The organism is Mesorhizobium sp. Ca11, from assembly GCF_020165275.1.
Lineage (GTDB): Bacteria > Pseudomonadota > Alphaproteobacteria > Rhizobiales > Rhizobiaceae > Mesorhizobium.
The window spans coordinates 1-111054 of sequence record NZ_JAIUHU010000016.1; the positions used below are offsets into that span (position 1 = coordinate 1).

A 111054-nucleotide genomic window follows, 5' to 3' on the forward strand; every position below is an offset into this window, starting at 1 on the left:
CCTTCAAAAAACGCCTCATTAGCCCAACAAACAGAATTCACTCTCCCGTGCAAAGCCCTCACAAGGGGAGAAGGAGAGGCGCGGCGCTAAGCCGCCTTTGCTTCTTCCTGCGGTCCGGCGAGATCATCGCGCGCCTTGCGGGCCAATCTCTTGGCCGAGCGCTTGGGGCTGTCGCCGAACAGCTCGGCGGCATCGGCAAGGCAGGCCTTGGTCAGGCTCTTTTCGGCACGTTTCAGAAGCTTGCGCAGAAGCTTCGTCTCGTCGGCGGGGCCGAGCGGCTCGCCTTCGGCGTCGAGCAGGGCGCAGATGACGAAGACGTCGTGCAATTCGCCGAGCTGCTCGCCGAGCCTGTCGACCGCCTTGCGGCGGCCCTTGATCGGCGTCGGCCAAAGGCGGCCGAGCAGCGACAGATGCATGGCGTGGGTCTTTGCCGCCTTGCGCAGGTCGTGAAAATCGTCGGCCGCGCCGCGTGATTCCGCCTTGTCCAGGGCCTTCTTCGCCCGCCGCAAGGTGGCGCGGGCGCCGTCGGCCAATATATCGGCCGCCTGCTCCGGCTGGTCGGGCAAAGTCAGCCTGTCGATGCGCTCCAGGCCTTCCCGGCATGCGGCGATCGCCGCATTGATGGCCGCGTCGAGGCTCGGACCGGCGTGGAGCTCGTGCTGGCGCAGCACCAGCCGCTCGCGCACGGGGTCGAGACCGCCGCCTGCCGATTGTTCCGGAAAGGCATCGGCCAAGCGGTCGACGGTCTCGATCAAGGCGGTCGCCTCGCGCGGGCCGGCCAGCAGCGCCGACACCTGCTTATAACATTCGTTCTCGGTCTGGCAGAACGGTTCGTCCCCGGAACGAACCAGGCGTAGCAAGGCGCGCACGCTTTTCAGCCGCTTGCGGCATTTGTGCAGTCCCTGCTCCGGTTTCTCGCGCGCCATCTCGAGATGAGCGACTGCCTTGCCGATCTCGTCGGCCAATATGCGCCTGACCTCGCCGGTCAGCGGCAAGCGCGGATCGATGCGGAAGCTCATGCGGCGATCTCCGGAATCCCCCCGAGGGCCAGCGACGCGTTGTAAAACCTCGACTCGCCGGTGACCTCGCGACCGAGCCAGTCGGGCAGCATTTCGTCAGATACGTCCTCCGGCGTCTCCAGCTCCGCGATCACCAGCCCCGCGAGCTTGCCGCCGAAAACATCGACTTCATAGAGATAGCCGCGGTGTCTAACATGGTGGCGTGTCTTCTCGATGACACGTCCGACGGCGAACGCCATCAATTCCTCGGCCTCGGCAAGCGGGATCGAATATTCGAATTCGTCGCGCTCGCGCGCCCTGTCGCCAAACTTCAGCGTCAGCTTGGCTGAGCGCCCGTCGCTGATGCGCACCCGCACCGTGCGGCCGGGCTGCGCGGCGACATAGAATTGACGAATGCGGATTTTCGCCTCGACCTCATCGCGCCAGGCGGGACTGGAGACCAGGAATTTGCGCTCGACTTCCTTGCTCATGGCCGGGCACTAAAGCCTGTGAGGGCCAGGAAGGCAAGCCGAGTCGAGCCCAAATTTGACTTTAATCAATCGATTGATTAAAGTGTAGGTATGAACAAACGATCAATCGCAAGAAGGCCGCAGCGCGAGGTCGGCACCGCCGATCAAACGCGCGCGGCGCTTGTCCACGCGGCGCTCAGGCTGTTCGGGCGAAAGGGTTTCGACGGCACCTCGACGCGGGAGATCGCGGCCGAGGCCAAGGCCAATATCGGTTCCATCGCCTATCATTTCGGCGGCAAGGAGGGCCTGCGCGCCGCCGCTGCCGACTTCATCGTCGACACCATCCAGGGAATTGCCGGCCAGGCGCTGGGCGGCGTGCAAGCAACGGCTCCCCTGGACCCGGAAGCAGCCCGAGCGCAGCTTTTCGCGGCGCTCGAGCGGATGGTGGGTTTCATCGTGGCCAGTCCGCAGGCCGGCGAGATCGTACAATTCGTACTTCGCGAGCTCTCGCATCCGACGGCCGCGCTCGACCGCATCTATGCCGGCGTGTTCGAGCCGACGCACCGGCGGCTGTGCCAGATCTGGGAACAGGCGACCGGCGAGCCGGCCGAGAGCGAAGCGACCAAGCTTACCGTCTTCACCATGATCGGCCAGGTCATCTATTTCCGCATCGGCCGCGAGGCGGTGATGCGCCGGATGGGCTGGCGCGACATCGGCAATGAAGAGGCCGCCAAGGTGGTGGCGGTCGCAACCGACAATCTCCGGGCAATGCTGGCCGCGCGGGGGGCCGCCGCCGGCAAGAAGGGCAAATCATGAGCTTTCTCTGTTCGCTGCCGCTCGCGGCCCAATTGTTCGGCGCCTGCGCGCCGGCCGCACCTTTGGCCGTCGGCTATGTCGAAGGCGAATATGTGCTGATGGCGCCGATCGAAGTGGCCCAGGTGGCGACGGTGTCGGTTCGGCGCGGCGACCGCGTTGAGAACGGCATGGCGGTGGCGACGCTGGAAGACGCCGACGCCAAGATCGAGGTTGCGCAGGCTAAAGCAGCACTTGCGCAGGCGCAGGCGCAGCTTGCCGATCTGCAGGTCGGCAAGCGCCCCGAGGAAATCGCCGTGCTCAAGGCCGAGGTCGACATGGCCAAGGCCCAGGCGGCCGACGCCAAGCGCAAATACGACCGCGCCAGCGACCTCTACAAGCGCGGCACCGGCACCCAGGCTGACTACGACACCGCCTCGGCTTCGCTGGAGACCGCCAATGCCCAGGTCGGCCAGGCGGAAGCCAATCTCGCCGTCGGCAATCTGCCGGCGCGGGCCGAGACCATCAAGGCCGCCGACAACCAGGTCAAGCAGGCGCGGTCGACCCTTGAGCAGGCCGAGTGGCGGCTGTCGAAGCGGGTGCTGGCGGCGCCCTCGCCTGGCCGCGTCAACGACGTCATCCGCAATCCAGGCGACACAGCCGGGCCGACCGCGCCGGTGATCTCGATGCTGCCGGACGGCGCCGTGAAGCTCAGCGTCTATGTGCCCGAAAGCGCGTTCTCGGCGGTCAAGGTCGGCACCGAGCTCAACGTCCGTTGCGACGGCTGCGGGACGGGACTGAAGGCGCGCGTCAGCTATGTCTCGCCCGACCCCGAATTCACGCCGCCGGTGATCTACTCGCTGGAGAACCGGCAGAAGCTGGTCTATCTCGTCGAGGCGCGGCCGGAGGGCGATGCGGGACCACTGCAGCCCGGTCAGATCGTCGATGTCGATCTTGCGGATCTCGGGCAATGAACGCCATCGACGTTCGCGGCCTGGTCAAGCGCTTCGGCGACAAGACCGTCGTCGACCATGTGACGATGACGGTCGCCGAAGGCGAGATCGTCGGCTTCCTCGGGCCGAACGGCTCGGGCAAGACGACGACCATCCGTATCATGTGCGGACTTTTGACGCCGGACGAAGGCGACGGCACGGTGCTGGGCTTCGACATCCGCACCGACGCGCTCAAGATCAAGCGCGAAGTCGGCTACATGACGCAGAAATTCTCATTCTACGAGGATTTGACGATCGGCGAGAACCTCGAATTCGTGGCGCGGCTCTACCGGCTGAGGCCGGTCGAGGAGTATGTCTCGCGCACGCTTCAGGATCTCGGCCTGGCCAGCCGCCGCAACCAGCTGGCCGGCACGCTTTCCGGCGGCTGGAAGCAGCGGCTGGCTTTGGCCGCCTGCATCATGCACGAGCCGAAGCTGCTGCTGCTCGACGAGCCGACGGCCGGCGTCGATCCGAAGGCCCGGCGCGAGTTCTGGGACGAGATCCATCGCCTTGCCGGCGGCGGGCTGACCGTGCTCGTCTCCACCCACTATATGGATGAGGCCGAGCGCTGCCACCGCATCAGCTACATCTCCTACGGCAAGATGCTCGCCACCGGCACCGTGGACGAGGTGGTGAAGAATGCCGGGCTGACCACTTTCGTCTTGCAGGGGCCTCGGCTCGACCAAGTGGCAGAGGCGCTGCAGGGCAGGCCCGGCGTCGACCAGGTGGCGCCGTTCGGCGCGACGCTGCATGTCGTCGGCTCCGACAAGGCGGCGCTCGAAAAGGCGCTGGCCGACATCGAGAAGGAACACAAGGGCGTCACCGTGAAGCCAGGCGAGACCAGCCTCGAGGATGTGTTCATCCAGTTCATGGCCGGCTCGAAGGACAATATGGCATGAAAGCGGTCTTCTCCTTCGCCAGGCTGGGCGCGCTGCTCATCAAGGAATTCATCCAGATGCGGCGCGACCGCATCACCTTCGCCATGATGCTGGGGGTGCCGCTGATCCAGCTGGTGCTGTTCGGCTATGCGATCAACAACGACCCGAAGAGCCTGCCGGCCGCGCTGGTGGCGACCAGCAGCGATCCCTACACGCGGGCCATGGTCTCGGCGCTGCAGACCACCGGCTACTACCGCTTCGACCATGTCGCGCAAAGTGCGGCCGAAGCCGAGTTCCTGATGGCGCGCGGCGACGTCTCCTTCGTCGTCACCATCCCCGCCGATTTCGCCCGCCGCGTCGAGCGCGGCGACAACCCGCAGATCCTGATCGAGGCCGACGCCACCGACCCGGCGGTGGCCAGCGGCGCGATCTCGACGCTGAGCACCGTGGCAGGCCAGGCGCTGCTCAGGGCACAGGGCACGAAGGAAACGGCCAAGGAGGCGGCGCGCGGCCAGCTCGATGTCATCGTGCACCGGCGCTACAATCCCGAGGGCATCTCGCAATACAACATCGTTCCCGGCCTGCTCGGCGTCATCCTGCAGATGACGATGGTGATGATGACTTCGATCGCGCTGACGCGCGAGACCGAGCGCGGCACGATGGAAAACCTGCTGGCCATGCCGTCGAGCCCGCTCGAGATCATGATGGGCAAGGTGCTGCCCTACCTGGTGGTGGGCGCAGTGCAGGTGGTGGTGGTGCTGGCGGCAGCGAAGCTTCTGTTTGCCATTCCCTTCATGGGGTCGCTGTCGCTGCTGCTGTCGACCGTGCTGGTGTTCGTGCTGTCGCTGGTGCTGCTCGGCTACACGATCTCGACGATCGCGCGCACGCAGATGCAGGCGCTGCAGCTCACCTTCTTCTTCTTCCTGCCCTCGATCATGCTGTCGGGCTTCATGTTCCCCTATCGCGGCATGCCGGGCTGGGCGCAGACCTTTGGCGAGATCTTCCCGCTGACCCATTTTCTGCGCATCACCCGCGCCGTCATGCTGAAAGGGGCGGAGCTGCCGGCGGTGGCGACGGAAGTCGGCTGGCTGGTCGTGTTCGTGGCATTGTTTGCCGGGGTAGCGCTGGTGCGCTTCAGGCGAACGCTGGATTGAGATCACGGAAAATCTTGCGCACAAAAGCCTAAGGCTGGCGGGACAGCGCCCCCCTCTGGCCTGCCGGCCATCTCCCCCACAAGGGGGGAGATCGGACGCCTCGCCGACCGTCGCCAACCTCAAACGTTGCAGAGATGGCGAGGCGCCGAAACTGCCAATCTCCCCCCTTTGTGGGGGAGATGTCCGGCAGGACAGAGGGGGGCGCGAAGGATCACAACGATTCTCGCGTGCAGGCCGCGCCTCTATGCCGCCGCCATGATCTCCGCATAGGTGCCGAAATCGACATTGCCGCCGGAGAGCACCACGGCGACGCATTTGCCGGCAAGGTCGATCTCGCCGGATGACAGCGCGGCAAAAGCGACGCAGCCACCGGGCTCGACCACCAGCTTGAGATAGGCCATCGCGTCACGCATCGCCTGGGCGGCGGCCTTGTCGGAGACGGCGATGGCGCCGGCGAGATTCCGGCGGTTGATCTCGAAGGTGATGGCGCCCGGCTCGGCGGTGAGCAGCGCATCGCAGATCGAGCTGTGGCCGGGCTCGTTCGCGACCCGCTCGCCCTTGGCCAGCGAGCGGCGCGTGTCGTCGAAATGCTCGGGCTCGACCGCCCAAACTTGCGTGCTCGGCGAAGCGTCCTTGACCGCGACGGAAATGCCGCTCGACAGGCCGCCGCCGCCGCAAGGAACGACGACGGCGTCGAGCGCTGCGCCAAGCGCTTTCGCCTGCTTGATCAGTTCCAGGCCGATCGTGCCCTGGCCGGCGATGATCGCCGGATCGTCGAAGGGCGGCACCAGCGCCATGCCCCTTTCGATATAGGGGCGAACGACCGTCATGCGGTCGTCCTTGTAACGGTCGAACGGCACCACTTCGGCGCCCATCTTGCGGACATTGCCGACCTTGAGCGCCGGCGCATCGGCCGGCATGGCGATCACCGCCTTGGCGCCGAACATGGCGGCCGAGGCCGCCACGCCTTGCGCGTGGTTGCCGGAGGAGAAGGCGACGACGCCCCGGCCGCGCTCTTCCTCGCTCAGGGTAGACAGCTTGTTATAGGCGCCGCGAATCTTGAAGGAGCCGGTTCGCTGCAGCGTCTCGGGCTTGAACAGAATGCGGCCGCCATAGCGCTCGTTGAGCTCGGGCGATTCGATGAGCGGCGTTTCGACGATCAGGCCGGAAAGCCGCTCGGCGGCGGCGCGGATGTCGGAGATGCCGGGCAGGGTGAGCATGATGAGCCTCGCGGGATGAGCCCCGTCATGGTGCACGCAAACCGAGGCGTCGCGCCAACGAAAAAATGTCATGGAGACAAGCTTTTGGAAGATGCGCCAGCGGCTGTCACCTTCGTCATTCCAGGGCGGAGCAAGGAGCGGAGCGACGCGCGCAGACCCTGGAATCCATGCCGTGACGTCCGTGACGCGCGAAAGCGGACCAGAATCGGGTCGCCGTTCACAGCGAATTTGGAACGATTGTTCTGCACCGCCGCATTCTACGGCAGAAGTCACGGCATGGATCCTCGGGTCAAGCCCGAGGATGACGAAAGCGCAGGTTCACCCCAGCAGCGTCTTCGTCCTTTTGCTGCCGCCCAGCTTGCGCCAGGAGTTGAAGCGGTGGGTGGCGGCGGCGAAGGATATCTTCATCTGCTGCGAAACCGTGTAGCGCGACTTGCCTTCGTCGAACATGCGGTAGCAGCACTCGGCGCCTTCCTCGGTCAGCTTGCCGTCCGGCGTCTTGTTGTGCGGATTGGCGGGGTCGAATTTATCGAGCTGTTCCTCGACAAGACCTTTCAGGCGCTGCAGGTCGGCCTCGATGCTGACGATGAGATCGAGAACCGGCTTGGCGTCAAATGCGTGCGGGGGCTTCTTGTCCGTCATGCCGGGCGTCCTTCAATTTCGGTGGCGGTCAGTTATATAGGCAAACATTCGGCAATAATGAAGGGTTTGGCCTCGCGCGATCAGCGTTCGCGCGCCCGCAGCCCGCGCCGTTGGCAATTGACCTTCAACTGCCAAGATCATAGTTTAGAACAATTCTAAACTAGAGTGATCCCATCATGCTTTCCCGTGTTTTCGGCTTCGGCCGCCGTTCCTTCGATTCGCTTTCGGAGCAGGAGATCCTGGCGCTGGCGATCTCTTCCGAGGAGGATGACGGACGCATCTACCGCGCTTATGCCGATGGCCTGGCACAGGACTTTCCGCACTCGGCAAAAGTGTTCGAGGCGATGGCCGAGGAAGAGGACGGCCATCGCGATTCGCTCATCGAGCTTCACCGCAAGCGCTTCGGCGAGCGCATCCCGCTGATCCGGCGCGAGCATGTGAAAGGCTATTTCGAGCGCAAGCCGGACTGGCTGGTGAGGCCGCTCGGCATCGAGCATGTGCGGCGGCAGGCCGAGGAAATGGAGCGGCAGGCCTATCGCTTCTATGTCGAGGCGGCCAAGCGCACCACCGACGCCTCGACGCGCAAGCTGCTCAATGACCTCGCCGCGGCCGAGCAGGGTCATGAAAGCTCGGCGCATGAATTGGAGCAGCAGCATGTGCCGGGAACCGTCAAGGTGGAGGAGGCGACGGCCGAGCAGCGCCAGTTCATCCTCACCTATGTGCAGCCCGGGCTGGCCGGGCTGATGGACGGCTCTGTGTCGACGCTGGCGCCGATCTTCGCCGCGGCGTTCGCCACGCACGACACCTGGCAGACGCTTCTGGTCGGCCTCGCCGCCTCGATCGGCGCCGGCATCTCGATGGGTTTCACCGAGGTCGCCTCTGACGACGGCAAACTGTCGGGGCGCGGTTCGCCAATCAAGCGCGGGCTGACGGTCGGCCTGATGACTTCGCTGGGCGGTCTCGGCCACGCGCTGCCCTACCTGATCCCGCATTTCTGGACGGCCACTGCCGTGGCGGCGGTGGTGGTGTTCTTCGAGCTCTGGGCGATCGCTTTCGTCCAGAACCGCTACATGCAGACCCCCTTCTGGCGCGCCGCCTTCCAGGTGGTGCTGGGCGGCGCGCTGGTGTTCGGGGCGGGCGTGCTGATCGGCAATGCGTAGCGCCGGCGCTCTCCTTCTCCCCTTGTGGGAGAAGGTGTCGCCGAAGGCGACGGATGAGGGGTGCTCCAGGGAAAGCAAGCGTCTCACTCCGCTGGAACACCCCTCATCCGTCTCGGCGCTTGCGCGCCGATCCACCTTCTCCCACAAGGGGAGAAGGGAAGCGCGCTTCACCCATTCACCTCGCGGCTATCCTGCGGCGCCTCGGCCCTTTCCTCCATCCCATAGTCGCGCATGACATGGGCGATGCGCAGACGGTAGCCGGCAAAGATGCCGCCGCGCCCGGCTTTCTGCGCCTGCCGGTGCTCCTCGGTGTTGCGCCAGGCTTTCACCGCTTCCTCGTCGCGCCAGAAGGACAGCGACAGAACCCGCCTGGGGTCGGTCAGGCTCTGGAAGCGCTCGACCGAGATGAAGCCGTCTATGCTCTCGAGCAGCGGCTTAAGCTCGGCGGCGGTGCCGAGATAGGCATCGCGCTCGCCTTCCGCCGGCTCCACCTCGAAGATGACAGCGATCATGTCTCGACCCCCTCCTTGACAACCACGTCGGTGCGAAAGACCTGTCTCGGCCCATGCGGCCCCGACACCAGCTTCAGGAAGACGCGATCTTCCTTCAAGATGAATTTCTCGCGCCTGGCAAATTCGTAATTTGCCTTGCCCGCCGGGTCGGCGGCAAGCCGGGCGCGATAGCCTTCATAGGCCGCGAGGCTCTCGATGTTGTAGGCGGCATAGGCCGTGGTGGCCGAGCCTTCATGCGGGGCGTAATAGCCGATCAGGTCGGCGCCGCAGCGCGGAATGGCCTGGCCCCAGGCCCGCGCATATTGCTCGAAGGCCGCCTTGCCGAACGGGTCGATCTCGTAGCGGATAAAGCAGGTGATGGTCATGTCGGTCTCCTCGTCGGCTGATTTTGGACGACGACGGTTCGACCGCGGTCGAAACATCGCTTGTGCCTTTGTGCTAGGCATTCTCCTGTCAGGAGAGTTTGCCGCGCTGCTTGAGCCGACCGCAGAATAGTGCTTCCCTGACAGGAATGCTTCGATGAGGATCGAACCATGCGTGAAGGACCCGACATCGCCCGCATCGCCAGCCTGGTCGGCGACCCGGCCCGCGCCAACATGCTCAACGCTCTCATGGGCGGTACGGCGCTGACCGCGTCGGAACTGGCGCTGGAAGCGGGTGTGTCGCTGCCCACCGCTTCCTCGCATCTGTCGAAGCTGATGGATGGCGGCTTGCTGACTTTGGCCAGCCAGGGCCGACACCGCTATTACGGTCTCGCCGGCGCGCAGGTGGCCGGCATGATCGAGGCGATCATCGGCGTCGCCGAAGCGGTCGGCCCGAAGCGTGTGCGGCCGGGACCGCGCGACGCGGCCATGCGCGTGGCGAGGGTCTGCTACGATCACCTGGCCGGCGAGCAGGCGGTGGCGATGCTCGACCGGCTGCTCGACAGGAAGCTTTTGCTGCGCGGCGACAACCAGATCAGGCTCTCGCCGTCCGGGGCCGCGCATTTTTCCGCGCTCGGCATTGAGACCGGTGTCAAGGCGCGGCGGCCGGTTTGCCGCGCCTGCCTCGACTGGAGCGTGCGGCGATCGCACCTCGCCGGCACGCTTGGTGCGGCCATCCTCGACAAGATCATCGCCGAGAAATGGGCGCGGCGCGAAAAGGACAGCCGCGCCGTGGTGTTCTCGCCGACGGGCAAGCAGGAGTTTGAGCGGGTGTTTCTGGCGTAGGGTCACGCGCAAGCGATACCTTCGCAATGTTGGCGCGAGGCGCCCCCCTCTGGCCTGCCGGCCATCTCCCCCTCAAGGGGGGAGATTGGCAGTTCTGGCGCTCCGCCATTCTTGCAAGTTGGAGATTGGCGAAACCGGCTGAGCGATTAATCTCCCCCCTAGAGGGGGAGATGGCCGGCAGGCCAGAGGGGGGCGCGAAGGATCGCGGCTTTGCCGGCTCTGCCGTCCACGCAAACCTACCCCCGCTTCAGTGGCTTCCCCAGCTTGAAGAACTCCTTCCACGGGTCGGCCTTCTTCAGCTCGTTCAGCGTCGTCTTATCCCCAAGCGGGAACGCATTCGGCGCCAGGCCCTTCTTTATCTCCGGCCAGGTCGCCGGCATCGATATCGTCGCGCCCTTCTTGGCGCGCGAGGAATAGGGCGCGACGGTGGTCGAGCCCCTGCCGTTGCGCAGATAGTCGACGAAGATCTTGCCGGTGCGCGCCTTCTTCGACAGCGTCGCCGTGTAGCGGTCGGGCGCGGCCTGCTCGAGCGCGCGGGCGAAGTCATGGGCGAAATCCTTGACCTCGTCCCACTCCGCCGAGGGTTTCAGCGGCACCAGCACGTGATAACCCTTGCCGCCTGAGGTCTTGACCAGGTTCGGCAGCGACAGCTCGTTGAGCTGCTCGTGGATGTCGAGCGCCGCCTCGCGCACGCGGCCGACATCGACGCCTTCATCGGGATCGAGATCGAAGATGATCTGGTCCGGCTTTTCCAGCTTATCGATCGTCGAGCCCCAGATGTGCACCTCGACCACGCCGTACTGGACAAGCGCGGCCAGCCCGTCGAAATCCTTGATGAACAGTATCTCCTCGCCATCGGTCGGGTCCTTCATCCTGGCGATCTTGTCGCTCATGCCGGGCGAGGCGTGTTTCTGGAAGAAGCGCTGGCCGTGGATGCCGTCCGGTGCCCGCACCAGGCTCAGCGGCCGGTTGACGACGAATTCTGCCATGCGCGGCCAGACCAGCGCGTAATGATCGAGCAGGTCCCGCTTGGAAACCTTTTCGTCGGGCCATAGCAGCTTGTCGGGATGCGAGAGCTTGATCGAGGTCTTCGCCGTTCCGGCCGAGGGTTTCGGTGCGGTCTTTGCACCCGGCTTCGCCCCGGTTTCGGCCTTCTTCGGCTGTTCCTGCACGACTTCCTCCGCCGGCTTGTCCTCGCGCAACCCCTGGAACGAGGCGTGCCGGATTATACGGTCGGAAGTCCAGCTGCGGAACTCCACCTCGCCGACAAGTTCCGGCTTGACGAAGGTGAGGCCCTTGCCCTTGGGCACGGCGGCCGAGAACGGCGAGGCCGTCGCCTTGAGGCCGTCGAGCTTCTTCTTCAAATCCGTCATCACCTTGCCGGAAAAGCCGGTGCCGACACGGCCGGCATAGTGCAGCTTGCCGCCTTCGTTGAAGCCGACCAGCAGCGAGCGCAGGCCGCGCCCGGTCTTGTCCGAGGGCAGATAGCCGCCGATGACGAATTCCTGGCGCAGCGTGCATTTGGATTTGATCCAGGAGAGCCCCCGCCCACTGCGGTAGGGCGCGTCGGCGCGTTTCGACACCACGCCTTCCAGGCCCATGCGGCAGACATGCTGCAGCATGACCTTTCCCGGCTCGTGGAAATGATCGCTGAAGCGCAGCGCCGAATGGTCGGGCTGCTGGCCCAGCAGCTCTGCCAGCGCCTGCTTGCGTTCGACCAAGGGTTCGCGGCGCAGATCCCTGCCGTCGAGCCGCATCAGGTCGAAGACATAGTAGACGAAGCGGTCGGCGCGTCGGGCCGACAGATCCGCCTGCAGCAACGGGAAGGACGACACGCCGCTGTCGGCCAAAACCACGATCTCGCCGTCGATGATGGCGTCGCGGCATTTCAGCCTTGCAAGCGCAGCGGTGACAGGACCATCGAATTTGTCCGTCCAGTCGAGACCGGCGCGGGTGAGCAGCCTGACCTCGCTGCCGGCGATCTGCGCCTGCATGCGGTAGCCGTCGAATTTGACTTCATGCAGCCAGTCCTCGCCGGCGGGCGCATCCTTTTCCAGCGTCGCCAGCTGCGGCTCGATGAATTCGAGACGCTTGCCAGGCCCGGCTTTGGTCTTGGCGGCAGCCGGCCTGTTGGATTGCCAGACTTTCGGTGTCTGCCCCCTGGCGGTCTTGCCTTCGCCCACCTCCTCGATGGTCAGGCCCGACTTCACCGATTTCGGTTCCTCCTCGAGAACATCCTCGCCGGGCCGGGCGGCGGCATCGTCGGATTTGATCAGCAGCCAGTTGTCGCGCTTCTCGCCCGGGCGGGGCCGCAGCCTGACCAGATGCCAGCGGCCGTTGAGCTTGTGGCCCTCGAGCTCGAAGTCGATATGGCCCTTCTTCATGCCCTTGGCCGGATCGCCATCCGGCGTCCACTTGCCTTCGTCCCAGACGATCACCGAGCCGCCGCCATATTGGCCCTTCGGAATGGTGCCTTCAAAAGACGCGTAGTCGATCGGGTGATCCTCAACATGCACGGCCAGCCGCTTCTCATGCGGATCGAGGCTCGGGCCGCGCGTCACCGCCCAGCTCCACAAGACGCCGTCATGCTCAAGCCGGAAATCATAATGGAGCCGCGTGGCGGCATGCTTCTGGACGACGAAGATGCCGCCGCCTTGCTTTTGCCTGCCGACCTTGCCGGCCGGCTCGGCGGTCTTCTTGAAGTCGCGCTTGGCGTGATACTGCTCGAGGCCGGCCATGCCGCCATCCTCCTATGCGGATTTGCGTTTTGGCGCGGCCTTGCTCTTGCTTTTCCCGGCCGCCGCTTTCGATGTGGCCTTGCCGGCTTTGCCGCCGCCTTCCGCGTTCAGGCTCTTCTTCAACGCATCGAACAGGTTGACCACATTGGACGGCTTTGGCTGCGCCTTGGCCTTGGGCGCCTTCTTGCCCGCCTTCTTGGCGCGGATCAGCTCGAGCAGCGCCTCCTCGTAGCGGTCGTCGAATTTCGACGGGTCGAACTTCGTCTTCTTGCCGTCGATGATGTGCTGGGCCAGGTCGATCATCTCCTTGTCGGTCTTCGCCGCTGCGATGTCCTCGAACACCGTCGCCGGCCGGCGCACCGTGTCGTCGTAGCGCAAGGTGGTCAGCACCATGCCCTTGCCGAGCGGCTCGATCGCCACCGGCCGCTCGCGCCGATAAAGCACGATGCGCGCAAGCCCCGCCATCTTCCTGGCCGCCATCGCGTCGCGGATGACGGCGAAGGCTTCTTGCGACACTTCGTCCGCCGGGGAAACATAGTAGGGCGTGTCGAGGTAGATCTGCTCGATCGAGGATTTCTCGACGAAGCCGTCGAGGCTCATCGTGTGCGAGGATTCGATCTGCACCGCCTCGATCTCGTCCTCCTCGATATGGACGAAGTCGCCGTCGCTCACCTCATAGCCCTTGACCTCGTCGCCCTCTTCAAGCGGCTTGCCGGTGCCCGCATCGACATAGATGCGCTTGACGGTGTTGCCGGTCTTGCGGTTGAGGATGCGGAAAGAGACCTTCTCGGCCTGGGTCACGACGTTGGTGAGCTCGATGGCGCATGTGACCAGCGACAGTTTGAGATAGCCCTTCCAAGCCGGGCGTGGTGCCATTGCGAACTCCTGCGCGATGCGGTTTCAATCGCAACGGACAGGGGTTCGCTTGGGTTCCGGGCGGGCTGGCCACGCAGCCTGCTATTCGGCGGCCTGCAGGTTGACCTTGCTTTCCGCGATTTCGGTGAGCTTGCGGTCCGTCGCCTCTTCTTCCTTGAGGTTCTTGGCCAGCACGTTGGCGCAGTCGCTGCGGCCGAGCTGCTTGGCCCAGGCGATCAGCGTGCCGTAGCGCGTTATCTCATAGTGCTCGACGGCCTGGGCGGAGGCGATCAGCGCGGCATCCAGAACCTCCTTGTCGTCGACATCGCCGCTGACTTCGTCAGCCTCCGCGAGGATGCCGTCGATGGCCGGGCAATTGACGGTCTTGGCCTTGACGCCGTGCAGCTCGAACACCTGCTCGACCCGCTCGATGTGACCCTTGGTCTGCGCGAGATGCTTCTCGAAGCCGCCCTTCAATTGCGGATCGGTCGCCTTGTCGATCATTTTCGGCAGCGATTTCTCGATCTGCTTCTCGGCATAATAGATGTCGCGCAGCGTGTGGATGAAGAGGTCGTCCAGCGTCTTGATGTCTTTCGAAAAGAAGCCCATGGCGGTTGCCTTTCCATGTTTCGCATTGTCGGGAAGTTGCGCGGCAGAGGGCCGCCAACACGGCCGGTTCGCCCCCGGCCTTGCGGTGTCAACGTCGTGTTCCGGGACAGGTTCCTGCCCGCCCGGACGCGCGAAAGGAAATTTCCTGTCGCCGGGCAAACGTGAAACAGATGCGCGCGCAAGCGACATCGGAACGAAACATATGTGATGCAAAAGTCACACGGAGCGGAATCGCGACGAAAGGCGCCGAAAGACCCCGAATCAGCCGCAATCCCGCCACGAAGCAACGTGTTTCGGACCAGAAATTAACATCACGTTCACCGACTATTCACGCCTCGACGCTATGCTCTCGAACAATTCGGACGGGACATCCGAAAGCGGGACAGGGACCAGGTAAAATGAACTTCTGGAATCACATCGCCGGCTATGCCGCAGCCATTCGCGAATTCGTCGCGCCGACCTATCGGCCGGAGCGCTATTACATGCGCGGCCCAGGGCCGGCCTGCGCGCGCCGCGGCAACTCGCTGGGCGTCGGCGTGAACTGATCATGACCCGCGAACGAGCCCACCATGGCCGCATCTGCCGGCCGGCCGCCGACCAGCGCGCCACCACCTATCGCGCCGAGCGGTTGACGCTCGCCGGCAACTGGCGTGCGACAACGCCGCGACTTTGACGCCGCCGCCGGCTGCCTTAGTGTCTCCCCTAGCTTAGTGTCCCCTTGGTACAGCGTAAGGGGGTCACAAGCAGCCGGGGCCGCCATGACCGACCTGCCCGAACGTCCCATCTTGCCGCGCCGGGCCTATGACGCCCGCCAGCCGCTGATCGTGTTCGACGGCGTCTGCGTGTTCTGCTCGGGCTTCGTTCAGCTCATCCTCAAGCTCGACCGGAAAAGACGTTTCCGCTTCGCCACCGCGCAGTCGCCGCTCGGCGAGGCGCTGTTTCGCGAGCACGGCCTGCCGACCGACGACTACGACAGCAACCTCGCCATCATCGACGGCGCGGCCTTCACCAAGCTCGACAGTTTCGTCGCCGTCATGGACGCGCTCGGCTGGCCATGGCGCTCCGCGAAGGCGCTGCTCATCCTGCCGCGGCCCCTGCGCGACTGGCTTTATGACCGCGTCGCCAAGAACCGCTACGCGTTGTTCGGCCGGAAAGACACTTGCGAGATACCCTCGGCCGAGTTGCGGGAGCGATTGATCGGCTGACGGCGGTTACGGCAGGCTTGGGGCAAGGCATGAAGCTTCTCATTGTCGGCGGCTACGGCACCTTCGGCGGACGCATCGTCCGATTGCTGGAGAACGAGCCACGCCTCGAGCTCATCATCGCCGGCCGGTCGCTCGCCAAGGCCGAGGCTTACTGCAAAGGACGGGGCGCGACCGAGGCCAGGCTTGTGCCGACGGCATTCGACCGCGACGGCGACCTTGCCGCGCAACTCGCCGGCATGCTGCCCGACATCGTGGTCGACGCCAGCGGTCCGTTCCAGGCCTATGGCGAGGGGCGCTACCGGCTGGTCCAAGCCTGTATCGGTGCGCGCATCCACTATCTCGACCTTGCCGACGGTTCGGACTTCGTCGCCGGGGTATCAGCCTTCGACGCGGCGGCTAAGGCGGCCGGCGTGATGGTGCTCTCCGGCGTGTCGAGCTTTCCTGTGCTGACGGCGGCGGTCGTGCGGCGCCTTTCGGCCGGCATGGTGCGTGTCGACGGCATCCGCGGCGGCATTGCGCCATCGCCCTTCGCCGGCGTCGGCGAGAACGTCATCCGCGCCATTGCAAGCTATGCCGGCCGGCCGGTGCAGATGCTGCGGGGCGGCAGACCGGCCGAAGGTTATCCGCTCACCGAGCAGATGCGCTATACGATCGCGCCGCCCGGGCGCGTGCCGTTGAGAAACACGCTGTTCTCGCTGGTCGACGTGCCGGATTTGCGCGCGCTGCAGGCATTGTGGCCGGAAACGAAGATGATCTGGATGGGCGCCGGCCCGGTGCCCGAGCTGCTGCACCGGGCGCTGATCGGCCTGGCTTGGCTGGTCCGCGCTGGCCTGGTGCGGTCGCTATCGCCGCTGGCGCCGCTGATGCATTGGGCGACCAACAGGCTGTCATGGGGCGAGCATCGCGGCGGCATGTTCGTCGAGGTCGACGGCGTGGACGAGGCCGGCAGGCCGATCAAACGGTCCTGGCACCTGTTGGCCGAGGGCGATGACGGGCCGCTGATCCCGTCCATGGCGGTCGCGTCGATCATCCGCAAGGCGCTCGACGGCCGCATGCCCGCGCCGGGCGCCCGGGCGGCAGTGCGCGACGTCGAGCTCACGGAGTATGAAACGCTGTTTGCCGGCAAGACGATTTGCACCGGCTTCAGGGACGAGACCGGCAAAGGGAAGGCGCTCTATGCCGATCTGCTCGGCGATGGGTGGAAAAGCCTTCCGGCTGAAATCCGCGCCATGCATGAGGGAGCGGCGATGGCGGACGGACGCGCCAGCGTGGAGCGCGGCGGCGGCATTCTTAGCCGGCTTGCCGCCCGCATGGCCGGCTTCCCACCTGGCGCGGCCGATGTCCCCGTCAAGGTGCGTTTCGCTGCCGACGGGCACGGTGAGACCTGGACGCGGACTTTCGCAACGTACGGTTTTTCGAGCCGGCAGTTTGCCGGGCGTGGCCGATCGGAGCGGCTGCTTTGCGAGCGCTTCGGCCCGCTCACCTTCGCCATGGCGTTGGTGGCGGGCAAGAACCGCCTGTCGCTCGTGCTGCGCCGCTGGAGCTTTCTCGGCCTGCCGCTGCCGATGTGGCTTTGTCCGCGCTCGACCGCGTACGAAACCGTCGAGGACGGCCGCTTCCGCTTCCATGTCGAGATATCGCACCCGGTCGCCGGGCTGATCGTGCGCTACCGCGGCTGGCTCGAGCCGTCGCACGGTTCAAGCACGGTGGGTTCGCCGGCCGTCTCGCCCAATTCGCGGCAGCCGGCGGCCGTGCACAGCGTCCAACCCTTCCCGGTGGCGCCGGACGCCGCGAGCACCAGGCGCGGCTGGGGTCCGATCCGCGGCGCATAGACCCACCAGCCGCTGCGCAGCATCGAGCCCTCCGGCGGCTCCATGCCGGCGCCGGAGCCCTTGACCCGCGCCTCGACGACCTGCAGCCCGGCCGGCAACACTTTCCAATCCTCCTGCCAGCGCGTCCGTTCCACCGAATGCGTCCAGGACAGCGTGAAGGCGGCGACGGCAAGCGTCACCGTCTTGCCGGCGGCGAGGATGCACAGGCTCATGCGGTCCCGGCCGTGGACAGCCGGCGGGCGCGCCACCAGTGCCAGCCGATCCAGACAAACGCCAGCGCCCAGCCGGTCTCGTCGGTGAGCGGCAATGCGGCCACCAGCAGCAGGCCGGCGCAGAACGCGACGAGACGCTCCCACCAGGCCATGCGGCGGGCGAGGAAGCCGACGGCGGCGGCGCCCCAGAGCACGATGCCCATGCAGGCCTTGATGACGATATAGCCGACCTCGACGGGATAGCCGAACGACGCCGCGATGGGACCGGCGTCCTGCAGCATCAGCGCCGGCGTGTAGACGGCCATGAACGGCACGACGAAGCCGGCAATGGCGAGCTTGGTCGCCTGGATGCCGATCTTGAGGCCGCTTTCCTTGGCCATGGGTGCTGCGGCAAAGGCGGCGAGCGCCACCGGCGGGGTCAGGTCCGCCATGATGCCGAAATAGAAGACGAACATGTGGCTGACCACCAGCGGCACGCCCAGCGACAGCAGCGCCGGGCCGGCAAGCGAGGAGGTGATGATGTAATTCGGGATGGTCGGAATACCCATGCCGAGAACCAGGCAGGTGAGCATGGTCAACACCAGCGACAGGAACAGATTGTTCTCGCCGATGGAGATGATCCAACCGATGAAGGTGGAGGCGATGCCGGTGAGCGTCAGCGTGCCGATGACGATGCCGACGATGGCGCAGGCGACGCCGACGGGCAGGGCGTTCTTGGCTCCTTCGGCAAGCGAGTCGACGCAAATGCGCAGCGTCTCGCGTCCGCCCTTGAAGGCGAGGCAGGCGATGACGAGCGCCGCGATGACGAGGCTCAGCACATTGACGCCGAAGCGCATGAAGGACGCCGCGGCAAGCCCGAGCGCCAGCCAGAAGACGAAGCGAAAGGCAAGCGGTCCGATCAACGCTGCCAGCGGCGTGCCGAGGATGAGCACGATGGTGAGCGCAAGGCCCATCGTGCCGGCGAAGATCGGCGTGTAGCCGGCAAACAACAGATAGACCAGCACCGCGAGCGGCAGCACGAGCGGCCAGTGCTTCCTGACCGCTTCCCAGGGATTGGGCAACTCCGCCTTGGCCATGCCGTGCAGGCCGGCCTTGCCGGCCTCCAGATGCACCTGCCAGAAGCAGGCCCCGAAATAGAGCAGCGCCGGGATGACCGCCGCCTTGACCACCTCGGCGTAAGGGACGTTCAGGGTCTCGGCCATGATGAAGGCGACGGCTCCCATCACCGGCGGCATAATCTGGCCGCCCATCGAGGAGGTCGCCTCGACCGCGCCGGCGAAGGCGGAGCGGAAGCCGAAGCGCTTCATCAGCGGGATGGTGAACTGGCCGCTGGCGACGACATTGGCGACGCCCGAACCGGAGATGGTGCCCATCAGCGCCGAGGACAGCACGCAGACCTGGGCCGGGCCGCCGCGCCACGAACCGACGAGACCGAGCGCGAAATCGTTGAACAGCGCGATCATGCCGGCCCGTTCGAGGAAGGCGGCGAAGACGACGAAGATGAAGATATAGGCCGCCGAAACATAGACCGGCGTGCCGTATATGCCTTCTGTGCCATAGGCGAAGGTGTCGACAAGCTGCGCGAAATCATAACCGCGATGGATGAAGGGCGGCGGCAAATGATTGCCAACGAAGCAATAGGCGAGGAAGATGAAGGCGATGACCGCCAGCGGCAGGCCCATCAGCCGTCTGGCGGCTTCGAAGACCAGCACCACCAGCAGCGCGCCGACGATCAGGTCCGGCGTGGTGAGGAAGCCGGAGCGGCGGATGAGGTCGGCATAGAAGAACCAATTGTAGAGGCCGGTGGCGAATCCCAGCACGCCAAGCACCCAGAAGCCCACCTTCGCCGCGGCGCTCCTGGCGCGCAGATTGGCGATCAGGCCGAAACCGAGCAGCAGCAGGAAGCCGACATGCATGGCCCGCACCACCTGGCTGGGCAGGCTGCCATAAGCGGCGATGTAGATCTGGAAGACCGAAAAGGCGACCGCAATCAGGAAGGCCGCCTTGCCGGCGAGGCCTTCGCCAAAACCGGGCGGCAGACCTTCGACTTGTTCCTCGGCGACGGGAAGATGGAACGTGGGCGGGTTGCCGTCGCTTGTTGTTGCGGGCTTGGCTTCGCTCATCCGACGGGCTCCAAGACGAACGAATGACAGTGCGAGGCACCCCCCTCTGCCCTGCCGGGCATCTTTCCCGCAAGGGGGGAGATTGGAAGCGTCAATGACGGCGCTCTTCCTGCTACACCGGCGATTGGCGAAGCGCGCGGCGACAGCCAATCTCCCCCCTTGCGGGGGAGATGGCCGGCAGGCCAAAGGGGGGTGCTTGGCGAAGACATCTCAGACTGCCGCGCTCCCTACTTCAGCAGCCCTTTTTCCCTGTAATATTTCTCCGCGCCGGGATGCAGCGCCACCGGCATGCCGTCCAGCGCCTTGGCCGGATCGATCGCCTTGGCGGCGGCATGGGCGGCTACCAACTGGTCGAGATGTTCGAACAGCAGCTTGGTCATCTGGTAGGCGGTCTCGTCGGAGACGTCGGCGCGGGTAATCAGGAAATTGCCGACCGCGGCGGTCGCGACATCTTCCGCCTGGCCTTCATAGGTGCCTTTCGGGATGACCACCGACAGATAGGGCGCGCCGATCTTGGCGACGTCCTCGGCCGGCACGGCGACGACATTGATGGGAACCGAGGTCGCGAGATCGCGGATGGAGGCAACGCCGAGGCCGGCAGACTGCAAGGTGGCATCGAGCTGGCGATTCTTGATCAACTCGACCGACTCGGCGAAGGGCAGATACTCGACCCGCCCGAGATCCTCGTATTTTAGGCCGGCGGCGGCGAAGATGGCGCGCGCGTTGAGCTCGGTGCCGGAGGCGGGCGCGCCGACCGACAGGCTCTTGCCCTTGAGGTCGGCGAGCGTCTTGATGCCGGAGTCCTGGCTGGCGACGATCTGGATGTAATTGGGATAGATGGCGGCAATGCCGCGCAGCTTGTCGAGCTTGCCCGGGAAGCCGGCCTCCGTATTGCCCTCGGCGGCCATCTTGACGGAATCGCCGAGCGCAAAGGCGATCTCGCCCTTGCCCTGCTGCAGCAGGTTGAGGTTCTCGACCGAAGCCTTGGTCGCCTGAACCTGGGTGCGCGAGCCCTCGATGCCCTTGCCGTAAATCTCCGACAGGGCGACGCCGAGCGGATAGTAGACGCCGGACGTGCCGCCGGTGAGCACATTGATGAATTCCTGCGCCCCGGCCGACACGGCGCCAAGGCCGAGCGACAAGGCCAGCGCGCCGGCGGCAATAGATTTGGTCCTGAAATTGAACATCGCGATTTCCTCCCTGAAAATGTCGGCCCGCAATCCGCCCCCTCCCGGCGAGCCCGCGACGAGTTTAGATGGCGGAAAGCAAATGCCAACCCGCAATTGCGTGCGTTAGACCAATGGTTGAGTAGCGGCGAACGACGGCTTGCGCTCGATGGCTTTGGGGGCGAAAGATTTTTCCGGCGCCTGTCGAAATCGGTCGATGCCGCACGACATAAGTCGGCACGCGACGATGCGGCCTTCAAGAAAACGGGAGAACTTCCATGCGTTACATGCTTTTGATCTACAATGACGAGGCCGCGATGGCGAACGTGTCGAAGGAGCAGACCCAGCAGGTGCTCGCGGCCTATGGCGCCTATACCGAGGCGCTGAAGAAATCCGGCGCGTACATCGCCGGCGAGCGGCTGCGCCCGACGCAGGCGGCCACCGCGGTCCGGATGGCGAACGGCAAGACCAACGTGCTCGACGGCCCCTATGCCGACACCAAGGAGCAACTGGCCGGCTTCTATATGATCGAGGCGGCCGACATCGACACGGCGATCGAATGGGCCGCGCGCTGCCCCGCGTCCAGCACCGGCACGGTCGAGCTGCGGCCGATCTGGGAAATGGCTGAATACGTAGCAGCCGCATAGCGATCCTACGATGCATGATCGCTCGCAGATCGCGCGGGCGGCCGCCGAAGCGGCCGCCCGGCGCAGCTACGGCAAGCTGGTCGCCTGGCTGGCGGCGCGCACGCGCGATGTCGCCGGCGCCGAGGACGCGCTGGCCGATGCCTTCGCCGCCGCGCTCGAACGCTGGCCGCGAACCGGCGTGCCGGCGCAGCCCGAAGCCTGGCTGCTCGCCGTGGCGCGGCGGCGCGACGTAGACGCCGTGCGGCGTCGTCTGACCCGCGAGGCGGCGCGCGATCATCTGCAGCTGATCGCCGAGGAAATGGAGGAGCGCGTGCGCGGCGAAGACCTGCCCGACGATCGACTGCGGCTGATGTTCGCCTGCGCCCATCCGGCGATCGAGGCCAGCGTGCGCGCGCCGCTGATCCTGCAGACGATCCTCGGTTTCGACGCCGCGACGATCGCCTCGGCCTTCCTGGTTTCGCCGGCGACTATGGGCCAGCGGCTGGTGCGGGCCAAAGCCCGCATCCGCGAGACAGGGATTCCGCTTCGCGTGCCGGAGCAGGCGGAACTGGGCGAGCGGCTGGGCGCGGTGCTCGAAGCGATCTACGCCACCTTCGCCGAAGGCTGGTCGGATCCGACCGGCACCGACAGCCGGCGGCGCAATCTCGCCGCCGAAGGGATCTGGCTCGGCCGGCTGGTCGCCTCGCTGATGCCGGACGAGCCGGAGGCGCTCGGCTTGCTGGCGCTGATGCTTTTCGCCGAGGCGCGCCGCTCGGCGAGACGCGACCCGCAGGGCGACTTCGTGCCTTTGGTCGAGCAGGACATCGCGCTCTGGGACGACAGCCTGATCGACGAGGCGGAAGCCTTGCTGGTGCGCGCCGCGCAAAGGGGGATCATCGGCCGCTACCAGCTGGAGGCCGCCGTGCAGTCCGCCCATACGGCACGCCGGCGCGGCAGCGGCACCGACTGGGCGGCGATCCGCCAGCTGTATGATGCGCTGCAGGCCGTGGCCGGCTCGCCCGTGGTGGCGATCAACCGCGCGGTGGCGATCGCCGAAACCGAGGGCGCTACGGCCGGCCTAGCGGCGCTTTACGTGCTGGGCGACGACAAGCGGCTGGAGGACTACCAGCCCTATTGGGCGGCCCGCGCCGGGCTGTTGGCGAGACTCGGCAATATCAAGCAGGCGGCAGAATCCTACGACCGGGCGATCGGCCTCGAGCGCGACGCCGCGCTGCGGCGTTTCCTGCAGGGCGAGAAGGCGAAGCTTATCGGGAATTAACGCAACCGCTGGAATCGACGGGGATTTTGAAAGGTCGCCGTTTGCTGGCGGGCGGACTTCACCACCCTTTCTGCGGATCGGCACGAACGCTGCGGATTGGCGGAAGCCTCCCAATCTCGTCATTCCAGGGCGGAGCAGCCGCGAAGCGGCGTCGCGGAGACCCTGGAATCCATTCCGTGACCTTGATCGAAGAGCGCAGCGGAGCAGAATTCTGCACCGGAGCTACGCCTTGAGGTCACGGAATGGATCCTCGGGTCTGCGCGCGTCGCTTCGCTCCTTGCTCCGCCCGTGGATGACGACCGTGGGGGCGTTAAAGCACCTAAGCCCCCAGCCCGTCGAACAGGATGGTCGAGAGATAGCGCTCGGCGAAGGAGGGGATGACGACGACGAGGGTCTTGCCCTTGTTCTCCGGCCGAGAGCCGACGACGATTGCCGCCTGGAGTGCCGCGCCCGACGAGATGCCGACCGGAACGCCTTCGAGCCGGGCGACGAGACGCGCATTGGCGACCGAATCCTCGTTCGAGACCCTGACGACCTCGTCATAGATCGAGGTGTCGAGGATTTTGGGCGCAAAGCCTGCGCCGATGCCCTGGATCTTGTGTGGGCCGGGCTGGCCTCCCGACAGAACCGGCGAGGCTTCCGGCTCGACCGCCACGACGTGCAGCGAAGGCTTGCGCTTCTTCAGCACCTGGCCGACGCCGGTGATAGTGCCGCCTGTGCCGATGCCGGCGACGAAGATGTCGACTTCGCCATTGGTGTCGTTCCAGATTTCCTCGGCCGTGGTGCGGCGGTGGATTTCGGGGTTGGCCGGATTTTCGAACTGCTGCGGGATGATGGCGTTGGGCAGCGTCGCGGCGAGCTCGTCGGCCTTGGCGATGGCGCCCTTCATGCCTTTCGGGCCCTCGGTCAGCACCAGCTCGGCTCCGAGCAGCGCCAGCATCTTGCGGCGCTCGACCGACATCGTCTCCGGCATGGTGAGGATCAGCTTGTAGCCCTTGGCGGCGGCGGCGAAGGCGAGCGCGATGCCGGTGTTGCCGGAAGTCGGCTCGATCAGCGTGGTCTTGCCGGGCGAAATCTTGCCGGCCTCCTCCAGCGCCTCGATCATGGCGACGCCGATGCGGTCCTTGACGGAGGCGATCGGGTTGAAGAATTCGAGCTTGGCCAGAAGGTTGGCGACGATGCCCTTTTCCTTCGCGAACTTGTCCAGCCTGACCAGCGGCGTGTCGCCAATCGTCTCCGTGATCGAGTTGAAGACGCGGCCGCGGCCGGGCACGCGCGCGGAGGTGACGGGCTTGTTCATTGGTTTCGCTCCCAAGGCAATGGCACAGGCAGACAGAATAAGGCTTTCAGCCGCGCAAGATAGGCTGAGGCTGGAAAATATCCGAGTGGGGCGGTTGCTCAAAAGCGCCCGCGGCCGGAAATGCATTTTCCGCCAAGCCGGGTTTCAGGAATAGTTTGGCCGAATCCGGGATCGGTTGAGATTGGAACCTATTGACGCGCCGCTATGGCGGCAGCCGCGCCCATCATGAAGCCGGCGGCGGTGCGGTTCAGCACCTTCAGCGCGCGCGGCGATTTCAGGAACCAGCGCGCCTTGGCTGCGAGCGCCAGATAAGGCACCAGCACCACGAACAGAACCGCCACGGTGAGCATCGCAAGAATCGCGTAGTCGGCGAGCGTGATCGTCTTCAGGTCGACGATGGTCGGCGTGATGGCGAGATAGAAGATCATCGTCTTGGGATTGCCGAGCGTCACCGTCAGCCCGGCGATGAAGCTCGACACCAGCCCGCCTTTGGCCTTCCGCGCCTCGACGGTCTCGGGCGTGATGCCGCTGGTCCAGAAGCGCCAGGCGAGGAAGGCGAGATAGGCGACGCCGGCCCATTTGATGGCGAGGAAGACCATGCCGAAGGTCTGCGCGACGAAGGCAAGCCCGAGCACCACGGCGGTGAGATAGGTGAGGTCGCCGAGCATCAGGCCGAACGACATGGCAAGCGAGGACCGGAAGCCGGAGCCGAGCGCGCGGGCGACAAGCGCCGTGACGCCGGGGCCCGGAATGGCGGCGGCGACGCCGAGCGCGGCGCTGTAGGCAAGGAATCCGGTGAGTGTCATTGGTTCTAGCCTGGCGTATGTGGGGCTGGGTTTTTATCACGATGCCGGATCGACGGTAATTCCCTCGCACTGGAATTCGTTACGCCAGCGCGACTGGCACGGGCATTTGGCCGGTCGCCCGGCGGGCGCCTTGGAGATTGGCTGGAGCGTCCCAACCTCGTCATCCACGGGCGGAGCAAGGAGCGAAGCGACGCGCGCAGACCCGAGGATCCATTCCGTGACCTCCGAGCGCCACAACGGTGCAGAATTCTGCGCCGCTGCACTCTTTGATCAGGGTCACGGAATGGATTCCAGGGTCTCCGCGACGCCGCTTCGCGGCTGCTCCGCCCTGGAATGACGAGGTTGGGGGAGCTACCCACCATACGTAATACGCCAGATCGTCCCGTTGCCGTCCTCGGTCAGGATCAGCGCGCCGTCCCTGGCCACGGCGACGCCGACCGGCCGGCCCCAGACCGCGTCGTCGGATATGACGAAGCCGGTGGCGAAGTCCTCGTATTCGCCGGTCGGCTTGCCGTCCTTGAACCTCAGCCGCACCACCTTGTAGCCGGTGCGGACATTGCGGTTCCACGAGCCGTGCAGCGTGACGAAGGCGTCGCCCTTAAAATCGGCCGGGAAGTTGGCGCCATCATAAAAGGCGATGTTGAGTGGCGCCGAATGCGCCTGCATCAGCACGTCCGGAACCGTGACCTTGCCGGCGAGATCGGGGCGGGCGCCCTTGTGGCGCGGGTCCTCATTGTCGCCGATATAATACCAGGGCCAGCCATAGAAAGCGCCGTCCTTCACGGCGGTGGCATATTCGAAGGGGGTGTTGTCGCCAAGTTCGTCGCGCTCGTTGACGACGCACCAGAGCGCGCCCGTCGCCGGCTGCATGGTCATGCCGGAACAGTTGCGCAGGCCGGTGGCGACGGTTCTGCGGTTGTTGCCGTCGGGGTCGAAGGCCAGCACGTCGGCGCGGCCCTGTTCCGGACCCCAGGCCTCGCCCAGCGGCTGCGATTTCGTCCACGCCTCGACACCGCCCTTCGGCTTCGCGCCCATGTCCTCGGCGATGTTGGAGCCGGAGCCGACCGACAGATAGAGCGTCTTGCCGTCGGGCGAGAAGGCGATGTCGCGCGTCCAGTGGTGGCTGGCGGGGACTTTGGCGACGATGGTTTCCGGCTTGCCCGACGCTTCCAGGTCACCCTCGCGATAGGGGAAGCGGACGACGCTGTTGCTGTTGGCGACATAGACCCATTGCGGCTTGTCGCCCGGCGGGTAGAAGGCGATGCCGTAGGGCCGGGTCAGGCCCTTGGCGAAGATCGACTCCTGTGCAGGCTTGGCGCTGCCTTCCGCCAGGCGATAGACGCGCACCTGGTTCGCCCGGCTGTCGGCAACGAAGAGGTCGCCGTTCGGCGCCACCCGCACGACGCGGGGACTGTCGACGCCGGATGCGATCAGCTCGGCGGAAAAGCCGGGCGGAAGCTTTGGCTTGGCATCCTCAGGACGATCGGTGACGCCGCCGCCGTTGGAGGCGGATTCCGTCATGTCGGGTTTCGGCAAATCCTCAGGTTTCAGCAGCCGGCGCACGCCCGGACGGTCGGCTTTCCAGTCGCCGAAAGCTTTTTCGCCGCTGAGCAAGGGCTGATCGGCCTGCTGCGCAAAGGCAGCCGTGGCAAAAACCAGTGCGAGGCCCGCAAGGCCGGCGATCCGCATCATGCTGTCCTCCGTCTCTGCCACTATGTCCTGCCTTCGGATGCCTCAGTCGATAAGGCCCCGGAGATAGAACATATTGGGCTAACGATCGAAAAGAGAAGCTCGCGCACGTGACTTGCCGGCCTCAGGCCTCTTCGGCATCCAGATCGTCGTCGAGGCGCTTTTCCAACTCGACGAGATCAGCCGGCAGGGGCAGGCCCATGGCGCGCATCTCCCTCAATTTCTCGCGCAGCTGCTCCTGGATCTCGTGCTCGTCCTCGGGCTGGTTCACCATTTCCTCGAGCAGCAGGCTGATCTGGGCCTTGAGCGATTCCAGCGCCATGTTCTTCTCCTTTGCACCCTCAGCTGTGTCGAGGTTCAGGTCAGGCCGGCCTCACCTGAATATCGATACACCTAACGAAGCATGCGGGAAATCAGTTGTGCAGTGTAATCGACCATCGGCACGATGCGGGCGTAGTTCAGGCGGGTCGGCCCGATGACGCCAAGCGCGCCGACGACGCGGGCGTCCTTGTCGCGATAGGGGGCGACGACCAGCGACGAGCCGGACAGCGAAAACAGCTTGTTCTCCGAGCCGATGAAGATGCGCACGCCCGGCCCCTCTTCGGCGAGATCGAGCAGCTGCAGCAGTCCGTCCTGGGTTTCCAAATCCTCGAACAGATGGCGAAGCAATTCTATGTCCGCCTGGGCGGTGACGTTTTCCAGGAGGTTGGCGCGGCCGCGCACGATAAGGCGCGCCGGCAGGCCGCTTTCGGCGCCGGCCCAGACCGCGAGGCCTTTCTCGACCAGATCCTGCGACAGCGTGTCGAGGGCAGCCCTGGTCTCGTCCTTGATGCGGGCGATTTCCGCCCGCGCCTCGGCCAGTGTTCGCCCACGGATATGCGCATTGAGGAAATTGGACGCCTCGTGCAGCTGCGACACGGTGGTGCCGGCCGGCAGGTCGACAACGCGGTTCTCGACATCGCCGTTCTGCGACACCAGCACTGCCAGCGCCTTTGCGGGCTCGAGCTGGATGAATTCGATGTGCTTCAGCGCCACCTCGTGCTTGGAGGCGAGCACGAGGCCGGCGCCGCGCGACATGCCCGACAGCATCTGGCTGGCCTCGGTCAGCATATGCTCCAGCGTCGCGCCCGAGCCGGAGGCGCGCACCTGCGCCTCGATGGTGCGGCGCTCGTCGTCGGAAAGGTCGCCCAGCTCCATGAAGGCGTCGACGAAAAAGCGTAGGCCGGTCTGGGTCGGCAGCCGCCCGGCGGAAACATGCGGCGCGTAGATCAGCCCCAGATGCTCGAGGTCGCTCATCACATTGCGGATGGTGGCGGGCGACAGCGAGGAGGGCAGGATGCGCGACAGGCTGCGCGAGCCGACCGGCTCGCCGTCGCGCAGATAGGAATCGACAATCCGCCGGAAGATATCGCGCGAGCGCATGTCGAGTGACTGAAGTACCGGCGACTGCGACGTCGGATCGACTGGTTTGTTCATTCCGGCGAGAAACCTCCTTCCGAAAAGATATAGACTTAAGCTACGGCGGCGCAACCCGGTGCCGCGCTCGCGGTCACACGGTGCCGCGTTTGCGGTCACCGGTGGCGCGTTTGCGGTCGCGCAGCCCGTTTTCCGTTGCGACCTCGTTTTCCTTTGCGCCATGCTGCGCATACGTCTACAAGCCGGCCACGATTCCGGAAACGACAAGAAAGAAGGCCGAATGCGCCCCTCCAAACGCCAAGCCGACGAAATGCGCGCCATCTCCTTCGAACGCGGCGTCTCCAAGCATGCCGAAGGCTCGTGCCTGGTGAAGTTCGGCGACACGCATGTCCTGTGCACGGCGAGCCTGGAGGAAAAGGTGCCGGCCTGGATGCGCAATTCCGGCAAGGGCTGGGTGACGGCCGAATACGGCATGCTGCCGCGCTCGACCGGCGAGCGCATGCGGCGCGAAGCTTCCGCCGGCAAGCAGGGCGGCCGCACGCTGGAGATCCAGCGGCTGATCGGCCGCTCGCTACGCGCCGTGGTCGACCTGCAGGCGCTGGGCGAGCAGCAGATCACCGTCGACTGCGACGTCATCCAGGCCGATGGCGGCACCCGCACGGCCTCGATCACCGGCGGCTGGGTGGCGCTCTACGATTGCCTGCGCTGGATGGAAGCGCGCCAGATGGTGAGCGTCGCCAAGGTGCTGAAGGACCATGTCGCGGCGATTTCCTGCGGCATCCATGACGGCCAGCCGGTCATCGATCTTGATTACCTGGAGGATTCCTCGGCCGGCACCGACGCCAATTTCGTCATGACCGGCAAGGGCGGCATCGTCGAGATCCAGGGCACGGCCGAGGGCGAGCCTTTCTCCGAGGAGCAGTTCGCGGCGCTGATGGGCTTGGCGAAGAAGGGTATTTCGCGGCTGGTGAGCCTGCAGCAGATGGCGGTGGCTTAGGTTTTCGAATGCCGAGCCTAGGCCCCCCTCTCTGGCCTGCCGGCCATCTCCCCCTCAAGGGGGGAGATTGTATGTCACGCCGGCTTTCGCCAATCACCAATGCTGCAGAAGAGGTGCCGGCGCGGCCACAGCTAATCTCCCCCCTTGAGGGGGAGATGCCCGGCAGGGCAGAGAGGGGGGCCTCGTGATACCCTCCGCAATTCTCGAATCCGCCCTCTACGTCACAGACCTACACGCCGCCGAAGCCTTCTACCGCGACATCATCGGCCTCGAAGCCTTGGGCAAGGTCGAAGGGCGCCACGTCTTCTTCCGCTGCGGCGACGGCGTATTGCTTCTCTTTAATGCCGACGCTACGAAAATCCCGCCGGCGCCGGACGCTCGGCTGAAGGTGCCGCCGCATGGCACGGCCGGCGAAGGGCACCTCTGCTTTGCGGCAACCGCCGATGAAATCGCTGCATGGCGCAGGCATCTCGCCGCCAACAACATCGCCATCGAAAGCGATTTTGAATGGCCGCAGGGCGGGCACTCGATCTATATCCGCGACCCGTCCGGCAATTCGATCGAATTCGCCGAGCCAAGGATCTGGGGTTTCTGATGCACTCGCAACCTTTTCATTCCCTTGGGGAAAAAAAGATCGTCGTCGCCAGCCACAATGAAGGCAAGCTGCGCGAATTCGCCGACCTGATGGCGCCGTTCGGATTCGAGGCGAAATCGGCCAAGGAATACGGCCTGCCCGAACCCGACGAGACCGGCACCACCTTCGAGGAGAACGCCTATATCAAGGCATATGCCGCCGCCAAGGCGACCGGCCTGCCGGCGCTGTCGGACGATTCCGGGCTCTGCGTCGACGCGCTCGACGGCGCGCCCGGTGTCTATACCGCCAACTGGGCCGAGACGCCGGACGGCAGCAGGGATTTCGGCATGGCCATGCAGCGCACCGAGGTGGCGCTGCAGGAGGTCGGCGCTACGGACCCTTCGCAGCGCACCGGCCGCTTCGTCGCCGTCATCTGCCTGGCCTTTCCCGACGGCGAGGCCGAATATTATCGCGGCGAGGCCGAAGGCACGCTGGTGTGGCCGCCGCGCGGCACGCTCGGCTTCGGCTACGATCCGGTGTTCCTGCCCAACGGTTTCGACAAGACTTTTGGCGAGATGAGCGCGCAAGAAAAGCATGGCTGGAGGCCCGGCCAGGCGACGGCGCTTTCGCACCGCGCCCGCGCCTTTCAGAAATTCGCCGAAGCGCGATTGAATTTGGCCAGATTGGATTTGGCGCGATCAGGACCCGCATGAGCGCAGTGCCCCTACCGCTCGACCGCAGCCCCGGCTTCGGCGTCTATATTCACTGGCCGTTCTGCGCAGCCAAGTGCCCTTATTGCGACTTCAACAGCCATGTCCGCCACCAGCCGGTCGACCAGGAGCGTTTTGCCCGCGCCTTCGAGACGGAGCTCGCAACCATGCGGGCCCGCACCGGGCCACGCGAGGTGACCAGCATCTTTCTCGGCGGCGGCACGCCGTCGCTGATGAAGCCGGAAACGGTGGCCGCCGTCCTGGAGGCCGTGGCGAGGAACTGGACGGTGCCGGCCGGCATCGAGGTGACGCTGGAAGCCAACCCGTCCTCGGTCGAAGCCGAGCGTTTCCGCGGCTACCGCGCCGCCGGCGTCAACCGCGTCTCGCTCGGCGTGCAGGCGCTCAACGACAAGGATCTGCGCTTCCTCGGCCGGCTGCATAATGTCGAGGAGGCACTGCACGCCATCGGCCTCGCGCGCGAAATTTTCCCGCGGCTGTCCTTCGACCTGATCTATGCGCGGCCCGGCCAGACGCCGGACGCATGGGGGGCGGAGCTGGAGCAGGCGATCGGCTATGCCGTCGACCATCTTTCGCTGTATCAGCTCACCATCGAGGAGGGCACGCCCTTCCACGCGCTTTACGCTGCGCGCAAATTCACGCTGCCCGACAATGATCATGCTGCCGATCTCTACGCGCTGACGCAGGAGGTTACGGCGGCGCAAGGCCTGCCGGCCTATGAGATTTCCAACCACGCGCGGCCGGGCGCCGAGAGCCGGCACAACCTCACCTATTGGCGCTATGGCGAATATGTCGGCGTCGGCCCCGGCGCGCATGGCCGCTTCGTCGAGAACGGCCGCCGCACGGTGACCATCGCGGAAAGAATGCCGGAGACCTGGGCCAATCTGGTCGAGGCCAAAGGCCACGGCGTCACCGGCGGCGAGATCCTGACGCGTTCCGAGGAGGCGGACGAGTTCCTGCTGATGGGACTGCGGCTGGCCGAAGGCATCGACCTGCAGCGCTACGAGGCGCTCTCGGGTCGCGGCCTTTCAAGCGCGCGGCTCTCGGTGCTGCAGGAAGAAGGCCTGGTGGCGCCTGTCGGCAACGCAAGGCTCCGCGCCACGACGGCGGGGATGATCGTGCTGGATGCGGTGGTGGCGGATTTGGCAAGGTAAGCCAAAGGCTGCCCCCGCAAGTTTTCTTCGAAAACGAACTCCGATATCATCCTGACCGGGGGGTGCAGATGATAAGGGACGACTGGCGGGAAAAATCCAAGGTATTTGCGCGAAGCGCGCAGTTGCTTCTGCGCAGCGGGGAGCACGACACAGCCTACTATCTGTCGGGCCTGGCTGTGGAATGCGCCCTGAAAGCAAAGATCGCTTGTTCATTCCGGGCTAACGACCTACCCGAAAAGAACTTTGTCAATCAGATATATGGCAACGGCCATAAACTGAGCGAGTTGGTAAAATTGGGCCAATTGGCTGCCGCCTTAACGGCGGAGGAGCAGGCCAGTGCCGCCTTTAGGGCCTATTGGAATACGGTGAAAGCTTGGGAGGTCGAATCGAGATATAAGTTTTGGACTGCAGCTGAAGCGACTAATATGGTCACGGCGGTGACGCATCGCAGAACAGGTGTGTTGGCATGGATAAGACGACACTGGTAGAATCCGACATTGAAGCTGGATTGACGGCGGTCAAGGCGCTGGAGGCCGCAGGGTTACCCATCGCTGCGGCGATGTGGCTGAGGCTGCATGACTCGTCAAGATGGCAGCTTTATATAACTTCGCCAGATGTGGAGACGTACGGGCCGACAACTGTGAACCGGTTCATTGACCGTATTTTGCTCACAATAAAGTCGCCCATTTCTTTAGACGAGGTGACCGTCGCCAACACTACAAACCACTTTGTGAACAAAATATCTCCGCTCTCGGTTCTTACAAGCGGAAACTCAAATACTTTAACTGTTGCGGAAAATCGTTTGCGATTTGGAAACAGCGCATTTGACGGCGTGGACGTAGATGAAGGCGTAATCTATAAGATTACTCCTGGCGTGAAAGCCTCAAAGGAGGCTCCGAAGCCGGATTTAGCAGCAAAAAGAAAAGCGCGAGCCCTCGCTGCTTGAACATCCTCTTCGTCTGCAGCCAGAATCGGCTGCGCAGCCCGACTGCCGAGCAGGTGTTTTCCAAACGCCGCGACATCGAGGTCGAATCGGCCGGCACCAATCACGACGCCGACAATCCGTTGACGCATGAGCTGGTCGCCTGGGCGGACATCATCTTCGTCATGGAAAAGGTACACCGCGCCAAGCTGCAGAAGAGATTCCGGTCGAGCCTGAAGGGCGCCAGGGTGATCTGCCTCGATATTCCGGACGACTATGAGTTCATGGACCCGGAACTGGTGCGGCTGCTGGAAGCGAGGGTGGGTAGATACCTTTGAAAGAGGCGAATGCCTCTCGCGTTCGTCATTCTCGGGCTTGACCCGAGAATCCATGCCGTGACTTTGGCCATAGGGTGCAGCGGAGCAGAATTCTGCACCGTCAGCGACGCTTCAATGTAACGGCCTGGACTCCAGGGTCTGCGCGCGTCGCTTCGCTCCTTGCTTCGCCCTGGAATGACGAAGTGGGGCCGCTCGCGGCCAATGACGATGGACGCGACGCCTTAAGCGTCGTGCTTCTGGCGGTGCTTGCCGCGGTGCTTCTCGCCATGCGCCTCGCCGTGACGGACAGGCTTCTGATCGGCCTTGTCGCGGCGCGCGCCGGACTCGGCGGCGATGGGGTGTGGAGGGATGCCCTCGCGGGCGGTCTTGCTTTCAAGTCGGCTGATAAAAATATCGAAGCGATTGGGCATCGTTCGGTCCTGCCTCCTCCCGGGGAATCAGGGGTTAAATTCGCCGATGTGGGTTTCGTTCCGCACTGTGGCAAAGGCAAGGCGATTTCGTTGCCTCGACCTCACGTTTTGCAACGGGGCGTCAGCCATGCGAAACAGCCTTGGTTCTTACGCAATTCCGGACGGAAAACCGCGACGCACTTTTCCTGGGAATTGCTCGGAATGAGGGGCATTCGGTGACCGGCGACAAACGCAGCTATCTGATCGGACAAAGCGAGATCGCGGCGCGGCCGCTTCAGCCGGCGCTTTATCTGGTGGCGACGCCGATCGGCAATCTGGCCGACATTACGCTGCGCGCGCTGGAGACGCTGGCCGCTGCCGATATCGTCGCCTGCGAGGACACGCGCGTTTCGCGCGTGCTGCTCGAACGCTACGGCATCCGCCGCCGCACCACCGCCTATCACGAGCACAATGCGGGCGAGGCCGGGCCGAAGCTGATCGAGGCGCTGGGTGCCGGGCAGAGTGTGGCGCTGATCTCCGACGCCGGGACGCCTTTGGTCTCCGATCCCGGCTACCGGCTGGTCGGCGAGGCGCTGGAGCATGGCATTCGCGTCGTGCCGATCCCGGGGCCATCGGCCGCGCTTGCAGCGCTGACCGCGTCGGGCCTGCCTTCCGATGCCTTCCTGTTCGCTGGGTTCCTGCCCGTGAAGACCGGGCAGCGGCTGACCAAGCTGGAGACATTCAAGGCGGTGCCGGCGACACTGATCTTCTTCGAATCGCCGCGCCGTCTGGCAGAGACGCTCGGCTCGATGGTCGAGGCGCTGGGCGGTGCGCGGAAAGCCGCCATCGCGCGCGAGCTGACCAAGGCTTTCGAGGAGATGCGCACCGGAACGCTTGCCGAGCTGGCCGACCATTACGGGGCGGCCGACACGCCGAAGGGCGAGGTCGTCATCTGTGTCGGCCCGCCCGAAGCGGCGGAGGATCAGCCGGCAGACATCGACCGCCTCCTGCTCTCGCTTGCGGCCGAAATGCCAGCATCGAAGGCGGCGGCGGAAGCCGCGAAGATGACCGGCGGCCAGAAGCAGGCGCTTTACCGCCGGCTGATCGAGCTTAAGGCGGACGGGGATGGCTGAACGCACGGTCGGCCATCGCCGCAAGGCCTATCGTCGCGGTCATCGCGGCGAGTGGCTGGCGGCGCTGGCGCTGATGCTGAAAGGCTATCGCATCCTTGCCCGCCGCCACCGCACCAGGCTCGGCGAGATCGACCTCATCGCCCGGCGCGGCGACCTCGTGCTGTTCGTCGAGGTCAAGGCGCGGCGGACATTGATCGAGGCGATGGAAGCGATCGGCCGCGAATCGGAGCGCCGCATCGAGGGTGCCGCGGATTTGTGGCTGTCGCGCCAGCCGGATTACGGCCGGCTGGCGATGCGCTTCGACATGGTGGCGGTGCTGCCCTGGCGCTGGCCGGTGCATGTCGAGAACGCGTTTTACGGGAAGAGTTGAGGGTCTGCCCAACGGCGATGGGCTGGCGGGACAGCGCCCCCCTCTGGCCTGCCGGCCATCTCCCCCACGAGGGGGGAGATCAGATGTCGCTCTCGCTTCGCCAATCGCCAACGTTGCAAGAGGTGGTGCCGCTGGCGGAACTGCTAATCTTCCCCCTCGTGGGGGAGATGCCCGGCAGGGCAGAGGGGGGCGCGAAGGAACTCGACGAAGCAGTATAAGAGAGCGACCTCAGTTCACCCCCAGACCATCAGCGCCGCCAGCCCGAGTCCTCCAACCACCAGCCGCCACCAGCCGAACAGCGAATAGCCGTTGCGCGAGACGTAGTCGAGCAGGAAGCGCACCACGATGAGCGCGGTGACGAAGGCGGCGATGAAGCCGACGGCGATGATCGGCAAATCGGCCGAGGTCAGCACGTTGCGGTTCTTGAAAAGATCGAAGGCGAAGGCGCCGACCATGGTCGGCATGGCGAGGAAGAAGGAGAATTCGGCCGCCGCGCGCTTGTCGACGCCCATCAGCAGCGCGCCGACGATGGTCGAGCCGGAGCGCGAGGTGCCGGGGATCAGCGACAGGCACTGGAACAGGCCGATCTTGAGATAAACGCTCAACGGGAAGTCCTCGACATCATGGTGGACCGGCTTGAGGTTGATGCGGTCGACGATGAGCAGAACCACGCCGCCGATGATCAGCATGATGCAGATCAGCCTGGGCGATTCGAACAATATGGTCTTGATGAAATCATGCGCCAGCGCGCCGATGACGGCGGCCGGCAGGAAGGCGATCAGGACGCCGATGACGAAATGCCGGGTCTGCGGATCGCTGGGCAGCTTGATCAGCATCTGCCACAGCTTGCCGAAATAGACGCTGAGGATCGCCAGGATCGCGCCGAGCTGGATCAGGATCTCGAAGGCCTTGCCGGTGGAATGGAAGCCGAGGAAATGGCCGGCAAGCAGGATGTGGCCGGTCGAGGACACCGGGATGAACTCGGTCAGGCCCTCCAGCAGCCCAAGCAGCAGCGCTTCGACGATGGTCTGGCTTTCCATGGCAACCTCTGCTTTTGAATGACGGCTAAGGGAAGGGCTTGCTTGTCATGGGGCGGAAGTCCCCCTATAGGTCGCAACACCATGACAGTCCCTGGAATCGGGCGGCCAAGACTTATCGGCGCTGACACCGATTCGCCAGTGCGCCTTTTCATCGCGGAACCATGCTGACGCTTTTCCATCATCCCATGTTTGCCACCTGCCGCTTCGTGCGCCTCGCTTTCGGCGAGTATGGCGAGGAGTTGGCGCTGATCGAGGAAAAGCCGTGGACGCGGCGCAAGGAGTTCCTGGCGCTGAACCCGGCCGGCACGCTGCCGATCCTGCTTGCCGAAGGCGACGTGCCGATCGTCGGCGCCATGGTGATCGCCGAATATCTCGACGAGACGCGCGGTGTGCTCAAGCGCGACAAGCGGCTGTTCGCTGAGGACCCGATGCAGCGCGCCGAAATCCGCCGGCTGACCGACTGGTATCTGGCGAAGGCTGAAAGCGAAGTGACGCGGCATCTGGTGCGGGAGCGCGTGCTGAAGCCGGTCATGCCGGAAACCGCCGGCGGCGGCTCGCCGGACTCGGCCGCCATCCGCGCCGCGCGCGCCAACATCCGCCAGCACATGAAATACACCAACTGGCTCGCCGGCACGCGCCATTGGCTGGCCGGCAACAAGGTAACCTACGCCGATCTCGCGGCGGCGGCGACGCTTTCGGTGCTCGATTATCTCGGCGAGATCGACTGGCGCGAACATGGCGCCGCGCGCGAATGGTACACGCGGGTGAAATCGCGGCCGTCGTTCCGGCCGCTGCTTTCAGACCGGGTGCGCGGCCTTTCGCCGGTATCGCATTATGCGGACCTCGACTTCTGAAACCTTGCGCGCGCTGATCGAGGCGGAGGCGCGCCGCGCCGGCTTCGAGGCTGTCGCGGTGACCCGGCCGGACGCGATCCAGCTGGCGCCGGCAAGGCTCGCCGAATTCGTATCCGACGGTTTCCACGGCTCGATGGAGTGGATCGCCGACACTGTTCAGCGCCGCGCCGAACCCTCGACGCTGTGGCCGGAGGTGCGCTCCATCATCGTTCTCGCCATGAATTACGGCCCGGACCGCGACCCGCGCGATGTCCTCGAAAAGCGCGACCGCGGCGCGATCTCGGTCTATGCGCAGAACCGCGACTATCACGACGTGATGAAGGGCCGGCTGAAGGAGATCGCCGGCAAGATCGTGGCGAAGGCAGGCGGCGACGTGAAGGTGTTTGTCGATACGGCACCCGTGATGGAAAAGCCTCTTGCCGAAGCGGCGGGGCTCGGCTGGCAAGGCAAACACACCAACCTGGTCAGCCGCGCGCATGGCTCGTGGCTGTTCCTCGGCACGATCTTCACCACGGCCGAGCTGGAGCCGGACCAGCCCGAAATCGACCATTGCGGCTCCTGCCGAGCCTGCCTCGACGTCTGCCCGACCGATGCTTTCCCGGCGCCCTACCGGCTCGACGCGCGGCGCTGCATTTCCTACCTGACCATCGAGAACAAGGGGCCGATCCCGCGCGAGTTCCGCGACAAGATCGGCAACCGCATCTATGGCTGCGACGATTGCCTTGCCGCCTGTCCGTGGAACAAGTTCGCCAGCGCGGCATCCGAGGCAAAGCTGGCCGCGCGCGCCGATCTTCGCGAGCCGCCGCTTTCGGAGCTGCTCGCGCTCGACGACGCGGCGTTCCGCGCTTTCTTCTCTGGCTCGCCGATCAAGCGCATCGGCCGCGACCGCTTTGTCCGCAACGTACTGATCGCCGCCGGCAATTCGGGCGACGCTTCGCTGACGCCGATCGCGCGCGGTCTGCTCGGCGACGCCTCGCCGCTGGTGCGGGGTGCGGCAATCTGGGCCCTGTCGCGACTGCTCTCCGACCGCGAATTTGGCGATCTTATCGCCACAGCTGCGAAAGCCGAGACGGATGCGACGGTCCGCGAGGAATGGCTGGCGGTGCCGGCATATCCGGCGAAGGCCGATTGAAGGGGTTCATCGATGGGCGAAAGACGCTTCTTCATCTTCGGCGCCGGCTATTCCGGCAAGGCTTTCGCGCGGGCCAATGACCGGCGCGCTCCGGTCTGCGGCACGACGCGGGCGCAGGAAAAGTTCGAGGTGCTGCGATCGGCCGGGATCGAGCCGCTACAATTCGATGGCGCGCTCTCGCCCGAGGTCAGCGATGCGCTCGCAAGGACCACGCATCTCATCGTCTCGATCGCTCCCGACGACGCCGGCGACCCGGTGCTCAACGCCGCCAGCGAGACGATCCGGGCAAAGATGCCGGTGCTGGAATGGATCGGCTATCTCTCGACCGTCGGCGTCTATGGCGACCATGGCGGTGCCTGGGTGGACGAGACCAGCGACTGCCGGCCGGTGTCGAAGCGCTCGGTGATGCGGGTGGCTGCCGAACAGGGATGGCTGAAGCTTGGCCGGGAGATCGGCAAACCGGTGGCGATCCTGCGGCTTTCCGGGATCTACGGGCCGGGCCGCAACACGCTGGCCAATCTCGAGGACGGCACCGCAAGGCGGCTGGTCAAGCCGGGACAGGTGTTCAACCGCATCCATTGCGACGACATCGCCGGGGCGATCTGGCTTCTGTCGGAAAACAATCTCGGCGGCATTTTCAACGTCACCGATGACGAGCCGGCGCCGCCGCAGGACGTCGTGGCTTACGCCGCCGGGCTGATGGGGATCGAGCCGCCGCCCGAAATTCCTTTCGAGACCGCCCAACTTTCGCCCATGGCGCGGTCTTTCTATGGCGAGAACAAGCGCGTTGAGAATCAGGCGATCAAGGCGGCCGGCTATCGCTTCCGGTTTCCCAACTACCGGGTGGCGCTGGAGCGGATGTGGACTGAGGGCAACTGGCGGGACGGAGCGCCGCGCAGCCCGATGCGAGGATGATGCCGAAAGGGTGAAGGACGATCATCTTCTGCTGCTTTGATCGCTGTGGGACGCGCGGCGTGGTATGATTCGTTCCTGATCAGGCCGCTTGAACGCGCGGCAAAGGGATAGACTGGAGAGGGACCCAGCCTGATGAATTTGCGATCGCTGCCTGACCGCAAGCCGTTCCTGACCGCCGCCCTGGCGCTGGTGGCGCTCGCCGCGCTGGCGGCAGCAGCCATTTCGGCCGAACCTCGTGCCAAGGAGTTGTTCGGCGCCCGAAAGCTGCCGGCCGTAGCGCCTGCGCAATCCTTCGGCTTCTATTCGAAGGGCTGCTTCACCGGTGGCGTTGCGCTGCCGATGGACGGCGCGACCTGGGAAGTGATGCGCCCGTCGCGCAACCGGCGCTGGGGCCATCCGGCGATGATTGCGCTGATCGAGAAGCTTTCGCGCGATGCCCAGGCGGATGGCTGGCCGGGGCTTCTGGTCGGCGATGTCTCGCAGCCGCGCGGCGGACCGATGATGACCGGCCACGCCTCGCACCAGATCGGGCTCGACGCCGATATCTGGCTGACGCCGATGCCCAAGCGGCCGCTGACCGTCGCGCAGCGCGAGACCATGAGCGCGACGCTGATGGTCGACGAAAAAACGCATCTGGTGAAGGACGCGCTGTGGACGCCGGCGCATACGCGGCTTTTGAAGCGCGCGGCGAGCTATCATGAGGTCGAGCGCATCCTGGTCAATCCCGGCATCAAGAAGAAGCTCTGCGACACCATCACCGGCGACCGCTCCTGGCTGCGCAAGATCCGGCCGTTCTGGGGCCACGACTATCATTTCCATATGCGCATCGGCTGCCAGCCGGGCTCGCCCTTCTGCAAGGGGCAGGAGACGACGCCGGACGACGATGGCTGCGGCAAGCCGCTGGCCTGGTGGTTCACCGAGGAGCCGTGGCGGCCGAACAAGAATCCGGATGCGCCCAAGGCGCGCGACCTGATGACGATGGCCAACCTGCCCAAGCAATGCCAGGACGTGGTCAATGCGCCGGACGCGCCCTCGCTGGAGGCCGTGACCTATCATGGCGGCGGCGATGCCGCGGTGGCCGTGGCCGAACCGCAGCCGACCGAGCCGGCCGAAGCGATCTCCAGCGGCAACGCCGCGATCCCGGCGGCGGCAAGCGCTTTCGCGCCGACGCCAAAGATCGGCATCCCGCTGCCGAGGCCAAGGCCCGGGAACTAGTGCGTTTCACCGTTTCACGAAGCGGCGAAACGCCCTATCTCTTCGCTTTGACGCAATTCCGGACGGAAAGCTACGGAGCGGGCGCCGAGCCTAACCGCTCTCACTTTTCCTGGAGTTGCTCTAAGGCGCAAGCGGGCTTCCCCTTTGCGGGGTCATGCGCTAGTCAATCGATTGAAACGGCGCAGCGGCGGCCGCAACGAGGACGATCAAGAGCATGGCAGGCGAAGACGAGAAGGGACTGCGGTTTCCGGTCCTGATCGGCGACATTGGCGGCACGAATGCGCGCTTCTCGATCGTGCTCGACGCCAATTCGGAAGCGACCGAGCCGCAGATCGTCCAGACGGCGAATTTCAAGACCATCGACGAGGCGATCCAGGCGGCGGTGCTCGACCGCTCGTCCATCCAGCCGAACTCGGCGGTGCTGGCGGTCGCCGGGCCGGTTGACGGCGACGAGATCCCGCTCACCAACTGCCCCTGGGTCGTGAGGCCCCGGCACATGCTTGCCAATCTGGGTCTGGGCGAGGTCGTCGTGCTCAACGATTTCGAGGCGCAGGCGCTGGCCGTGGTGGCGCTCGGCGAAGAGCATATGGAAAAGATCGGCGGCGGCACGCCGGAACCCAATGCGAGCCGGGTTGTGCTCGGTCCCGGAACGGGTCTCGGCGTCGCCGGGCTGATCTATGCGCTCGACCATTGGATACCGGTGCCGGGCGAGGGCGGGCATATGGACATTGGCCCGCGCACGCCGCGCGACTTCGAAGTGTTCCCGCATATCGACAAGCTTGAGGGCCGCATATCCGGCGAGCAGATCCTGTGCGGACGTGGGCTCGTCAACGTCTACCGCGCCGTGGCCAGCACGGACGGCAGGCCGACGCCCTTGACCACGCCGGCCGAGGTCACGGCGGCGGCGCTTTCGAAGTCCGATCCGGTGGCCGAGGAGGCGCTGGCGCTGTTCGTCACCTGCCTCGGCCGCACCGCGGGCGACCTGGCGCTGGTGTTCATGGGCCGCGGCGGTGTGTTCCTGACCGGCGGCATCGCGCAAAAGATCGTGCCGGCGCTCAAAGCGGGCAATTTCCGCGCCGCCTTCGAGGACAAGGCGCCGCACCGCGCGCTGATGCGCGAAATGCCGGTCTACGTCATCACCCATCCGCTGGCGGCGCTGCTCGGGCTTGCCGCCTATGCAAGGACGCCTTCGCTGTTCGGCGTGCGGACGGCGGGGCGGCACTGGCGGGCGTGATCGCTCCGGCGCTCGGGACGGCGCGACGAAGTTTCGCCATAGGCAAGCCGTAGCCGGGGCGCTAAGAGGGTGCGAAAAAGGCGTCCTGACGTTTACGAGAACCCACGAAGCGCTTCGATTTGACACTTCAAAATCCAAACAAGGCAAAAAGCCGGCCCGCCGAGGTCACGGCGGTGCTGCGCCGTATCGTCGCTGAAAACGGCTATGACCATCGCTGGTCCTATGCGGTCGTCATCGTCTGCTCGCTGTTGGTTTCGGGCGCGACCGCCTTCTCGGCCTGGGTCATGGCGCCGATGGTCAATCAAATCTTCTACGAACGGAGCAGCGGCGCCGTCTGGTGGATTTGCGCCGGCTTCATGGGCGCCTTCCTCGTGCGCGGCTTTGCCGGTTACGGCCAGGCGGTGATGTTAGCCACGATCGGCAACAATCTCGTCGCCCGGTACCAGAAACGCTGTTTCGACCAACTGATGAAGCTCGGCGTCAATTTCTTCAACGACACGCGCTCCGGCCGCCTGGCGGCGCAGCTGGACGAGAATGTCGGCGGCATTCGCGACCTGCTGTCGCTGACCTTGATTTCGATCACCCGCGACGCGGTGACGCTGATCGGCCTAGTCTGCCTAATGGTCTACCAGGATCCGGTGTTGTCGCTGAGCTCGCTGCTGATCGGACCGCCGCTGATCTGGGCCGTCGTCTACATCACCCGCCGGGTGCGCAAGATCAACCGCGAATCCGTGCTGATCAACTCGCGGCTGAGCGGCTCGGTGCAGGAGGCAGTTCAAGGCATCGCCATCGTCAAGGCCTTCACCATGGAGGACGAGCTGGCCCGCCGCATCGGCATCATGGCCGATACGGCCGAGCAGCGCAGCAACAAGATCGCCCGCGTCTCCGAGCGGCTGTCGCCGATTTCCGACATGCTGGCCGGTCTCGCCGTTACCGCCGTCATCGCCTATTCCGGCTATCGGGCATTGTATCTCGGCCAACCGCCGGGCGCGGTGTTTTCCTTCATCACCGCGCTGATTCTTGCCTATGATCCGGCGCGGCGCCTGGCGCGCATGCAGGTCACGATGGAACGCGCGCTGGTCAATGCGCGCATGATCTACGAGCTGCTCGACCTCGAGCCGAAGCAGGGCGACGCGCCCGACGCGGTTGAGGCGAAGATCACCACCGGCGAGGTGCGCTTCAACAATGTGACGTTCGGCTACAGCGCCGACATGCCGGTGCTGCGAAACCTGAGCTTCACCGCCGCCGCCGGCAAGGTGACGGCGATCGTCGGCGCCTCGGGCGCCGGCAAGTCGACGCTGGTGGCGCTGCTGCAGCGCTTCTACGACGTCGACCAGGGCTCGATCGAAGTCGACGGCCAGGACATCTCGAAGGTGACGAAGAGGTCGCTGCGCCAATCGATCGCCTATGTCTCGCAGGCGCCTTATCTGTTCGAAGGCACGATCCGCGACAACATCCGCTACGGCCGGCTGTCGGCCACCGACGCCGAGATCGAGCAGGCGGCGAAACAGGCGGCCGCCGACGATTTCATCCGCCAGCAGCCGCAAGGCTACGACACGCCGGTCGGCGAGAACGGCGCGACGCTGTCGGGCGGCCAGCGCCAGCGCGTCTCGATCGCGAGGGCCATCGTGCGCCAGGCGCCCATCCTTCTGCTCGACGAAGCGACCTCGGCGCTCGACAACGAGGCGGAAGCGCGCGTGCAGGAGGCGCTGACCCATGTCATGGAAGGCCGCACCACCATCGTGATCGCGCACCGGCTGTCGACAGTGGTCAATGCCGACCGCATCATCGTGCTGGAGGAGGGGCGGCTGGTCGAGGAAGGCACGCATGCGACGCTGATGGCCGACCCGCACAGCATCTATGCCCGCTTCCACCGGATACAGGGCAAGAAGGGGCTGGGGCTTGTCGACGACGTCAAGGCAAGCCAGACTTCGGCCCAAACTCCCGCATCGCGCAGCCGCGCCAAGAAGACCGTCAGGAGAAGGGCATGAGTGAAGCCGGCGATATGGGCCTGGTGGTGGTGGGCGCCGCCGGCCGCATGGGCCAGACGCTGATCCGCGCCATCCACACCATGCCCGGCGCGCGCGTCGCCGCCGCGGTCGAGCGGCCGGACTCGGCCCATCTCGGCAAGGATGCGGGCGAGCTCGCCGGCATCGGCATCATCAACGTGCCGATCGTCGACGACCCGCTGCCGGCCTTCGCCAAGGCCGACGGCGTGCTCGATTTTACGGCGCCCGCGGCAAGCGTCGAATTCGCCGGCTATGCCGCGCAGGCGCGCATCGTCCATGTCATCGGCACCACCGGCTGCTCGGCCGACGATAACGCGAAGATCGCCGCCGCCGCGCGCCATGCCACGATCGTCAAATCGGGCAATATGAGCCTCGGCGTCAATCTGCTGGCGGTGCTGGTCGAGCAGGCTGCGAAGGCGCTCGATCCCGACGATTTCGACATCGAGATCCTGGAGATGCATCACCGTCATAAGGTCGACGCGCCGTCCGGCACGGCGCTGCTGCTCGGCGAGGCTGCTGCGAAAGGGCGCGGCATCGATCTTGCCGGCAACAGCGTGCGGGTGCGCGACGGCCATACCGGCGTACGCAAGGCGGGCTCGATCGGCTTCGCCACACTGCGCGGCGGCTCCGTCGTCGGCGACCACAGCGTGATCCTGGCCGGCACCGGCGAGCGCATCACGCTTTCCCACCATGCCGAGGACCGGGCGATCTTCGCCCGCGGCGCCGTGAAAGCCGCGCTTTGGGCCCGCGCGAAGAAGCCGGGGCTTTATTCCATGCGGGACGTGCTCGGCCTGAGCTGATCCCTATCCAAACCATTCCATAGGAGCAAACATGTCGGGAACTCTCGTGCTCGTGCGCCACGGCCAGAGCGAATGGAACCTGAAGAACCTGTTCACCGGCTGGCGCGACGTCGGGTTGACCGAACAGGGCACAGCAGAGGCGCTTGCCGCCGGCGAGAAGCTCAAGGCGCGCGGCCTGAAATTCGACATCGCCTACACGTCTGCCTTGAAGCGGGCGCAGGTGACCTGCCAGCACATCCTCGACATGGTCGGCCAGAGCGACCTGAAGACGATCCGCGACCAGGCGCTCAACGAGCGCGACTATGGCGACCTTTCCGGCCTCAACAAGGATGACGCGCGCAAGAAATGGGGCGAGGAGCAGGTGCATATCTGGCGCCGCTCCTACGATATCGCGCCTCCCGGCGGCGAAAGCCTGAAGGACACCGGCGCGCGCGTGTGGCCCTATTACCTGCACGAGGTGCAGCCGCATGTGCTGCGCGGCGAGACCGTGCTGGTCGCCGCGCACGGCAATTCGCTGCGCGCGCTGATCATGGCGCTGGACGGCAAGAGCGGTGAGGAGATCGTCAAGCTCGAGCTCGGCACCGGGGTGCCGGTGATCTACAAGCTCAACGCCGATTCCACCGTGGCCGAGAAAGAAGTGCTGGAGGGGTGAGCTTCCTTCTCCCCGTTCACGCTACGGCATGCGCACATTTCCAAGCGGCTGGTTTTTCTCGATAGCGTGCATGGCAGCTTGGCGCATGCATTGTCTTGTGCTGCGCTGGTCGACCCCCACTCCGTCTCGGCTTCGCCGAGCCACCTCTCCCCCGATCGACGGGGTAGAGGAAGGCGCCAAGCTTTTTGCCGTCAACGCTCGTCCAGCCACCCTCCCTTCCTTTCCCGGGGAAAAGGTGGCGCTGCGAAGCAGCGACGGATTGGGGAACCACGTGGCAATCAAGCCGCGGCCTGATCAGTCACGCCAATCACAGAACGATGTGTGCATGGCGTAGCCCGTTCACAGGGAGAAATGCCCGGCAGGCGGATGAGGGGCAGCGCAACGCCGACGAAAAAACCGCGTTGACACACACTGTTTGCCCGCTTACTAGAGCGCCCACCAGCCCAGATGGCGGAATTGGTAGACGCGCACGGTTCAGGTCCGTGTTCCGCAAGGAGTGGAGGTTCGAGTCCTCTTCTGGGCACCAAATTCCCGTTTCAGACGATCTGACGCGATGAGCAAAAAAGCCCGGATTTTCCGGGCTTTTTTGTGCCCTGCAACTCATCTCGCGTTGAACCGTTCCTATCTTGCCGGTTAACCCGAGGTTCCGTGATGCCCGCGCCGTTCAAGGAGTGGAAGGTTCTGCCGCATGGCAGGCTCTCTCCTGTCGACGACGATATTCTGACGGTGACCGGCGACATACCCATGCCGGTTGGCAACATGAAACGGCGCATGACCGTGGTGCGACTGCGCGACCGGCGGCTTGTCATCTTCAGCGCCATCGCGCTCGATGACGAACAGATGCGCGAGATCGAGGCCTTCGGCCAGCCGGCCTTCTTGATCGTCCCCAATGATCATCACCGGCTCGATGCAAAGCCATGGAAGGATCGCTATCCCACCCTTCAGGTGATTGCACCGGCTGGCGCGCTCAACAGCGTCGAGAAGGCGGTACATATCGATGCGACGCGCGGCGACTTTGGGGATCCCGACGTCAAGCTCGTCACCGTCCCCGGAACCCGTGATCGCGAAGCGGCGTTGCAAATTGACGGACCAAACGGCACGACGCTCGTTCTCAACGATATCGTAGGCAACATCCGCGGCGCATCCGGCTTTGCAGGCTGGGCATTGCGCATGATGGGATTTGCCGGTGATGAGCCGCATATACCCTGGCCGGTCAAGCTGACGATGGTCCGCGACAAGGCGGCACTCGCAGCGCAATTGAGACGATGGGCGGAACAGCCGGCGCTCAAGCGCATACTTGTCTCGCATGGCTCCGTCATCACCGATGATCCGCGGGGGACGCTGCGCAAGCTGGCGACGTCGCTCGGATAGATGAAAGCATAGTGACCAACCTCTCCTTCCGGCCAGTCTCCCAACAAACCCCTTCAAACCAGCCGCCCCTGACGCTACGGTTCGCCCCATGGCCCCTTCCGTCAGCCCGACCATCGCCGCCCGCCGCGACCAGATGTTTCCCGTGCTCACCGACGCGGATATCGAGCGTATGCGCCGGTTCGGCGAGGCGCGTACCTATGCCGCCGGCGACCACATCGTGACGGCCGGCACGGTCTCGCCTGGGCTGATCCTCATCCTGTCGGGCAAGGTCGACATTACCCAGGCGGGCGGGCTTGGCCGGCGTGAAGCTATTATCAGCTACGGCGCCGGCAATTTCGTCGGCGAGCTGGCGCAATTGTCGAACCGGCCGTCGCTGGTCAATGCCGAGGCGGTCGAGCCGGTCGAGGCGATCGTCATCCCCTCGCAGCGGCTGCGCGATCTGATGGTGCAGGAGGCCAATCTCGGCGAGCGCGTCATGCGGGCGCTGATCCTGCGCCGGGTCGGCCTGCTCGAAAGCGGCACCAGCGGGCCGGTCGTCATCGGCCCGCCCGGCAATGGCGACGTGCTGCGGCTGCAGGGCTTTCTGCGCCGCAGCGGCCTGCCGCATCGGGCGCTCGATTCCGACACCGACCCTTGCGCGAAAACGCTGATCGAGCGCTTTCATGTCGACCCGCACCACCTGCCGATCGTGCTGTGTCCGAACGGCAAGCTGATGCACAATCCGGGCGAGACCGAGCTTGCCCGCTGCGTCGGCCTGCTGCGGCCGATCGATGCCGACAAGATCTATGACGTGGCGATCGTCGGCGCCGGGCCGGCGGGGCTGGCGGCGGCGGTCTATGCGGCTTCCGAAGGGCTTTCGACCATCGTGCTCGATTGCCGCGCGTTCGGCGGTCAGGCAGGCGCCTCGGCCCGCATCGAAAACTATCTCGGCTTCCCGACCGGCATCACCGGCATGGCGCTGATGGCGCGCGCCTATAACCAGGCGCAGAAATTCGGCGTCGAGATGGTCATTCCCGACGAGGCGAAGCTGCTGGACGACGCTGGCGATGGGGCCCGCTACAGGCTGGCCATCGGCGACGGCGAGAGCGTGCGCTCACGCGCTGTGGTGATCGCCAGCGGCGCGCGCTACCGCCGTCTCGATATCGCCAACCTCGCGCAGTTCGAGGGCACTTCGGTGCATTACTGGGCCTCGCCGATCGAGGCCAGGCTTTGCCAGGACCAGGAGGTGGCGCTGGTCGGCGCCGGCAATTCGGCCGGCCAGGCGGCCGTCTATCTGGCGAGCCAAGTGCGCAAGGTGACGCTGCTGGCGCGCCGCGACAGCCTCGACGCCACCATGTCGCGCTATCTGGTCGAGCGTATCAAGGCACAGCCCAACATCGAGGTGCTGACCGAGACCGAGGTCGCAGCGCTGGAGGGCCATGACGGCAATCTCGAGCGGCTGCACTGGCGCAACCGGGCGACCGGCGAGGAGACGACGCGCGCCATCCGCCACCTCTTCCTGTTCATCGGCGCCGACCCGAACACCGACTGGCTGGCGAATTGCAACGTGGCGCTGGACGCCAAGGGCTTCGTGCGCACTGGACCGGACACGACACCGGGGCACGGGCTGATGGAGACCAGCCGCAGCGGCGTGTTCGCCATCGGCGACGTGCGCTGCGGCTCGACCAAGCGCGTCGCTGCCGCCGTCGGCGAAGGCGCCCAGGTGGTTGCGGCGCTGCATGCCTATCTGGCGCGGGACGGCGCCGCTAGACCGTGACGGCGGTTCGTTGAATCGCCATCACGGTCCAACTTTTGTTGGAGCATGATCTTTCTCCGAAAACCGGTTCCCACTTTTCGGGATCACGCTCTGGAACCAACAGGCCAAACCGGCCAGGAGACCATGATGGACGAATGCAGGCATACGAAGGACATCAAAAAGGTCACGCCGAGCGCGCTCGGCTGCGAGGAATGCCTGAAGAGCGGCTCCTGGTGGGTGCATCTGAGGCTCTGCCGGACCTGCGGCCATGTCGGCTGCTGCGACGACTCGCCCAACCGCCACGCGACAAAGCATTTCCATGCCACGCAGCATCCGATCATCGAGGGCTACGACCCACCGGAAGGCTGGGGCTGGTGCTTCGTCGACGAGGTGTTCATCGATCTCGGCGACGACACGACGCCGCAGAACGGCCCGATCCCGAAGTTTGTTTGACGGTGCAGGGGAAGCCGGCCGGGCGACGCCTTGTTCAGCGCACCGAACTCGTGACGGTCGGATCGACGGCATCGGGCACGGATTTGCGCTCATTGCCGGCGAAGATGCCGATGAGGAGAAGGCTGAGCACAACCGGCACAAACAGGATGGCGACGCGCGCCTGCACGTAAAAGATGGCACGCCATTCGTTTCGCTTTTCGGGGCTATCGTTCATCATGCTCGCTCTGTTGTGCCTCCCGGGGCCGGACATAGAGACGAAGCGTTAAACATCTCCTTCCGATTCGGTTAACGCGGGACGATCTGCTCCAATCGCAAAGGGCAGCGCTGCCCCTCTCGTCCGCTGTGCGGTCAACTCTCCCCACTTCGTCTACGCTATGAACATCTTCTGTGAGTGACTGGTAAGGCCGAGGCTTGATTGCCATGTGATTCCCCCAACCCGTCGCTGCTTCGCAGCGCCACCTTTCCCCCCTCCGGAGGGAAAGGAAGGGAGCCTTGCTGGACGAGCGTTGACGGCAAAAGCTTGGCGCCCTTCCTCTACCCCGTCGATCGGGGGAGAGGTGGCTCGGCGAAGCCGAGACGGAGTGGGGGTCGACTAGCGCTGCATAAGACAATGCATGCTCCAAGCTGCCATGCACGCTATCGCCAAAGGCCAGCCGCTTGGAAATTGATGCATGCCGTAACCCACTGCGTGGGGCGAGGAAGGGCGCGCCGCCTCACGCATTGGCTTTTCCGCCGATTTCAGGCAAACCTCGTCGCCTGTAAACCGACACGGAGAAGCGTGATGTTCCGATGGGGTGTTCTGTCGACGGCGAAGATCGGCCGCGAGCAGCTTTTGCCGGCAATCGTTGAGTCGGAGAATGGCGTCCTGTCGGCGATCGCCAGCCGCGACCTGTCGAAGGCCAAGGCGCTGGGCGAGCGTTTCGGCGCGCGTCATGCGTTCGGCTCCTATGAGGAATTGCTCGCCTCCAAGGAGGTTGACGGCGTCTATATCCCGCTGCCGACATCGCAGCATGTCGAATGGACGGCGAAGGCGATCGAGGCCGGAAAACATGTGCTGGTCGAGAAGCCTCTGGCGCTCGACGCCAAGGACATTCCGCCGCTGATCAAGCTGCGCGATGAGAAGAAGGTGCTGGTCTGCGAGGCCTTCATGGTCGTCTACCACCCGCAATGGATCAAGGTGCGCGACCTGATCGCCAGCGGCGCCATCGGTCGGCTGCGCCATGTGCAGGGCGCGTTTTCCTATTACAATGTCGACCCCAAGAACATGCGCAACCAGCTCGATCTCGGCGGCGGCGCGCTGCCCGACATCGGCGTCTATCCGACCGTGTCGACGCGCTTTTCGACCGGCAAGGAGCCGCTGCGGGTGCAGGCGACGATCGAGCGCGACAAGACTTTCGGCACCGACATCTATTCCTCGATCCGCGCCGATTTCGGCGATTTCGAGCTGTCATTCTATCTGTCGACGCAAATGGCGGCACGGCAGGTGATGGTATTCCACGGCGAGAAGGGCTTCATCGAGGTTTTCGCCCCGTTCAATGCTGGCCTTTACGACCACCACCGCATCGAGCTGCACAACCAGAACCACAGCGAGGCGCAGGTGTTTCGCTTCCCGGGCACGCAGCAATACCGGCTGGAGTGCGAAGCCTTCGTGCGCGCCGCCCAGGGCGGCAAGGACCGCGTCTTCACGCTGGAGGAATCGGTGCTCAACCAGAAAGTCATCGACGCCATCTTCCGCGCCGGCGAGAAGGACGGCTGGGAGCCCGTCTGAGACGTCGCGATAAGTTTGCCGGCTGATTCTGGGAGGGAAAATGGCTGACGCGGACGTGATCATTGTCGGCGCGGGGCTGGCCGGCCTCGTCGCCGCGACGGAGTTGGCGGAGGCCGGCAAGAAAATCATCATCGTCGACCAAGAGCCGGAACAGTCGCTGGGCGGCCAGGCCTTCTGGTCGTTCGGCGGGTTGTTCCTGGTCGATTCGCCCGAGCAGCGGCGCATGCGCATCCGCGATTCCCACGACCTCGCGCTCGAGGACTGGATGGGCACCGCCGCCTTCGACAGGCCGGAGGATTTCTGGCCGCGCAAATGGGCTGAGGCCTATGTCGGCTTCGCCGCCGGCGAGAAGCGCTCCTGGCTGATCGAGCGGGGCATGAAATTCTTCCCCGTCGTCGGCTGGGCCGAGCGCGGCGGCGGCAATGCCGTCGGCCACGGCAATTCGGTGCCGCGCTTCCACATCACCTGGGGCACCGGGCCCGGCGTGCTCGAGCCTTTCGTGCTGCGCGTGCGCGAGGCGCAGAAGCGCGGGCTGGTCGAGTTCAGGTCTCGTCACCGGGTCACCGAGATTGTCCGCAGCGGCAACACGGTCAGCGGCGTACGTGGCGACATCTTGCAGCCAAGCACGGTTGAGCGCGGCCGCAAGAGTTCTCGTGACATGGCCGGCGATTTCGAGCTCCATGCGCAAGCGGTGATCGTCGCCTCCGGCGGCATCGGCGGCAATCACGAGCTGGTGCGCCAGAACTGGCCGCAGCGGCTGGGCGCGCCGCCGAAGCGGATGATCACCGGCGTGCCGGATCATGTCGACGGCCGCATGCTGGCGATCACCGAGGCGGTCGGCGGAAGGGTCATCAATCGCGACCGCATGTGGCACTATGTCGAGGGCATCAGGAATTGGGCGCCGATCTGGACCGAGCACGCGATCCGCATCCTGCCCGGCCCCTCCTCGCTTTGGCTCGACGCGCGCGGCAGAAGGCTGCCGGCGCCGCTCTATCCGGGCTTCGACACGCTGGGCACGCTCAGCCACATCATGAGCACCGGCTTCGACTATTCCTGGTTCATCCTGACCAAAAAGATCATCCAGAAGGAGTTCGCGCTGTCGGGCTCCGAGCAGAACCCGGACCTCACCGGCAAAAGCTGGCGGCAGGTGCTGAGCCGCGCGACATCAGGCATTCCCGGCCCGGTGAAAGCGTTCATGGAAAAGGGCGAGGATTTCATCGTCGAGGCCGATCTTTCCAGGCTGGTGGCGCGCATGAACGCGCTGGCCGGCGGCGAGCCGCTGCTGGACGGGGCCCAGGTCGAGCGCGAGATCCGCGCCCGCGACATGCAGCTCGACAATCCGTTCTCCAAGGATGCGCAGATCACCGCGCTGCGCGGTGCGCGCTCCTATCTCGGTGACAGGCTGATCCGCACCGCCAAGCCGCACAAGATGCTCGATCCGGCGAACGGCCCGCTGATCGCGGTGCGCCTCAACATCCTGACCCGCAAGACGCTGGGCGGGCTGCAGACCGACCTCGATAGCCGCGTGCTCAATGCCGCCGGCCAGCCGGTGCCGGGGCTTTATGCGGTGGGCGAGGTCGCCGGCTTCGGCGGCGGCGGCGTGCATGGCTATGCGGCGCTGGAAGGCACCTTCCTCGGCGGCTGCATTTTTTCGGGGCGCAGCGCCGGGCGGGCGGCGGCGGCCACGATTGCGTGAACGGAGGGCGCGGATGGTCGCCGCCTCGGCGACAACGCTGTAGGCTTTTTCGGTCAACTCGACTGAAGTCCCAACTCCAATCATGACGGGAACAGCATGCGCATCATCGTCTATGGGATCGGCGCCATCGGCGGCGCCATCGCGGCCCAGCTGAGTTTTTCAGGCCACACGGTGCTCGGCATCGCCCGCGGCAGGCAGCTCGATACCATCCGCGCCTCGGGACTGTCGCTTTCCACCCCGCAAGGCACAAGGACCGCGCGCTTTCCCGTCCATGCCGACCCGTCGGAGATTTCCTTCGAGCCGGACGATGTCGTGCTGCTGACGATGAAAACGCCTGATACGCTCGGGGCGCTGCAACGGCTCAACGCCGCCGGTGTCACGGCGCAGCCGGTGTGCTGCTTCCAGAACGGCGTCGCCAACGAGGCGCTGGCCTTGCGTTTCTTCGCCAATGTCTATGGCGCGACGGTCATGCTGCCGGCCGATTACGACACGCCCGGTCAGGTCGCGGCCTATTTCGCGCCCAAGATCGGCGCCTTCGATATCGGCCGCTATCCTTCCGGAATCGACGACACAGTCGAGAAACTGTGCGGGGTTCTGAGCGCCTCCGGTTTCATCGCCGACCCCAGGGACAATGTGATGAGCAGCAAGTACCGCAAGCTGCTCGCCAACCTTCGCAACATCATCGACGCGGCGCTGGGCGAGACCGAGCTGCAGCGGAAATGGTATGCCAAGGCGCGCGCCGAAGCCGAGGCGGTGCTCACCGCCGCCGGGATCGACTGGGACAAGACCGACGCCATGGCGCGCGAGGAATTGACCATGACCGCCATCCCCGGCCGAACGCGTGTCGGCTCCTCGACGCTGCAGAGCATCGTGCGCGGGACCGGCTCCCTCGAAACCGACTTCCTCAACGGCGAGATCGTGCTTCTCGGGCGGCTGCACGGCATGGCGTCGCCCGTCAACTCAGCCCTATGCAAACTGTCGGTCGAGTTGGCCAGCGGCCGGATGCGGCCGCAATCGGCCGGCGACGACACGATTGTCTCCATGATCGGCGGAACCGGCTGATCGCCGCAGACGATCAAAAAGATAAGACCCGGCCCGGGAATCCTTTGGAGGCCATGGAACGTCTTCCTCACGCAGATCGCAAACAGGAGACGACCATGACCTACAATCTCATCCGCTACGGCGTGAAAGACGCAAGCATCGCCGAGAACCGGGCGCTGGTGGCAAAAGTGTTCGAGGCGCTGGATGAAACGAAGCCGCAAACCTTGCGCTATCTGGTGCTCGAACTGGAGAATGGCGAATTCGTCCACATCGTCGGCTACGACAAGGATAGCTCGGCGTTGACCGAGCTCGACGCGTTCAAGGCCTTCGGCGCCGATCATGCCGCGCGACGTTCGACGCCGCTTGCCAGGTCGCCGGCGAAGATCGTCGGCGACTATCGTATGCTGGCCGGGGCAAATGAAGCCGTGCCGGCCTGACCAGGGCACGGCATGTAATCGGCGAGGCGAGAATGAGGACGATGAGCGCAGCGAAATTCGACCGCGCGGAACTCGAATCCATGCTTGTCGGGCTGCGCCCGAAGCTGCACCGCTATGCCGCCCGCTTGGCCGGCTCGGCGATCGAGGGCGAGGACATCGTGCAGGAGGCTGTGGTGAAGGCGCTGGCCGCCCATGATGGCGGCGCTCTCGTCGAGCGTCCCGAGCAGTGGCTGTTCCGCATCGCTCATAACGCGGCGCAGGATCACCTGCGCCGTCGCCAACGGGAACGTTCCCGAACGAGCGAGGCCGACATGACCGCAATAGCAGACCTCTCCGTCAGCGCCGAGACGAGACTCGCGACCGCGGCGAGCCTGCGCAGCTTCATGCGGCTGACGCTGGCGCAGCGCAGCGTCGTGATCCTGGTTGATGTGCTCGGCCTCAGCCTGCATGAGACCTGCGAGGTTACGGGCGCGACTTTAGCCGCCACCAAGGCGGCGCTGCATCGCGGCCGGGCGGAGCTGAAGGCACTGGCCTCGGCACCGGACGACGTGGCGGTGCCTAGGCTCGATCCCGAAGAAGAGCGCCGGCTGCGCCGCTACATCGACCTGTTCAACGCGCGCGATTTCGACGGGGTCAGGAGGCTGATCGCCGAGGATGTCCAGGTCGACGTCCTCAATCGCACTCGCCTCAACGGCAAGAAGGAAGCCTCGACCTATTTCGGCAATTACGACCACCTCGGCGACTGGGCCCTGTCGCTCGGCTTCGTCGATGGCCGGCCGGCGATCCTCATCCGCAACCCACAGGCGGACGATGCCGTGCGCGGCTTCGTGCTGATCGACTGGCGCGACGAAGAGGTCGCCCGCATCCGCGATTTCCGCTACGTGCCGTACTGCGTCGCCGAGGCGGATATCTGCTTGCTTACCAATTGAGCTGCGAAGCGATCACGGTTCGAATAGAACCGAGCGCGTTTCTTTGCTGCCGTTAGCCACCGCCTTGATCGCCCTGCTCGACGGAGCGAACGGAAAGGCCAATGCCGGCAAGGGCTGAATAGAGGCGATCAGGTGCCGTCGCGGGGACGGCGCTCCGTCACATCATCGTGAACGTCACGTGGCATGAATTGCCGATCGGAACGCCATCTCAAATCCGCCGCAAAGGCAAATCAACTGGCCCACCATCGTCAGCCAATTGTCTTTTCGCCAATCACGGCATAGTGCGAGCCATCAACGGGCTCGTGGGTCCTCCAATGTCTCTGAATGAAGCAACCAAGCCCGCCAAGAAAAACGCGCCCAAGGCCAAAGTCGTGACGGAATCGCCGCCGCGCGATCAGATCCTGATCGGCCCCAATTTCATCCACAAGGGCGAGCCGCACGAGAGGCTCGACCGCTTCTTCGGCGATCTTGCGAGCCGCTTCGACGCAGCACCGGCGGTGATTTCCGGCGGCCGGCCCTGGTCATACCGCGAGCTGAACAGCCGCGCCAACCAGTTCGCGCATCTGCTGATCGAGCGCGGCGTGAGGCCAGGCGACAGGGTGGGCCTTTTGCTGGACCGCTCGGCCGAAACCTATATCGCCATCCTTGCCGTGATGAAGGCCGGGGCGGCCTTCGTCCCTCTAGCCACCGCCTTCCCCGAAGATCGCATGGTGATGATCATCGAGGACGCCAATGTCACGATGGTGATCAGCGTCTCCGGTTATGCCGCGCGCGTCGCGCGCCTGCCGGTTCCGCATATCTCGATCGACTCGGCGGAATCCGAAATCGCTCTCAAGCCGGAATCGGCGCCCCTGCCGGAGGGTAGCCAGGACCAGACCTGCTACATTCTCTACACGTCCGGCACCACGGGCAAGCCGAAAGGCGTGGTCATCACGCATCAGAGCTTCTGCAATTTCATCCGCGTCGCCGCGGCATCCTACGGTTACCAGCCGGGCGACCGCGTGTATCAGGGCATGACCATCGCTTTCGACTTCTCCTCGGAGGAGATCTGGGTGCCTTTTGCCGCCGGCGCCACGATCGTGCCGGCGCCCGGCCAGCAGCCCCTCGTGGGCGAGGAGCTGGCCAGCTTCCTGCGCGAGCATCACATCACCTGCATGGCCTGCAGCCCGACACTTTTGTCGTCGATCGAGAGCGACGCGCCCAGCCTGCGCACGATCCTGGTCGGCGGCGAAGCCTGCTCGCAAAAGCTCGTGGTGCGCTGGGCGAAGCCCGGCCGCCAGATCCTGAACACCTATGGCCCGACCGAGGCGACGGTCACCGCCACCATGGGCTTGCTGACGCCGGACGAAGCGGTGACCATCGGCAGGCCGCTGCCCACCTATTCGATAGCCATTCTCGACCCCGAAAAGCCGAAAGTGCTGACCGGTGATCAGCTGGGCGAGATCTGCATCGGCGGCATGGGCGTGGCGGTAGGCTATCTCAACCGGCCGGAACTCACCGAGCAGCGATTCATCAAGGATTTCATCGGCCTGCCGAACAATCCCAGCGGCCGCATCTACCGGACGGGCGATCTCGGCCGCATCAACGACAAGGGCGAGATCGAATACCACGGCCGCATCGACACGCAGGTGAAAATCCGCGGCTACCGCATCGAGCTGGGCGAGATCGAGGCCGTGCTGCTGGAACAGCCGGGTATCGCGCAGGCGGCGGTCACGACGTGGGAGATCGAGCCCGAGCGCACGGAACTGGTCGCCTATTACGCCCCCAGGAGCGGCGGCGACAGTGTGGATCGCACCACGCTCGTGCGGGAACTCAAGCAGCGGCTGCCCGACTACATGGTTCCGGCCTATCTGGAGCAGCTGCCCGCGATCCCGATGACCGTCTCCAACAAGGTCGACCTGAGAAAGCTGCCAAAGCCGACCAGCGCGCGCGTCGCGGCCGGCCATGCGATGATCGACCCGCGCAACGAGGACGAGAGGTTTCTGGTCGACACGCTGCAGGATGTGCTGAAATTCGAGGACATCTCCATCGAAGACCACTTCTTCGACGACCTCGGCGCGAACTCGCTGTTGATGGCGAGGTTCTGCGCGCGCATCCGCTCCCGCAAGGCCTGGTCGACGACCTCGATGCGCGATGTCTACCTGCATCCCACGGTCGCGAAGCTCGCCGAGCACCTGCGCGCGCCGCAGATGGCCGCGGTTGCCGCGAGCGAGCCGATGCTGACGCATCGGGCTTCCAGCTTTGCCTATTGGAGCACGGGCTTTGGGCAGCTCATGTTCTACGCGCTCTACAGCTATGGCTCGCTCTGGGCGATCAATGACGGGCTCAACTGGGTCTATGACGCGCTGGACGACCCGGTGCAGCTCTATCTGCGCTGCGTTCTGTTGTCCGCCAGCGTCTTCTTCGGACTCAGCGGCTTTGCCATCATCGCCAAATGGCTGCTGGTCGGCCGCTGGAAGGCCGAGACGTTCCCGATCTGGGGCTGGCGTTATTATCGCTTCTGGGTCGTCAAGACGCTGGTTCGCAGCGCGCCGGTGGTGCTGTTCCGCGGCAGCCCGCTATACAGCCTCTATTTGCGCCTGCTCGGCGCCCGGCTCGGCAACCGCACCGTTATCGAGTGCCGGTCCGTTCCGGTCTGCACCGACCTGATCAGCATCGGCGACAATTCGATCCTGCGCAAGGATACCATGATCCTGGGCTTCCGCGCCCAGGCGGGCTACATCCACACCGGCCCGCTCGACATCGGCCACAACGCTTTCGTCGGCGTCGGCTCAACGCTGGACATCGACACCCGCATCGGCGACGGCGCCCAGCTGGGCCACGCTTCGTCGCTGCATCGCGGACAGGCGATTCCTGCCGGCGAGCGCTGGCACGGATCGCCGGCGATCCCGACCGAGGCGGACTATTGCACGGTGCCCAACGTGCCGCTGTCGCACGCGCGCCGGATCATCTACGAGGCGATCCAGCTCTTCATCCTCTTCGCCATCGTCACGCCGTTCCCGCTTCTGTTCCACACCTACTGGGAGAATGTCGGCGACGACTATCAGGAGACCATCGGCATCGTGGCGATCGGCACCACGGTGACGGTGGCGGGCTTCGTCATCGGCGGCGTGCTGCTGGCGGCCATCGTGCCGCGGCTGTTCAACCTCATGCTGAAGCCCGGCCGGGACTATTCGCTCTACGGCTTCCACTACTGGCTGCAATCGATGCTGGAGCTGGTCAGCAACGTGCGGCTGCTGAATGTGCTGTTCGGCGACAGCTCAGCCATCGTCTACTATTTGCGCGCCATCGGCTGGCGGCTGAACAAGGTGAACCAGACCGGGTCGAATTTCGGCACCAACCAGCGGCATGAAAACCCGCAGCTCAGCGAGATCGGTTCGGAAACCATGGTGTCCGACGGCCTGTTCATGGTCAACATGCAGAAGTCCGCCAATTCCTTCCGCCTCGAGCACACGCGCATCGGCGAGCGCAACTTCTTCGGCAACAACATCATCTATTCGCCGGATTCCCGCACCGGCGACAATTGCCTGCTCGGAACCAAGGTGCATGTACCGGTCGATGGTCCCTTGCGCGAGAATGTCGGGCTGCTGGGGTCGCCGCCCTTTGAAATCCCGCGCATGGTCAATCGCGACAAGGAGCTGCTCGGATTGATCTCCGACGAGGAGCGCCGCCGCCGGCTGCCGCTGAAGAACCTCCACAATCTGGTCACCGCGCTGCTGTTCTTGGCCGCGCAGTGGCTGATCCTGTTCCTGACGCTCGCCATCTGGGACAGGGCGCTCAACTACTACAACGAATGGGAGCAGACGGCGCTGTTCGTGGCGGTGGTGCTGACCACGGCGATCGGCATTCCGTTCTATGTCTTCCTGGAACGCGTCAGCCTCGGTTTCCGCCGGCTGAAGCCCAGGATGGCGACGATCTACGACCCGGTCTTCTGGCGGCACGAACGCCATTGGAAACTGTCCGATTCGCCGATCATGGGCCTGTTCACTGGCACCCCGTTCAGACCGCTGCTCTTGCGTCTGGTGGGCGTGAAGGTCGGGCGGCGCGTCTATGACGGGGGAAGCATCATCACCGAGCGGTCGCTGGTGGAGATCGGCGACGACGCGACGCTCAACGAGGGCTGCGTCATCCAGGCGCATTCGCTGGAGGAAGGCGCGTTCAAGTCCGACTACATCCGCATCGGCAATGGCTGCACGCTCGCCCCCGCCGCCTTCGTCCACTACGCCGTGGCAATGGGCGAGGGATCCGTGGCGGACCTCGATTGCTTCGTCATGAAGGGCGAAGTGCTGGAGCCCAACACCGTGTGGCGCGGCAACCCGGCGAAGCTCTATGGCGTGGTGACGCCGATCGACGCGAGCGCGATCAAGATCGGGCAGAAACAGTGAAGCGTGCCGCCGACGCGCGGACAGGCGACCGCCCGGTTGTCCTGCGTCCCGTCGGCGGAGATAACCGGGCGGCGATCCTGGCGCTCGAGCTGACGCCCGAGCAGCAAGGCTTCGTCGCTTCAAATGTCGACTCGCTGGAAGAGGCCGGGGAGGATGACGAGGCCATCGCCCGCTCTGTAGTTGCGGCCGGGCGCGTCGTCGGATTCCTGATGTACAGCGCTCCGGAGGACGATGACGAGGCGATCATCTATCGTTTCATGATCGACCGCCGCGAACAGGGCAAGGGCCTCGGCCGTGCCGCGGTTGCCCGGGTGCTGGAGGAGATCGCGCAGCTCGGCCACATACGCCGCGTCTCGATCTGCTATGAACCGGACAACGAGGCGGCGCGCCGGCTCTATGCCGGCTTCGGTTTCGTCGAGACGGAACTGGACGAGGATGGCGAGATGATTGCCGTGCTCGAATTGAGCAGCAAGTGATCACACGGCCGGACGACGCGCGACCGGACATCGAGAGCGCCGTCGAGCAGGCGCTGGCCGGCCTCGCGCAGCCCGGCCTCGTCACCGGCTGCCGTGTTGTTCGTGCCGGCGACGAACAATACATCCTGCCGGCGGAAGGCGCTTCCATCGCCACGCGCGAACAGAGGGCGCGCGCCGCCACTGGAGCGGGCCGTCGGGTCGCGCATGAATTGCTGCGGCGGCTGAGATGTGCGGATCTCGCCGTCTTACGGGGCCAATTGGGAAACCCGATCTGGCCTGCAGGGATCGTCGGTTCAATTGCGCATGACGACGAACTTGCCGTGGCGGTCGCCGCGCGATCCGACGCGATGAGAAGCGTGGGCGTCGACATCGAGCCTGCCCTTCCCTTGCCGCACGACCTCCAAGGCATGGTGGCAACGCCGCAAGACCGCTTGGGCGATCTTGACTCCCGCCTGGGCAGCCGCATTCTGTTTGCGATCAAGGAGGCGGTCTACAAGGCCTCGTTTCCGCTCGACGGCCGGGTGCTGGGCTTTGAGGACATCGCCATCGATCTCGCCTCGGGCGAGGCGGTCACTTCATCGGGCAATCGTTTGACGGTGCGCTTCACCATCTCGCCCAGAATCCTGGCGCTGGTATATACGGCATAAGCCGCGCTGAGCCCTGCCCTGATCATTCAGAGTGGGCGTTGAACAGGAATGGCGCCCGAAGATTCGGACTGCGAAGCTCGGATAAGCAGTCTGGTGCGGCACGAGAGGACGTCGCGAGATCAGGCGGGAGCGTAGGCTAACCTGATCACATCCTCGATCCGGTCATGAGCCATCAGGCGGAGCGGCGGTCGGGGTCCGGCGAAATAAGGCTTGCCGTGGCCAAGCACCACCGGGTGCAGGTAGATCCGATACTCGTCGATCAGGCCCAGCTGGGTGAGGCTTCGCGCCAAATCCGGGCCGGCGACCTCGATCTCGCCGTCGCGCTCGGCCTTCAGCTTTCGGATAGCGTCCCCGAGATCGCCCTCGACAAGCCTTGCGTTGGGACCGACGGACTCCATCGAGCGTGAGACGACCCATTTCGGCTGGCGCCGCCACGCCGCCGCGTAGGCAAGTCGCTCGGCATCCCATTCAGGATGCTCGTCGTCCCAGTAGCGCATGATCTCATACATGCGGCGACCGTAGATGCTGCCCGCCTGACGCTCGGCCTCCTCGATGAAGTGGCGGAAAAGCGCGGGGCTCGGCCCGAAGGCCGTGTGATCGACGTAGCCGTCCAGCGACTGGTTCATTCCGAACACGAGCTTGGCCATTGTCTGTTCCTCACACGGCATCACAAATCTAATTGCATTGTGCAATCGGTTCAGATTAGGCCGACTGATTTTATTTTGCAATTGGTTCTGCCGCATACATAAACGCAACACGTTTCGGGCCGGATGATCGCCCGATCCTTTGCTGCAGTTCTCCCAACCGCGCAAATCCATCCGACGATGCAAAGCCGTTTCAAAACGGCCATTTGAAAACGGTGGGATTCAGCTAAACATCTGAAATTGCTGGCGCGCCCGAAGAGATTCGAACTCCTGACCCCCAGATTCGTAGTCTGGTGCTCTATCCAGCTGAGCTACGGGCGCGCAACAGGCCGTGCATGACACAGGCCCCGCGATCCGGTCGAGAAGGCCGGCCGCGATGTGGAGTGTTCCCTAACGACTGAATTTGCGAAAAGCAAGCCGATCCGGCAAAAGTTTTGTCGCAGGTGGTTTTGCCGATGCCGATCGAGGCGCGCCGCTGCCGACAAGCGGCTTCGCAGGCGGTGGTGGGCTCAAGCCGGGCGGCGCAGGCCGTTGCGCGCCTGGTCGAGCCGCACCGGCTGGTCGGGAATGGTGACGGCGAAGACGGTGCGGCCGCCGATCGATTCGACCAGCTCGACCGTGCCGCCATGAGCGCGGATCAGCTCGTGCGCGATCGCCAGGCCAAGCCCGGTGCCGCCGCTGCGCGCCGAGCCGCGGAAGGCGGCGAACAGGTTCTCGCGCGCCTTGGGCGGCAGGCCGGGTCCGGTGTCGGTGACGGTGATGCGGCTGACGCTGCCCTGGCGCTCGGCCGCGACCGCCAGCCGGCGCACCACCGCGCTTTCGGTGTCGGCTGCCATCGCCTGCACGGAGTTGCGGCAGAGATTGGTGAGCACCCGGAACAGCTGGTCGGAATCGGCATCGACCTCGAAGGCGTGCTCGATGGCGTTGATGAACTCGATGCCCTCCTCGATGTCGAGCAGGCCGTGCACGTCGTCGACCAACTGGCGCAGTCGCACGCGGCGGCGCGACGGCGCCGGCTCCTGCGTACGGCCATAGTGAAGCACACCTTCGGAGTAGGAGACGGCGCGGTCGAGGGCGCGCAGAAGCTTCGGCGCGAAGGCCTGCACGGTCGGGTCCTTCACCTGGCGCAGGCGATCCGACATCAGTTGCGCGGACGCCAGGATGTTGCGCATGTCGTGGTTTATCTTGGAGACGGCCAGGCCCAGGTCCGCGAGATGCTTCTGCTCCGACAGCATCTTCTGCAGCCGGTCCTGCATCTGCGACAGCTCGCGTTCGGCGACCCCGATCTCGTCGGCACGGTCGGCGGGGCGGATGACGCGGCCGGGATCGTCGGGCGCCTCGGAGAAGGCCAGGATCGAACGTGTCATGGTGCGGATCGGCCCGATCATGATCAGGTCGATCGCCGCATAGACCAGCATGGCGGTGAACAGTGAAATGAGCAGCGATACGACGGCGACGTTGCGCGAGTATCTCAGCATAGCGTCGCGCAAACGGTAGTCCGGCATGATCAGCTCGAATTCCTTGTCGCTGTCGCCGACCGGGCCGAAGACGCGCAGCATGCGCTTGCCGCCGAAAAACAGCGTGTCGAGCGCGCCGGTCATGCCGTTGATCAGGCCGACATTGGCTATATCGATGTGCGCGTCGACCTGTGGCGGCATGTCGGCGACCACCAGAAGCCGTGAGACGCCGCCATCGCGCACGGCGATCGCCTTGGCGCCGATCGCCATCAGCACATCGTTCTGGGCGTTGTGCGACAGCGAGTTGGGCTCGCCCTGCAACAGCACGATCGACACCGCGGCGGCTGTGCTCAGGCGCTCCTTCAGCCAGTTGACCCGGTAGCTGGCGATCCAGGGCAGGAAGATCAGGATCTCAGCCAGCAGCACGAAGGCGATGGTGAGTAAAAGCAGCTTGGTCGACAGACCGCGCGTCAACGGCACCCGGCGCGACGAATTCGCCGCCGCCGGCTGTGCCTTCTCGTTCGTGGGCAGAGTTTCACTCGTCATTGACGCGCATTCACAAAGGCTTGATCGGCGAAGATTATGCGATTTGCGGTCTTTTTGCCAATTTCATCGTCGGCTCGGCGAAAAATGCCTCGCGGCGGGGCGGATTGACTTCCAAAGACCTTCTTTCTATAAGCCCGCTCACGCTCGGGCCATTCGTCCCGGCGCGGTTTCGATCGCGCCTAGGCCGGCCCGGCAAAGCTCCTGTTACACGGTGACAGAATCAAGAAGGGCCGCACCCCGCGGTATTAAAACAAATGAAGCGTACCTACCAACCGTCCAAGCTCGTCCGTAAGCGCCGGCATGGTTTCCGTGCCCGCATGGCCACCAAGGGTGGCCGTGGCGTCGTTGCCGCCCGTCGCAACCGCGGCCGCAAGCGGCTCAGCGCCTGAACGAAAGACGAGATCGTTGCCCGCACCCGGCAAGCCACAGGGGAAAACTCCCGGGCGGCTTCTGAAACGCGCGGATTTCTTGGCTGTGCGCGGCGGCGAGAAACGCCGCGGGCGGCTTTTTCTCGTTGAAGTTCTCGACCGCGGCGATGACCTTGCGCCGCGCGTCGGCTACACCGTCACCAAGAAGGTCGGCAACGCCGTGGTGCGCAACCGCGTCCGGCGGCGGCTGAGGGAAGCCGTGCGCGTTCATGCCGCCGATGACATGGCGCCCGGCAATGACTATGTCATCGTCGGGCGTGAAGACGTGCTTGCCATTCCGTTCGGCCAGTTGAAGGCCGAGCTCTCCCGCCGGCTGCGCGGAACACGATAGGCCAAGGGCTTCGATGGAAAACAACCGCAATTTCTTCATCACCATCGCGCTGTCGGTGCTGATCCTGACGCTCTGGCAGGTGTTCTACATGAACCCGCGCATGGAACAGCAGCGCGAGCAGGCCCGCATCGAGCAACAGCGCGTCGAGGCGCAGAAGAAGGAAGCTGGCGGCGGCGCCAACTCCGGCGCGGCCGGAACGCCGGCCCCGGCTTCCGGAAGCGTTCCCGGCGCGCCCGGCGGTGAAACGGTGACCGCCGCCAGCCGCGACCAGGCCATCGCCGCGACCAAGCGAGTCAAGATCGACACGCCAAGCCTCGAGGGCTCGATCAACCTGACCGGAGCGCGCCTCGACGACTTGAAGCTCAAGCATTACACCGAGACGGTCGACAAGAACTCGCCTAAGATCGAGCTGCTCAACCCGTCATCGCTGCCCAATGGCTATTTCGCCGAGATCGGTTTCGTCGGCAACGACAAGACCGGTGCGGTGCCAGGTGCGGATACGGTTTGGAGCGTCGAGGGCAACGCGACGCTGACTCCATCGTCGCCGGTGACCCTTACCTTCACCAACGACAAGGGCTTGACGTTCAAGCGCACCATCTCGGTAGACAGCGACTATATGTTCACCGTCTCCGACACCGTGCAGAACTCAGGAACCGCCGCCGTCTCGCTCTATAATTACGGCAGGGTTACGCGTTTCGATAAGCCTGCGGTCGCCAGCACTTATGTGCTGCACGAAGGCTTGATCGGCGTCACCGGTAGCGAGGGGCTGCAGGAGCACAAATACGCAGCTGTCGAGAAAGACAAACAATACAAGCCTGGGAAGTCGACCGATGGCTGGCTCGGCATCACCGATAAATATTGGGCGGTGACGCTGGTGCCTTCCGAGAAGCAGCCGTTTCAACCTACCTTCTCGTATTTCGATCTGAGCGGCGGCCTTCACCCCCATAGCTACCAGTCTGACTTCCTGACTGATGCCATCAATGTAGACGCCGGCCAATCGGCAACCATCGAGACCGAGGTGTTTGCCGGCGCCAAGGAAGTAAACAAGATCAACGCCTATGAGAAGGACCGCAACATCCGGCTCTTCGACAAGCTGATCGATTGGGGCTGGTTCTGGTTCATCACGCAGCCGATGTTCTCGCTCATCGACACGCTCTACAAATTCTTCGGCAATTTCGGGCTGGCGATCCTCGCCACCACCGTCGTCGTCAAGGCCATCTTCTTCCCGCTCGCCAACAAGTCCTATGCCTCGATGGCGAACATGAAGAAGGTGCAGCCGAAGATGGTCGAGATCCGCGAGAAATACGCGGACGACAAGATGAAGCAGCAGCAGGCGATGATGGAGCTCTACAAGACCGAGAAGATCAATCCGCTGGCCGGCTGCTGGCCGGTGGCGCTGCAGATCCCGGTCTTCTTCTCGCTCTACAAGGTGCTCTACATCACCATCGAGATGCGGCACGCGCCGTTCTTCGGCTGGATCCACGACCTCGCGGCGCCCGATCCGACGTCGATCTTCAACCTGTTCGGCCTGCTGCCGTTCGCGGCGCCCGCTTTCCTGCCGCATATGGGCGCCTGGGCGGTGGTCATGGGCATCACCATGTTCCTGCAGATGCGCATGAACCCGGCGCCGCCGGACCCGACGCAGGCGGCGATCTTCACCTGGATGCCGGTGATCTTCACCTTCATGATGGGCAGCTTCCCGGCCGGCCTCGTCATCTACTGGGCCTGGAACAACACGCTGTCGATCCTGCAGCAGGGCGTGATCATGAAGCGCCAGGGCGCCAAGATCGAATTGTGGGACAATCTGGCATCGATCTTCCGCAAGAAACCATCGCCGGCGGAATAGACGGCTCCTGAACTGCTAAGACGAAAAAACCCCGGCATCGTTTTGTCCGGGGTTTTTGTTGATCAGGCTCAGCGATCAGCCGTCAACCTTCGAGATTGGCCATGGCCATGTTTCCGGCTGTCATTCCAGGGCGGAGCAAGGAGCGAAAAAAAGCCCGGCGCGATGCCGGGCTTTCGATAGGGTGTAGCGCCGGTTAGCCTCAGCTCACCTGGACCTTGCCAGCCGCAGCCTGGTCCTCGGCGATGCGCTGCTGGAACATCTGCGCGAAATCGATCGGATCGAGCATCAGCGGCGGGAAGCCGCCATTGCGGGTGGCGTCGGCGACGATCTGGCGGGCGAAGGGGAACAGAAGCCGCGGACATTCGATGAACAGCAGCGGCAGCATGTGCTCCTGCGGGAAGCCGCTGATGGCAAAGACGCCGCCATAGACCAGCTCGACATTGAACAGCACTTCCTGGTCGAAGGAGGCCTTGGCGTTCAGCGTCAAATTGACGTCGAACTGCTTGTCCGAGAGTGGGTTGGCGTTGACATTGACATTGATTGCGATGCCCGGAGCCTTGTCGCGGCCGCGCAGCGAATTCGGTGCGCCGGGGCTTTCGAAGGAGAGGTCCTTCACATATTGCGCAAGCACATTGAGCGAGGGCTGGTTTTGGGTGCCGTTGCCGTTGGCGGCGCCGGTCGCGGCGTCATCGTTGCTGGCCATGAGCCTTTAAGTCCTTTTGCCTGGGCAGCATTGCTGACCGGATTGAAATCGCGGGTTCGCTACCATGCTCGGCCGGACAAAACAAGTTTTGCCGCCCTCATCGGCGGAAGGAACAGGACAGCGCGAACGCCAGGTATTGGCCGAAGCCTCTCAACCTCGTCATTCCAGGGCGGAGCAGCCGCGAAGCGGCGTCGCGGAGACCCTGGAATCCGTTCCGTGACCTGAGCCGTGCAATGCGGCGGAGCAGAATTTTGCACCGCGGCAACACTCGAAAGTCACTGGATCCTGTGGGCTGCGCGGTACGCTCGCTTCCCGCTCCGCCCAAGGACGAACCGGTAGGCGTTTTGGCCCTAATCGTTCTTCAGCCGCCGCCAGGGCGAATTGTGATCCGGCCGGTTCGGATAATCGTCGCGCGAATAGTCGCTGTCGTCGAGGTCGATGACGTTGTCGCGCCGGCGCGCCGAAAAGCCGCGGCCGAAGCTGGTCGCCATGACGATGCGGTTCTTGAGCAGGCGCCAGGCGAAGTCGCGCACTGGCGGCAACAAGAGAAGAATGGCGAAGATGTCGGTGATGAAGCCCGGAATGATCAGAAGGATCGCCGCCAGCACGATCATCGCCCCATGCGCGAGCTGGCGGCTGGGGTCGCGCCCGGCGTCCATTTCCGTCCGCACCCGCGCCATGACGCCGAAACCCTGATGCCGAAGCAGCAGGCTGCCGGCGACGCTGGACAGGATGACCAGCCCGACCGTCGCCAAAGCGCCGATTTCGCGGCCGACGACGACGAAGCCGGCGATCTCCAGCAGCGGCAGCAACAGCAGGAACAACGGGATGAAGGAAATGCGCAAAGTGTCGACCGATCGCTTTCTTCTTTTGCGGCGCTCGCGGACAATCGCCGCTGGCCTTGGCGCCTTTAGATAGGTATGGCTGCCTTTGATTTGAATGATAGCGCCTGCCGTTCTATATGCTTTGGGTGTTGAACGCTATGCGACCGCGATCCCCGAGGGGTTTACGCCGGTGCGGCAAGAACAGGGATCGAGTTGGCGGAAATTATGGGTTTCTTCGACTTCGGCACGATTTTCTTTTTGATTGCGGCGGTTGTGATCTTTTTCCAGCTGCGCAACGTGCTTGGACGTCGCACCGGAAACGAGCGCCCGCCCTTCGATCCCTATTCGGCGAGCCGCACGCGCGAGGCCGATGCGGCGCAGAAGCCTGAAAATGTCGTGTCGCTGCCGCGCAAGCGCATGCCGGGCGAACCTGCGGCCGAGACCTATGCCGCGATCGACGCCTTCGCCAAGCCGGATACCGACCTCAACAGGGGCCTGCGCACGATCAAGGACAATGATCCGTCCTTCGATCCCAAGACCTTCGTCGACGGCGCCAAGATGGCCTATGAGATGATCGTCATGGCCTATGCCGACGGCGACCGTAAGACGCTGAAGAACCTTTTGTCGCGCGAAGTCTATGATGGTTTCGTCGCCGCGATCGGCGACCGCGAGGCCAAATCGGAGAAGATCCAATCCTCCTTCGTCGGCATCGACAAGGCCGACATCGTCGCCGCCGAAATGAAGGGCTCGGAAGCGCATATCACGCTGCGCGTCGTCTCCGAGCTGATCTCGGCGACCCGCGACAAGGCCGGCGCCGTCATCGACGGCGACCCTGAAACGGTGGCCGAGGTCAAGGATGTCTGGACCTTCGCCCGCGACACCCGCTCGCGCGACCCGAATTGGAAGCTTGTCGCCACCGAAGAAGAAGATTGAGATCAAGCGGCGGGGCCCCAGTCGTGCCGCTCTCTTCCGCATTCGGCATAAAATCCTTCAGCGACCTTCCGGGCTGGGGCGAAGATGACCATGCTGCGGCCTTCGCCGCGTTTCGCCGCTCGGCCTTCCAGGCGCCGATAAAATCTTACCGCACCGGATCGCTCGGCGTCGATTTCAATGCTTTTGCCGATACCTATGCCGAGGCGCGTGCCGTTTCGGCGCCGAGCAGGTCCGAGGCGCGATCTTTTTTCGAACGGCATTTCGTGCCGATGCTGGTGCAGCCCGAAAACGGCTCGGGTCTCGTCACCGGCTTCTACGAGCCCGAGGTCGAAGCCTCGCCGGTCAGGACCGGGCGATTCACCGTGCCGCTGCTGTCGCGCCCCGCCGACCTGATCGAAATCGACGACGGCAACCGGCCGGCCGGCATGGATGCCTATCTGGCCTTCGCCCGCCGGACCGATGGTGTTCCGGTCGAATATTTCGATCGCGGCGAAATCGAGCGCGGCGCGCTCGCCGGCCGGAACCTCGAAATCGCCTGGCTCGCCGAGAAGGTCGATGCGTTTTTCATCCATGTGCAGGGCGCGGCACGTCTGAATATGACCGACGGCAAGCTCGCCCGCGTCACCTATGCCGCCAAGTCCGGCCAGCGCTTCACCGGCCCAGGCAAGATCTTGAGCGATCTCGGCGAGATCCCGCTGGAAAAGGTAACGATGCAATCGATCCGAGCCTGGTTCAAGGCACATCCCGACCGGGTCGACGAGATCCTGTGGCGGAACCGCTCCTACATTTTCTTCCGCGAAGCCGCGGTCGACGATGCCGCGCTTGGTCCGATCGCCGCCGCCAAGGTGCCGCTGACGCCGGGCCGCTCGGTCGCGGTCGACCGCCTGTTGCACACATTCGGCACGCCCTTCTATATCGATGCGCCGACCCTCACCGCCTTCGATGAAAAACCGTTCCGGCGGCTGATGATCGCGCAGGACACCGGCTCGGCCATCACTGGTCCGGCGCGCGGCGATCTCTTCGCCGGCTCGGGCGACGCTGCCGGCGAGATCGCCGGCGTGGTCCGCAACGCGGCCGATTTCTATGCGCTGGTGCCGCGTGCGCTTCTGCATGGAGCGACCCGGTGAGCCGCCGCGACGACCATCTCAGCGACGACGACCGCATCCTGTGGAACCTGGTGGCGCGCTCTGCCCGGCCGCTGCGGGGCAAAACGGCCGTCGAGATCCCCGACATCGTCGAGCCCAAACCTGAGACGCCCCGGCCTGCCGCCAATGGCGTAGCGGCCGTGGCCGCCAAGCCGAAGGCGCCGCATGTGGCGCATTCGCTCGACGACCAGACGCTGCACAAGCTGAAAAAAGGCCGGCTGCCGATCGAAGGCCGCGTCGACCTGCACGGCATGACGCAGGACGAGGCCTATTCGCTGCTGCTCACCTTCCTCAACCGCGCGCATGCCGGCGGAATCCGTTACGTGCTGATCATCACCGGCAAGGGGTCGTCCTCGGGCGGCGACGGCATATTGCGCCGCGCCGTGCCGGCCTGGCTGTCGACGCCCGCTTTCCGGCACCTCGTCTCCAGCCACGACCATGCCGCCCGCAATCATGGCGGCTCGGGCGCGCTCTATGTGCGGCTGCGGCGGATAAGGCCATGAGGATTCGCCAATGAGCCAGCCGGTATGACCCCGTTCGGCGAGAAGCTCAGGACGCTGCGCGCCGAGCGCGGCGTCAGCCAGAAGGCGATGGCCAAGGCCATCGGCGTCAGCGCCGCCTATCTTTCGGCGCTCGAGCACGGCCGCCGCGGCGCGCCGACCTGGACACTGATCCAGAAGATCATCGGCTATTTCAACATCATCTGGGACGACGCCGAGGATCTTGCCCGCCTCGCCGAAAGCTCGCATCCGAGGGTCAGGATCGACACATCGGGCCTGTCGCCGGCGGCAACCGAGCTGGCCAATCTGCTCGCCGAGAGCATCGAGAGGCTCGATGAGGCGGAGCTGCGCCGCCTCAGCGCATCGATCCGTGCGGCTCTGGATCGGCGTTAATAATTCAGGCGTCTGGCGCCAGCGGATCGCCATGTCCGCTGGCGCTTGATTCGACTCTGTCTGAAGTCTTGAGATCAGAGCTTGCCGGTGCCGTTGGCGCTGCCGCCATTGGTGCTGCCCCGGCCCTCCTTGCCTTGATGGCCCTGATGATCGCGGCCATTTCCGCCGCCAAGGCAGTTCGCGGAGCTGACGCTGCAGCAACGGCCGCTCCACAGATCGTTGAGATTGGTCTTGGCACAGCTTTTGGTGGTCTCGTCCGCCAGGGCCGATCCGGTCAAGGCCGACACCGCGATGGCGGCAAGCAAGGTGTTTCGCAGGAAAGCAGTCATTGAAATTCTCCATGGTTGGGTTTGTCGTCCACGGCTATGTGTCGCCGACCGGACGCAAAAGGTTCATGGAGTTGCGTGAAAATTTTCGGCAAGGCGATCGGCCGGGCTTTTTTGTTGTCATCGCCCATTGCAATGTGCGGCTACGACTGCTCGGTCGTCATTCCAGGGCGGAGCAAGGAGCGGAGCGACGCGCGCAGACCCTGGAATCCATGCCGTTACGCCAAGGCGTTCCAACGGTTACAGAATTCTGCACCGTTGCACTCTGCGGCAAGGGTCACGGCATGGATACTCGGGTCAAGCCCGAGTATGACGACGTCACGTGGGTTTCGGCCAATCTCCAAGGTTGGCACCAGAAGCGCCCCGCTCAACCCACCGCCAGCCACAGAGCCTTTTCGCCGGCCGTCGAAACCAGCTTGGCATGCGCCGCTCGGTGCACCCACAGCAGAGGGGTAGAGCGCCTTGCGAAGAAAAGCGGGTGTTCGAGGCCTACTGCACCGAGCCCACAAGCACAGGCTGGCCGTCGCGGATCGAGACCCAGCGCCCGGTGTTGTCGATCGCCTGCCGCTTGAGGAAGCGGTAGCCGGTCGCGTCCCAGGCTTTGACCTTGTCGGTCAGGTTGTCGAGCACATAGTCGCCCTTGTCGGTGCGCACCGTCAGCACCGAATGGCCTTCGCCGTCCGGCTTGCGCACGACGGTGATCAAAAGGTCGGCCAGCGACATGCCCAGGCGGTAGAGCTGGCGGCGCTTTTCCAGCACATAGTCCTCGCAGTCGCCATAGCCGTCGTCCGGATAGGCCCAGACTTCGTCCTTGCCGTAGTGATCGAGATCGCTCAACGGCTTGACGGCGGCGTTGACCTTGGCGCTGACGCTGACCAGCCTGCGCCACAGCCCGTCCGTCATGGTGGCCGGCCCGAGAGTGACCGGGCGGATGTTGCATTCGCTTGGATGCGATTTGCAGAAATCATAGTGGCCGATCGGTTGCGAGGTCAGGCCGCCCGTGGCCATCGCGCCAGCCGCCCAGGCCGGCACCGCCCAATGCGCAGAGATCGCCAGTCCTGCGGCTGCGCACAAGCGCAGAATCCGCGTCATCGCTGAGGAAGTCATTGCCCCCGCCCTGTTCTTTATTAACGAAACGTTAAGGGCGATTTACAGTCCGTGTCAATTGGAGACGACGGTCAGTTTGGCGGCATGGTTACCTGCGCGATCCCGTAGCGGCACTTTCGCAACAGAAGCGCGGGTGCAACACCGCCGGCCGCCAGGTGGCGGCTAGGCTGATGCCGGGCTCCGGAGTTCAGCTTTTGGCGGAACGGACCAGTTTAGGCTTCGCCGCCACGCGGTGCTGGCGGCCATAGCTGGAAATGAAGTCGACGATGCGCGGCACGATCTCCGAGCGGAAGCGCGAGCCGTTGAAGACGCCGTAATGGCCGACGGCCGGCTGCATGTAATGCGCCTGCCTGTCGGCCGGGATGTTGACGCACAAATCATGCGCGGCCTGGGTCTGGCCGAGGCCGGAAATGTCGTCGTTCTCGCCCTCGATGGTCAAAAGCGCGACGTTGCGGATCGCCTTCGGATCGACCGGCTCGCCGCGATGCGTCATCTCGCCCTTCGGCAGAGCGTGGCGCACGAACACGGTGTCGACCGTCTGCAGGTAGAATTCCGCCGTCAGGTCCATCACCGCCAGATATTCGTCGTAGAAGTCGCGGTGCTTTTCGGCGCTGTCGCCGTCATGCTTCACAAGGTGCATGAAGAAGTCCTTGTGCGCGATGATGTGGCGGTCGAGGTTCATGCTCATGAAGCCCGAGAGCTGCAGGAAGCCGGGATAGACCGGGCGGCCGAAGCCCGGCACCGGCCATGGCGCCGGCATGATGACATTTTCGCGGAACCAGTCGATGCCCTTTTCCTTGGCCAGAAGATTGACCGCGGTCGGGTTCCGGCGCGTGTCGACCGGTCCGCCCATCAGCGTCATGGTGGAGGGCACGAAGGGATCGCCGCGCTTTTCCATCAGCGCCACCGCCGCCAGCACCGGCACGGAGGGCTGGCATACGGCCATCACATGCGTGTCGGGGCCGAGCGCGTGGAACATCTCGATGATGTAGTCGACATAGTCGTCGAGATCGAAGCTTCCTTGCGCCGCCGGCACCATGCGGGCATCGACCCAGTCGGTGATGTACACGTCGGCATGGGGCAGCATCGCCTCGACCGTGCCGCGCAGCAGCGTCGCGTAATGGCCCGACATCGGCGCCACGATCAAAAGCTTCGGGTCGGGCTTGCGGCCGGCGGGCAGCGCGCGCTCGAAGCGGATCAGGTCGCAGAAGGGCTTCGACCAGACCGCCTTTTCGGTGACGTCGACGCTTTTCCAGTCGACCACGGCCTTGTCCAGGCCGAACTGCGGCTTGCCGTAGCGACGGGTGGTTCGCTCGAAGAGCTCCGCGGTCGCCGCGACCGAGCGGCCGAAGGGGGTGTGGGAAACCGGATTGAGCGGGTTGGAGTAGAAGAGCCGCACCGCGTCGGCATAGAAGCGGGCCGGCTGCAGCGCCGCATGGTTCATTTCGTAGAGCTGGTAGAACATCGCGAACCCCGCTGCCGTCCGACGACCAAAAGGACGACGAACTGCGCCGAGCCTTGAATGTCTCCTGGCGAGGTTAGCAAGATATTGTTGCGATGCAATACGTCATTTTGTCTGACGAATGCATCTTTCGTTCAACCTGTTGAAAACCGGACCTAAGCGGGCGAGCCGGCTCAATGTGCGCTGCCGAAATGTGAAGGATATGTGTCCGGCCCCTCATGCCGGACACGACCAATGCATCGCCCTGAAGTGGGCAGCGCTTTGGATGACGACATGCATCAAAAAAAGGCGGCTCAGACGCGCGCCATACAGACGGCGGTATGGCCCGAACCGATGAAGCCCAGCTGGCCGGCGGCGCCGCGGGAGAGATCGAGCATACGTCCCTTCACGAACGGACCGCGATCGTTGATGCGCACGACGACGCTGCGGCCGTTGTTCTTGTTGGTGACTCGAAGCTTGGTGCCGAAGGGCAAGGAGCGATGGGCTGCAGTCAGTGCCGAGGGGTTCATGCGCTCCCCTGAGGCGGTTCTGGAATGCAGCGCATACCAGGAAGCGCGGCCGCACTGCGCGGCGGCGGAGGAGGCGGATGAGGCGCCGGCCATCAGGCCAGCCGCGATCGTTACCGCGACAAGCGCAGTCTGGTTAGTTTTCTTCATGCTTTGGGGATGGCTCCGTTAGAGATATGCCCCGCCGATATGTGCCGAATGAGGCGGGAAATGCGGCATTGATCTGGCGGTTCCATGGCGACAGCACACGTTTGGAGTCGCCGCGAAACAGTTTGTCATGATATTCACGGCCCCGTTAAGACGTATTCTCAATGAATATCGGGCCGGCATACGGGACATTCGGGGCAAGATCTGCCCACAAGATTTTAAGTACTGAGGACGGAACTGCTTCGATTCCTCGACGTCTTTTGTTGCGTACCCATTGCCGTTCAGGATCGACTTCCGGAGAGGGTCCAGCCGATGCGATTGATCAGGTTTGTGCTGGCGCTGATTGTGCTGGGGCTGGGTGCGCTGTGGTCGCTGCAAGGCCTCGGTCTCGTCAAGGGCAGTTTCATGACCGGGCAGACGCAATGGCTCTATATCGGCCTCGTCACCATGCTGGTCGGCGTGGTCGGCCTGCGCTGGGCGACCCGCTCGCGCATATGACCTTGCCGGTCGGGGCGAAGACGGCTGGCGGTCAGGCGGTCGCATTCGCCGGCAAGCAGCATCGTTGCGCGCGTCGCTTCGCCCTAGAATGACAAAGAAAGATGGCCGCCGCCCTCCCACAAAACACCCCAGCGAACGAAAAATCCGCCTGTCATCCCTTCTCGGCAAATCAATGCTTCAAAGGGGGTGGCATTGGGACTGCGATTTCGTGCTTGGCACGGTTAGTATAGTAATCTTATCAACATTGGGAGTGAGAGAACGATGCGCGACCTTCAAAAAACCGTTCCGGCGATCGTTCGTGGCTTGCGGCTGAGGCCGTCCGCGGCGCTCGCCCAGCGCTGATCGCTCAGGTCACGTTTCGGCGCGCAACCATGGTTGGACGCGGCAACTCCATCATCATTGTCGGCGGCGGCGCAAGCGGCGTCGTGCTGGCCGCGCACCTGTTGAAGTCGCCCAATCCGGACCTGCGCGTCACGCTGATCGAGAAGCGGCCGCATTTCGGCCAGGGCATGGCTTACTCGACGCTGCTCTCGGCGCATGTGCTCAACGTCAACGCCTCCGGCATGAGCGCTTACGCCGACGACCCGACCCATTTCGCGCGCTGGGTGCTGGAACGCGGCCTCGCCAGACCGGACCAGGGACCGTTCTACGCGCCGCGCAGCCTCTATGCCCGTTATCTGCAGGATGTGCTCGAGGGCCTCGAGGAGCGCGAGCGCGAGACCGGGCGTCTCAGGTTGATCCGCGAGGAGAGCCTGTCGATCGCGCCGACCTCGTCGGGTGTCGAAGTCGCGCTCGCCAACGGCACCAGCGTCGTCGCGCACCTTGCCGTCCTGGCCACCGGTCACGACGAGCAGCCCGGCGCCTTCCAAGGTCATGCCGTCCGTATGGGGACGGAGGCCGACACCGCGCTCGATCCTGAAGCCCGGGTGCTGCTGCTCGGCACCGGCCTGAGCATGGTCGACGCTTTCCTGTCGCTGGAGCAGCGCGGCCATCGCGGTTCGATCGTCGCGGTGTCGCGGCGCGGCCTGCTGCCGTCGCCGCACCGCAAGGGCAATCCGATCAAGCTCGATATCGCCGATATTCCGCTCGGCACCCAGCTTTCCTATTTCGTCGGCTGGTTCCGCAACCTGATCCGCGAGACCCAGAAAGCCGGCGGCGACTGGCGCGACGTCGTCGATGGTCTCAGACCCTTCAACCAGACGATCTGGCAGAATTGGCCGTCTTCGGCTAAGCGCCGCTTCGTCGAGCACACCAAGGCCTGGTGGGATATCCACCGCCACCGCATGGCGCCGGAAGTCTATGCGCGCGTCACCGAGGCGGTCGCCTCAGGCCGCATCCGTCTCGTCGCCGGCAGGGTGGTGGCCATAGAACCGAACGGCGGCTTCGTGGTGAAGATCCAGCCGCGCGGCACGCAGGACGTCGAGACCCTGGACGTCGCCCGCCTCTATGATTGCATGGGCATCGCCCGCGACATTTCGCGGACGTCGAACGGCGTGGTGCGCTCGCTGGTCGAGCGCGGCCTGGCGCGTCCCGATCCGCTGCGCCTCGGCCTCGATGTCACGGCGAAATGCGAGCTGATCGCGGCCGACGGCACGGTGTCGTCGAAGCTGCTCGCCGTCGGACCGCTGACGCGCGGCACCTTCTTCGAGATCGACGCCATTCCCGACATCCGCGTGCAATGCGCGAAGCTGGGCAAGCAGTTGTTGGGATAGCATGGCTTCTCGCTGGCAACAGGAATTCTGACATGCTGGCGGGACAGCACCCCCCTCTGCCCTGCCGGGCATCTCCCCCGCAAGGGGGGAGATCGGACTTCATCACCGCTTTCGCCAATCGCCAACGTCGAAGGGGAAGCGCCGGCGACGGAACTGTCAATCTCCCCCCTTGCGGGGGAGATGTCCGGCAGGACAGAGGGGTGCCTCGCGCTGGCTTCAACAATGAGAGACTGCGAAGCAACCCGCTAGAATTCCATTCCTCCACTCGCCGCCGGATTGGCACGATCTATCTTCTTTCCTGATGAAAAGGGCCGGAAAAGACAGGGCGCGCGATCCGCGAAACCGGAATGGATTCCCGCGGCCTCCCGCGCGAGATTGCCGACATCCGCCTCGAACTGCTTCGATGGAGCACTCAAGATGAGCGAGCAGACAAAAGCGGCGCCGAAGGGCGCGCACATCAGCCTGTCGAGACTTCGTCCGCCTTACGCTTCGGTGCTCGACCTGATCGGCCAGACGCCGGTCGTCGAGCTGACCAAATTCGACACCGGCAAGTGCCGCCTGTTCATCAAGCTTGAAAGCCAGAATCCCGGCGGCTCGATCAAGGACCGCATCGCGCTCTCGATGATCGCGGCGGCGGAGAAGGAGGGGCGGCTGAAGCGCGGCGGCACCATCGTCGAGGCCACCGCCGGCAACACCGGCCTCGGCCTCGCCCAGGTCGGCATCCCGAAGGGCTATCGCATCATCCTGGTCGTGCCCGACAAGATGTCGCGCGAAAAGATCCAGCATCTGCGCGCTTTGGGCGCCGAGGTGCGCATGACGCGATCCGATGTCGGCAAGGGCCATTCCGAATATTACCAGGACATGGCCGAGAAGATCGCCGCCGAGCTGCCCGGCGCTTTCTATGCCAACCAGTTTGCCAACCCGGCGAACCCACTCGCGCATGAGACGACGACCGGGCCGGAGATCTTTTCGCAGCTCGAAGGCGATGTCGACGCGGTAGTGGTCGGCGTCGGCTCCGGTGGCACGCTCACCGGCCTCGGCCGCTTTTTTGCGAAACACTCGCCCAAGACCGAGATGGTGCTCGCCGACCCGGTCGGATCGGTGCTGGCGCCGCTGATCAAGACCGGCAAGATGGAGGAGGCCGGCAGCTGGACGGTCGAAGGCATCGGCGAGGATTTCGTGCCGCCCAATGCCGATCTGTCGCTGGTGAAAAAGGCCTATTCCATTCCCGACAAGCAGAGCATGCTGGCGGTGCGCGATCTGTTGTCCAGGGAAGGCATCCTGGCCGGCTCATCCTCCGGCACGCTGCTGTCGGCAGCGCTTCGCTACTGTCGCGAGCAGACGACGTCCAAACGCGTCGTCAGCTTGGTCTGCGACAGCGGCAACAAGTATCTGTCGAAAGTCTTCGATGACATCTGGCTGGCCGAGCAGGGCCTTGCCGACCAGGAACAGCATGGCGATTTGCGCGACCTGGTCATGCGCTCGCCGCGCACCGGCGACATTGTGACCGTTGGCCCGGACGAAAGCCTGCTCAACGCCTATGGCCGCATGCGCCGCTCCGACGTTTCGCAGCTGCCGGTGCTGGACGAAGGCAGGCTGGTCGGCATCGTCGACGAGAGCGATATTTTAGCCAAGGTCGATGGACCCTATGACGGCCGCTGGGACCGTTTCAACGCGCCGGTGCGCACGGCCATGACGTCGAACCTGCACACGTTGCAGGCCAATCAGACGCTCGACGCGCTGCTGCCTGTCTTCGACCGCAACGAGGTCGCCATCGTCTTCGATGGCGAAGAGTTCATCGGCCTGATAACTCGTATCGACCTGATCAACCATCTGAGGCGCCGCGCCAAATGACTTCGAACAGCAAGAACCGCCTGGCCTTTTCCACCCGCACCATCCATGGCGGCCAGAGCCACGATCCGCTGACCGGCGCCGTGATGGTGCCGATCTATGCCACTTCCACCTATGGCCAGCAGTCGCCCGGTGTGCACAAGGGCTTTGAATATGCCCGCAGCCAGAACCCGACGCGCTTTGCCTTCGAGCGCGCCGTGGCCGACCTCGAAAGCGGCTCGGCGGCTTTCGCCTTCGCTTCCGGCCTGGCGGCGATCGGCACGGTGCTCGAGCTGCTCGATTCCAGCGCCCATATCGTCGCCACCGACGACATCTATGGCGGCTCGTTCCGCTTGATGGAGCGGGTGCGCAAGCGCTCCGCCGGGCTGCAGGTGAGCTTCGCCGACTTCACCGACCTCGCCGCGGTCGAGGCCGCGATCCGGCCGGAGACTAAACTGCTCTGGGTCGAGACGCCGACCAACCCGCTGCTGCGCATCGTCGATCTGGAAGCGGTCGCCGCCCTGGCCAAACGCAAGGGGCTGCTCACCGTCGCCGACAACACCTTCTGCAGCCCCTATATCCAGCGCCCGCTGGAGCTCGGCATCGACATCGCCGTCCATTCGACGACGAAATATCTCAACGGCCATTCCGACATGGTCGGCGGCGTGGCGGTCGTCGGCGACAACAAGGACCTCGCCGCCCAGCTGAAATTTCTGCAGAACGCCATCGGCGCCATTTCCGGCCCGTTCGACAGTTTTCTGGCGCTGCGCGGTATAAAAACCCTGGCGCTCAGGATGGAGCGTCATTCGGCCAACGGCCTGAAAATAGCGCAATGGCTGGAAACGCGAAAAGACGTCCGCCGGGTCATCTATCCCGGCCTCGCCAGCCACCCGCAGCATTCCATCGCCGTCCAGCAAATGCACGCCTTCGGCGGCATGATCTCGGTCGACCTCGACCGCGACCTGGCGGGAACGAAACGCTTCCTCGAACGCACCCAGCTCTTCACGCTGGCCGAAAGCCTGGGCGGCGTCGAAAGCCTGATCGAGCACCCGGCGCTGATGACGCACGGATCGATCCCGGCGGAAAAGCGCGGAGCGATCGGGATATCGGATTCCCTGGTGCGGCTGTCGTGTGGGATCGAGGATGGGGATGATTTGGTCGCGGATCTGGAGCAGGCACTGGGGTAGGTGAGGGTCTTGGGGGCAGTCGTCGAGTTCCGTCACACCCCCTCTGGCCTGCCGGCCATCTCCCCCGCAAGGGGGGAGATTGGATGTCGCGACCGCTTTCGCGAATCATCGACGTTGCAGGAAAGGCGCCGCCGGCGGAGCTGCTAATCTCCCCCCTTGCGGGGGAGATGCCCGGCAGGGCAGAGGGGGTGTTGTCCCGCCAACCTGTCCTTCGTCATTCTAGGGCGGAGCAAGGAGCGAAGCGAACGCGCGAAGACCCTAGAATCCATGCCGTGACGCCTGAGCGCCGCCACGGTGCAGAACGGTTCACCAGCCAATCCCGCGGAAGAGCTCGAACCATTCCGGATTGGTCTTCTCGATCAGCTCGATCTTCCATCGGCGTGGCCAACGTTTCAATGACGTCTCACGCTGGATGGCATCGGCGATGTCGAAATATTCCTCGTACCAGACGAGACGCTGCACGCCGTAGCGGCTGGTGAAACTGGAGCCTTGGCCGGTCTTGTGCTCGGGCATTCGACGAGCAAAATCATTGGTGACGCCGATATAGATCGTGCCGCCTTTCTGGCTTGCGGTCATGTAGACGTAGCCTGTCATGTGCGATCTTAGCTGACGCCATTACCACCCGCTATTCTGGACCATTGCATTCTATGGCCAATGTCACGGCATGGATTCTAGGGTCTGCGCGCGTCGCTTCGCGCCTTGCTCCGCCCTAGAATGACGAAGCGCCATTTGCATCGCCCTGACTGCGAGGGGCGCTGTCCCGCCGACATCTCCGTATGTGTGCCATTGCAGACTGCAGCTTACACCTTACAGTGAGCCAACTTGCGATCTCCGGAGGCGCCATGCGCGTGATCGTGTTGGGTGGCGGCGTGGTCGGCGTCACCACGGCCTATCAGCTGCAGAAGGACGGGCACGAGGTCGTCATCCTCGAGCGCCAGCCTCAGGTCGCCGCCGAGACCAGCTGGGGCAATGCCGGCATGATCGCGCCGGGGCATTCCTTCGTCTGGTCGTCGCCCAAGGCGCCGATGATCCTGTTGAAATCGCTGGTGCTGAAAGACCAGGCGCTGCGCTTCAAGCTGTCGGCCGATCCGCGGCTCTACAGCTGGTCATGGCTGTTCCTGATGGAATGCACGACCGGGAAGGCCAGGCGCAACACGCTGCTCAAGCATCGGCTGGCGGTCTATTCGCAATCAGTGCTGCACGAGGTCGTCGCCGACGAGGCGATAGACTATGACCGCAACGATCGCGGCATCCTCTATTTGTATCGCAGCCAGCAGGCGCTCGACAAAGGCGTCGAGCATATGAAGCTGCTGGAATCCGACGGCCAGCTGATCAAGGTGCTCGACCGCGACGCCATCGTCGCCCTCGATCCGGCGCTGGCTTCCGCCAAGGAAAAAATCGCCGGCGGCATCCATTGCCCGACCGACGAGACCGGCGATCCGGCGAAATTCACCCGCGCGCTGGCGGCGAAAGTGGTCGCGCGCGGCGGCGAGATCCGCACCGGCACGACCATCACCGGCATCGAGACGTCCGGCGACGATGTCGCTCAGGTGCTGACCGACAAGGGAAGCGTCAAGGGCGATGCCTATGTGCTGGCGCTCGGCTCCTACAGCCCGCTGGTCGCGAGCACCGTCGGCATCAGCCTGCCGATCTATCCGATCAAGGGCTATTCGCTGACGATTCCGATCGGCAACCGTCCGGCGCCGCCCACCATCGCCGCCATCGACGAGCACAACCTGGTCGCCGTATCGCGCTTCGGCGACCGGCTGCGCGTCACCGCTACGGCCGAGTTCGCCGGCTACGACACCAGCCACAAACCGGCCGATTTCGCCTTCATGAAAGGGGTGACCGAGGAGCTCTATCCCGAAGGTGCCGACTACGACCGCGCCGAGATGTGGGCGGGCCTCAGGCCGATGACGCCCAACAATCTGCCCGAATTCGGCCGGCGCCGTCTCAGCAATCTCTATCTCAACACCGGGCACGGCCATATCGGCTGGACCATGTCGCATGGCTCGGCCCGCATCACTGCCGACCTGATCGCCGGCCGCAAACCGGCGATCTCGATGGACGGAATTTTGAACTGAGAGCATGATCCCGGAGGGGATCGAGCAGGAAAGGGAATGCCATGTCTGTCAGCGCGGCCGCTACCCGCCCGCAATCGCCAGGGCCGATCGATTTGGGCGTCCTTCCGTCGGAGATCGACGGCGGCCTCGCCTCGCGCGCGGCGATCGGCTTGGCGATCCTTGCCACCGACCAGACGCTGGAGCACGAGTTCCGCGCGCTGATCCGCATTCCGGGCGTCGCCTTCTACGAGGCGCGCCTGTTCAACGACAACGACATCACGCCCGACACCCTGCGCGCCATCGGCCCGCGCATCGCGCCGACCGTCGATCTGATCCTGCCCAGCATCCCGCTCGACGTCGTCGGCTTCGGCTGCACCTCGGCCACCATGACGCTCGGCGAGGAAGCCGTCTTCGCCGAGATCCGCAAGGCGCGGCCGGGCGTCGCCTGCACCACCCCGGTCACCGGCGCTTTGGCCGCGTTCAAGGCGCTCGGCGCCAGGGGCATCGGCCTGCTGACCCCTTATGCACCCGAGATCAACCAGGGCCTGGTCCGCTATTTCACCGGCCGCGGCCTCGACATATCAGCCGTCGCCACTTTCGACCGGCGCGACGACCGCGAGGCGGCTCGCATCTCGCTTGCCTCGATCGAGGCGGCGGCCGAGACGATGGCCGCCGTGCCGGGGGTGGAAGCGATCTTCATCTCCTGCACCAGCCTGCGCGTGGCGGAAGCGGTCGCCGAGCTGGAGCGGCGCATCGGCATTCCCGTCACCTCCTCCAACCACGCCATGGCCTGGCACTGCCTGCGGCTTGCCGGCATAGACGACGTCGTGCCCGCCGGCGGCCGGTTGTTTGCGCTACCGGCTGTTTGATATGCGATTTACCCTGCCCACTAGTTACCCGCTCACCTTGAAGAAATCCACGAACGCCCTGAGCGCCGGCCGCATTTGCCGGCGGCTCGGATAATAGACGAAGAAGCCGTCGAAGGACGGGCACCAGTCCGCCAGCACGCGGATCAGCCTGCCATCGGCGAGCGGCGCCTTGACATAATCCTCGAAGACGAAGGCAAGCCCGGCGCCGTCGACTGCCGCCTGGGCGATAAGATGGTCCTCGTCGAGGATCAGCGGTCCTTCCACCGCGATCTCGATTTCCTCGCCGTCCTTCTCGAACTCCCAGCGATAGAGAATGCCGCTGGAAAAACGGAAGCGGATGCAGCGATGGCCTGCGAGATCGCGCGGATGGTCGGGCTTGGGCATGGAAGCGAAATAGGACGGCGCTGCGACCACCGCGCCGCGGATGTCGGGCCCGATCCGCACCGCGATCATGTCACGCTGCAGGCTTTCGCCGAGCCTGACGCCGGCGTCGAAGCCGCCCTCGACGACATCGGTGAAGCGATCCTCGATGACGATCTCCAGCACGATGTCGGGATAGGCGGTGGCAAAGGCGCCGAGCCGCGGCGTCAGTACCAGATGCGCGGCGGTGCGCGGCACGCTGAGCCGTAGATTCCCGGCCGGCCGGTCGCGCGCCTCGACCGCCGTTTCCAGCGCGAGATCGATCTCGGACAGGGCCGGCCGCAGCCGTTCCAGAAGCTGCGCGCCTTCCTCGGTCGGCGCGACGCTGCGCGTGCTGCGCGCCAGCAGCCGCACGCCGAGCCGTGCTTCCAGGCTCGACACCGCATGGCTCACCGCCGACGGCGCGATGCCGAGCTCGCGGGCGGCGCCGCGGAAGCTGGCGCATTGGGCGACCGCGGCCAGCACGGCGAGTTGTGAGAGGTTCGTCCGATTCATCGTTCTATTTTATAGAGCAACCCGTACAAAAGAGAAAGAATTATCGAACGCAGTGCGAGGCGCTATCTCTCTCCCATCGCAATAAGGAGATGCGCCATGAAAACCCGCAAACTTGGAACTGAACTCGAAGTCTTCCCCGTCGGCCTCGGCTGCATGGGCATGAGCTTCGGCTATGGCGGCCAGCCGGAGGCGGAAGCGATCGCCACGCTGCGCCGCGCCGTCGAGATCGGCGTGACCTTCTTCGATACGGCCGAAGTCTATGGTCCATACGAGAACGAGATCCTGCTCGGCAAGGCGCTGAAGCCGGTGCGCGACAAGGTGACGATCGCCACCAAATTCGGCTTCAAGATTTCCGAACACGGCGAGGGCACCGACCGCATGGTCGGCGTCGACAGCCGCCCCGAGCACGTCAAGGCAGTGGCCGAGGCTTCGTTGAAGCGGCTGAACACCGACGTGATCGACCTCTATTACCAGCACCGCGTCGATCCGAACGTGCCGATCGAGGACACGGTCGGCGCCATGGCGGAATTGGTGCGCGAAGGCAAGGTGCGGGCGCTCGGCCTGTCGGAGGTGAGCGGCGCGACGCTGCGCCGGGCGCATGCCGTGCACCCGATCGCCGCGGTGCAGAGCGAATATTCGCTGTGGAGCCGCGATCCCGAGGATGAGGTGTTCGACGTCTGCCGCGAGCTCGGCATCGGCTTCGTCCCCTACAGCCCGCTCGGCCGCGGCCTGCTCACCGGCGCGATCGCCAAGCCGGACGCGCTCGGCGCCGGCGACTGGCGCCTCACCTTGCCGCGCTTCCAGGCCGAGGCGATGGAAGCCAACAACGCCGTCATCGCAGTGCTGAAGAAGATGGCGGCGCAGAAGGGCGTGACAGCGGCGCAGCTGGCGCTCGCCTGGGTGCTGCACCAGGGTGATTTCATCGTCCCGATCCCCGGCGCAAGGAAGATACGCCACCTTGAGCAGAACACGGCGGCGGCGAATATCGGGCTGAGCGCGGCCGAGGTCGCGGCGATCGGTGACGCGCTGTCGCCCGACAAGGTGGTCGGCAAGCGCTATACCGAGGAATTGCTGGCGCTGGTGAACGGGTGATAGTTGAAAAGGGGCGCTTCGGCGCCCCCTTGAAGGGTCGGCGCGCGGCCCCCCTCTCTGGCCTGCCGGCCATCTCCCCCTCAAGGGGGGAGATTGGCAGCTTGGGCGCCGGCGCCTTCCTGCCTCGATTATTAGCGAAAGCGGACGCGACATCGATCTCCCCCCTTGAGGGGGAGATGGCCGGCAGGCCAGAGAGGGGGGCCTCGCGCCGCCGTATCTTATCCCTGCACCCCTACCACGGCACCACACTAATCTCCGGCCAATACTCCTGCGCCCTTCTCCCCTTCGCCTCGTGCGTCCGCTGATTGTCCAGCACCCGGTTCGGCGTGATGCGAAACGAAAAAAGATCGTCGAGGCCGAACGGTGCCACCAATTCCAAAGCTCCGTCGGCGCCGTACCGCACCCCGACCGCATGCGTCTTCGAGGCGAAATAGCTCACCGACTCGCTCGCGCTCGCATAACGCGGGCACTCCTGTCCGAACTTCACCGGATACCATAGATGCACCCGCGCCTGGTTGCGCACCTCGACCGGCGGCGCCATCCCCGCGAAATGCTCTGCCGCCCGGCGGATCACCGCATCCTCGGCCTCGTAGGACAAGTCGGCGTCGTCGAAATAGAAGAGATCAACATCCTTGATGCCGTAGCCCGGCGGCTTGCCGGTCAGATGGTTCCAGACGCTGTTGTAGAGCGCGCCGGAGACCACCAGCCAATCTGGCAGCGCGAGTTGGCGCACACGCGCCAGCGTTTCATCCAGCAGCGGATCGGCCGCGATGATGGCCAGGAAGGCAGCGCGCTGTTCCTCGAAGGGGAGGCCGGAATAGCGGAGATGGTGCATCGCCCTTTGGAGAGCGATTCGCCATCTCTGCGCAATGCCTTACGCCCTCAGCACGCCGCCCGTCTGCTTGTTGACGTTCTCGACGATGCGTCTTGCGAGCGCCTCGAAATCCTCGTCGGTCAACGTCTTTTCAACAGGCTGGATCGACACCTCGATGGCGATCGACTTCTTGGCCGCCCCCAGCGAGGCGCCTTCGAAGACGTCGAACACCGAAACGCCGGTGACCAGCTTCTTGTCGGCCGCCAAAGCTGCCCGCACCAGCGTGCCGGCCTCGACCGTCTTGTCGACGACGAAGGCGAAGTCGCGCTTCACCGCCTGGAACGGCGAGAGCTCCAGCTTCGGCTTGGTGCGCGTCGGCTTGGCCTTCGGCTCCGGCACGGCATCGACGAAAACCTCGAAGCCGCAGATCGGACCTGACGCGTCCAGGCCGTCCAGCGTCTTCGGATGGAACTCGCCGAACGTGCCGAGCACCGTCTTCGGCCCGAGCTTGATCGTGCCGGAGCGTCCCGGATGATACCAGGCCGGGCCGCCGGGCTCGATCTGCAGCCGGTCGACCGGCGCGCCGCAGGCCTCGAGCGCCGCGATCGCGTCCGCCTTGGCATCGAACACGCCGACCGGCCCGGCATTGCCGGACCAGCTGCGGCCCGCGCCGTCGAGCTTGGCGGTGCCGCGCCGCACGCCGGCGGCGACGCGCCGCTGCTGGTCGGCGCCATCGCCTTCATAGGTGCCCGAAACCTCGAACAGCGCCACATCGCCAATGCCCTTATCGGCATTGCGCTGCGCGGCCGCGATCAGCCCCGGCAGCAGCGACGGCCGCATGTCGGACATATCTGCGGCGATCGGGTTGGCGAGCTTGAGCGCCGTCTGGCCGCCGCCGAACAGCTCTGCATGCCTGGCGGGAATGAACGACCATGTGACGGCCTCCATCATGCCGCGCACGGCGAGCGCGCGCTTGGCGGCGCGGGTGCGCACCTGCAGCGTGGTCAGGATCTTGCCGTTGACCGCGTCATGCGAGGTAAGCGGCTGGGCCAAGATGTTGTCGACGCCATGGATGCGCATCACCTCCTCGACCAGGTCGGCCTTGCCGTCGACATCCGGCCGCCAGGACGGCACCTCCACCTTGACGACGTCGCTCAGTCCTTTCGGCTCGAAGCCGAGCCGGGTCAGGATGCCAAGGGCTTCCTCTCTCGGCACCTCGATGCCGGTCAGCCGTTTCACTTCCGACAGCGGGAAGGAGACGATCTTCGGCTTGTGGCCGGCATAGCCGGCAACCTCGATTTCAGAAGGCGTGCCGCCGCAGAAATCGAGCACCAGCTTGATCGCCAGCTCGACGCCCGGCACCATGAATTCGGGATCGACGCCGCGCTCGAAGCGGTAGCGCGCGTCGGTGATGATGCCGAGGGCGCGGCCGGTGCGGGCCGTGGCGATCGGATCCCAGAGCGCCGATTCGATCAGCACGTCGGTGGTGTTCTCGTCGCAGCCCGAATGCTCGCCGCCCATGATCCCGGCGATCGATTCCACGCCATTGTCGTCGGCGATCACGCACATTTCCGGCGTCAGCGTGTATTCGCGCCCGTCCAGAGCCAGCACCTTCTCGCCGTCCTTGGCGCGCCGCACCACGAGGTTGCCGGCGACCTTGGTGGCATCGAAGACATGCAGAGGCCGCCCGCGGTCGAAGGTGACATAGTTGGTGATGTCGACCAGCGCGCTGATCGGCCTGAGCCCGATGGCGATCAGCCGCTGCTGCAGCCATTTCGGCGACGGGCCGTTCTTGACGCCCTTCACCAGTGCCAGCGCGAAGCCGGGGCAGAGCTCGGGCGCCTCGATCTTCACCTTGACCGGGCACAGGCCTTCGCCGGCATGCGGCATGATCCCGCCGCCGGTGAGCCGGCCAAGTCCGCTCGCCGCGAGGTCGCGCGCGATGCCGTAGACGCTGGTCGCGTCCGGACGGTTCGGCGTCAGGTTGATCTCGATGACCGGATCGTCGAGATGCGCGTAAGCGGCGAAGCTGGTGCCGACCGGCGCATCCTCAGGCAAATCGATGATGCCGTTATGCTCGTCTGAGATTTCCAGCTCACGCTCCGAGCACATCATGCCGTGGCTCTCGACGCCGCGGATCTTGCCGACCGAGAGCGTCACGTCGATGCCGGGAACATAGGTGCCGGGCGCCGCGAAGGCGCCGATCATGCCGGCGCGGGCATTGGGCGCCCCGCATACCACCTGCACCGGTGGCTTGCCGTCGCCGGTGTCGACGGTCAGCACGCGCAGCCGGTCGGCGTCCGGATGCTGCACTGCCGTCAACACTTTGGCGATGACGAAGGGTTTCAGGCCGGCCTTGTCATCGACATGCTCGACCTCGAGACCGATCGCGGTCAGCCGCTCGACGATCTCGGCAAGCGAGGCGTCGGTCTCGAGATGGTCCTTGAGCCAGGAGAGGGTGAATTTCATGACTGTGTTTCCGAGGGTCTTTGTTCTTCGGGCCGGGGCACGCTGGTCTTCAGCTCGCGCGGCAGCGCGTCGGGCATGTGCAGGAAGGGCAGTTGCTCGCGCACATGCGCATGCACGGTCGGCCTGAAATAGGCCGGCATGTCCATGGCGCCGAGCATGAAATAGATCTGGTTGTCGAGCCGCTGATCGAGATAGGCGATCGGCGAGCCGCAGATGCCGCAGAACGTGCGCTCCACCGGGCCGTTGCGATAGCTTTTCAGCGATTTGCCGTTGAGCGCGACCTGATCGGCCATGAAGCCGACAAAGGCCGACACCGGCGCGCCGCTGGCGCGCCGGCAATCGCCGCAATGGCAATAGCTGATGTGGTGCGGCTCGGCCGAGGCCTCGAACCGCACCGCGCCGCAGCGACAGCCCCCGGTATGAGGTGCCGTCATGTCGACAGCCCCCCGAACAGCGTCGGCAGGTCGAGCGGCCGGAAGCCGTAATGCGACAGCCAGCGCACGTCGGCGTCGAAGAAGGCGCGCAGGTCCGGCATGCCGTATTTCAGCATGGCGATGCGGTCGATGCCCATGCCCCAGGCAAAGCCCTGATATTCGTCAGGATCGAGCCCGCCGGCGCGCAGCACGTTGGGATGCACCATGCCGCAGCCCAGTATCTCCATCCAGTCGGAGCCTTCGCCGAAGCGCACTTCACCCGGACGCGAGCGATCGCACTGGATGTCGACCTCGAGACTGGGCTCGGTGAACGGGAAGAAGGACGGACGGAAGCGCATCTTGACCGACGGCACCTCGAAGAAGGCCTTGCAGAACTCCTCCAGCACCCACTTCATGTTGGCGACGTTGGCTGATTTGTCGACCACCAACCCCTCGACCTGATGGAACATCGGCGAGTGCGTGGCGTCGGAATCCTGCCGGTAGGTCTTGCCGGGGATGACGATGCGGATCGGCGGCTTCTGCTTCTCCATGGTGCGGATCTGCACGGGCGAGGTGTGGGTGCGCAACAGCTTGCGCTCACCCTTCTCGTCCGGCTGGAAGAAGAAGGTGTCGTGCATCTCGCGCGCCGGATGTCCCTCGGGAAAATTCAGCGCGGTGAAATTGTAATAGTCGGTCTCGATATCGGGGCCTTCGGCGATGGCGAAGCCGAGATCGCCGAAGATCGCCGCGATCTCGTCGATCACCTGGCTGATCGGATGAATGCGGCCGCGCTCGGCCGGCGATTGGCGAACGGGGAGCGTGACGTCGACCTTCTCAGCCGCGAGCCGGGCCGCGATCGCCACATCCTTCAGTTCCGCCTTGCGCTGGGTGAGCGCTTCGGTGACGCGGTTCTTCAGGCCGTTGATCGCCGGCCCCTTCACCTGGCGTTCCTCGGCGCTCATTGCGCCCAGCGTCTTCAGCATTTCGGAGACGGAACCCTTCTTGCCCAGCGCCGAGACGCGCACCGCCTCGATCGCGGCCTCGTCCGCCGCCGCCGCGATTTCGGCGAGCAACGAGCCTTCCAGGGCTTCAAGATTTCCAGCAGTGGCGTTCACGGCGAAGCTCTCTCGGTCGGGCGACTGTCACCATTTTGGTTTCGTCGTCGCCATTTTGGTTACATCAGGCATAGAAAAACCCGCGCCAGCCGTGCCAGCGCGGGTTCCCCAAATCAGAATTGCGTATGCTTGGGAAGCGCTGGCTTAGGCGACAGCGCTCTCAAAAGCATTCGGCGTGGTGTTCTTCAGATATTCGAGCGCGACCTTGGCCTTGGCGACCAGCGCGGCGAAAGCCTGCGGCTCGTGGATGGCCATGTCCGAAAGGACCTTGCGATCGATTTCGATGCCGGCCTTGTTGAGGCCGTCGATGAAACGGCCATAGGTCAGGCCATGCTCGTGGGTCGCGGCGTTGATGCGCTGGATCCACAGCGCGCGGAACGAGCGCTTGCGGTTCTTGCGGTCGCGGTAGGCGTATTGCAGCGACTTCTCCACCGCCTGCTTGGCGATGCGGATGGTGTTCTTGCGGCGGCCGTAGAAACCCTTGGCGGCCTTCAAAACCTTCTTGTGCTTGGCGTGGGCGGTAACGCCTCTCTTTACGCGTGCCATGTCATGATCTCCTTAAAAGCAATTCCAGGAAAAGTGTTCAGCGGTTTTCCGTTCGGAATTGCGTAAAAACAAAAGTGGTTCCAAGCCGAGGGATTAGAGGCCGTTCGGCAGAAAATTCTTGATGACCTTCTTGCCGTCCGGTTCAGCCAGAACCATCGTGCCGCGGGCATCGCGAATGAACTTGTTGGAACGCTTGATCATGCCGTGGCGCTTGCCGGCGGCAGCCGACAGCACCTTGCCGGTGGCAGTAATCTTGAACCGCTTCTTGGCGGCCGATTTGGTCTTCATCTTGGGCATTTTGCTACTCCGTATTGGTGGCGCACCATCGCGCTTCTTGTCTCGCTTCGGGCCGACCAAAGCCCGAAAAGCAAATGAAACCGCCACGGCATGCCCTGCCGGGCGGTTTTCTTGGAACGGCGGTCCTATAGATCAAAGATGGCCGGCGTGCAACACCTGAAGCCGATACACCTGAAGCTACACGCACCGAAGCTGCGCGCCCGCCTCAGGTTCCCGAAGATCGGAGTGTGCTAACGCAGCGCTTATCAGTCACACGTCACCTCTTGTGGACTCGAGGTTGAAAAGAACTCGTTCCAATACATATTCATCGCCGTCGAAGACGAGCTCGGCGCGATAAAATCCATAGCCCCAGTGCTCCGGAGCACCCGCTACCACATCTTTCCCATCGATGGTCGTGGTCGCAGGCAAGGCCCACACCTTGTCTCCCAATTCCTTTGTTGGCGGCCGGTCGCCTAGGTAGCAATAAGCGAAGCCTCGGTTCCGCCCGTCGTCGACATCGATATTTGTTGTATTTACCGACTGTAGGGTTTCATACGCGGCAATCCTCGCGGTACGCTCCACAGGCCATTTGTCTTGCCTCATCGAAGTGTCCGCCGGATAGAACGCAGCAGCTTTTGTGGTGCTGCTGGCTTTCAGCCCCACCAATTGTGTACCATCGCGGCGCAGTGCCCCGAAGTCCGGTTGCCAGAAGCCTCCATTTACCCCTAGGGCCAGCCCATCGTCGCGGGTCTGTTTTTTCGCCTTTTTTCGCGCTTCGCGAATTTCGCTCGTAAGGGAGGCTTGGGTGGTCGTGTCCAAGAGTGTCTGGGAGATAGTCCAGTAGCGGGCAGCGGTCGATGGCCGGTACTTGCGCACGATCTCCCGCTCCGGCCCGGACAGTCTCCAGCGGGAAAAGGCGGAGCAACTTCTTCCGAACGCCAGATAGCTCCTCGGGAGGCCCAGAAGTGCGAGCTGGTAGTCATTTTGTGCAGAATGATACTGGCTGCGCGTGATGATGTTCTGTGGGCCATTGGCGCGGAAAGAATCGAACTCGGCGCGCGTAGCGCGCTCGACCGTCGCTTTGTCGAACCTCAGCACCGATGTCGGGCTTCGGTAGGCGTCGTCAGTCATATAGCCCGTGCCGAAGGCCATGGTGTCGGCATTCTCATAGACGACCATCACCGGTAGAAAATCCGCGGGCACGCCGCCGTTTTCTGTCGTGTCGCCACGGCAGGCATCGGGCGCACGAACCACCACCGCCTTACCGTCGCCCATGCGCTGCCCCCAAACTGTTGGGATCAGACCGGCTTCATAAGTCGAGGAACTATCCTTGTAGTGAATGTTGAGGACGTTGCAGCCAACAACAATGTCATAGTGTTGTTGTTCGCCCTTATAGTCAAAGTCCACCTTCAGACGGAAGTAGGTTCCGTGATCGACATAGGCGTCCTTTGTAAAGGACAATTGCTCGGTCGCGTGTTCGCGGTTGGCGGTCGCCGTCACCCAAGCCAAAGCCAGGAGAATGAGCCCGCCGACGGCGGCAACGGCAGTCCTCATCCTAAGCTTTGCTCCGTGTGGAAAACATTCGCAAATGTGGTGGTGCCGACCTGATGCTCGACACAGTGCACCCCCGGCGCTTTATTTGCCACGATCATCGCTACACCATTCGTGTAGCCAGACTATTAATATGTTCGGAAGTTAGCCCGGCAATTCGATAGTGCTTCTGTCCGTCAACTCTTAGGGCAGCGTGAACCACACCGGCAGCACCCCCGACTGCTGCATGCCGTCGATCAGCTCAAAGGCGGGCAGCGCCACCAGAAACACCAGGCCGTCGAGCAGCGTGTTCAAGAGCAGGCGCGGCCTGAAGCTGCCGGTATCGCCTTCCTGGTAGAGCGCAAGGTTCGGGAAGAACCGCGGCACTTTGGCCAGATAGGCCTGGTAGGGCGCGCCGAGCAGTTCCTTCAGATAACGCTCCTCGCGCAGGATGACGATGTGGAAGGCGCCGGCGCAGAGCAGCGAGAACAGGATGATGCCGCTGAACGAGCCGATCTGCGCCCCGACCCCGGCGGCAGCCAGGGTCGAAAACAGATAGAGCGGGTTGCGGGTGATCGAGTAGGGACCGCCGGTGACCACCTCGGCCGATTTGCGCCCGCCGATATAAAGCGTCGACCACAGCCGCCCGACAATGCCGAGAAAGATCAAAAGCACGCCGAACATCTCGATCGACTCGTGCACGGACGTGTCCGGCGGAAAGGAAGACTGGCCGAACAGAAGCGCGCAGAACAGCACCACGATCAGCACCGCCAGCACGATCCGGCGCATGTGCTGGTAGCCGCCCAACCCCTCAGTCTGGTTGTCGGCTGAGACCTTCACTTCATCGACCATGACCCATCCGATCGTCGATTGCTCGCGATCGCGAAGGGATCGTCGAGGTGGCTGGCGATCGGGTTGAAAACAGGCGCCCCGCCGATCGTCGGGACGCCGTGCCCGGCAATTCGGGCGGATTTTAGAGCGGGATACAAAGAGCCCGGCAACTCTCGAAACCGTGATGGGCGCGACGCTTTGGCGGCCGCGCCATCACTGGTCAGCGCGGCGCCAGAACCATCATCATCTGGCGGCCTTCGAGCTTCGGCTCCGCCTCGACCTTGGCGATCGTCGCAACTTCCTCGCGCACCTTGTTCAGAAGCTGCATGCCAAGTTCCATATGCGCCATCTCGCGGCCGCGGAAGCGCAGCGTCAGCTTGACCTTGTCGCCTTCCTCGAAGAAGCGCCGCACGGCCTTCATCTTGGTCTCGTAGTCATGGCTGTCGATGTTCGGGCGCATCTTGATCTCCTTGATCTCGATGACCTTCTGGTTCTTGCGCGCTTCGGCCGCCTTCTTCTGGTTGGCGTATTTCAGCTTGCCGAGATCGAGGATCTTGACGACGGGCGGCACCGCATTGGGCGAAATCTCGACGAGATCGAGCCCGGCCTCTTCGGCCAGCAGCAGCGCGTCGTTGATGGAAACATCGCCTCGGTTCTGGCCGTCGGCGTCGATAAGCTGGACCCGGGGCACCCGGATGTCTCGGTTAGAGCGCGGCCCGTCCTTGGTGGGTGCCGCTGCTTTGAAAGGTCTGCGAATGGTCGTGGTCTCCTCGGCCGTTTCGTTCTGGGTTCTTTAGACAAAAGTAGGTGGACGCGCCTATGTGGGAAGCGCGGGGCGTGAGTCAATAGCATAGCCGCGCCGCAAAATCACCTGCTGCCTGGTAATTGTCTGCACCAAGCAAAGAAACGCCGCGAGCACTTTTCGTTGAACCACCGCCTGTGCCAAAAGACCGGCGGGAAGGACAAGCTCATGGCCGCCAGCGCTCCGGTTTTCATCGATGTGGACGGGTCGGGCATCGCCGTCAGGCAGATGCCGGGCGCGGCGCCCGGCGTGGTCTGGCTCGGCGGCTACAAGTCCGACATGCAGGGCACGAAGGCGCAGACGCTTGCCGCCTGGGCTGCGAGCGAAGGCCACGCCTGTCTGCGCCACGACTATTCCGGCCATGGCGAGTCGGGCGGCGAATTCGCTAACGGCACGATCTCGAAGTGGTTGGCCGAGAGCCTCGCCGTCTTTCGCCGGTTCAGCAAGGGCAAGCAGGTATTGGTCGGCTCCTCGATGGGGGCATGGATCGCGTTGCGCATGGCGCAGGAACTGCGCAAGGCGGGCGACACGAGGGTTGCCGGCCTGGTGCTGCTCGCCCCGGCGCCTGATTTCACCGTCGAGCTGATCGAGCCGGTGCTGACCGACGCGCAGCGGCAGGATCTAAGGGAAAAAGGCTTCTTCGCCGAGCCGTCCGACTATTCGGAGGAGCCTTATATCTACACGCGCGCGCTGATCGAGGACGGCCGCGCCAACCGGGTGATGACCGGGCCGATCGACACCCATTGCCCGGTGCACATCCTGCAGGGCCTGGCCGATCCGGACGTGCCGTCCGGCCATGCCTTGAAGCTCGCATCCATGCTGCCCGCCGACGATGTGACGCTGTCGCTGATCCCGGACGGCGATCATCGCCTGTCCCGCCCCGAGGATCTCGACATGCTCAATCGGGCCGTCGGCGACATGGTCAAGCGGGCGGCCGAATAATGCGCATCTCCATCCCGATATCCGCCTTCGTCGCGGCGATCGTCGGCTTCGGCGGCACTCTGGCCCTGGTCATTGCCGCCGCCAAGGCGGTCGGCGCCACGCAGATCGAGACCGCGAGCGGCGTGACGGCGATCTGCCTGGCCATGGTCGTTGAATGTCTGTGGCTCTCCTGGCGCACCAAGATGCCGGTCATTACCGCCTGGTCGACGCCCGGCTTGGCGCTGATCGCGGCCTCCAGCGGATTTACGATGCCGCAGGCCGTCGGCGCCTTCATGGTCACCGGCGTCCTTCTGGTCGCCACCGGCCTGTTCAAGCCGTTGACCAGGCTGATCGCGAAAATCCCGGCCTCGGTCGCGTCCGGCATGCTGGCCGGCATCCTGGTCAGCTTCGCCGTCAATGCGGTGAAGGCCATTCCGGCCGACCCTTGGCTGATCCTGCCGCTGATCGCCGCCTTCTTCGTCATCCGCCTGTTCAATCCGGCTCTGTCGGTGCTGGTGGTGCTGATCGGCGGCGGCCTCGCCGCTTTCCTCACCGGCCGCGTCGGCAGCCTGCCGGCGCCGGAACTGTCGACATTGACATTGATTGCGCCGCAATTCACCGCATCGGCGATCATCGGCCTCGCCCTGCCTCTCTATCTGGTCACCATGGCCTCGCAGAACCTTTCCGGTCTCGCGGTGCTGCGCGCAGCGGGCTACCATCCGGAGCCCGGTCCGCTGATCGGCGTCACCGGCCTGTTTTCGCTGCTCTCGGCGCCGTTCGGCGCCGCGACCACCAATCTCGCGGCGATCTCGGCCGCTATCTGCACCGGTCCCGATGTCCATCCCGACCCGGCCGAACGTTGGAAGACCGGGCCGTTCTACGCGCTCGCCTATCTCATCTTCGCGGTCTTCGGCGCCTCGCTGGTGGCGATCTTCGCCGTCCTTCCGCAAAGCCTGATCGTGCTGGTCGCAGGGCTCGCCTTGACAGCGCCCTTGGCCAACGCGCTGTCGATCGCGCTGAAGGACGAGGCCGAACGCATGCCGGCCACCGTCACCTTCGCCGCGACGGCTTCGGGGCTCACGCTCTTCGGCGTCGGCGCGGCATTTTGGGGGCTGGTCGCCGGAATGGCAGTGCTTTTCCTGGAGAAACTCAAAAAGCGATAATCATTTCAGGTGCTTCGCCGGTTTTGGCGGGGTTTGTCTTGAATCGCCGATTTCGCCTTCCCATTTCGATTCCACGCAGCCGGTTTGGCTGTCTCCAATGGAAGGATTGGGAGAAAATGAACACAAGTGCATTGATCCGTCCGGCCTGGACGCCGGCCACCATCGCGCTGATGGTCATCGGCTTCATGGTGTTCTGGCCGCTCGGCTTCGCCATGCTCGCCTACATCATCTGGGGCGATCGGTTGGAAGGCTTCAAGCGCGACGTCAACCGCGCCACGGACGGCATCTTCGCCGGTTGCCGTCGTCGCTCCGAGAAGGCGGCCCGCTGGGGCCACGGCTCGGCCCGCACCGGCAACGTCGCCTTCGACGATTGGCGCGAGAAGGAGCTGGAGCGCCTCGCTGAAGAGCGCCGCAAGCTCGACGAGATGCTCTCCGAGTTCGACGAGTACGCCCGCGAACTGCGCCGCGCCAAGGACCAGGAAGAGTTCGACCGCTTCATGGCCAACCGCAACAAGTCGACCGCGCCGAGCTCGCCCGGCTCGAGCGACAAGGCGGGTCCGGAGGGCGGCAAAGGTACCAACCTGCTCGACGACTGAGATCTGGCGACACGTCTCGGTATGATATGCGGCGTCGCGTTTAGCGGCGCCGTTTCTTTTTTGTTCTCTATGTAGCTTCCCTCCACTGGCCGTTTTTTTCGAATCGCGTATCGTCCAGCCATGACCCTCGGCTTCCTTCGCAATCTGACCAAGCCAAAGCCCACGCCTGTCGTCGAGCGCGAGCATTGCGTCGCCGGCCGCACGCTGCCGCTCAAGATCGTTGAGAGCGCCAGGGCCCGGCGGCTTACGCTGCGCATCGATTCCGGCGGCCAGGGCCTGCGCGTCACCGTGCCGCCCGGCCTGCGCCGCGGCGAGGTGGAGAAATTCCTCGACCGCCATCAGGACTGGCTGGAGCAGCGGCTGGCCAAGGTGCCGACGAGGCCGCAGGTGCGCCCGGGCATCCGGATCCCGATCCGCGGCGTGCCTCACCGCATCGTGCACGAGCCTTCGAAGCGCGGCACCGTCACCGTCGCGCGCGACGATCGCGGCCCGCTCTTGATCGTCCATGGCGAGCGCATCCATTTGCCGCGCCGCATCGGCGATTACCTCAAGCGCGAGGCCAAGAAGGAGATCGAGAGGCTGGTGATCAAGCACACCGAGACGATCGGCAAGCGGGCCAAGGCGATAAGGTATAAGGATACCTCCAGCCGCTGGGGGTCATGCACCTCGGAGGGCAATCTCTCCTTCTCGTGGCGCATCATGATGGCGCCGCCGGCGGTGATAAACTACCTTGTGGCGCATGAGGTGGCGCATCTCAAGGAGATGAACCACGGCCCGAAATTCTGGAAGCTGTGCGAAAAACTCTGCCCGGATACCGACCGCTGCAAGGACTGGCTGAAGCGCAACGGCGGCGCCTTGCAGGCGATTGTGTTTGAGTAGCTTAAACGGCTAGGCCGCGGTTCCTTCACACCCCCCTCTGCCCTGCCGGGCATCTCGCCCGCAGGGGGAGATTGGCTATCGCCACGGCTTTCGCCAATCTCCAGTGTTGCAGGAAAGGCTCATCGCCGAAGCTGCTGATCTCCCCCCTTGCGGGGGAGATGGCCGGCAGGCCAGAGGGGGGTGCTGTCCCGCCGACATCTCTGCTGTTCGCTTAACCAACGCCCCCTCAATCATCATTCGCCGCGTTCAGCTCTTCCGGCCGCAGCCCTTCCTCGGTATGCGGCCACGGCAAAAAATCCCGGTCGAACGTATCGCTGCCGAAATATTCCAGCGCGCGGTGCGCCTCGGCGCCGTTGAAGGCGGCCTTGTCCATCAGATGCGCGATCACCTCGCGCGCCTGCGCGATCTTCTGCTTCAGTTCGGCGACGGTCCGGTCGGCCATGATTATTCTGCTCCCGCCGGTGGTTCCTATATGAAGGTAGTGTTTTCTGCCGGACCGGCAACAGCATGCTTTTTCTCGACTCTTTTCCCGTTTCGTGCCAAGCCCGCGCCATGACGCTCGACATCAAGATCTGCGGATTGAAGACCGACGCCGCGATGGCCGCCGCGCTTGCCGGCGGCGCCAGCCATGTCGGCTTTATTTTCTTCGCCAAGAGCCCGCGTTATGTCGAGCCCGCCGAGGCCGGCCGTTTGCGTCAGGCGGCGCGCGGCAAGGCCCTGGCGGCAGCGGTCAGCGTCGACGCCGATGATGGCTTTCTCGACGAGATCGTCGCGAAAATGCAGCCCGACATGCTGCAATTGCATGGTTCGGAAACGCCCGAGCGCGTGGCCGAGATCAAGGGGCGTTACGGCCTGCCGGTGATGAAGGCGCTGCCCATCAGCGAGGCGGCGGATATCGATCGCATAAAACCCTTTATCGGCATCGCCGATCGCTTCCTGCTGGATTCCAAGCCGCCGAAGGGCTCGCAACTGCCGGGCGGCAACGGCGTCGCCTTCGACTGGCGCATCCTTGCCGGCCTTGACGCCGGGCTCGATTACATGCTTTCCGGAGGGCTCAACGCCGCCAATATCGGCGATGCTCTGAGACAGGCCGACCCGCCCGGAATAGACGTTTCGTCCGGCGTGGAAAGCGCTCCGGGCGTCAAGGATCCGGCGCTGATCGAGCAGTTTTTCCGGGCCGTCAGGGCCGCGCGCGACGACCGCGCCGCCTGAATACAATTCACATCAGGAGATCGGCGATGAACAAGCCGGCAATGCCCAATTCCTTCCGCACCGGACCCGACGAGCAGGGCATGTTCGGCATTTTCGGCGGGCGCTTCGTCGCCGAGACGCTGATGCCGCTGATCCTCGATCTCGAAGAGCAGTGGAACAAGGCCAAGAGCGATCCGGAGTTCAAGGCCGAGCTGCAGAACCTGTCCACCCACTATGCCGGGCGGCCGTCGAAGCTGTATTTCGCCGAGGGCCTCACAAAGCATCTTCGTGAGGTTTCCTCGGCGAAGGGCCTCGGGGGCGGCGCAAAGGTCTATTTCAAGCGCGAGGACCTCAACCACACCGGCTCGCACAAGATCAACAACTGCCTCGGCCAGATCCTGCTTGCCAAGCGCATGGGCAAGAAGCGCATCATCGCCGAGACGGGCGCCGGCCAGCATGGCGTCGCCTCGGCCACCGTCGCGGCGCGCTTCGGCTATCCTTGCGTCGTCTACATGGGCGCCACCGACGTCGCCCGCCAGAGCCCGAATGTCTTCCGCATGAAGCTGCTCGGCGCCGAGGTGCGGCCGGTCACCGCCGGCCATGGCACGCTGAAGGATGCCATGAACGAGGCCCTGCGCGATTGGGTCACCAATGTCGAGGACACCTATTACTTGATCGGCACCGCCGCCGGCCCGCATCCCTATCCGGAGCTGGTGCGCGACTTCCAGTCGGTGATCGGCACGGAAGCCCGCGCCCAGATTCTGGAGCAGGAAGGCCGGCTGCCGGACGTGATCATCGCCGCCGTCGGCGGCGGCTCCAACGCCATCGGCCTGTTCCATCCCTTCCTTGACGACAAGGACGTCCGCATCATCGGCATCGAGGCTGGTGGGCGCGGCCTCGACGGCGTCGAGCATTGCGCCTCGATGAATGCCGGCAAGCCCGGCGTGCTGCACGGCAACCGTACCTATCTGTTGCAGAACTCGGACGGCCAAATCCTCGACGGCCATTCGATCTCGGCCGGCCTCGACTATCCGGGCGTCGGCCCCGAGCATTCCTGGTTGCGTGATTCGGGCCGCGTCCAGTATGAGCCGATCCTCGACGAAGAGGCGCTGGAAGCCTTCCAGCTCACCACCCGCGTCGAAGGCATCATCCCGGCGCTGGAATCGGCGCATGCCATCGCGCATGCGATGAAGATCGTGCCCAAGATGGACAAGGACCAGATCGTCATCGTCAATCTGTCCGGCCGCGGCGACAAGGACGTGCACACGGTGGCCAATATGCTGGGCATGGAGATCTGACAATGACCACCCGCATCGATCGCCGCATGGCGAAGCTCAAGGCCGAAGGCCGCCCGGCTTTGGTCACCTATTTCATGGGCGGCGACCCCGATTACGACACCTCGCTGTCGATCATGAAGGCGCTGCCGATCGCCGGCGCCGACATTATCGAAATGGGAATGCCCTTCTCCGACCCGATGGCCGACGGCCCGGCGATCCAGGCCGCTGGCCTGCGCGCGCTGAAGGGCGGCCAGACACTGGTCAAGACGCTGAAGCTGGCGGCCGACTTCCGCGCCGGCGACGACGAGACGCCGGTCGTGCTGATGGGCTACTACAATCCGATCTACATCTATGGCGTCGACCGCTTCCTCACCGACGCCAAGGCCAGCGGCATCGACGGACTGATCGTCGTCGACCTGCCGCCGGAGATGGACGAGGAGCTTTGCATTCCGGCGCTGAAGGCCGGCGTCAACTTCATCCGCCTGGCGACGCCGACCACCGACGACAAGCGCCTGCCCAAGGTTTTGGAAAACACCTCCGGCTTCGTCTACTACGTCTCGATGACCGGCATCACCGGCTCGGCGTTGGCCGACACGGGCAAGGTGGCCGCGGCCGTCAACCGCATCAAGGGCCACACCGACCTGCCGGTCTGCGTCGGCTTCGGCGTCAAGACCGCCGAGCAGGCGCGTGTGATCGGCGCCAATGCCGACGGCGTCGTCGTCGGCACCGCGATTGTCAATGCGGTCGCCAATGTGCTCGGCCCCAAGGGCGAGAAAACAGCCGATCCGGCCGAAGCCGTCGCCACTTTGGTCAGCGGTCTTGCCCAGGGCGTCCGCTCGGCCCGCCTTGCTGCTGCCGAATAGCCCGACTATTTGTTCTTGAGCAATTCCGGCCGGAAAACCCCACAGACTTTCCCTGGAATTGCTTGAAGTCCTTTCCAGGACAGGAGCCGAAGCCATGAACTGGATCACCAATTACGTCCGCCCGAAGATCAATTCGATGCTCGGCCGGCGCACCGACATGCCGGAAAACCTCTGGATCAAGGATCCCGAGACCGGCGAGATGGTTTTCCATAAGGATCTCGAATCCAACCAGTTCGTCATCCCGGCTTCCGGCCACCACATGAAGATCTCGGCCAAGGAGCGGCTGAAATATTTCTTCGATGACGGCAAATACGAGGTGCTGGAAAACCCGAAGGTCGTCCAGGACCCGCTGAAGTTCCGCGACGAGAAGCGCTACACCGACCGCCTGAAGGAGGCCAAGGCCAAGACCAACCTCGAGGATGCGATCCTCAACGGCGCCGGCACCATCGACGGGCTGCCCGTCATCGTCACCGTGCAGGACTTCGCCTTCATGGGCGGCTCGCTCGGCATGGCCGCCGGCGAAGCCATCGTGCATGCTTTCGAGGTCGCGCTGCAGCGCAAGCGGCCGCTGATCCTGTTCGCCGCTTCCGGCGGCGCCCGCATGCAGGAAGGCATCCTGTCGCTGATGCAATTGCCCCGCACCACGATCGGCGTCGACCGGCTGAAGGAAGCCGGCCTGCCCTATATCGTGGTGCTGACCAACCCGACCACCGGCGGCGTCACCGCCTCCTACGCCATGCTGGGCGACGTCCATATCGCCGAGCCCGGGGCGCTGATCGGCTTTGCCGGCCCGCGCGTCATCGAGCAGACCATCCGCGAAAAACTGCCCGACGGTTTCCAGCGCGCGGAGTATCTGATGGAACACGGCATGGTCGACATGGTCGTGTCGCGCCTTGAGATGCGCCGGACCATTTCTCGTCTCTTGAAGATGCTGCTCAAGATGCCGGAGGCCGAGAAGCCGCTGGAGCCGGAGATCCTGCCGCCGGCGGTGGTCAATGCCGAGGCGCGCGCGCAAGCCTGAAGCGATATCGGCTTGAAGCGATATATCGGCTTGACGCGACATCGCTCGCCGCGAACCGCGAGTTGCGCCGCCCGTTGCGTGCTGTAGCCTCTGATTTGCGCACGGCTCGTTCGAACCGATTCCCGGTTTCGGGAACCGCCCGCCAAAGCAATTCCAGGAAAAGTGTGGAACGGTTTTCCGTTCGGAATTGCGCCAACAAAAAAGAGAGAGCGGTTCTGCATTCCATGAGATGATGAACCGCTCTAGGATTCCATCATGACAACGCTTTCCGCCGAACGCGAAATCGAACATCTGATGACGCTGCATCCGAAAGGCTTCGACCTTTCGCTGGACCGCGTCACGGGGCTTCTCGAGCGCCTCGGCAATCCGCAGGATCGGCTGCCGCCGGTCATCCACATCGCCGGCACCAACGGCAAGGGCTCCTGCGCCGCCTTCGCGCGCGCGCTGCTGGAGGCCGCCGGCCACCTTGTCCACGTCCACACCTCGCCGCATCTGGTAAACTGGCATGAGCGCTACCGGCTGGCGGCCGAAGGCGGCGGCAAGCTCGTGGAGGACGATATTTTCGCCGAGGCCATTGCGCGTGTCGCCGAGGCCAATGGCGGCCAGAAGATCACTGTCTTCGAGATCCTCACCGCTGTCACCTTCATCCTGTTCTCGGAGCATCCGGCGGAGGCGGCGATCATCGAGGTCGGCCTCGGCGGCCGCTTCGACGCCACCAATGTCATCAAGCAGCCGGCGGTTTCGGTGATCATGCCGATATCGATGGACCACGAAGCCTATCTCGGCGACCGCGTCGAGCTGATCGCCGCCGAGAAGGCCGGCATTATGAAGCGCGGCTGCCCGGTGGTGATCGGCGCCCAGGAAAGCGACACTGCGCTTCAGGTGCTGATCGAGTCGGCCGAGCGGCTGGATTGCCCGACCGTGGTCTATGGCCAGGATTTCCTCGCCTTCGAGGAAAACGGCCGCATGGTCTATCAGGACGGGGACGGGCTGATGGACCTGCCTTCGCCGCGCCTGCCGGGGCGCCATCAATACGCCAATGCCGCGGCGGCGATCGCCGCCGTCAAGGCGGCCGGCTTCGAGATCGGCCACCGCGCCGCCGAGCGGGCGATGACCCATGTCGCCTGGCCGGCACGTATGCAGAAGCTGACCCAGGGCAAGCTGGTCGACCTGGCGCCGAAGGGCGCCGAGATCTGGCTGGACGGCGGCCACAACCCCGGCGCCGGCATTGTCATCGCCGAGGCGCTGGCCGAGCAGGAGGAAAAGAACCCGCGGCCGCTGGTCCTGATCTCCGGCATGATCAACACCAAGGACCAGACCGGCTATTTCAGTGCCTTCAAGGGGCTTGCCCGCCACGTCTATACCGTGCCGGTAACCAGCAGCGACGCCGGCGTTCCCAACGACGAGCTGGCCTTGCGTGCCGAAGAGGCCGGCCTGTCGGCCGAGCCGGTCAGCTCCGTCGCCAACGCGCTGATGCTGTTGCGCGACTCTTGGGATGGCCCGGCGCCGCGCATCCTGATCGGCGGCTCGCTCTATTTCGCCGGCGCCGTGCTGGCCGAAAACGGCACGCCGCCGACCTGAGGCGAAATCGGGACAGCATTGCGGATTTCGGCGGGGGCCGAAAGGAACCGGCCATGATCAAGGTGAAGCAGCTCGCTCATGTCTGCATCTTCGCGCACGACCTGGAGGCGACCCGTCGCTTCTATCGTGACGTGCTCGGCATGGACACGCGGTTCAATTTCCTGCGCGACGGCAGGATTTTCGGCTTCTACCTCGACTGCGGCGGCCGCAGCCATGTCGAGGTGTTCGAGAAACGTGAATCCAGCTACAGCGGGGCAAACCAGATCAACCACTTCTGCCTCGAGGTGGAAGACATCGATGCGGCGATCCTTCATATCCGGTCGAAAGGCGTCGCTGTCACGCCAAAGAAGCTCGCCTGCGACGACACATACCAGGCCTGGATCACCGACCCCAACGGCGTGAAGATCGAACTGTTCGAATACACCGCCAAAAGCGCGCAATTCACCGGCGGCGACCGTGTCGCCGACTGGTAAATTGGAGCGACACGTCGCCCGCATGAGCAGTTGAAGTTAGACGGCAAGGTGCATCGCGGCAGGCAGTGCCAGCGAGAGCCCTGACAGGAAAAGCAGAACAAAGACGATCTTTCGCATTGTCCCTTGCGACAATGACGGTGGCCAGCGGCGTGCCGAATAGGTCATCAGCATTACGGCCGGTATGGCGACGACGAGCGCAACAGGCGACATGGTCGGCAGGTTGCCGCTTGCCGTCACCAGGATAAGCCGCACCACCTGCGCGGCGCCGAAAGCGGCGACCAGCGTTTCGCGGACACAGTTGTGCGGCATTGGCTGGCGAAAGAGATGATAAACGAGCGGTGGGCCGCCGGTCGCAAACAGCCCACTCATCAGGCCCGAAACGACACCGAAGCCGACGAAACTCGCGTCCGACGACCGTTTTGCCAAGCCGCCAGGCCTGATGGCCAGTTGCAGGCTGGACATCATGATGACCAGACCGAGTCCGATTTTCAGCAGGTCGGCCCGCGTGTCCGCCAGCCATTCCAGCAGGGCATACCCCAAGAGCAGCGAAGGGAGGCTTGCGACCAGGATAAGCCGCAGCTCCCGGCGCGCAATCTCGCGCCAGCCGCCCTGGATCAGCATCTGCGTGGCATTGACCAGGGTCAGCATGCCGACCATCGCGGCTGCGTCGGGCAGCGGCAGCAAGCCGACAAGCGCAATCGCGCCCATCATCACCAGGCCGAAGGCGAAGCCCGTCAGGGTCTGGACATAAGCGGCCACCGCCGCAAAACCGGCAAAGGCGAGGACAGGCGTTAGACCCACGACATCCCGCACGAGGCCGGAAAGGAAACGTGCAAGCCGGCAATCACGGCCGGCCTACTTCAGCTCGATCTCGATGAAGGCATATTCGCCGTCATTGGCATTGATGACGTCGTGCTCGACGCCTTCCCGGCGGAAATAGGGCGCGCCTTGCTTCATCTCGGCGAAGGATTCGCCGTCCTTGGTCACCAGCTTCACCTTGCCGTCCATCAGCGGCACGACGACATAGTCGTGGCCATGGCGGTGCCAGCCGGTGTTGGCGCCCGGCGCGAAGCGGTATTCGGTGACGATGACGCGCTCATTGTCGACGTGAACTGTGGCCTTGGCGGTTCCGGTCATGGAGCTCTCCCTTTCCTGCCAACAGAGGACACGGAGTGCCCGCAGGCGAGAGCCAGAGCGCGACGAGCCATGACGCCAAAGAAAAGCCCGGCGCGATGGCCGGGCTCGGATCTTGAAAACTTCAGATTGGCTCAGGCGAGGCTGCCGTTGATCCAGTGCGACAGCGCGGTCTTCGGCGCGGCGCCCACTTTCATGTCGGCCACTTCGCCGCCCTTGAAGATCATCAGCGTCGGGATCGAGCGCACGCCGTACTGCGCGGCAAGCTCCGGGTTCTCGTCGATGTTGAGCTTGGCCACCTTGATCTTCGCGCCGAGCTCGTTGGCGATGTCTTCCAGCGCCGGAGCGATCATCTTGCACGGGCCGCACCATTCCGCCCAGAAATCCACCACGACTGGCTCCTTGGCGTTGAGCACATCGGCCTGGAAATTACCCTTGTCGACCTTGACGGTGGCCATGCTGAAATCCTTTCGAAAACTCAGGTTGCACCAAATGTGGTGGTTGTGGCGTCGATGTTCAAGCAGTTCTTGTGTCACGCTGCCGTGAGTCGGGCAAGGGCGTCATCCATGGCGAGGGCGGGCAGCTCGATCAGTCGCGGCGCCTCGGTCAACAGCAGCGCCGCCGTCACCTCGCGCCCCGGATAGAGCGGCAGAAGCAGCGCGCGGTAGAGCGCAAGCTGCAGCACATAGGCAGGCGGCACCTCCGCCAGGTTCCCAGGCGCCGGTCGGTTGGTCTTGTAGTCGACGATCGAAACCTTTTCCGGCGTGACCGCCAGCCGGTCGATCTTGCCGGAGATCGAGCGCAGCCTGCCCTTCACCTCGAGGCTGCCCATGACGGCGACCTCAGCGCGGGAGGATGGCGAGAACAGCGCGCCGAAGCGGGTGTCGGACAGGATGGAGAGCACGGCGTCCAGCGCCTTGTCGCGCTCGCCATCCGGCCAATCCGCGCCGGCGCGCGCCAGGTAGCGCTCCGCCGCGTTCCGCCTTTCGTCCTCGGCGATGCCGGGCAGCATCTGCAGCAATTTGTGCAGGGCAAGGCCGCGCATGATCGCAAAGCCGGGTTCGGCGGCGACGTCGAGCACCGGCGAGCGAGTGTCGGGGACGGCTTCTTTCGCCTCGTCGATCAGCCCCGAGGCGCCGGAAGGCGAAAGCGGCCGCGGCAGCTCCTCATAAGGCGGCAGCGGCCGGAACAGGTCTTCAGGCAGCGGAGCGATATGCTCGAACGGCCCTGCCTCGTCGGTGCCGGTCAATGCCACCGGCGGCAGCCCGGTCATGTGGAAGCGATGCACCGCCACCTCGGCCGTGGCCGGATGCCGGCGCTCGGAGCTCTCGGGCGCGCCGAGCAGCGCGCGGCTGACGATCGAATGCCAGGTGCCGGTGCTGGGCTGGCGCTTGCCGTGATAGCCGCAGACGATCAGCCGGTCCTCGGCACGCGTCATGCCGACATAGAGCAGCCGCCGGTACTCGTCGTCCGCCAGCTCGCGCGCCCGCACCGATGCCGCCTTCGAGACGCCATTGGCGACGTCGTTGGCCGAGCGCCACAGATAGCCCTTGCCTTTCCATTCCGCGCCCGAGCTCTCGAATGGCATCAGCCGCGGCAGATGCTGGTCGCTGAACGGCGCCGAGCCGCCGTCGACCAGGAAGACGGCCGGCGCCTCCAGGCCCTTGGCGGCATGCACGGTCATGACGCGCACCTCGTCGCGCGTCTGGTCCATCTCGCGCTTGATCTCGGGGCCGGCATTTTCGAGCGTCGAGAGGAAGGATTCCAGCCCCGGCAGGCCGGTCCGTTCCTCGGCCAGGCAAAAGCTCAGGAATTCGTCGAGGATGTCGCCGGCTTCGGGTCCTAGCCGCGCCGTCATCTTGCGGCGCAGTCCGTCGCGCGCCAGCGCCGCGGCGTAGAATTCGAACACCGGCTTGAAGGCCACTTCGGTTGCCCAGCCATCGAGCCGGCTAACGACAGCGGCGAGGGAAACATCCTCGGCCGCATGTTGCCTGAGCGAGGCGATCAGCGACTGGCCCTTCGGCCTTTGGCCGGCAAGCGTCAGCAATGTCTCCTCGGAGACCTCGAAGATCGGGCTGCGCAGCACCGCGGCCAGGGAAAGGTCGTCCTCCGGCTGGATCAGGAAATGCCCAAGCGCGATCAGGTCCTGCACGGCGATGTGGCCGGGCAGGCTCAGCCTGTCGGCGCCGGCGACCGGGATCTGCCGGTTCTTGAGGCTGCGCGACAGCGCATGGACGAAGCGGTCGCGCTTGCGCACCAGCACGAGGATGTCGCCGGCGGTCAGCTTCCTGCCCTTGCCTTCGATGACCTCGCCGCTGCGCAGCCAGGTCTGGATGGTGGTTGCCACGTGCTCGGCGACGCGCACCGCGGGCGCGCTGGCATGGTTGACCGGCAAGGTCCAGTCGTCGGGCTCCTCGACCATTTCGGCGCCGACCGACGGCCACACCTCGACATAGCCCGGCGCGTCATTGCGGATCGCCTTATGACTCAGAGGGTCTGGATCGTGGCTGATGCCGCGCCTGACGCCCGGTTCGGCGAAGACGCGGTCGACGGCGGCCAGCACGTCGTCGCTCGACCGGAACGACCAGGTGAGCTTGAGATTGGCGAAGTCGGCCTCCGCGTCGCGCACGCGACCGGCAAACAACAGCCGGCTTTCGGCAAAGGAATCCGGCGCCGCGCCCTGGAAGGAGTAGATCGACTGCTTCTCGTCGCCGACGGCAAAGACAGTTCGGCGCACCGCTTCGCGCTGGCCAAGCCCGGCAAAGAATTCCTCGGTCAGCTTCTTCACCACTTCCCACTGGTCCGGGCTGGTGTCCTGCGCCTCGTCGAGCAGGATGTGGTCGATGCCCTGGTCGAGCTTGAACTGCACCCACGGCCCGGCATCCGGTCGCGACAAGAGACTGACCGTGCGGGTGATGAGGTCGTTGAAGTCGAGGAAACCCCGCCCGCGCTTCAACTGCTCATAGCGCGTGATCAGCCAGCCGGCGACGGTGAGCGCTGCCGCTGTTCCTTCCAGCATGCGGAACAGCGCCAGCCGGTCGGTTACGTCGAGGATTGCCTTCGCCACCACGAAATAGCGGTCCGGCAGGTCGGGCAGGCGGTCGACAAGCGCCTTCCTGAAGATTTTGGGCGGATCGTAGGGGTCGCCGTCCGCACGCAGGAATGCTTTGGCGAGCAGGCGCAGCCGCCGGATCGGATCGGCCTCGGCAAAGGCGCTCTGCGCATAGGGCAGCACATTGTTCAACACTTGCTTGGCGTCGGCTGCCTCGGCGGCACGGGCAAATTCAGCGAGCTGGCCAGGCGAAAAGCCAGGCAGCGGCCACAGCGAAGCAGCGATGTCCTCGGCCGTCTGTCCAGGCCTGAAGCCGAATTCGGCGAACAGCGGCCGGAAGTCCCGATCCTCGCCGAACTTGGCGATGAAACCGCGCAGTTCATCGCGCTTGCCGACGATCTCGGCAAGCAGCGTATCGAGCCCGAACTCGCCGCCGCGTTCCAGCACGGTGGCAAAGGCTTCCGCCAGCCCTTCGACGCCGGCGCCTGCGCCGGAGATCATGTCGCGGCGGGCATCGGCGAACAGCGAGGCCTCCATCTGCGGATCGAGCATCTCGAAATGCGCCGGGATGTTGGCTTCGAGCGGGAACTGGTGCAGCACGGATTCGCAGAAGGCGTGTATGGTCTGGATTTTCAGCCCGCCCGGCGTCTCGAGCGCCTCGGCAAACAGCCGGCGTGCGCGCCGCATCATGTCGCGGTCGGCGCCGCGGCCGTCCAGCGCCGCGATCCTGATCGCCAGTTCCGCATCGGGCAGCGCCGTCCATTCCGATAGGGTCGAGAACACGCGGTTCGACATGTTGGCGGCGGCAGCCCGCGTGTAGGTGAGGCACAGGATCTTCGACGGGTCGGTGCCGTTGAGCAGGAGCCGGATGACGCGCTGCGCCAAGACATGCGTCTTGCCCGAACCGGCATTGGCCGACACCCAGGCGGAGTAGGCGGGATCGGAGGCGCGCGCCTGGCTGGCGGCGGTATCGGAGGGGATCGGATATTTCATCCTTCCGCCTCGTCCTCGCTGGCGCCGCCGGCCGACCATTCGAGCACCCGCGCCAGATGATCGTAGTCGCCGTCGGCCTCGCCCTCGCGGAAGGGCAGCGCGCGCGACAGATAGCCGGTGGTCGGGTCGGCATAGTGGAAGAGCAGCCGTTCCAGCCGCGCCCAAGCCTCCTCGGAAAGGTCGTTGGCGGTGCGGAACTTGCGGTTGTAGTCGAGAATCGATTCCTCGAATACCTCGCCATTCGGCTTCAGCCGCACGAAGGCGAGCTGCGAGGGTTCGCGGATGCCGAGTTCCTTGAAGGCGCCGCGCCTGAGCAACGCGCCCTCCAGCGCGAGCTGCGGCGACAGCAGCGTGTGCGCCTGCGCTTTCGAGGGCGAGGATCCTGTCTTGTAGTCGAGGATGTCGGCCATGCCGCCGGCAAGCAGGTCGATGCGGTCGGCATAGCCGGAAAGCGTCACCCCGGTGCGGCCGACGACCGTTTTGTCGGCGCGCTCCTCGGCATAGCGCCTCGCGACCGCATCGGCGCGGCCATGCTCCCATTTGATGATGTTTTCGGCGAGCTTTTCGAAACGCGGCCACCAGATAGCCTCGATATCAGGCGGAAGCTTTGCGTCGGCAAAGCAGGTACGGCCCGATTCAATGAGGCTGGCCAGCGCGCTCGACGCCCTTGGATCCTCGACCCGCCGCGAGAACAAATGCAGGATCTCGTGGAACAAAGTGCCGCGTTCGGCGGCGCCCGGATCGCGGATCAACGGCTCCAGCGGCATCAGGCCGAGGATGCGCCGCGCATAGACCGCGTAGGGGTCGCGGCGCAGCGTCTCGATCTCGGTGACCGAGAAATGCTGCGGGCGTAGGCTGAGCGGCGGCTTCGGCTGCGGGCGGGAGGCAAAATCCTTCTTCTCGCCGGCATCGAGCGCGCGCGCCCAGGCAAGCAGCGCGTCGCCGCGGCCGCGAAGTGCTGCCGCCGGCTCCTTGCCGAGGAACGTCAGGATGCGCTGCAGCCAGCGCGACGGCACCGCCGGCGCGTCGCCGGAGCGCGCCGAACGCGTCAGCACGACCTCTTTTGTGCCCATCGCCATCTGGAAGTCATGCGCGGCAAGGCCGATGCGCCGCTCCGGCGGCTCGAGATCGATGCCGGTCTTCATCAGCCGCGACATGAAGCGGTCGCTCTCGGGCTTGCGCGGCCAAACCCCTTCATTGAGCCCGCCGATGACCAGCATGTCGACATGCTGCAGCCGAGCCTCCAGCGCGCCCCAGATGGCGATGTTGCGATCGGTGCCTTGCGCCGGCTTGACCGTCTCCGGCGCGATCAGCGCCTCCATCACGTCGGGCCACTCCAAAGCGGCGAAGGTGAAGGGCGACGACGCCGCCACCAGCCCGCGCAGCAGGTCGACGAGTTTCTCGCCCGCATCGCCGGCATAGAGCTCCGCCAGGTCGCCGTCGACGGCGCGGCCCAGATCCTCCAGCGCGACAACGCTTGCGCGCGTCAGCATCGCGATGTCGGCGTCTTTCTCGTCGCGGATCGTGGTGAGCGGCAAGAGCGACTTGGTAAGGCGGCTAAGCATATCTTGGGCCTGCTCGATGCCGCGCACGGTCAAGCGCGAGAACCAGAAAGGCTGCCTTGTGTCGCCGCTCAGCTCCGCCAGCCGTGTCTCGAACAGCGCGCCGAGCGACGCGACATCGGGCCGGCCCGTGCCGCCGCGCAGCGCCACCAGCTCGACAAGCTCGGCAGCCTTGCGCATGGCCTGGCGTTGGAGGCCGAGCGCGAGCAGCGGATGCTTGAGCAAGGCAAGCAGGCCGACGGGATCGCCGGGCCGGAAGGCGGCGCTCAGCGCGAGCCTGAGCAAGCTGGCGGCCGATGTGTTGATGAGCGGCGCGCCGCCGGAATCGTCGGCGACGACGCCGAAACGCAGGAGCTCGGCCGAAACCCGCCGCGCCAGCGCCCGGTCGCCGGTGACGAGCGCCGCGCGCTTGCCCGGTGCCTCCACGGCGCGCTTCAACGCAATGGCGATTGCCGCCGCCTCGTCGCGTTCGTTCGCCGCTTCCACCAGCGTCACGCCGGCCAGCGCCTGTTCGATGTCGAGTGCCGTGAAGCGCGGCCGCGTCTCGGTCCAGTATTCGGTGGTTTCGGCCGGCCGCAGCGCCTCGCCTACCAGGGCCGCGCGCAACGCGAGCGGCGATGGCGCCGCAACAAGGTCCTCGACGTCCCGGCGCGGAATGCCGATGCCGCCGATCAGCTTGGCGAGGCCGTATTGCGGGTGGCCGAGCGTTGCCGGGCGCGCGCCGGGCGCCGTGATCGCCGCGAAGGATGCGTCGTCCAGGTTGCGGTCGAGCCCGGGCAGCACGACGGCGCCGTTGCGCAGGCCGGCGATCACGCCAAGCAGTTCCGCAGTGGCGGGGATGGAGCCGGTCGAACCGGCGGCAATCACCGGTCCGGCCGGCGGAGTGCGCTTCAGCCGCGCTGCTTCGAGCCGGATCAGCGCGCTGCGATGCGCGGCCGGATTGGAGCGGCCGCGCTCCTTGAGCAGTTCCGGCCAGTTGTCGGTGACGATGCCGAGGAAATCGAGCGTCACTTGCCACCAGCCGGCGAGATTGCCGGTGACCAGCGTCGCGAGCTTCGCCCAATCCGTGCCCTCGGTCTCGATCTCATCCATCAGCCGGGCAAGGTCGCGCGCCAGCCAGATGGCATCGGCGGCCGAGGTCGGCACCACGAATTCCTCGTTGAACCGCTCTCTCACATGCGCCGGCAGGCTTTCCTTCCAGGCGCGCACCAGCGGCGCCAGCAACAGCAGCCGCTCCTGCGCGGCGATCGGCGGCGCGAGGTCTATCGCCGGCGCCGCCTCGGTGTCGAAGGCGGCCTCGTCCTCGTCGAATTCGCCGAGCGGCCGCACCGTTGGCAGGATGGCGGAGCGTTTCCCTAAAACATCGACGAAGGCGCCGCGCAGCGCACGCGCCGCGCGCCGCGTCGGCACATAGATGGTGGCGTCGGCAAGCGCCAGCGGGTCGCCGTCGAAGCGGAAGCCGGGGATCAGGCGCCCGTCGAGCAACGCCCCCGCCAGCGTCGGCAGGAACGGCGCTCCGGGCGGAATGGAAAAGACGCGGCGCGTGCCGCTCATACCGCCTTCGCTAGGGCACCGGCCACGGCTGCCTCGGCTGCCGGAATGGCGTCCGGAGTGCCGACGGTGATCCAGCGTCCGTTCATCTTCATGCCGAACAGGTGCCCTGTGGCGATCGCCTTGTCGAAATAGACATTGAGCGAATGCGAGCCCATGGGCGCGTCCTTGAAGATGCGCGGATGGATGATGGCGGCGCCGGCATAGATCAGGCCCGCCGGATCGCCCTTCGAGCGCCGTAGGGCTCCATCAGGGGCAACAAGGAAATCCGTGCCGACGCAATGCCCGGTCGCTGAGTCGAGATCGGTAAGCATCAGCAGAATATCCATTCTCGCGGCGTCCCATGCAAGGGCAAGACGCTCTAGGCTGGGCTGGCCGCTGTCGATCCAGAAGGTGTCGGCATTGATGATGTAGAAGGGCTCGCCACCCAGAAGCGGCAGCGCCTTGACGATGCCGCCAGCCGATTCCAGCAGCGCCTCGCGCTCGTCGGAGATGACGATCTTCGGTGCGCGCCTATGGGCAACATGCGCGACGATCTGCTCGGGCAGATAGTGCACGTTGACGACGGCCTTGGCGACGCCGGCGGCTTCCAGACTGTCCAGCCCCCAATCGAGCAAGGTCTTGCCGGCGACCTTCACCAGCGGCTTGGGCATCGTGTCGGTGATCGGCCGCATGCGCTTGCCAAGCCCGGCAGCCAGCACCATCGCAGTCGTCGGCTTCATGGGACCCGTTCCTCGAGCAGGCCGTGGGCCATGTAGAAATCCTTCAGGCCGGCCAGCGCCGGATGCATCAGCGCCCGCCTCAGATAATCGCGGATGCGCGGCAGGTGTTTCAGATAGTAAGGCTTGCCGTCGCGCTTTTCGAGCCGCACGAAAATGCCGAGGATCTTCGAATTGCGCTGCGCGGCCATGATCGCATAGGCCTCGGCGAAGCCGGCCTCGTCGAAAGCGCCGGCGGCGCGCCGCGCCGCGACATAAGCCGCGACGGTGCGCCGCTCGATCTCGGGCGAGACGGTGACGCGCGCATCCATGGCCAAAGAGGCGACGTCATAGGCGGCGGGCCCGATCAGCGCGTCCTGCACATCGACGATTCCCAGTCGGTCGAGGCCGGCGCGCTCGCCTCGCCAGATGATGTTGGGCGAATGGAAGTCGCGCAGCATCAGCGTGTATTCGCTGCCTGCCAGACGATCGAGGAGCGCGTTCCATACCTTGTGGTAGCCTGCCCGCAACGCGTCGTTTGCCGGTTCGCCGGTGATCCATGG

The 111054-nt window shown here is 64.7% G+C and carries 110 protein-coding genes, 2 tRNA genes and 1 pseudogene (1 of these 113 only partly in view); 65 read left to right on the top strand and 48 right to left on the bottom strand.

What is annotated here, in order from left to right:
- Positions 1-86: 86 nt before the first annotated feature.
- Positions 87-1019, bottom strand: coding sequence for a CHAD domain-containing protein (locus LB538_RS23690; RefSeq protein WP_224526204.1), 933 nt, complete (start codon positions 1017-1019; stop codon positions 87-89).
- Entirely contained in the window at positions 1016-1489 is a 474-nt protein-coding gene (locus LB538_RS23695; protein ID WP_095770118.1) for a CYTH domain-containing protein, read from the bottom strand. Before LB538_RS23695 ends, LB538_RS23690 begins: the two co-directional genes overlap by 4 nt.
- Positions 1490-1579: 90 nt before the next feature.
- On the opposite strand from LB538_RS23695, the gene LB538_RS23700 reads away from it, so the two are divergent.
- The 4 genes from LB538_RS23700 to LB538_RS23715 are packed head-to-tail and all read left to right on the top strand — an operon-like array spanning position 1580 to position 5284.
- On the top strand, positions 1580-2284 hold the full coding sequence (locus LB538_RS23700) for a CerR family C-terminal domain-containing protein (protein WP_224526201.1): 705 nt from the start codon (positions 1580-1582) through the stop codon (positions 2282-2284).
- Complete coding sequence (locus tag LB538_RS23705; protein ID WP_224526199.1) at positions 2281-3234, top strand: HlyD family secretion protein; 954 nt, start codon at positions 2281-2283, stop codon at positions 3232-3234. The genes LB538_RS23700 and LB538_RS23705 overlap by 4 nt, the downstream gene beginning before the upstream one ends.
- A complete protein-coding gene (locus LB538_RS23710) occupies positions 3231-4151 on the top strand; it encodes an ABC transporter ATP-binding protein (RefSeq protein ID WP_224526197.1) in 921 nt (306 codons plus the stop codon). Before LB538_RS23705 ends, LB538_RS23710 begins: the two co-directional genes overlap by 4 nt.
- Positions 4148-5284, top strand: coding sequence for an ABC transporter permease (locus LB538_RS23715; RefSeq protein WP_224526195.1), 1137 nt, complete (start codon positions 4148-4150; stop codon positions 5282-5284). The genes LB538_RS23710 and LB538_RS23715 overlap by 4 nt, the downstream gene beginning before the upstream one ends.
- 242 nt (positions 5285-5526) lie before the next feature.
- Here LB538_RS23715 and LB538_RS23720 read toward each other — a convergent pair whose 3' ends face one another.
- Together LB538_RS23720 and LB538_RS23725 are read right to left on the bottom strand one after the other, a co-directional pair.
- Complete coding sequence (locus LB538_RS23720) at positions 5527-6504, bottom strand: threonine/serine dehydratase (RefSeq protein WP_224526194.1); 978 nt, start codon at positions 6502-6504, stop codon at positions 5527-5529.
- Between the two features lie 318 nt (positions 6505-6822).
- Positions 6823-7146 carry a hypothetical protein gene (locus tag LB538_RS23725; RefSeq protein WP_224526192.1) on the bottom strand — a complete coding sequence of 108 codons (324 nt, stop codon included), beginning with the start codon at positions 7144-7146 and terminating at the stop codon, positions 6823-6825.
- A 176-nt stretch (positions 7147-7322) separates the two neighbouring features.
- Between LB538_RS23725 and mbfA the strand changes: the two genes are divergently transcribed.
- A complete protein-coding gene (gene mbfA / locus LB538_RS23730) occupies positions 7323-8306 on the top strand; it encodes an iron exporter MbfA (protein ID WP_224526190.1) in 984 nt (327 codons plus the stop codon).
- Between the two features lie 167 nt (positions 8307-8473).
- Here mbfA and LB538_RS23735 read toward each other — a convergent pair whose 3' ends face one another.
- Both LB538_RS23735 and LB538_RS23740 read right to left on the bottom strand, forming a co-directional pair.
- Positions 8474-8818 (bottom strand): antibiotic biosynthesis monooxygenase family protein, encoded by a 345-nt coding sequence (locus tag LB538_RS23735; RefSeq protein WP_224526188.1) that lies wholly within the window; start codon positions 8816-8818, stop codon positions 8474-8476.
- Positions 8815-9183: an NIPSNAP family protein gene (locus tag LB538_RS23740; RefSeq protein ID WP_224526185.1), complete on the bottom strand. Its 369-nt coding sequence runs from the start codon at positions 9181-9183 to the stop codon at positions 8815-8817. The genes LB538_RS23735 and LB538_RS23740 overlap by 4 nt, the downstream gene beginning before the upstream one ends.
- 168 nt (positions 9184-9351) lie before the next feature.
- On the opposite strand from LB538_RS23740, the gene LB538_RS23745 reads away from it, so the two are divergent.
- Positions 9352-10026, top strand: coding sequence for an ArsR/SmtB family transcription factor (locus tag LB538_RS23745; protein ID WP_224526183.1), 675 nt, complete (start codon positions 9352-9354; stop codon positions 10024-10026).
- Between the two features lie 236 nt (positions 10027-10262).
- On the opposite strand, the gene ligD is transcribed toward LB538_RS23745, so the two are convergent.
- The 3 genes from ligD to LB538_RS23760 form a co-directional block, all read right to left on the bottom strand.
- Positions 10263-12764 (bottom strand): DNA ligase D, encoded by a 2502-nt coding sequence (gene ligD, locus LB538_RS23750; protein WP_224526181.1) that lies wholly within the window; start codon positions 12762-12764, stop codon positions 10263-10265.
- A 12-nt stretch (positions 12765-12776) separates the two neighbouring features.
- The gene (locus LB538_RS23755) at positions 12777-13640 is read right to left on the bottom strand and encodes a Ku protein (RefSeq protein ID WP_224526179.1); all 864 of its coding nucleotides are present in this window, start codon (positions 13638-13640) and stop codon (positions 12777-12779) included.
- Between the two features lie 81 nt (positions 13641-13721).
- Complete coding sequence (locus LB538_RS23760) at positions 13722-14228, bottom strand: ferritin-like domain-containing protein (protein WP_095770182.1); 507 nt, start codon at positions 14226-14228, stop codon at positions 13722-13724.
- 398 nt (positions 14229-14626) lie between these two features.
- Here LB538_RS23760 and LB538_RS23765 point away from each other — a divergent pair, with 398 nt between their 5' ends.
- The 4 genes and pseudogenes from LB538_RS23765 to LB538_RS23775 all read left to right on the top strand — a co-directional run.
- Complete coding sequence (locus LB538_RS23765; RefSeq protein ID WP_095770181.1) at positions 14627-14773, top strand: hypothetical protein; 147 nt, start codon at positions 14627-14629, stop codon at positions 14771-14773.
- A gap of 2 nt (positions 14774-14775) precedes the next feature.
- Positions 14776-14901, top strand: a complete 126-nt coding sequence (locus LB538_RS29205) for a hypothetical protein (protein WP_263481806.1) — start codon at positions 14776-14778, stop codon at positions 14899-14901.
- An 85-nt stretch (positions 14902-14986) separates the two neighbouring features.
- Complete coding sequence (locus LB538_RS23770; RefSeq protein WP_224526174.1) at positions 14987-15433, top strand: thiol-disulfide oxidoreductase DCC family protein; 447 nt, start codon at positions 14987-14989, stop codon at positions 15431-15433.
- Between the two features lie 29 nt (positions 15434-15462).
- Positions 15463-17055, top strand: a pseudogene (locus LB538_RS23775) (DUF4166 domain-containing protein); the annotation flags it as partial.
- 44 nt (positions 17056-17099) lie between these two features.
- On the opposite strand, the gene LB538_RS23780 reads toward LB538_RS23775, so the two are convergent.
- The 3 genes from LB538_RS23780 to LB538_RS23790 form a co-directional block, all read right to left on the bottom strand.
- Positions 17100-17477, bottom strand: coding sequence for a DUF1850 domain-containing protein (locus LB538_RS23780; RefSeq protein ID WP_224526172.1), 378 nt, complete (start codon positions 17475-17477; stop codon positions 17100-17102).
- Positions 17474-19600: a TRAP transporter permease gene (locus tag LB538_RS23785; RefSeq protein WP_224526170.1), complete on the bottom strand. Its 2127-nt coding sequence runs from the start codon at positions 19598-19600 to the stop codon at positions 17474-17476. Before LB538_RS23785 ends, LB538_RS23780 begins: the two co-directional genes overlap by 4 nt.
- 227 nt (positions 19601-19827) lie before the next feature.
- Positions 19828-20787, bottom strand: coding sequence for a TAXI family TRAP transporter solute-binding subunit (locus LB538_RS23790; RefSeq protein WP_095770178.1), 960 nt, complete (start codon positions 20785-20787; stop codon positions 19828-19830).
- Positions 20788-21044: 257 nt separating this feature from the next.
- Between LB538_RS23790 and LB538_RS23795 the strand changes: the two genes are divergently transcribed.
- A complete protein-coding gene (locus tag LB538_RS23795; protein WP_095770177.1) occupies positions 21045-21413 on the top strand; it encodes a YciI family protein in 369 nt (122 codons plus the stop codon).
- 10 nt (positions 21414-21423) lie between these two features.
- The gene (locus LB538_RS23800; RefSeq protein WP_224560596.1) at positions 21424-22671 is read left to right on the top strand and encodes an RNA polymerase sigma factor; all 1248 of its coding nucleotides are present in this window, start codon (positions 21424-21426) and stop codon (positions 22669-22671) included.
- Between the two features lie 319 nt (positions 22672-22990).
- Here the strand turns inward: LB538_RS23800 and cysK are convergent, their stop codons facing one another.
- From cysK to hrcA, 5 genes are all read right to left on the bottom strand, one after another.
- On the bottom strand, positions 22991-23971 hold the full coding sequence (gene cysK, locus LB538_RS23805) for a cysteine synthase A (RefSeq protein WP_140847075.1): 981 nt from the start codon (positions 23969-23971) through the stop codon (positions 22991-22993).
- Between the two features lie 188 nt (positions 23972-24159).
- On the bottom strand, positions 24160-24777 hold the full coding sequence (locus LB538_RS23810; protein ID WP_140645935.1) for a LysE family translocator: 618 nt from the start codon (positions 24775-24777) through the stop codon (positions 24160-24162).
- Between the two features lie 351 nt (positions 24778-25128).
- A complete protein-coding gene (locus LB538_RS23815; protein WP_224526167.1) occupies positions 25129-26469 on the bottom strand; it encodes a PQQ-dependent sugar dehydrogenase in 1341 nt (446 codons plus the stop codon).
- 121 nt (positions 26470-26590) lie between these two features.
- The gene (locus LB538_RS23820) at positions 26591-26788 is read right to left on the bottom strand and encodes a hypothetical protein (protein ID WP_095767926.1); all 198 of its coding nucleotides are present in this window, start codon (positions 26786-26788) and stop codon (positions 26591-26593) included.
- A 71-nt stretch (positions 26789-26859) separates the two neighbouring features.
- Complete coding sequence (hrcA, locus tag LB538_RS23825; RefSeq protein WP_095767927.1) at positions 26860-27942, bottom strand: heat-inducible transcriptional repressor HrcA; 1083 nt, start codon at positions 27940-27942, stop codon at positions 26860-26862.
- Positions 27943-28162: 220 nt separating this feature from the next.
- On the opposite strand from hrcA, the gene rph reads away from it, so the two are divergent.
- From rph to LB538_RS23860, 7 genes are all read left to right on the top strand, one after another.
- Positions 28163-28879, top strand: a complete 717-nt coding sequence (gene rph / locus LB538_RS23830) for a ribonuclease PH (protein ID WP_027169620.1) — start codon at positions 28163-28165, stop codon at positions 28877-28879.
- A 184-nt stretch (positions 28880-29063) separates the two neighbouring features.
- Positions 29064-29474, top strand: a complete 411-nt coding sequence (locus LB538_RS23835) for a VOC family protein (RefSeq protein WP_224526165.1) — start codon at positions 29064-29066, stop codon at positions 29472-29474.
- Positions 29474-30166 (top strand): RdgB/HAM1 family non-canonical purine NTP pyrophosphatase, encoded by a 693-nt coding sequence (rdgB, locus tag LB538_RS23840; RefSeq protein WP_224526163.1) that lies wholly within the window; start codon positions 29474-29476, stop codon positions 30164-30166. The genes LB538_RS23835 and rdgB overlap by 1 nt, the downstream gene beginning before the upstream one ends.
- Positions 30163-31335, top strand: a complete 1173-nt coding sequence (gene hemW, locus LB538_RS23845; RefSeq protein WP_224526160.1) for a radical SAM family heme chaperone HemW — start codon at positions 30163-30165, stop codon at positions 31333-31335. The genes rdgB and hemW overlap by 4 nt, the downstream gene beginning before the upstream one ends.
- Positions 31336-31403: 68 nt before the next feature.
- Positions 31404-31823 carry a hypothetical protein gene (locus LB538_RS23850; protein WP_224526158.1) on the top strand — a complete coding sequence of 140 codons (420 nt, stop codon included), beginning with the start codon at positions 31404-31406 and terminating at the stop codon, positions 31821-31823.
- Entirely contained in the window at positions 31802-32281 is a 480-nt protein-coding gene (locus LB538_RS23855) for a hypothetical protein (protein WP_224526155.1), read from the top strand. The genes LB538_RS23850 and LB538_RS23855 overlap by 22 nt, the downstream gene beginning before the upstream one ends.
- Entirely contained in the window at positions 32278-32595 is a 318-nt protein-coding gene (locus LB538_RS23860) for a low molecular weight protein tyrosine phosphatase family protein (RefSeq protein ID WP_224526152.1), read from the top strand. Before LB538_RS23855 ends, LB538_RS23860 begins: the two co-directional genes overlap by 4 nt.
- Positions 32596-32816: 221 nt before the next feature.
- Here the strand turns inward: LB538_RS23860 and LB538_RS23865 are convergent, their stop codons facing one another.
- The gene (locus LB538_RS23865) at positions 32817-33005 is read right to left on the bottom strand and encodes a hypothetical protein (RefSeq protein ID WP_095767932.1); all 189 of its coding nucleotides are present in this window, start codon (positions 33003-33005) and stop codon (positions 32817-32819) included.
- A 215-nt stretch (positions 33006-33220) separates the two neighbouring features.
- On the opposite strand from LB538_RS23865, the gene rsmI reads away from it, so the two are divergent.
- Positions 33221-34117: a 16S rRNA (cytidine(1402)-2'-O)-methyltransferase gene (rsmI, locus tag LB538_RS23870; protein WP_224526149.1), complete on the top strand. Its 897-nt coding sequence runs from the start codon at positions 33221-33223 to the stop codon at positions 34115-34117.
- Positions 34110-34487: a YraN family protein gene (locus tag LB538_RS23875; protein ID WP_224526146.1), complete on the top strand. Its 378-nt coding sequence runs from the start codon at positions 34110-34112 to the stop codon at positions 34485-34487. The genes rsmI and LB538_RS23875 overlap by 8 nt, the downstream gene beginning before the upstream one ends.
- Before the next feature lie 233 nt (positions 34488-34720).
- Here LB538_RS23875 and LB538_RS23880 read toward each other — a convergent pair whose 3' ends face one another.
- On the bottom strand, positions 34721-35527 hold the full coding sequence (locus LB538_RS23880) for an undecaprenyl-diphosphate phosphatase (RefSeq protein WP_095767935.1): 807 nt from the start codon (positions 35525-35527) through the stop codon (positions 34721-34723).
- Between the two features lie 161 nt (positions 35528-35688).
- Here LB538_RS23880 and LB538_RS23885 point away from each other — a divergent pair, with 161 nt between their 5' ends.
- The 12 genes from LB538_RS23885 to LB538_RS23940 all read left to right on the top strand — a co-directional run bounded on the left by LB538_RS23885 (position 35689) and on the right by LB538_RS23940 (position 47897).
- Positions 35689-36381 (top strand): glutathione S-transferase family protein, encoded by a 693-nt coding sequence (locus LB538_RS23885; RefSeq protein WP_040986376.1) that lies wholly within the window; start codon positions 35689-35691, stop codon positions 36379-36381.
- Positions 36362-37513, top strand: a complete 1152-nt coding sequence (gene queG, locus LB538_RS23890; protein ID WP_224526141.1) for a tRNA epoxyqueuosine(34) reductase QueG — start codon at positions 36362-36364, stop codon at positions 37511-37513. Before LB538_RS23885 ends, queG begins: the two co-directional genes overlap by 20 nt.
- A gap of 12 nt (positions 37514-37525) precedes the next feature.
- A complete protein-coding gene (locus LB538_RS23895; protein ID WP_224526138.1) occupies positions 37526-38428 on the top strand; it encodes an SDR family oxidoreductase in 903 nt (300 codons plus the stop codon).
- Positions 38429-38560: 132 nt separating this feature from the next.
- Complete coding sequence (mepA, locus tag LB538_RS23900; RefSeq protein WP_224526136.1) at positions 38561-39643, top strand: penicillin-insensitive murein endopeptidase; 1083 nt, start codon at positions 38561-38563, stop codon at positions 39641-39643.
- A gap of 214 nt (positions 39644-39857) precedes the next feature.
- Positions 39858-40877, top strand: coding sequence for a glucokinase (locus tag LB538_RS23905; protein ID WP_224526134.1), 1020 nt, complete (start codon positions 39858-39860; stop codon positions 40875-40877).
- Between the two features lie 119 nt (positions 40878-40996).
- The gene (locus LB538_RS23910; RefSeq protein ID WP_224526129.1) at positions 40997-42868 is read left to right on the top strand and encodes an ABC transporter ATP-binding protein; all 1872 of its coding nucleotides are present in this window, start codon (positions 40997-40999) and stop codon (positions 42866-42868) included.
- Entirely contained in the window at positions 42865-43686 is an 822-nt protein-coding gene (gene dapB / locus LB538_RS23915) for a 4-hydroxy-tetrahydrodipicolinate reductase (RefSeq protein ID WP_224526126.1), read from the top strand. The genes LB538_RS23910 and dapB overlap by 4 nt, the downstream gene beginning before the upstream one ends.
- Before the next feature lie 31 nt (positions 43687-43717).
- On the top strand, positions 43718-44338 hold the full coding sequence (locus LB538_RS23920; protein ID WP_224526123.1) for a 2,3-bisphosphoglycerate-dependent phosphoglycerate mutase: 621 nt from the start codon (positions 43718-43720) through the stop codon (positions 44336-44338).
- Positions 44339-44779: 441 nt separating this feature from the next.
- Positions 44780-44864, top strand: a tRNA-Leu gene (locus LB538_RS23925).
- 125 nt (positions 44865-44989) lie between these two features.
- Positions 44990-45709 (top strand): hypothetical protein, encoded by a 720-nt coding sequence (locus LB538_RS23930; protein WP_224526121.1) that lies wholly within the window; start codon positions 44990-44992, stop codon positions 45707-45709.
- An 88-nt stretch (positions 45710-45797) separates the two neighbouring features.
- Positions 45798-47465 (top strand): FAD-dependent oxidoreductase, encoded by a 1668-nt coding sequence (locus tag LB538_RS23935; RefSeq protein WP_224526118.1) that lies wholly within the window; start codon positions 45798-45800, stop codon positions 47463-47465.
- A 123-nt stretch (positions 47466-47588) separates the two neighbouring features.
- Positions 47589-47897 carry a UBP-type zinc finger domain-containing protein gene (locus tag LB538_RS23940; protein ID WP_224526116.1) on the top strand — a complete coding sequence of 103 codons (309 nt, stop codon included), beginning with the start codon at positions 47589-47591 and terminating at the stop codon, positions 47895-47897.
- A gap of 34 nt (positions 47898-47931) precedes the next feature.
- Here LB538_RS23940 and LB538_RS23945 read toward each other — a convergent pair whose 3' ends face one another.
- A complete protein-coding gene (locus LB538_RS23945) occupies positions 47932-48111 on the bottom strand; it encodes a hypothetical protein (protein ID WP_181174984.1) in 180 nt (59 codons plus the stop codon).
- 567 nt (positions 48112-48678) lie between these two features.
- Here LB538_RS23945 and LB538_RS23950 point away from each other — a divergent pair.
- From LB538_RS23950 to LB538_RS23985, 8 genes are all read left to right on the top strand, one after another.
- Positions 48679-49665, top strand: a complete 987-nt coding sequence (locus LB538_RS23950) for a Gfo/Idh/MocA family protein (protein WP_224526113.1) — start codon at positions 48679-48681, stop codon at positions 49663-49665.
- Positions 49666-49705: 40 nt separating this feature from the next.
- Positions 49706-51361: an FAD-binding dehydrogenase gene (locus tag LB538_RS23955; RefSeq protein ID WP_224526111.1), complete on the top strand. Its 1656-nt coding sequence runs from the start codon at positions 49706-49708 to the stop codon at positions 51359-51361.
- A gap of 96 nt (positions 51362-51457) precedes the next feature.
- Positions 51458-52423, top strand: a complete 966-nt coding sequence (locus tag LB538_RS23960) for a ketopantoate reductase family protein (RefSeq protein ID WP_224526108.1) — start codon at positions 51458-51460, stop codon at positions 52421-52423.
- Between the two features lie 95 nt (positions 52424-52518).
- Entirely contained in the window at positions 52519-52839 is a 321-nt protein-coding gene (locus tag LB538_RS23965) for a hypothetical protein (RefSeq protein WP_224526103.1), read from the top strand.
- A 41-nt stretch (positions 52840-52880) separates the two neighbouring features.
- Entirely contained in the window at positions 52881-53768 is an 888-nt protein-coding gene (locus LB538_RS23970) for an RNA polymerase sigma factor (RefSeq protein ID WP_224526100.1), read from the top strand.
- Between the two features lie 314 nt (positions 53769-54082).
- The gene (locus LB538_RS23975) at positions 54083-58153 is read left to right on the top strand and encodes a Pls/PosA family non-ribosomal peptide synthetase (RefSeq protein ID WP_224526097.1); all 4071 of its coding nucleotides are present in this window, start codon (positions 54083-54085) and stop codon (positions 58151-58153) included.
- Complete coding sequence (locus tag LB538_RS23980; RefSeq protein WP_224526095.1) at positions 58150-58629, top strand: GNAT family N-acetyltransferase; 480 nt, start codon at positions 58150-58152, stop codon at positions 58627-58629. The genes LB538_RS23975 and LB538_RS23980 overlap by 4 nt, the downstream gene beginning before the upstream one ends.
- Positions 58626-59276 (top strand): 4'-phosphopantetheinyl transferase, encoded by a 651-nt coding sequence (locus LB538_RS23985; protein ID WP_224526094.1) that lies wholly within the window; start codon positions 58626-58628, stop codon positions 59274-59276. The genes LB538_RS23980 and LB538_RS23985 overlap by 4 nt, the downstream gene beginning before the upstream one ends.
- 119 nt (positions 59277-59395) lie before the next feature.
- Here LB538_RS23985 and LB538_RS23990 read toward each other — a convergent pair whose 3' ends face one another.
- The 3 genes from LB538_RS23990 to LB538_RS24000 form a co-directional block, all read right to left on the bottom strand.
- Positions 59396-59923: a dihydrofolate reductase family protein gene (locus LB538_RS23990; RefSeq protein ID WP_224526093.1), complete on the bottom strand. Its 528-nt coding sequence runs from the start codon at positions 59921-59923 to the stop codon at positions 59396-59398.
- Positions 59924-60164: 241 nt separating this feature from the next.
- Positions 60165-60241 (bottom strand) — tRNA-Arg (locus LB538_RS23995).
- Between the two features lie 188 nt (positions 60242-60429).
- Entirely contained in the window at positions 60430-61923 is a 1494-nt protein-coding gene (locus LB538_RS24000) for a sensor histidine kinase (RefSeq protein ID WP_224526091.1), read from the bottom strand.
- Positions 61924-62177: 254 nt separating this feature from the next.
- On the opposite strand from LB538_RS24000, the gene rpmH reads away from it, so the two are divergent.
- Genes rpmH through yidC form a run of 3 tightly spaced genes read left to right on the top strand, consistent with a single transcriptional unit; the run spans position 62178 to position 64528 of the window.
- Positions 62178-62312, top strand: a complete 135-nt coding sequence (gene rpmH / locus LB538_RS24005; RefSeq protein WP_008833937.1) for a 50S ribosomal protein L34 — start codon at positions 62178-62180, stop codon at positions 62310-62312.
- A gap of 16 nt (positions 62313-62328) precedes the next feature.
- Positions 62329-62682, top strand: a complete 354-nt coding sequence (gene rnpA, locus LB538_RS24010; RefSeq protein WP_095767954.1) for a ribonuclease P protein component — start codon at positions 62329-62331, stop codon at positions 62680-62682.
- A gap of 13 nt (positions 62683-62695) precedes the next feature.
- Positions 62696-64528 (top strand): membrane protein insertase YidC, encoded by a 1833-nt coding sequence (gene yidC / locus LB538_RS24015; RefSeq protein ID WP_224526088.1) that lies wholly within the window; start codon positions 62696-62698, stop codon positions 64526-64528.
- A 199-nt stretch (positions 64529-64727) separates the two neighbouring features.
- Here yidC and secB read toward each other — a convergent pair whose 3' ends face one another.
- Together secB and LB538_RS24025 are read right to left on the bottom strand one after the other, a co-directional pair.
- A complete protein-coding gene (secB, locus tag LB538_RS24020; protein WP_095767956.1) occupies positions 64728-65231 on the bottom strand; it encodes a protein-export chaperone SecB in 504 nt (167 codons plus the stop codon).
- 350 nt (positions 65232-65581) lie between these two features.
- Positions 65582-66076 (bottom strand): FxsA family protein, encoded by a 495-nt coding sequence (locus LB538_RS24025; RefSeq protein WP_224526084.1) that lies wholly within the window; start codon positions 66074-66076, stop codon positions 65582-65584.
- A 204-nt stretch (positions 66077-66280) separates the two neighbouring features.
- Between LB538_RS24025 and LB538_RS24030 the strand changes: the two genes are divergently transcribed.
- From LB538_RS24030 to LB538_RS24045, 4 genes are read left to right on the top strand one after another with little or no spacing between them, the layout of a single operon-like run.
- Complete coding sequence (locus LB538_RS24030; protein WP_224526081.1) at positions 66281-66988, top strand: Tim44/TimA family putative adaptor protein; 708 nt, start codon at positions 66281-66283, stop codon at positions 66986-66988.
- A gap of 23 nt (positions 66989-67011) precedes the next feature.
- Complete coding sequence (locus tag LB538_RS24035) at positions 67012-68115, top strand: murein transglycosylase A (RefSeq protein WP_224526078.1); 1104 nt, start codon at positions 67012-67014, stop codon at positions 68113-68115.
- Complete coding sequence (locus LB538_RS24040) at positions 68112-68636, top strand: Smr/MutS family protein (protein WP_224526077.1); 525 nt, start codon at positions 68112-68114, stop codon at positions 68634-68636. The genes LB538_RS24035 and LB538_RS24040 overlap by 4 nt, the downstream gene beginning before the upstream one ends.
- A 24-nt stretch (positions 68637-68660) precedes the next feature.
- Positions 68661-69026 carry a helix-turn-helix domain-containing protein gene (locus LB538_RS24045; RefSeq protein WP_224526075.1) on the top strand — a complete coding sequence of 122 codons (366 nt, stop codon included), beginning with the start codon at positions 68661-68663 and terminating at the stop codon, positions 69024-69026.
- A gap of 74 nt (positions 69027-69100) precedes the next feature.
- Here LB538_RS24045 and LB538_RS24050 read toward each other — a convergent pair whose 3' ends face one another.
- The 4 genes from LB538_RS24050 to LB538_RS24065 all read right to left on the bottom strand — a co-directional run bounded on the left by LB538_RS24050 (position 69101) and on the right by LB538_RS24065 (position 72577).
- The gene (locus tag LB538_RS24050) at positions 69101-69355 is read right to left on the bottom strand and encodes a hypothetical protein (protein ID WP_224526073.1); all 255 of its coding nucleotides are present in this window, start codon (positions 69353-69355) and stop codon (positions 69101-69103) included.
- Positions 69356-69841: 486 nt separating this feature from the next.
- The gene (locus tag LB538_RS24055; RefSeq protein WP_224526059.1) at positions 69842-70459 is read right to left on the bottom strand and encodes a transglutaminase-like cysteine peptidase; all 618 of its coding nucleotides are present in this window, start codon (positions 70457-70459) and stop codon (positions 69842-69844) included.
- A 187-nt stretch (positions 70460-70646) separates the two neighbouring features.
- Positions 70647-71924: a polyhydroxyalkanoate depolymerase gene (locus LB538_RS24060; RefSeq protein ID WP_224526057.1), complete on the bottom strand. Its 1278-nt coding sequence runs from the start codon at positions 71922-71924 to the stop codon at positions 70647-70649.
- Positions 71925-72214: 290 nt separating this feature from the next.
- Positions 72215-72577 carry a septal ring lytic transglycosylase RlpA family protein gene (locus tag LB538_RS24065; protein ID WP_095767965.1) on the bottom strand — a complete coding sequence of 121 codons (363 nt, stop codon included), beginning with the start codon at positions 72575-72577 and terminating at the stop codon, positions 72215-72217.
- Between the two features lie 309 nt (positions 72578-72886).
- On the opposite strand from LB538_RS24065, the gene LB538_RS24070 reads away from it, so the two are divergent.
- From LB538_RS24070 to LB538_RS24085, 4 genes are all read left to right on the top strand, one after another.
- Complete coding sequence (locus LB538_RS24070) at positions 72887-73072, top strand: hypothetical protein (protein ID WP_140542964.1); 186 nt, start codon at positions 72887-72889, stop codon at positions 73070-73072.
- Between the two features lie 371 nt (positions 73073-73443).
- Positions 73444-74784, top strand: a complete 1341-nt coding sequence (locus tag LB538_RS24075; RefSeq protein ID WP_224526055.1) for an FAD/NAD(P)-binding protein — start codon at positions 73444-73446, stop codon at positions 74782-74784.
- A 417-nt stretch (positions 74785-75201) separates the two neighbouring features.
- Positions 75202-76638: a pyridoxal-phosphate dependent enzyme gene (locus LB538_RS24080; RefSeq protein ID WP_224526052.1), complete on the top strand. Its 1437-nt coding sequence runs from the start codon at positions 75202-75204 to the stop codon at positions 76636-76638.
- Positions 76635-77801, top strand: a complete 1167-nt coding sequence (locus LB538_RS24085; protein WP_224526048.1) for a trans-sulfuration enzyme family protein — start codon at positions 76635-76637, stop codon at positions 77799-77801. Before LB538_RS24080 ends, LB538_RS24085 begins: the two co-directional genes overlap by 4 nt.
- A gap of 306 nt (positions 77802-78107) precedes the next feature.
- Here LB538_RS24085 and LB538_RS24090 read toward each other — a convergent pair whose 3' ends face one another.
- Positions 78108-78395: a GIY-YIG nuclease family protein gene (locus LB538_RS24090; protein WP_224526046.1), complete on the bottom strand. Its 288-nt coding sequence runs from the start codon at positions 78393-78395 to the stop codon at positions 78108-78110.
- A 248-nt stretch (positions 78396-78643) separates the two neighbouring features.
- Here LB538_RS24090 and LB538_RS24095 point away from each other — a divergent pair, with 248 nt between their 5' ends.
- On the top strand, positions 78644-79885 hold the full coding sequence (locus LB538_RS24095; protein WP_224526044.1) for a D-amino acid dehydrogenase: 1242 nt from the start codon (positions 78644-78646) through the stop codon (positions 79883-79885).
- 41 nt (positions 79886-79926) lie between these two features.
- A complete protein-coding gene (locus tag LB538_RS24100) occupies positions 79927-80733 on the top strand; it encodes an aspartate/glutamate racemase family protein (RefSeq protein ID WP_095767973.1) in 807 nt (268 codons plus the stop codon).
- A gap of 24 nt (positions 80734-80757) precedes the next feature.
- On the opposite strand, the gene LB538_RS24105 is transcribed toward LB538_RS24100, so the two are convergent.
- Positions 80758-81648 carry a LysR family transcriptional regulator gene (locus LB538_RS24105; protein WP_224526041.1) on the bottom strand — a complete coding sequence of 297 codons (891 nt, stop codon included), beginning with the start codon at positions 81646-81648 and terminating at the stop codon, positions 80758-80760.
- Positions 81649-81744: 96 nt separating this feature from the next.
- Between LB538_RS24105 and LB538_RS24110 the strand changes: the two genes are divergently transcribed.
- Positions 81745-82740: an aldo/keto reductase gene (locus LB538_RS24110; RefSeq protein ID WP_224526038.1), complete on the top strand. Its 996-nt coding sequence runs from the start codon at positions 81745-81747 to the stop codon at positions 82738-82740.
- A gap of 232 nt (positions 82741-82972) precedes the next feature.
- Here LB538_RS24110 and LB538_RS24115 read toward each other — a convergent pair whose 3' ends face one another.
- The 9 genes from LB538_RS24115 to infC form a co-directional block, all read right to left on the bottom strand.
- Positions 82973-83575, bottom strand: a complete 603-nt coding sequence (locus tag LB538_RS24115; protein WP_224526036.1) for a nucleotidyltransferase family protein — start codon at positions 83573-83575, stop codon at positions 82973-82975.
- 39 nt (positions 83576-83614) lie between these two features.
- A complete protein-coding gene (gene pheT, locus LB538_RS24120; RefSeq protein WP_224526033.1) occupies positions 83615-86023 on the bottom strand; it encodes a phenylalanine--tRNA ligase subunit beta in 2409 nt (802 codons plus the stop codon).
- On the bottom strand, positions 86020-86457 hold the full coding sequence (locus tag LB538_RS24125) for a GFA family protein (RefSeq protein WP_224526030.1): 438 nt from the start codon (positions 86455-86457) through the stop codon (positions 86020-86022). Before LB538_RS24125 ends, pheT begins: the two co-directional genes overlap by 4 nt.
- A complete protein-coding gene (gene pheS / locus LB538_RS24130) occupies positions 86454-87551 on the bottom strand; it encodes a phenylalanine--tRNA ligase subunit alpha (protein ID WP_224526026.1) in 1098 nt (365 codons plus the stop codon). Before pheS ends, LB538_RS24125 begins: the two co-directional genes overlap by 4 nt.
- Before the next feature lie 144 nt (positions 87552-87695).
- Positions 87696-88097: a 50S ribosomal protein L20 gene (gene rplT, locus LB538_RS24135; protein WP_042637600.1), complete on the bottom strand. Its 402-nt coding sequence runs from the start codon at positions 88095-88097 to the stop codon at positions 87696-87698.
- Between the two features lie 93 nt (positions 88098-88190).
- Positions 88191-88394, bottom strand: a complete 204-nt coding sequence (gene rpmI, locus LB538_RS24140; protein ID WP_027166935.1) for a 50S ribosomal protein L35 — start codon at positions 88392-88394, stop codon at positions 88191-88193.
- A 249-nt stretch (positions 88395-88643) separates the two neighbouring features.
- Positions 88644-89927, bottom strand: a complete 1284-nt coding sequence (locus LB538_RS24145; protein WP_224526024.1) for a hypothetical protein — start codon at positions 89925-89927, stop codon at positions 88644-88646.
- Positions 89928-90107: 180 nt separating this feature from the next.
- Complete coding sequence (locus LB538_RS24150; protein WP_224526022.1) at positions 90108-90755, bottom strand: methyltransferase family protein; 648 nt, start codon at positions 90753-90755, stop codon at positions 90108-90110.
- Positions 90756-90954: 199 nt separating this feature from the next.
- Positions 90955-91491, bottom strand: a complete 537-nt coding sequence (gene infC, locus LB538_RS24155; protein ID WP_095767981.1) for a translation initiation factor IF-3 — start codon at positions 91489-91491, stop codon at positions 90955-90957.
- A gap of 213 nt (positions 91492-91704) precedes the next feature.
- On the opposite strand from infC, the gene LB538_RS24160 reads away from it, so the two are divergent.
- From LB538_RS24160 to LB538_RS24175, 4 genes are all read left to right on the top strand, one after another.
- Positions 91705-92478 carry an alpha/beta hydrolase gene (locus LB538_RS24160; RefSeq protein ID WP_224526017.1) on the top strand — a complete coding sequence of 258 codons (774 nt, stop codon included), beginning with the start codon at positions 91705-91707 and terminating at the stop codon, positions 92476-92478.
- On the top strand, positions 92478-93620 hold the full coding sequence (locus LB538_RS24165) for a benzoate/H(+) symporter BenE family transporter (protein ID WP_224526014.1): 1143 nt from the start codon (positions 92478-92480) through the stop codon (positions 93618-93620). Before LB538_RS24160 ends, LB538_RS24165 begins: the two co-directional genes overlap by 1 nt.
- 116 nt (positions 93621-93736) lie before the next feature.
- Positions 93737-94216, top strand: coding sequence for a DUF2852 domain-containing protein (locus tag LB538_RS24170; protein WP_224526012.1), 480 nt, complete (start codon positions 93737-93739; stop codon positions 94214-94216).
- A gap of 120 nt (positions 94217-94336) precedes the next feature.
- The gene (locus LB538_RS24175; RefSeq protein WP_224526009.1) at positions 94337-95095 is read left to right on the top strand and encodes a M48 family metallopeptidase; all 759 of its coding nucleotides are present in this window, start codon (positions 94337-94339) and stop codon (positions 95093-95095) included.
- A 226-nt stretch (positions 95096-95321) separates the two neighbouring features.
- Here LB538_RS24175 and LB538_RS24180 read toward each other — a convergent pair whose 3' ends face one another.
- Positions 95322-95537 (bottom strand): hypothetical protein, encoded by a 216-nt coding sequence (locus tag LB538_RS24180; protein WP_224526008.1) that lies wholly within the window; start codon positions 95535-95537, stop codon positions 95322-95324.
- A 110-nt stretch (positions 95538-95647) separates the two neighbouring features.
- Here LB538_RS24180 and LB538_RS24185 point away from each other — a divergent pair, with 110 nt between their 5' ends.
- The 6 genes from LB538_RS24185 (at position 95648) to LB538_RS24210 (ending at position 101501) form a co-directional block, all read left to right on the top strand.
- A complete protein-coding gene (locus tag LB538_RS24185; protein ID WP_224526238.1) occupies positions 95648-96307 on the top strand; it encodes a phosphoribosylanthranilate isomerase in 660 nt (219 codons plus the stop codon).
- A 26-nt stretch (positions 96308-96333) separates the two neighbouring features.
- The gene (gene trpB / locus LB538_RS24190) at positions 96334-97584 is read left to right on the top strand and encodes a tryptophan synthase subunit beta (protein WP_224526006.1); all 1251 of its coding nucleotides are present in this window, start codon (positions 96334-96336) and stop codon (positions 97582-97584) included.
- Positions 97585-97586: 2 nt separating this feature from the next.
- The gene (trpA, locus tag LB538_RS24195) at positions 97587-98426 is read left to right on the top strand and encodes a tryptophan synthase subunit alpha (protein WP_224526004.1); all 840 of its coding nucleotides are present in this window, start codon (positions 97587-97589) and stop codon (positions 98424-98426) included.
- A 94-nt stretch (positions 98427-98520) separates the two neighbouring features.
- Positions 98521-99447, top strand: coding sequence for an acetyl-CoA carboxylase, carboxyltransferase subunit beta (gene accD, locus LB538_RS24200; RefSeq protein WP_140843501.1), 927 nt, complete (start codon positions 98521-98523; stop codon positions 99445-99447).
- Between the two features lie 255 nt (positions 99448-99702).
- Positions 99703-101028 carry a bifunctional folylpolyglutamate synthase/dihydrofolate synthase gene (locus LB538_RS24205; RefSeq protein ID WP_095767990.1) on the top strand — a complete coding sequence of 442 codons (1326 nt, stop codon included), beginning with the start codon at positions 99703-99705 and terminating at the stop codon, positions 101026-101028.
- Between the two features lie 53 nt (positions 101029-101081).
- On the top strand, positions 101082-101501 hold the full coding sequence (locus tag LB538_RS24210) for a VOC family protein (RefSeq protein WP_224526002.1): 420 nt from the start codon (positions 101082-101084) through the stop codon (positions 101499-101501).
- Positions 101502-101537: 36 nt separating this feature from the next.
- On the opposite strand, the gene LB538_RS24215 is transcribed toward LB538_RS24210, so the two are convergent.
- The 7 genes from LB538_RS24215 to tsaE all read right to left on the bottom strand — a co-directional run.
- Positions 101538-102302 (bottom strand): TSUP family transporter, encoded by a 765-nt coding sequence (locus LB538_RS24215; RefSeq protein WP_224526000.1) that lies wholly within the window; start codon positions 102300-102302, stop codon positions 101538-101540.
- Between the two features lie 54 nt (positions 102303-102356).
- Entirely contained in the window at positions 102357-102638 is a 282-nt protein-coding gene (locus LB538_RS24220) for a cupin domain-containing protein (protein WP_027166948.1), read from the bottom strand.
- Between the two features lie 131 nt (positions 102639-102769).
- Positions 102770-103093 carry a thioredoxin gene (trxA, locus tag LB538_RS24225; RefSeq protein ID WP_095767992.1) on the bottom strand — a complete coding sequence of 108 codons (324 nt, stop codon included), beginning with the start codon at positions 103091-103093 and terminating at the stop codon, positions 102770-102772.
- A gap of 74 nt (positions 103094-103167) precedes the next feature.
- Positions 103168-106680, bottom strand: coding sequence for a double-strand break repair helicase AddA (addA, locus tag LB538_RS24230; RefSeq protein WP_224525998.1), 3513 nt, complete (start codon positions 106678-106680; stop codon positions 103168-103170).
- On the bottom strand, positions 106677-109796 hold the full coding sequence (gene addB / locus LB538_RS24235; protein ID WP_224525996.1) for a double-strand break repair protein AddB: 3120 nt from the start codon (positions 109794-109796) through the stop codon (positions 106677-106679). Before addB ends, addA begins: the two co-directional genes overlap by 4 nt.
- Entirely contained in the window at positions 109793-110515 is a 723-nt protein-coding gene (locus LB538_RS24240; protein ID WP_224525994.1) for a nucleotidyltransferase family protein, read from the bottom strand. The genes addB and LB538_RS24240 overlap by 4 nt, the downstream gene beginning before the upstream one ends.
- Positions 110512-111054, bottom strand: the 3' portion of a protein-coding gene (tsaE, locus tag LB538_RS24245) for a tRNA (adenosine(37)-N6)-threonylcarbamoyltransferase complex ATPase subunit type 1 TsaE (protein WP_224525992.1). Its footprint extends 969 nt past the window's final position; the window shows 543 of its 1512 coding nt (coding positions 970-1512); its start codon lies beyond the right edge, outside the window — the gene reads right to left on this strand; it ends in the stop codon at positions 110512-110514. Before tsaE ends, LB538_RS24240 begins: the two co-directional genes overlap by 4 nt.

Excerpts from the sequence above, each read along its gene's own strand:
- LB538_RS23690 (WP_224526204.1), bottom strand. The coding sequence starts at position 1,019 with ATGAGCTTCCGCATCGATCCGCGCTTGCCGCTGACCGGCGAGGTCAGG.
- LB538_RS23695 (WP_095770118.1), bottom strand. The coding sequence starts at position 1,489 with ATGAGCAAGGAAGTCGAGCGCAAATTCCTGGTCTCCAGTCCCGCCTGG.
- LB538_RS23700 (WP_224526201.1), top strand. The coding sequence starts at position 1,580 with ATGAACAAACGATCAATCGCAAGAAGGCCGCAGCGCGAGGTCGGCACC.
- LB538_RS23705 (WP_224526199.1), top strand. The coding sequence starts at position 2,281 with ATGAGCTTTCTCTGTTCGCTGCCGCTCGCGGCCCAATTGTTCGGCGCC.
- LB538_RS23710 (WP_224526197.1), top strand. The coding sequence starts at position 3,231 with ATGAACGCCATCGACGTTCGCGGCCTGGTCAAGCGCTTCGGCGACAAG.
- LB538_RS23715 (WP_224526195.1), top strand. The coding sequence starts at position 4,148 with ATGAAAGCGGTCTTCTCCTTCGCCAGGCTGGGCGCGCTGCTCATCAAG.
- LB538_RS23720 (WP_224526194.1), bottom strand. The coding sequence starts at position 6,504 with ATGCTCACCCTGCCCGGCATCTCCGACATCCGCGCCGCCGCCGAGCGG.
- LB538_RS23725 (WP_224526192.1), bottom strand. The coding sequence starts at position 7,146 with ATGACGGACAAGAAGCCCCCGCACGCATTTGACGCCAAGCCGGTTCTC.
- mbfA (WP_224526190.1), top strand. The coding sequence starts at position 7,323 with ATGCTTTCCCGTGTTTTCGGCTTCGGCCGCCGTTCCTTCGATTCGCTT.
- LB538_RS23735 (WP_224526188.1), bottom strand. The coding sequence starts at position 8,818 with ATGATCGCTGTCATCTTCGAGGTGGAGCCGGCGGAAGGCGAGCGCGAT.
- LB538_RS23740 (WP_224526185.1), bottom strand. The coding sequence starts at position 9,183 with ATGACCATCACCTGCTTTATCCGCTACGAGATCGACCCGTTCGGCAAG.
- LB538_RS23745 (WP_224526183.1), top strand. The coding sequence starts at position 9,352 with ATGCGTGAAGGACCCGACATCGCCCGCATCGCCAGCCTGGTCGGCGAC.
- ligD (WP_224526181.1), bottom strand. The coding sequence starts at position 12,764 with ATGGCCGGCCTCGAGCAGTATCACGCCAAGCGCGACTTCAAGAAGACC.
- LB538_RS23755 (WP_224526179.1), bottom strand. The coding sequence starts at position 13,640 with ATGGCACCACGCCCGGCTTGGAAGGGCTATCTCAAACTGTCGCTGGTC.
- LB538_RS23760 (WP_095770182.1), bottom strand. The coding sequence starts at position 14,228 with ATGGGCTTCTTTTCGAAAGACATCAAGACGCTGGACGACCTCTTCATC.
- LB538_RS23765 (WP_095770181.1), top strand. The coding sequence starts at position 14,627 with ATGAACTTCTGGAATCACATCGCCGGCTATGCCGCAGCCATTCGCGAA.
- LB538_RS29205 (WP_263481806.1), top strand. The coding sequence starts at position 14,776 with ATGACCCGCGAACGAGCCCACCATGGCCGCATCTGCCGGCCGGCCGCC.
- LB538_RS23770 (WP_224526174.1), top strand. The coding sequence starts at position 14,987 with ATGACCGACCTGCCCGAACGTCCCATCTTGCCGCGCCGGGCCTATGAC.
- LB538_RS23780 (WP_224526172.1), bottom strand. The coding sequence starts at position 17,477 with ATGAGCCTGTGCATCCTCGCCGCCGGCAAGACGGTGACGCTTGCCGTC.
- LB538_RS23785 (WP_224526170.1), bottom strand. The coding sequence starts at position 19,600 with ATGAGCGAAGCCAAGCCCGCAACAACAAGCGACGGCAACCCGCCCACG.
- LB538_RS23790 (WP_095770178.1), bottom strand. The coding sequence starts at position 20,787 with ATGTTCAATTTCAGGACCAAATCTATTGCCGCCGGCGCGCTGGCCTTG.
- LB538_RS23795 (WP_095770177.1), top strand. The coding sequence starts at position 21,045 with ATGCGTTACATGCTTTTGATCTACAATGACGAGGCCGCGATGGCGAAC.
- LB538_RS23800 (WP_224560596.1), top strand. The coding sequence starts at position 21,424 with ATGCATGATCGCTCGCAGATCGCGCGGGCGGCCGCCGAAGCGGCCGCC.
- cysK (WP_140847075.1), bottom strand. The coding sequence starts at position 23,971 with ATGAACAAGCCCGTCACCTCCGCGCGCGTGCCCGGCCGCGGCCGCGTC.
- LB538_RS23810 (WP_140645935.1), bottom strand. The coding sequence starts at position 24,777 with ATGACACTCACCGGATTCCTTGCCTACAGCGCCGCGCTCGGCGTCGCC.
- LB538_RS23815 (WP_224526167.1), bottom strand. The coding sequence starts at position 26,469 with ATGATGCGGATCGCCGGCCTTGCGGGCCTCGCACTGGTTTTTGCCACG.
- LB538_RS23820 (WP_095767926.1), bottom strand. The coding sequence starts at position 26,788 with ATGGCGCTGGAATCGCTCAAGGCCCAGATCAGCCTGCTGCTCGAGGAA.
- hrcA (WP_095767927.1), bottom strand. The coding sequence starts at position 27,942 with ATGAACAAACCAGTCGATCCGACGTCGCAGTCGCCGGTACTTCAGTCA.
- rph (WP_027169620.1), top strand. The coding sequence starts at position 28,163 with ATGCGCCCCTCCAAACGCCAAGCCGACGAAATGCGCGCCATCTCCTTC.
- rdgB (WP_224526163.1), top strand. The coding sequence starts at position 29,474 with ATGCACTCGCAACCTTTTCATTCCCTTGGGGAAAAAAAGATCGTCGTC.
- hemW (WP_224526160.1), top strand. The coding sequence starts at position 30,163 with ATGAGCGCAGTGCCCCTACCGCTCGACCGCAGCCCCGGCTTCGGCGTC.
- LB538_RS23850 (WP_224526158.1), top strand. The coding sequence starts at position 31,404 with ATGATAAGGGACGACTGGCGGGAAAAATCCAAGGTATTTGCGCGAAGC.
- LB538_RS23855 (WP_224526155.1), top strand. The coding sequence starts at position 31,802 with ATGGATAAGACGACACTGGTAGAATCCGACATTGAAGCTGGATTGACG.
- LB538_RS23865 (WP_095767932.1), bottom strand. The coding sequence starts at position 33,005 with ATGCCCAATCGCTTCGATATTTTTATCAGCCGACTTGAAAGCAAGACC.
- LB538_RS23875 (WP_224526146.1), top strand. The coding sequence starts at position 34,110 with ATGGCTGAACGCACGGTCGGCCATCGCCGCAAGGCCTATCGTCGCGGT.
- LB538_RS23880 (WP_095767935.1), bottom strand. The coding sequence starts at position 35,527 with ATGGAAAGCCAGACCATCGTCGAAGCGCTGCTGCTTGGGCTGCTGGAG.
- LB538_RS23885 (WP_040986376.1), top strand. The coding sequence starts at position 35,689 with ATGCTGACGCTTTTCCATCATCCCATGTTTGCCACCTGCCGCTTCGTG.
- queG (WP_224526141.1), top strand. The coding sequence starts at position 36,362 with ATGCGGACCTCGACTTCTGAAACCTTGCGCGCGCTGATCGAGGCGGAG.
- LB538_RS23895 (WP_224526138.1), top strand. The coding sequence starts at position 37,526 with ATGGGCGAAAGACGCTTCTTCATCTTCGGCGCCGGCTATTCCGGCAAG.
- mepA (WP_224526136.1), top strand. The coding sequence starts at position 38,561 with ATGAATTTGCGATCGCTGCCTGACCGCAAGCCGTTCCTGACCGCCGCC.
- LB538_RS23905 (WP_224526134.1), top strand. The coding sequence starts at position 39,858 with ATGGCAGGCGAAGACGAGAAGGGACTGCGGTTTCCGGTCCTGATCGGC.
- dapB (WP_224526126.1), top strand. The coding sequence starts at position 42,865 with ATGAGTGAAGCCGGCGATATGGGCCTGGTGGTGGTGGGCGCCGCCGGC.
- LB538_RS23920 (WP_224526123.1), top strand. The coding sequence starts at position 43,718 with ATGTCGGGAACTCTCGTGCTCGTGCGCCACGGCCAGAGCGAATGGAAC.
- LB538_RS23930 (WP_224526121.1), top strand. The coding sequence starts at position 44,990 with ATGCCCGCGCCGTTCAAGGAGTGGAAGGTTCTGCCGCATGGCAGGCTC.
- LB538_RS23935 (WP_224526118.1), top strand. The coding sequence starts at position 45,798 with ATGGCCCCTTCCGTCAGCCCGACCATCGCCGCCCGCCGCGACCAGATG.
- LB538_RS23940 (WP_224526116.1), top strand. The coding sequence starts at position 47,589 with ATGATGGACGAATGCAGGCATACGAAGGACATCAAAAAGGTCACGCCG.
- LB538_RS23945 (WP_181174984.1), bottom strand. The coding sequence starts at position 48,111 with ATGAACGATAGCCCCGAAAAGCGAAACGAATGGCGTGCCATCTTTTAC.
- LB538_RS23950 (WP_224526113.1), top strand. The coding sequence starts at position 48,679 with ATGTTCCGATGGGGTGTTCTGTCGACGGCGAAGATCGGCCGCGAGCAG.
- LB538_RS23955 (WP_224526111.1), top strand. The coding sequence starts at position 49,706 with ATGGCTGACGCGGACGTGATCATTGTCGGCGCGGGGCTGGCCGGCCTC.
- LB538_RS23960 (WP_224526108.1), top strand. The coding sequence starts at position 51,458 with ATGCGCATCATCGTCTATGGGATCGGCGCCATCGGCGGCGCCATCGCG.
- LB538_RS23965 (WP_224526103.1), top strand. The coding sequence starts at position 52,519 with ATGACCTACAATCTCATCCGCTACGGCGTGAAAGACGCAAGCATCGCC.
- LB538_RS23970 (WP_224526100.1), top strand. The coding sequence starts at position 52,881 with ATGAGCGCAGCGAAATTCGACCGCGCGGAACTCGAATCCATGCTTGTC.
- LB538_RS23975 (WP_224526097.1), top strand. The coding sequence starts at position 54,083 with ATGTCTCTGAATGAAGCAACCAAGCCCGCCAAGAAAAACGCGCCCAAG.
- LB538_RS23990 (WP_224526093.1), bottom strand. The coding sequence starts at position 59,923 with ATGGCCAAGCTCGTGTTCGGAATGAACCAGTCGCTGGACGGCTACGTC.
- LB538_RS24000 (WP_224526091.1), bottom strand. The coding sequence starts at position 61,923 with ATGACGAGTGAAACTCTGCCCACGAACGAGAAGGCACAGCCGGCGGCG.
- rpmH (WP_008833937.1), top strand. The coding sequence starts at position 62,178 with ATGAAGCGTACCTACCAACCGTCCAAGCTCGTCCGTAAGCGCCGGCAT.
- yidC (WP_224526088.1), top strand. The coding sequence starts at position 62,696 with ATGGAAAACAACCGCAATTTCTTCATCACCATCGCGCTGTCGGTGCTG.
- secB (WP_095767956.1), bottom strand. The coding sequence starts at position 65,231 with ATGGCCAGCAACGATGACGCCGCGACCGGCGCCGCCAACGGCAACGGC.
- LB538_RS24030 (WP_224526081.1), top strand. The coding sequence starts at position 66,281 with ATGGGTTTCTTCGACTTCGGCACGATTTTCTTTTTGATTGCGGCGGTT.
- LB538_RS24045 (WP_224526075.1), top strand. The coding sequence starts at position 68,661 with ATGACCCCGTTCGGCGAGAAGCTCAGGACGCTGCGCGCCGAGCGCGGC.
- LB538_RS24050 (WP_224526073.1), bottom strand. The coding sequence starts at position 69,355 with ATGACTGCTTTCCTGCGAAACACCTTGCTTGCCGCCATCGCGGTGTCG.
- LB538_RS24055 (WP_224526059.1), bottom strand. The coding sequence starts at position 70,459 with ATGACTTCCTCAGCGATGACGCGGATTCTGCGCTTGTGCGCAGCCGCA.
- LB538_RS24060 (WP_224526057.1), bottom strand. The coding sequence starts at position 71,924 with ATGTTCTACCAGCTCTACGAAATGAACCATGCGGCGCTGCAGCCGGCC.
- LB538_RS24065 (WP_095767965.1), bottom strand. The coding sequence starts at position 72,577 with ATGAAGAAAACTAACCAGACTGCGCTTGTCGCGGTAACGATCGCGGCT.
- LB538_RS24070 (WP_140542964.1), top strand. The coding sequence starts at position 72,887 with ATGCGATTGATCAGGTTTGTGCTGGCGCTGATTGTGCTGGGGCTGGGT.
- LB538_RS24075 (WP_224526055.1), top strand. The coding sequence starts at position 73,444 with ATGGTTGGACGCGGCAACTCCATCATCATTGTCGGCGGCGGCGCAAGC.
- LB538_RS24080 (WP_224526052.1), top strand. The coding sequence starts at position 75,202 with ATGAGCGAGCAGACAAAAGCGGCGCCGAAGGGCGCGCACATCAGCCTG.
- LB538_RS24085 (WP_224526048.1), top strand. The coding sequence starts at position 76,635 with ATGACTTCGAACAGCAAGAACCGCCTGGCCTTTTCCACCCGCACCATC.
- LB538_RS24090 (WP_224526046.1), bottom strand. The coding sequence starts at position 78,395 with ATGACAGGCTACGTCTACATGACCGCAAGCCAGAAAGGCGGCACGATC.
- LB538_RS24095 (WP_224526044.1), top strand. The coding sequence starts at position 78,644 with ATGCGCGTGATCGTGTTGGGTGGCGGCGTGGTCGGCGTCACCACGGCC.
- LB538_RS24100 (WP_095767973.1), top strand. The coding sequence starts at position 79,927 with ATGTCTGTCAGCGCGGCCGCTACCCGCCCGCAATCGCCAGGGCCGATC.
- LB538_RS24105 (WP_224526041.1), bottom strand. The coding sequence starts at position 81,648 with ATGAATCGGACGAACCTCTCACAACTCGCCGTGCTGGCCGCGGTCGCC.
- LB538_RS24110 (WP_224526038.1), top strand. The coding sequence starts at position 81,745 with ATGAAAACCCGCAAACTTGGAACTGAACTCGAAGTCTTCCCCGTCGGC.
- LB538_RS24115 (WP_224526036.1), bottom strand. The coding sequence starts at position 83,575 with ATGCACCATCTCCGCTATTCCGGCCTCCCCTTCGAGGAACAGCGCGCT.
- pheT (WP_224526033.1), bottom strand. The coding sequence starts at position 86,023 with ATGAAATTCACCCTCTCCTGGCTCAAGGACCATCTCGAGACCGACGCC.
- LB538_RS24125 (WP_224526030.1), bottom strand. The coding sequence starts at position 86,457 with ATGACGGCACCTCATACCGGGGGCTGTCGCTGCGGCGCGGTGCGGTTC.
- rplT (WP_042637600.1), bottom strand. The coding sequence starts at position 88,097 with ATGGCACGCGTAAAGAGAGGCGTTACCGCCCACGCCAAGCACAAGAAG.
- rpmI (WP_027166935.1), bottom strand. The coding sequence starts at position 88,394 with ATGCCCAAGATGAAGACCAAATCGGCCGCCAAGAAGCGGTTCAAGATT.
- LB538_RS24145 (WP_224526024.1), bottom strand. The coding sequence starts at position 89,927 with ATGAGGACTGCCGTTGCCGCCGTCGGCGGGCTCATTCTCCTGGCTTTG.
- LB538_RS24150 (WP_224526022.1), bottom strand. The coding sequence starts at position 90,755 with ATGGTCGATGAAGTGAAGGTCTCAGCCGACAACCAGACTGAGGGGTTG.
- LB538_RS24160 (WP_224526017.1), top strand. The coding sequence starts at position 91,705 with ATGGCCGCCAGCGCTCCGGTTTTCATCGATGTGGACGGGTCGGGCATC.
- LB538_RS24165 (WP_224526014.1), top strand. The coding sequence starts at position 92,478 with ATGCGCATCTCCATCCCGATATCCGCCTTCGTCGCGGCGATCGTCGGC.
- LB538_RS24170 (WP_224526012.1), top strand. The coding sequence starts at position 93,737 with ATGAACACAAGTGCATTGATCCGTCCGGCCTGGACGCCGGCCACCATC.
- LB538_RS24175 (WP_224526009.1), top strand. The coding sequence starts at position 94,337 with ATGACCCTCGGCTTCCTTCGCAATCTGACCAAGCCAAAGCCCACGCCT.
- LB538_RS24180 (WP_224526008.1), bottom strand. The coding sequence starts at position 95,537 with ATGGCCGACCGGACCGTCGCCGAACTGAAGCAGAAGATCGCGCAGGCG.
- LB538_RS24185 (WP_224526238.1), top strand. The coding sequence starts at position 95,648 with ATGACGCTCGACATCAAGATCTGCGGATTGAAGACCGACGCCGCGATG.
- trpB (WP_224526006.1), top strand. The coding sequence starts at position 96,334 with ATGAACAAGCCGGCAATGCCCAATTCCTTCCGCACCGGACCCGACGAG.
- trpA (WP_224526004.1), top strand. The coding sequence starts at position 97,587 with ATGACCACCCGCATCGATCGCCGCATGGCGAAGCTCAAGGCCGAAGGC.
- accD (WP_140843501.1), top strand. The coding sequence starts at position 98,521 with ATGAACTGGATCACCAATTACGTCCGCCCGAAGATCAATTCGATGCTC.
- LB538_RS24205 (WP_095767990.1), top strand. The coding sequence starts at position 99,703 with ATGACAACGCTTTCCGCCGAACGCGAAATCGAACATCTGATGACGCTG.
- LB538_RS24210 (WP_224526002.1), top strand. The coding sequence starts at position 101,082 with ATGATCAAGGTGAAGCAGCTCGCTCATGTCTGCATCTTCGCGCACGAC.
- LB538_RS24220 (WP_027166948.1), bottom strand. The coding sequence starts at position 102,638 with ATGACCGGAACCGCCAAGGCCACAGTTCACGTCGACAATGAGCGCGTC.
- trxA (WP_095767992.1), bottom strand. The coding sequence starts at position 103,093 with ATGGCCACCGTCAAGGTCGACAAGGGTAATTTCCAGGCCGATGTGCTC.
- addA (WP_224525998.1), bottom strand. The coding sequence starts at position 106,680 with ATGAAATATCCGATCCCCTCCGATACCGCCGCCAGCCAGGCGCGCGCC.
- addB (WP_224525996.1), bottom strand. The coding sequence starts at position 109,796 with ATGAGCGGCACGCGCCGCGTCTTTTCCATTCCGCCCGGAGCGCCGTTC.
- LB538_RS24240 (WP_224525994.1), bottom strand. The coding sequence starts at position 110,515 with ATGAAGCCGACGACTGCGATGGTGCTGGCTGCCGGGCTTGGCAAGCGC.